This window comes from Spirillospora sp. NPDC052269, from assembly GCF_040679435.1.
In the GTDB taxonomy this organism is placed as follows: domain Bacteria; phylum Actinomycetota; class Actinomycetes; order Streptosporangiales; family Streptosporangiaceae; genus Spirillospora.
Map to the genome: position 1 here is coordinate 56,745 of NZ_JBFAUU010000005.1, position 113,194 is coordinate 169,938.

The following is a 113,194-nucleotide window of genomic DNA, read 5'->3' on the forward strand; positions in this document are numbered from 1 at the left end:
TCAGCCCGTCGAACTCGCACGGGCGGAACGGCCCGAACACCGCCTCGGGCACGACCGGGCAGACCTGCGCGGAGATCTTCACCTTGATCGCGCTGTTCTTGTGGTTGGCCTCGGGGTCGGCGTCGTAGACGTCCACCACCCAGACCGGGAGACCGTTCTCCTTGTCGGTCTCCTGCCGCTTGGTCTCGAAGTTCTCCAGGGGCTCGGCCGCCGCCGTGGCGAACACGCCGTGCGGGAACACGTCACCGAAGCTCACCGGGATCCGTCCCAGAACCGCCATGGTCACACCTCCGTGGATCGCTGCCTTCTGTACTTAGCAACTCGGGTTGTCGAGTTGCTAAGCAAGAACATACCCCTGGGCGAGGCGATCGCAACGAAGGTGACTTAAGTTATTGAGTGACGTGCGTCACATTAGAGCGGGAACGAGTCCGTCAACTCGTGCAGAGTGCCCGGAAGTGCCAGGTCAACGGCCAGCACACCGCGGCCCGTCGTGTCCCGAAGGACGCCCAGGACGGCCAGGATCGGTTCGTGCGCGCCCAGGTCCAAGGCGTCGGTCTCCTGCTCGGTGGCGGGCCGCGCCGACAGACGCTCATCGATGCGAACCAAGCGCTCATCATGCGCTGACGCCAGCAGCCTGCGCACCGGCACCGTCAGGGGCCCGTCCACTTCCAAGCCCGCGGCCTTGGCGATGTCCAGGGGGAGCCAGAGTGAGACAAGCTCGCTCGGGATCTGGTCGTAGACGCCGACGTATCGGCGCAGGAACGCCGGAGCCCCGGCAGCCAGGCCCAGAAGCTCGGCTACCGGGGCAGGGATCGGACGGCGTCCCACCTCGATCATCTTGACCGTCTCGGCGGTCTCGTGCCGGTCCAGGACGGCGAGGCCCGGCAGGCTGCGGTCCGGGTTGGCCAGCGTGCGCGGTTCCTTGACGAAGCTTCCACGCCCATGGACGCGCTCGACTTCTCCGCCGAGCTGCATATTGTTCAGGGCCCGGACGACCGTCGGACGGGACGTCCCGAACTCCTTGAGCAGTTCGGTCTCGGACGGCAGCTTGTCTCCGACCTGGTACACGCCCTCAGCGATCCGACGCCGCAGCGTCTCGATGATCTGCTGGTACTTCGGGAGGTACTGCCAGTCGTCCGACATCTGGACCCGCCTACTTCTCGACAACACGAGTAGCCCAAGCGTACCCAGGGTGTTTTCGCCCTGTCACACCTCTACCCGTGCCCCGAGCGTGGCGCGATCCGGCCACCCCACCGGGCGAGCACAGCCTAGGAGTAGGAGTCCCCGAAGTCGCCCATGGCCTCACGAAACTCCGGGGAGCGGATCCGGTCGGCCACGTCCAGCAAGCTCTGTACGCCAGACGCTTCGATCCAGATCCGCCGTCCGCCGACACCGCCCCCGGGGCCGAGCAGGGCCACCCACAGCGCCACGCCCACGTACCCCTCCAGGCGTTGAGGCTGGGCGTTGACGACCCAGCCTGCCGTGACCGGGGATGCGGTCAACGTCTCATGCACGCGGCGCGCGCGCTCTTCGTCGGTCGTCCGGCTGTCCGCGTCGAACATCCAGCCCAGATCCCCGCCCGCGCTGTTCCGCCGGAACCATGCCCTCGTAGCGTGCAGCCACCTCATACCGGGACCCTGATCAGGGCCGTAACCCCCTCGTGGTCGGACAGGCGCCGGCCCCCGTCGTCAGCGGACAGAACCGCGTGCTCGATCACCTCCACACCAGGGATGTTGGTGTGGATTCGGTCGGCACGGTGCGCCACGGGGCCGATGCCGTGCCCGACGGTGGGGGTGAGGTCGCCCGCCTGTTCGCCCAGGTCGACGAACCCCGCAGCGGCGATGATCTGGGCGGGGGTGATGTCGAGCTTGCGCTGGATCTTGGCGCTGGACAGGTCCAGGTCCTCGGGCAGGTGGCGCTCACTGAGAGCACGGGCGTTGAAATCACCCGCCGCGATCACGTCGACCTTGCCGATCAGGTTGAACATCTCGGCTTCCTCGGCACGGATGCGGGGGGAGCTGGGCGCGAAGTGAATCCCGCACAGGTCGACGCGGCGTGGCGTTCCCGTGGCCGCTCCGATCGCGACCTCTACCCGCAGCAGGGCGTGGAACCAGGGCGTAAGGCCGGTCTCGTGGCGCTCCTGGACGACGCGGAGCGTCGAGGTCTCACGGACCAAAGCCACCAGGTCACACCCATACCGCGGAGCGGACACCAGGTACCGGCCACCGGGCATGTTCAGGCGTTCGGCGACCTGATGCAGCCGCCGGGACGCCGCACGGCCCCACTTGCACTCCTGCAACAACACCACGTCATGCGGACCCGTCGCCGCGATCCGGTCGAGGATCCCCTGTAGACGGGAATCGTCCACACCGTCGATCCCGCCGTTGTTCAGGTTCCACGTCGTGACCCGCAGCGTGCCCATCATCGGCATGTCACTCATCGGCCCTTGCCTCCTTGTCGGTTCCGGCGGATTCCCCCGCCGGGTTCTCTCCCGTGCCGTGTGTTGTGGGGTTGTCGGCGTCCAGTTGGGACAGGGCGAAGGTCGCGTGGCTGAGGAGCATGTGTGCGCCGCCGAGGGTGTTGTGGCACGAGACCAGGTTCACCAAGGCGTCATCCAGCGTCCGCAACCTGGCTCGCACCCGCACCGCGTCCTTGTCGTCAAAGATCGTGCCTGCCGCCAGGCCCGCCGTTGCGGTCGCGTCATGGGCGGCCTGCATCTCGTCCTGGATCTCCGACAGGACGCCGAGGAAGTGATCCCAGGTCCAAAACAGTTGGTCCAGCACAAGCCCCATGGAGTCCAACGGCACCCGCTCCGCAACCGCGTCACGAAGTTCTGACGACGCCTGGTACACCGCCTCAACCAGCGGCAGCACCCGCGGTGACGGGTCCTCTGATCTGCCTAGCTGGTCGGCCGGGCCAGGCGGAGACTCCCGATCGGCCTCCGGCTCACAGCGGGCCGGAGCGGGAATGGCGAACGACTCGCCGTGCTCCTGTGGCTTGGGGGCCTGTGGCTCTCGGTCCTGTACTCGGCCAGGGCCATCGGTCCGCCTGAACCACCGCATCACGCAACTCCCGAGGACTCGAAGCTTCCACGAGGCGAGATCCGCCACCAAGGCGGACCACCGCCCACCACGAACGTGTGAACTGGCCGAACCAGGCCGCCGCCACGCGATTCCCGTACTCCTCCCGAATCGCCCTGGAGACCTGTCCGGCGTCCAATCCATCCGGAAGCCCCGCACGGCCGACACTCCTGGAGTTGGTCAGGCGTCCCGCGGATTCACCACCGGGTCCGGTCGCCCGACCGGCAGCACGTCCACCAGGACCAGCACCGGCACCACCCGGAACCGGTGCGGGGAACTGACCAGGAGGCCAGCCAGGAACGCGGCCGGACCCATCTCGGGGGAACTCGCCACCCATCACGACACCGGCACGTCAGCGAACGGCACCGCCAACACACGCGCGATGGACTCCGCCGCCAACGCCGTCTCGGACGCCCGGCACAGGGGCTCCAACTCCGGCGGATCGCCACGGTTCGGCCCCGACCAGGCCCAGTACCACCACAGTTCGCGGCCCGGCCAGTTCGGACGGCACCACACCTCCTGGTTCAGCCCCGGCGACAACGCCGCACCCACCAGGTCATCCGGGGCAGGCTCCCCAGCCGGGTTCCGCGTCCACACCGCACCATGCCCACGCACCCTCGCGACCAGGCCACGCGCGGCCAACTCCACAGCCAGCGCCCGCGCTGCCGGAGCCCACGCCGCCGCCTCAGCCAAACTCAACGGCTGCTCACTCACCGCCTGCCCCTTCCACTTGGAAGCGGGACCGGTGATCTGGGGATGTGGCCCGAGAGGCGGTGTGCCATCGCAGTGGCACGTAGGAATTCGTCCCACTCACCAGATCACCGGCCCCGCAGCTCATCACGCCGCCCGTGCCCGTCGTCCCGAGGAGCACGAAGCGCATGTCTCCCGCTCCCGGGTCGGCGGTGTCCCCTGGGCCGAACCCCAGACGAGGACGAAGCGCCGAACCGAGACCCACTTCCAGCCCCGCCCTCGGCAGTTCACGCAAGAACTTGCTTCCCGCTCATCTCGCATGCCGACAAGAGTCCTCTGGCGGAACGTCCTCTTGAAGGTCCTCTATGGGTCCTCTAGAGGACTCTTGTAGGACGTTCAGCCGGTGAGATGGGGCCCAGTGTCCGCTCAAGGACCGTTTGTAGGTACCGTCAGAGGCGTAGAGGACACCACGTAGGAGGTGGGATCAGGTGACGCGACCAGCCGGGAACACCCGTCTCAAGGCCGCTCGGCAGCACGCCGGGTATGCCTCACAGCAAGCCTTGGCGGATGCGATGACGAGAGCCGCGCCGCTTCTTGATCTGGGCCATATCCAGGTGAGCGCCCGTCAGATCCGCCGTTGGGAATCGGCTAACCCGCCGTGGCCCCGAGCCGATCACCAGCGGCTTCTGACCCAGGTCCTGCAACTGCCGATCGATCAGCTCGGCTTCACTCCGCCGTGGGAGACGAGCGGACCGGCAGCGAACGCCGCGGGAACAGTCGCGCACGGCACCACAACGCCTCAGGCCCTGGGGACGGCGTTGCCCTTGCCGAACAGCTCGGCAGCGCTCCAGCCGCCAACGGTCGGTGCCGACTTCGCCGCGATCAATGCTGCGCTTCGCCGCCTCTACTTCAGCGTGCAGCCCACCCAGCTCCATCCGGCGGTGCTGGAACACACCAAGCTGGGAACCCAGCTTCTCGCCGAGACCACCGGCGTCCCCCGCCGCATCCTCGCAACCGCGTTGGCCGAGGCGCTGCTACTGGTCGGCCGGATCGAGTTCTTCGACCTGCGCCAGCCGGACGAGGCGGACGCGACCTACGTCCGAGCGCTCCAAGCCGCAGGCGAGGCCGACGACTCCCTGTTGGGCGCCGCGATCCTGGCGCACGCCGCGTTCATCCCCGGTTGGGACGGCCGCCGGGAAGAGTCAGCCGAGCGGATGCGCGCAGCCCGCACCTACGCCCGCCGCAGCCCGGCCCCGGCCGAGTTCTGGGCATGGCTGGACGCAGTCGAAGCCGAGTGCGAGACAAGGTGCGGCTATCCGCGCGAGGCGCTCCGGCTGATCAACAACGCCGAACACGTTCTCGCCGAGGGCGGCGAAACGCCGGCCCCCGAGTGGTTCAACTGGTTCTCGCCGGTCAGCTTGCAGTCCTTTAAGGGAGACACCCAGCTCAAGGCCGGACAGCCCGCCCAGGCCAAGGCCACGCTCGAAGCCGTGTTGGAGTCGATGGCCGACACCAACGCCAAGCAGCGCTCGGTCATCCTCGGCGACCTTGCCGCAGTCGAGATCGCGCTGAAGAACCCCGAGGGTGCAGCCGCGTTCGCCGAGCAGGCCCTCGATCAGCTCTCGGCCACCTGGTACGCCACCGGCATGGACCGCGTGAACCAGGTCCGCCGCGCCCTCCAACCGTGGGCCGACAGCGACGCCGTCCGCCACCTGGACGACCGCCTGTACGACTGGCAGACGACCGTCAGTTCGTTGCAGCGTTGAACTCAGCGACCCGGCCCGGAAGCTCAGCCAGCGAATCAATCCGCATCGTCGGAACGCTGTCGGCTTCCGGGTCGTCCTGCTGAATGATCCCCCAGGGCCCCCGCCGGATCAGCGCCGTCAACACCCCGACCTCAACTGCCGGACGAATGTCATTGTCCAGCCGGTCACCCACATACAAGATCTCGTCCGCCTCACACGGCGCAGCGTCCACCACACACCGGAAGAACTCGGTGTCCGGCTTGGACACACCCCAGTCATCCGACGTGGCAATCAGATCCGACGGCAGATCCAACGACCGCAGGATCCCCCCGGCCCGAACCGTCTGGTTCCCCGCGATCCCGACCCACAGCCCGTCATCCCGCAGCTTCGCCAACGACGGCCGCACATCCGGGTAGAGATCAGCCTCCCCGAACGTCTCCGGCATCCCCGCCGCGGCCCGCTTCTCCCGCTCCTCGGCCAGGTCGAACCCCGGCGCGAACACCTGGAACGTCTCCCGGTAGTCGAGCCCCCGAGCAATGACCGCCCCGAACGCCGCCGAGAACGTATGACGCGGAACGCCCAGCCAGTCAGCCCACGTCCCGTACTCGGTCGTCTCGTTGACCAGGCACTCGCCGACATCGAACACCACAGCTCGGATCATGCACCCAGCTTATGGCCGATCCAGACGGACGCTCCGCTGTAGAGCCTGGCTCATGCCGGTGGCGTCGCAAATCTCCAGCGTGTTGTTCGCGTCACGGGTACCTCATATCCACGACTTGATATATATCAAGTCGTGGATAATTCGCCTGGAGGCTCTCCCCAGTCAATGCATATAAAAATACAACCGACTGACTTGCGGCGCTGTGTGGCTGATTTGCGGCTGTGCGCGCAGGTCAGCCTAGGTGATGCATATCACATATGGGTCGAGAAAAGGGTGTGACCTGGCGTTTGTCGGGGATGGCGTTCTCGGTGCCCTGGCTGCTCGTTGCGCGGCACGCCAAGAAGACCTGTCGGGCGCGTGTTGTGTGGTTATTCTGCGACGCGGAACAAAGGAGCGGCCGCAGCTGGGCTTGCTATCCGCTAAGAGGGCTTCCCAGCTGCGGCCGCACGACCCGCGAAGGAGTCACGCATGAGACTACAGCGCGTAGACGGCGTCTTTCCGACTATCTTGGTGCTGTCCCTGCTTGCCGCAGCCCTGACTGGTCAGGGAGTTCAAGCCTCCAGCGTGCAGGGGATCATCGGACAGCTTGCAGCCGTTCTGTTGGCTATGCGCTCCAGTGGTGTTGAGAGCCGCCTCCGGCTGGAGCGCTAGAGCGACACGGTTCGATAGCGGCCCGGTTGCGAGGCCCTGAGCACATAGTGCAGGTCGAGTTGTCCCGCTTGTCGAGACGTGTCGGCTCGCCACGAGCCTTGCCGAATTTGGCCGTTTGAGATCAAGGGCGGCGGCGCTCGCGCCGTTGGCGCGGCCCGCCGCCAGCGCGGCCGGAGCATGCGGCGTGGGCGCCGGTCACCGGCCCCGCGCGCCCGGCCGCGCATCGGCGACGCACCGGCCGGCCTCTCGGGCGAACGTCGTCGTGGGGTCGCGCCGCCGCCTCAGCGCGGGCTACGGTCCGCCCATGGGCAGTTGGAGCGAAGGGCATCAAGTCGTCGACCTCGAGGATCTGGACCGGCTGAGAGCACTGTTGGCAGCCGGGTACGACGTTGAGGATGACGACGGCCGCGGCTGGACCCTGCTTCGCCACGCGCTCGATGTCGAGATCGACGGTCACGTTCAGACGGGCGAACCGCTGACCGCAGACATTACGGCCCTGCTGCTCGAATACGGTGCCGATCCGCTCCGTCCCTTCCCCGGACCGATCACCTGGCCCCCGTTGGTGGTGGCCGACAGGATGGGGCACTGGCTGGCCGTCCAGGTCATGCGCGAGCACCTCGCGCGCGGGCCGCGAACCTGATCAGTAAGCGAGCTCGAACCAGGGGGCTGCGCCGCCCCCTGGACCCCCGCGCCCCGGAGGGCACTCCCGCGCGAATCGGTCTGGCACGGGGTGCGCGCCGTTCGCGCGGGAGCACCCTCCGGACAAGTTCGTTCGACTGTTGCGGCCCCTGCCGGAGCGGCCAGATCAGCGGAACGTCTCGCCGGTCTGCGGATCGTGGGTCACCAAGCTGTACTGCCGAGCCAGCGTCACGAAGTCCTGTAGGGCGCTTGCCTCAGTGTTGAGGGCGAGTGACAGCGATACGAAGTAGGCGGCGAGATCTTCGTGCCCCCACGGCTGCCGCCAATCCAGGTCGGGAGCCCACGGAGAGATCCGATCCGCGAGGTCCGGCCAGCGAACTAGCAACTCCGAGCGGAAGTGCTCGACCTCCGGGCTTGGGGTCACACCCTCAACATCCTCGTCATCAAGTCGATCACAGATCTCGTCGGGGTCGCCGACCGCAGACTTCCAGAAGTACAGCTCGTAGGACACGGGCGTATCGTCGCAGGCGACTCGGACAGAGACAGAGCTGCACGGCGACGGGCAGTGGAGCACGATCCGGAACGTGCGAGGGATCGTCGGCGTGGGGAGAGCTCGGCCACCGCTTCGCCGCAGGTCAGTGCCTGAACGTCGTGCCATTAGCGTGCCATTAGGCAGGGTGATCAAGGGGGAGGAACGGTCACCTGCGGTATGGCGGATCTCCAGGTCAGCGGGGGTGACAGGGGTGATCGGGACTATTCCCAAGCTGACAGCGCGGGTTCGATTCCCGTCACCCGCTCCACCACAAAGGCCCAGGCCAGGGACAAGATCCCCAGTCTGGGCCTTCGTCGTTCCCGGGCCCGCCAAGCGCCACGGGCGATTAGCGGGCAATCGGGCTACAAAGACGAGGGCCCTGCTGTCATCGGCGGCCTTGGCCCTGAGGAGCGCGTCCACACCGTCCGCGGTGCTCCTCGCTACAACTCTCTGCTCGGCCGACTCAACTTCACCTCGCCAGAGGAGACCACCGGGCCGACCGCGAACGCCGCAGAGCCAGCTGCACACGCCGCCACAACGCCTCAGGCCCTGGGGACGGCGTTGCCCTTGCCGAACAGCTCGGCAGCGCTCCAGCCGCCAACGGTCGGTGCCGACTTCGCGGCGATCAATGCTGCGCTTCGCCGCCTCTACTTCAGCGTGCAGCCCACCCAGCTCCATCCGGCGGTGCTGGAGCACACCAAGCTGGGAACCCAGCTTCTCGCCGAGACCACCGGCGTCCCCCGCCGGATCCTCGCAACCGCGTTGGCCGAGGCGCTCCTACTGGTCGGCCGGATCGAGTTCTTCGACCTGCGCCAGCCCGACGAGGCGGACGCGACCTACGTCCGAGCGCTCCAAGCCGCAGGCGAGGCCAACGACTCCCTGTTGGGTGCCGCGATCCTGGCGCACGCCGCGTTCATCCCCGGTTGGGACGGCCGCCGTGACGAGTCAGCCGAGCGGATGCGCGCAGCCCGCACCTACGCCCGCCGCAGCCCGGCCCCGGCCGAATTTGGCCGTTTGAGATCAAGGGCGGCCGCGCGAAAGCCACCGCCCAGGCCCGGCCGCCTGGCTGACGGCAGTCACGGGGTACGCGCCGCCGAACTGACGCACACCACGGGCCGCAGCTTCCTACATGCCTCGGGCAGGGGCCTCCGACTCCGGGAAGCCCGGCCCAGACCGTGACGGGCAGTCGAGGGGCTGAGGTGGGGAAGCTTCCCGTCTGCCGCCGTCCCGATCAGAGATCTACCAGGGCAGGGGGCGGACGACGACAGACGGGAAGCTCAGGCGAGTGGGCGTACGGTCGTTTCGAACCCGTCGCACCGCATGAAGGAGCATGGTGACCTCAGCATCTGTGGCCTATCAGGTCGGCCATTCTGTTGACTGCAGGGAAGTACTTCGCGCTGGTAGACGGCTGCTTGAGCTGTCCAGGGTCAGGCCGACTTTCGTCTCTGTCGAAGTCCTCACTGACACCCATGCAGGCCCGGCTCGGTACGCATGGTTGTCCGAGGGAGCAACTTTGCAGGCGACCTACCCAGCCGAGCTGGCAGCGCGGGTCAGCAGCTTGGTCGAGAGCCAGCCGGGCGTGGAGTTCGTACCGATCCCCTTCGACAACACCGAGCACATGCTGCGCCTGTCGCTGGAGTGTCCGGTTGTCCCGCTGCTACGGAACATCCCACTGGTCAAGGCTTGGATCTCAGGACGCTATCCCGTGGGAACCGTAGAGCAGCGCTTGGTCGAACTGGCCATCCACGACCAAGCGGAACTGCAGTGGTTCCCCTGTCATTGGCCGGGAACTCCGGGTTACGCCTTCAACCTAGTAGTGCTGAACGTAAACGGTGGTCTCTCCTCATGCAAGGGAGGCAATGGGCATCACCTTGTGCTGCATGTCGGGGCGGAGTTCGACGGGAGCGATCGTGCCCAGGCCGAGGAAGACGCTCGCTGTGACGCAGTCGCAGCGCAACTCGCCAGCCAAGCAGGACTGTCGGTGACGGCCCGCGAGTACGGATGGGGGTAGGTCAACCTCCGTGGATGTTCGCCGGACGGCCCGGCTGCACTCAGGACGCCCAGCGGTTGTCTGTACAGGCCACCGAGTCCCAAGATCCACAGCGCACTGCAAATCCGTCCGCCGTCCCCGTTGGTGCGGTGATCAACGGGGACTCATGGTCGCTGGCGGCGAGAACCGTCGAGTGGTCAGCCACAGGTCAAGCCAGGGATCAGGCGTTCCGCGGCAGGTGGGCTTGATCCGAGAGGGCTACAAGTTCGAGCCATAAGCCTGACTCTCGGAATCTAGGTTGTTGGCACCCGCCCCGCGCCCTTCGCAGTCCCATTCCTCCGCCGGGGCTCGGAGTGGAGTCGCCCGACCAGGGCCAGGCGGTGAGCGGCGAGGGCTACCGGTGCAGGTCAGAAGGTAGCCGGGCGGGCGATTAACGGGCGATTAACGGGCGATTAGGCAGGGCGATCAAGGGGCAGCAGAGGGCAGTGATGGGTAGATCGATGCGCCGGTCAGCCGGGGTGACGGGGGTGATCGGGACTATTCCCAAGCTGACAGAGCGGGTTCGATTCCCGTCACCCGCTCCAGAGCAAAGGCCCAGGCCAGGGGCATGATCCCCAGCCTGGGCCTTCGGCGTTCCAGGGTTCGGATGGCCCGCATGCCATCAGTGTGCAATTAGGCCAAGGGGACGAGCACCCCAGCTGCCCCGTCGTCGTCCTTGGCCCGCGGGGCCTTGAGGAGCGCATCCAGTCCTTCGGCGGCGATTCGGCCTGCCTGCTGGTGGTACCGCCGCGCGACCCGGCATCGGCGTCGCCCGGCGCGTGCGGCGTGGGCGCCGGTCCCCGGCCGGCGGGCGCCTGGCCGCGCCTCGCGCAACTTCCGCCATGCCGCCGGCGATCGGCTGCCACGGGGTCGCGCCGCCGCCTTCAGTCCCCCAAGAACCAGAGCTGGCGATGCGCGCCAGCTTCCACGAACTCGCACAGCCGCTTGAGCTCGTCTCGGATCTCCGGGACCATCGGGTTCCTTTCAGGTAGAGCATTCAGCTCTAGGAGCAGCGCTGCCGCCTGCGCATGGTTGAACATCGTGTCGGCGTAGGGCAGCAGATACCGGAGCATCGGGATACGGCTCACATCCACACGGTTAAGCCAGAAGATGTCTATCCCGTGGCTGCCGCGCGCTACGACCTTCTCGTTTTCCCGCACCTGGTAGTGGATCACAGCTCATCTTGGCGTAGGTAATGACAGCTAGGCGAGCTCGAACCAGGGGGCTGCGCCGCCCCCTGGACCCCCGCGAACCGGAGCACTCGTTCGCGCGCTTCTGCCTGGCACGGGGAACGACCGTTCGCGCGAACGAGCGCCCCGGAACGGTCCCTGCGTCTGTGACGGCAGGATGAGGTTGCGGCGAGGACCAGGCCGTCACGTGCGTTAGCGGAGCCGCGGAGACCATCCAGTGAGCTGTCTTTCCAACTCCGCTGCCGCTTTCGTTGCGTCCATAGTCACCAACACCAGCCGTAAATTCTCGGCGTTGCTGCCGATGCGTTCTGAATAGACCAGGTAACCCTCATCGTGAGTACGCGCCACGAAGCCTGGGGACCACTCAGAGTCCCAAGCCATCTGCGCAGTCAGGAAGAAGCGGGCATGCGAGGTCATGGGAGCCCACCGGCGCAGGGGCGTTCGCCGAACCGCCCTGATCAGGGCTCCCAGGTTAGGCGGCACCCATGTGTTCATCCTCGTCAGGCGAGTGTCTTCCTTGTCCGCCAGTCTCTCCCCGGCGTCCCAGAAATCTTCCAGCGTCATCCCCACAACGCCATCATGATGGACGTCGACCCATGAGGTAAGCCAGGACAACCAGCGGCGCACCCCAGCCCCCGAACCAAGATCCGGAGCATATGCGGAACGGCTAGTGCGACAGAAGCAGGGTGACGCATCGCCGCGCAGGTGAGCGGTCATGCGTCTGGTGATCAGGGCGACGCCCTCCGGAGCCGTGAACGAAGAGGGCCAGGCGCTCGAAGGAGTCCAGCGTCTTGCCTGGTCAGCTCCAGGTTCGTCGTGCCATTAGCGTGCCATTAGGCAGGGTGATCAAGGAGTAAGAGCGGTCACCTGCGGTATGGCGGATTCCCAGGTCAGCGGGGGTGACAAGGGTGATCGGGACTATTCCCGAGCGACAGCGTGGGTTCGATTCCCGTCACCCGCTCCAGAGTAAAGGCCCAGGCCAGGGGCATGATCCCCAGCCTGGGCCTTCGGCGTTCCAGGGTTCGGATGGCCCGCATGCCATCAGCGTGCAATTAGGCCAAGGGGACGAGCGCCCCAGCTGCCCCGTCGTCGTCCTTGGCCCGCGGGGCCTTGAGGAGCGCATCCAGTCCTTCGGCGGCGATTCGGCCTGCCTGCTGGTGGTACCGCTGCGCGACCCGGCATCGGCGTCGCCCGGCGCGTGCGGCGTGGGCGCCGGTCATCGGGCGGCAGGCGCCTGGCCGTGCCTCGCGCACCTCTGCCCTGTCACCAGTGGCTGGCGGTCACGGGGCGGGCCGCCGTTGTCAGTCGCCCAAGAATCAGAGCTGGCGATGCCCGCCTGCCTCCACGAGCTTGCATAGACGCTTGAGGTCGTCCCTGATCTCCGGGACCAAGGGGTTCCCTTCAGGTAGATCGTCCAGTTCCTGGAGCAGCGCTCGCGCCTGCAGATGGTTGAACATCGTGTCGGTGTAGGGCAGCAGGTGCCGAAGCATCGGGATCCGGCCCGCATCCAGGTTGTCGAGCCAGAAGATGGCTATCCCGTGACTGCCAAGGGCTAGGACCTTCCCGGACTCCCGCGCTTGGTAGCGGATCGCAGCTCAGCATGGCGCGGAAGATGCCGGTCGAGCGAGCCGGACCGTCTGATCTGTTGCGGGGCCGGTTGCTGCGAGCACGGCCGGTCATCGTGTTTGGCGGCCGGACGACCCGGCCGGGGCTGTTCGCCGAAGGGCACCGCGGCATGCGCATGCGTCAGAGTGCGGCAGCGCGTCCGTGGTTTGGCAGGCGTCGGCGGCAGCGGCCGCATGTGCCGTGAACGGCAACATCAGGCGCCGTGCTGCTGCGGTGAGTTACAGAACCGCCCCGCTCGGCTACTATCGGCTTGTTGATCATCACTGACTGTCACTGACGCTCGTCGGCCGGCCTCGCTCAAGCTCCGGCACGTCGATCGCGACTTGATGCAAGAAGGGGATGTCGCATGAGGAAGGGCAATTCGCCGAAGGCGGCTTCCAGTAACTTCGATGCTATCGAAGCGCTCGTCCATCAAGGCAAGTCCGTCGTTTCCGTGGAAGATTCCGCGATAATCGAATGGGCGATCAAGGCGATTGAGGGAGGTCGTACCGCGACGCTCTACCTCAAGCCCACCGTGTTTCAGGCGATCAGAAGATGGTACTGGACGCCGGAACGCGTCGAGCATGTTGGGCTGCAGCCTATTTCGGCGGAACAGATCGCGAGGATCAAAGCGGATTTCGGCATAGAGGTCGACGGGAACGCCAACAGCTTGAACTGTCCTCGATGCGGGCACTGCTACAGCACGTACGAGTTCATTCAGCAGGGCATTGAGGAGCATGGCCTGGAGGTCGTGAGGGACACGTTTTCGCTCACGCGAGTGGCTCTCCTGCAAATCCATCCCGTGCAAAATATCACCTGCCGGAACTGTCGCCTGTCCATGCTGATAAGGGTCGAGGCCGAGGATGGTGAAGGGTTTGGGAACTATGGTGGCTACTACTACGACTACGCGTGCAGTCAGGGCAACGCCTACGCCTGCTGCCAATGATGTCGTGGTCACCGCCCCAGGCCTCCGGGGCTTCGGCGTGATCAGGGTGGCCTAGACCTCGCTTGCCAGGTGCCTGGGGTGCATGTGCTAGCCCGCGCGCAAGGCGATTTTGTGTGTGGTCAGTCAATCGAGACAGGAGACTCCACCTCGCCACAGGTCGGGTGCTCCTGAGTCGTGTTCATCGGGGCACGGGGGCCAGGGCGCCAGCCGTTCGTCATCGCGGGGGCGGCGAGTCGGGAACTTCGGTACCGGATTACACTGACCGCCAGCAGCCCGTGAAGCTGCGGATTCATCAGAAGCAACTGCATTGGCCGTGCGCCCCTGGGATCTGTGGTGGACCTGGGCGCTCTGTCGCGCGGATCTTTGTGTCACGCCGCGGCTGGACGCTCCGGAACGGTGGGTGTTTGTTCCAGCCAGCGTCCGGCCGAGGATCCTTCGTGGCCCGGCATGTGTGTGAAATTGAGTTGGCGAATCTTGTGGTGGGCCGGATGTAGCTCACGTTGCCGCATGTCGAAGATTCAGTGACGTGAAATCGGCGGGTGATCAGCGCGCGGGATGGGTATTCCGGCCGCCCCGCCGCCGTCCCGGCCTGATTCAACGCGTCAAGAGCAGTGGCGCTCGCGCCATTGACGTGACCGGAACGTGCGGCGGGGGCGTCGGTCGCACAGCTGGAGTGAAGGACGTCGAGTTGTCGACGTCCAGGACCTGGACCGGGTCAGTCGATCGCCCAGGCGATCGGCGCGACCGGGCTGTCGGGGTTGGTCGGCTTGTAGACGATGCCGGTGGCCCGAACCTTGCCCGGCACCTCGTAGACGGCCCACCCCCGCACGCAGTCTCCTGCCTGGATGTGGCGCGGGTTGACCGGATACAAGGTGACCTCGAAGTTCTTGGCCAATGGCTCCTCCGGCTGGACGGCGGAGCCGTCGGGCAGCCGCAGCGACCACGCCGGGACGGACACGGTCGTGGCCGTTGTCGTGGACCGTTTCATGCAGGTCTCGATCTCCACCCCCGCCCATTCGAAGCCGGTGCGCGGAAGGTACCTGCCCGGCAGCGGCTGCCGGTAGGTGAACGCGGTGATGGACGCCGCGATGTACGGCGTCGCGGCCGTCCCCGGGGTGCCGAGCTGGAGTGCGGCGGGGGTGCTCGGCGGCGCGGGTGTCGTCGGGGTTTCCTGGGGTTTGGACGGGCTGGTCTCGGCCTTCGGCGCCAGTGGGTTGGTGCAGGCGGTGAGGGCGAGGCCGAGGACGGTGAGGGTGGCAGCGATCCGCGCGGTCATGGCGGCTCCTGGGCTGTGGGTGTGGTGCCGATGGGACGCGCCACATCCGAATCCGGTTCACTCCGTCCTCCCCCGACGCCGGGCCTTGCAGGGGCACAGAGTCGCGTCGTGGCTTCAGTCGCCTTCGGCTTCTACGAGCCCCATGGAGAAGGCGAACGACGTGATGAACTCGCGGTACCGCTGGTCGGGTTCGGCCGCGGCCAGTGTCGCCAAGGTGTCGACGAGTCGCTGTTTGTCCGTGTCGGCGAGTTGGTTGAGCAGGTAGCCCGCGTACTCGGTCTGCTTGATGGCCGTGTCGTCGTCCAGGACGTCGTCATCGCAGGTCTCGAAGAACCATGTGTAGGCGACCACGGCCTTGAGGAGCTGCGTCAGCAGCTCGGGAGATTCGTCCATCGAGGCATTCTGGCCGAGGAGCGCTGCCGTGGGTTCCGCGGATCCCGCTGCTTGAGGTGGCCGGATAGAGCCGGCGGTCCTCTTGTCGTTCCTTGCGCGATCTTCAGTGCTCTTCGCATGGGCCGTGGGCCCATGGACGAGTTCGTGGGCGGTCCTACAGTCGTTGGGTGAGCACTGATCCGACAGAGAGCTTCGCGAGCGCACGCGCGGCGGCGGGTGTTCTGTTCTTGGACGTCGCCGACCGCGTGATGCTTCTGGTCCCGTCCTACAAGGACTATCGCGAGATTCCCGGTGGCTACATCGAGACCGGTGAGACTCCGAGTCAGGCGGCGGCACGCGAGGTTCGCGAGGAGCTGGGCATCACGCCGCCGATCGGTCGCCTCCTCGTCGCGGACTGGGCGCCGGACGACGCCGAAGGCGACAAGGTCCTGTTCGTCTTCGACGGGGGCGTTCTCGCGGCCGAGGAGCTCGCCGGGATCCGGCTGGATCCGGGCGAGGTCGTGTCCTATGCCTTCCACGACGTCGCGGACGTCCACGACCTGACCATTCCGCGCCTCGCCCGCCGCATCGTCCACGCCCACCGGGCCGGTCAGGACGGCTCGACGCGCTACCTCGAACATGGCGAGCTTCCGCTATGAGGCGCGGGGCTTCAGTTCGAGGCCGAGGTCGTTCCGGAGCGAGCGGGCCTGGTCGGGGCCGGCCAGGATGTAGATGTCGTCGATGCTGCGGTCGTCGTCGGTGACCTTGTGGAAGACGCGCGGGTCGTCCCCGCCCGGCTCCAGCTCGTCGATGAACTGCCACACTCCGAACAGGTCGAGGTAGTCGTCCGCCTGGTGGTCGATGGGCCAGTAGGTGGGCTCGCCGTTGAGCTGGAACTTCAGGACCTCGTCGCCGTCTTCGTCCTCGCCGAGCTCGACGTCCGTGACGGTGAACTCGCCCGAACAGGCCGCCGCGCGTTCCAGGATCCCTCGGTAGCCCTCTTCGAGGTCGCCGACGTCGTCACCGGAGACGACCACCGTCACGCCGAACTCGTAGAGGACGTCGAGGACGCCGTCGGGGTCGAGTTCCTTGTCGTGATCCGGCGCGTACTCCGCGATCGCCGCCAACGCGTCGTCCGCGCGCTCTCGGGTGACCATGTCGAGTTCCACCAGCCGGTCCGCGATCGTCCGGCATGTCACCTCCACCATGGGCCCCGATTGTGGCGGGTCGCTCGGACATTCCGGAAGATCCAAGTGTGGGAACCGTCGGCCGGGGCCGGACGTCCCAGCGGCATGAGCGTGTCGACGACGGTTCTGCCGCTGGCGGGAGTGGTACTCGGGTCGGCCGGAACCCTGGTCGGCCAGTATCTCTCGACCCGCGTTGAAGCGCGACGGACGCGCTTCGAACAGGACAAAGCGGAACGCTCCGAGCGCAAGGAGGCGCTCATGGAGTTCCTCTCCGCGGCCCAGCAGGTGGAGATGTGCCTGGACCGGCTCTCCATGGGAGAGCAGCTGGACGAGTCCGAGGTGTGGAAGCAGCTGCACCTGCTCTGGCTCGCCAAGAAGGTGCCCGAGTTGGTGTGTTCTCCTTCAACGGCGCAGGCGGCGCATGACTACACGTTCGCGCTGGACGGGTTGGTCCGGGGGCGGAGCGCTGCCGAGGGGGCTCCGGCCAAGCGTGAACTCCGCTTCGCGTTCATCGAGGCTGCTCGTCAAGAACTCGGGGTCGCCGGTGAGCCGTTGAGGAGGATGCCGCCTGGCGGCGAGATCGGCGTATGACTCCGGTCGGCTCGCTCGGCGTAGGCGTCACCGAGTGGTGTCAGTCGTCGAAGTCGACGTTGGCGGCCTTGGCGGCGGTGATGAGGGATTCCATTCGGGACGGGGTTGTGGCGGCCTTGCTGAGGAGGGCTGCCAGGGCTTCGAGGGCGGGACGGTCGGAGCCGTAGGCGCAGAACATGCTGCCTTCGGGGTCGTAGGAGAAGCGGTTCTCCAGGGACGGGGCTTCGGTGGTGACGAGGAACCGGGCGAGGCCCTCCCAGAAGTAGCCGTTCGGTTCGTGGCCGTGTTCCTGGACCAGGGCGTCCACCTGCGTGGTTCCCGCGTCCAGGAGGAGGGAGAACGAGCCGGGCCTGGTTTCGAGCAGCTTCAGCGGGGTCATGGGCGCGGAGCCTGGCAGAAGGGTGCGACACCCCGCTTCGTAAGATCGGCGGTATGAGTGAAAAGAGTGAACTGCCGCGCTATCGGGTGTTGACGGGGCCGGACGATGCGTCGTTCTGCTGGCGGGTGAGTGAGGCGCTGGATCTCGGATACGAGTTGCACGGGTCGCCGTCGCTGACGTTCAACGGGGATCGGGTCATCGTGGCTCAGGCCTTGGTGCGGCGGCGCGCGGAGGAGTGAGGATGCGCGGGTTCGAGGAGCTGGTGGACGAGGCGTCCGAGGCCTCGGTCGAGGGGTGGGACTTCTCCTGGCTGGACGGGCGGGCCACCGAGGCGCGGCCGTCCTGGGGGTACGCGCGGTCGATGGCCTCGCGGCTGGCGGGCGTCCGGTCGGCGCTGGACGTTCAGACCGGCGGCGGGGAGGTGCTCGCGCGGGCCGGGAAGCTGCCGGTGACCATGGCGGCGACCGAGTCGTGGCCTCCGAACGCGGCCAAGGCGACGGCGTCGCTGGGGCCGCGGGGCGTCGTGGTCGTCGCGACGCCGGACGAGCCGCCGCTGCCGTTCGCGGACGGGGCGTTCGAGCTGATCACGTGCAGGCATCCGGCGACGGTGTGGTGGGACGAGATCGCGCGGGTCCTCGAGCCCGGCGGGACGTACTTCGCGCAGCACGTCGGGCCGGCGAGCGTGTTCGAGGTGGTGGAGTACTTCCTCGGGCCGCAGCCGGAGGCGCGGGGCGCGCGGGACCCTGAGGTGGAGAGCGCGGGCGCGCGGGCGGCCGGGCTGGAGGTCGTCGACCTGCGGACCGAGCGGCTGCGGATGGAGTTCTTCGACATCGGCGCCGTCGTCTACTTCCTGCGCAAGGTGATCTGGATCGTGCCCGGGTTCACCGTCGAGAGGTTTCGCGAGCGGCTCGCGGAGATGGACGAGCTGATCCGGCGGGACGGCTCGTTCGTCGCGCATTCGTCGCGGACGCTCATCGAGGCGCGGAAGGCGTAGGTCACACCGGGTGGCGGAGTTCGGCGGCGGTCTGGGCGAACTCCGCCTTGAGGGCCCGGCTGACATGGGCGGCGTCGAGATGCTGGAGCGGTGGCTCGCCGGGGCGTCCGTGCGGAGCTGCGGGCACGGCGCGGCCGACGGCCTGCCCGCCGACGTGTGGCAATGCTGCGACCGGGACGATCCGCTGGTCCGCGCGCGGCGCCGCGACGGCGGGCGTCGGCGCGCGGCCCGTCGTCGTCCACAGGTTGGACGGCAGGATTCCCGGAGGCCACACTCTTCGCGTCACCGAGGAACCCATCTTCGTCACGCAGGGCTGATTGCGGGTCACGGAGGCCGATTGCCGCGAAGGCGGCCGTTCGGGATGACGCAAGTCAGCTCTCACATTGCGTACGGTCACGGTCACATTGCCGGTACCAGGCGTTTCCCGTGGTGCATGCCGGGAATTCTGCTCCCATCGAGGGAACGGAGGCGGTTCCATGGAGGTCGTCATCGAAATGACCTTGCCGAGGGACGCGGAGAGCGCGCCCCTCGCACGGCACACGCTGGACGCCTCGCTCCGCGGGCTCGGGGTCTCCTCGGACGTCCGGGCCGACATCGCGCTCGCCTTGGGCGAGGCCTGCGCGAACGTCATCCAGCACGCCGTGTCCAGCGTCGCCTACGAGATCCGTGCCCAGCTCGATCCGGGGCGCTGCGTCGTGGACGTGATCGACGGCGGGGGTGGCGACGTCCCGCAGAGCTGGACGGGCACGCATGATCCCGTCCACGACGAGAACGGCCGCGGCCTCACGCTGATACACGCGTTCACCGACGACCTGGAGATCAGTGGACGCGCCGACAAGGAGGGGTCGGTCGTCCATTTCGAGAAGTCCTTCGGCTGACCGTCCGGAAAGGCGGACCGGCCGCATCCGAAGAGGCGGCGCATTCGCCGAATAACGAAACGGCCCCGTCTCCCGAAACCGGGAGGCGGGGCCTTTCCTCATGGCGTCAGCCGGTGACGGCGAGCTCGTGCCGGATGGGCTTCGGACGCGGGGCCTCGCCCACCCCGCTGGTGGACGGCGGCCTCATCGCGGGCGCGCCCTTGCCCCCGGGCGCCCCGCCGGGGCGTCCCTGGTGGCCGCCCGGCAGACCCTGCCCGCCGGGGCCGTCCTGGCCGGCGCCCTTGCAGGTCACCGACGACACGCGCACGTTCTCGGGGCCGAGGTGCGCCAGCGGCGCGGTCAGCTCCATCGCGGTGACGCGCGTGCCGTTCGGCGTGCGCTCCTGCTTGTTGAGGGTCAGGGCGACCCGGCCCAGCTTCGGCAGGTCCACGGGGATGGTGGTGTTGGGCGCGGGCGCGACCGGCAGGCGCTTCCCGTCGATCGTGGCTCCGACCAGGTCGGACGCGCCCGTCCCGCCGGTGCAGCGGGCGCGGACGGTGTCGGCGGCGAGCCGGAGGTCCGGGACGCGCAGCTGGGCGACCCGGGCCTGCGACCTCTCGGGGGACGCCGCGACGTCCAGCGCGCCGGCCCTCACGATCTTGGCGCGCTGCTCGTTCAGCATGGACGCGCGCTGGACGCCCTTCGCCGAGGCGACGGCGGGCTTGGGGGCGAGCGGGACCGGGCCGCTCAGGGCCAGCCCGAAGGCGCTGCCCTCGCCGCCGGACGCGGCGCCCGGCCCGCGGCCCGCGCCGCCCGCCGCGTCGCCGGGGACGGCGGCGAACGCCGGGCTCGCGGCGAGCAGACCGCCTGCGGCCGCGAGGACGACGGCCCTGGTCAGACGTGCGGTGGCCGTTCCGAAGCGCATGATGTGTTCTCCGTTCGAGAAGGAAAGAGGATCGGGACGGGCTCGCGGGGGTGCGGCCGGGGAGGCCCGTCCGTCGAGGTCAGAACAAGGTCACGTCAGGTGGACGAGGGTTCCGATCGGGACGCCCGACAGCTGCTGCAGGGCGTCCGGGGGGACCCGGACGCACCCGTGCGTGACCGGCTTGCCGAACACCGAGGCGTCCGGCCAGCCGTGCAGCGCCACCGTGCCCGGCCCGCCGCCGAAGTTGTCGAGGGTCGCCGAGTGCGTGCCCAGCGGCAGCACCAAGGGGCTCGGCGTCCGCTTCGCCGGGGCCAGCGACGCCATGACGAAGGTCCGGCCGGGCGGCGTCGGGGTGCTCGGCCCTCCGACCGCGACCGTCCAGCGGCCGACCTGGTGACCGTCCTTGAGCAGGGTCAGCGCGCGGTGCGTGACGTCCACCCTGATCACGTACGGCGTGCGCGCCGTCCGAAGCCCTCCGCCCCGGGTGGTGATCCAGCCGGTCGCGCCGTTCGGACGGCTCGGCAGCAGGACGCGCAACCAGTCGCCGTCCGCCTGCACCGCGGGGACCCAGGTGGGTCCGCCGAGCTCCGTGGGCGGCAGGACCGCGACGGGCCTGCCGTCCGGACGGTCCAGCACGGGCCGGGCGGCGTCGGGGTGGACGACCAGGCCGGAGGTGTCCGCCTCCGGAGCGGGGTCGGCCGGGACGCCGGGGAGCGTCGCGAAGGTCGTCGCCTCCGGCGCGTTCACCTTCCCCCGGCCCGCCGCCGCGTCCGCGTGGCCCCCGCTCCGCCCGCCGCATCCGCCGAGCAGCAGGGCAGCCGCCAGCGGCAGCGCCCCGGACCGGACGGCGCGTCTGTTCATTGATGCCCTCCAGGAAGAGCCTTTCCGCTTTCTTGATGAAGAGGGGAAAGGCATTGTCGTCCGCCAACTCGCGGGATGCTAGCGGTGGGGAAGGTGGTGCCGTATGGGGAAACGGGGAAACGCTTCCGTGGTCGCTCGATTAACGTCGAACAATTTCCCTTTAAAGGCAGGAATTCGGTCGAAAGGCCGGGAAGTCCGCCCGTACCGCCCGGATCGGGCGTCCGGGCGCTCGAACATCCCGCGATCCCGCCGGTAACACTGGCCTCCGCGGCACCACTACCTGGTGACGGAACACACCGGGACGGACGGAGAAGCAGGTGACGGCCGATGAAGAGCGGTTCACCGCGATCTACGACGCCTGCCGGCAGCGCGTGTGGGCGTACGCCACCGCGCGCGCCGGGAGGCAGATCGCCGACGAGGTGGTGAGCGAGACCTTCGCGATCGCGTGGCGGCGCATCCAGGACGTGCCGGAGCCGGCGCTGCCGTGGCTGCTCGGCGTCGCGCGGAACGTGCTGCGCGACGGGCACCGCGCGGAGGTCCGGCGCGCGGCGCTGGCCGAGGAGCAGTGGCAGTACGCGCCCGGCCCGGCCGGGGACGTCGCGGAGCAGGTCGCCGAGCGGCTCACGGTGGTGCGCGCGCTCGCGGCGCTGTCGGAGGACGACCGGGAGATCTTGATCCTGACCGCGTGGCAGGGCCTCACGCCCCGCGACGCGTCCCGCGTCCTCGGCTGCTCGACGACGGCCTTCCGGGTCCGGCTCCACCGGGCCCGCCGCCGCCTCCAGCAGGCGGTCGAGCAGGACGACCCGAGCCGCGCCGCCACCGCGATCGCCGACCGCCACCCGCCCAAGAGCGCAGGCACGCCGAAGAACGTCGGCACGCCGAGCGTCGGCACGCCGAAGAGCGCCGGTGGGACGAACGGCGTCGGCACGGCGAGAAGCGCGGGCACGCGGAAGGCCACCACCGCCACCGCGGCGGGCGGCGCCGGTGTGCCGGGGACAGAGCGTGACCAGGGAGCGAAGCGGGTCGGCCATGCGGTCTGACGCGCGGGAAGGCGAGAACGTGAAGCGTGACGCGATGGAGATGCTGATGAACGCCCGACCGGACGACCTGAACCCGAACGCGCCGATCGACGCCGAGACCCGTGAGCGGGAGCTCGCCCGGGCCCGGCACGGCGCGCACGGGACGACGACTGTGACGGAGCCCGCGCGGCGACGCGTCCGCCCGGTGTGGGGGCTCGGGCTGGCCGGTCTCGCGGCGGCGGCGGTCGCGGCGGCGGTGCTCGTGCCGACCGGCGGCGGAAGCGGGGGCGCCCCGGCCGCGAAGAACAACAACGGGGGCCAGACGCTCGACGGAAAGACGGTCCTGCTGACCGCCGCCGAGTCCTCCGACCGGGAGCCCGACATGCCGGGCGCGGCCGGCGCGTACTGGCACGTGACGGAGGTGAACCGCCAGTACCTGCGAACGGGGGCCGGCGCGACCGCCTACACCGTGCTCGCCGAGCAGCGTTCGGAGAACTGGACGCCGAACTCGCCGACCGGTTCCCTGGTGGCCCGGTCGCAGAACCTCGGGGGGCGCCCGGCCACGGGTGGCGACGAGGCGCTGTGGCGGAAGGCCGGTTCCCCGGCGTCCTGGGCGCTGAAGATCCCGGCTGGGAAGGGGAAGAGCAAGCCGCTTCCGCTGTCGCGGAACGCCGGTAAGGTCCAGACGAACCGGCAGCCCCTGCCGAACGGCGCGGTCTACTGGCTCGGCCGGAACGTGACGATGAAGCAGGTCAAGGCGCTCCCGGCCGACCCGAAGGCGCTCAAGAAGGAGCTGCTGCGCTGGTACCAGGGCCACGGTACGGAGGCGGCGAGCCAGAAGAGCACCGCCGACGAGTGGCTGTTCGACGTCGCGCGCGGCATGGTCACCGACATGCCCGTGAGCCCGAAGGTGCGGGCGGCGGCGTTCCGGATGCTCGCCGGGCTCCCGTCGGTCACCTCGCTCGGAAAGGTCACCGACGGCCAGGGGCGGCACGGGGTGGCGATCGGGATGACCCGTCCGGGGCAGGCCGGGGTCAACTTCCAGACCCGCCTGATCGTGGACCCGGTGAAGGGCCGCGGGCTCGGCACCCAGGAGGTCCTGGTCAAGCCGAGCAGCCTCTACCCGGGCTTCTCGGCGGGCTCGCTGTGGAGCGAGATCATGGTCACCGCCGCCAGTTGGACGGCCTCGGCTCCGCGCTGACCGCGCTTCACTGAACGGAGATGGGACAAGCACCGCGCGTCGCCCCGCGCGGTGCTTCACCTCACGCAGTGCTTCACCACGCACAGTGCTGCACGCGTGCGGTGCTTCACCACGCGCACTGCTTACCGTGTGCGGCGAAGCGCAGTTCGCGCGCACTCGGTGGGCGCTCAACGCACACTCGGCGCGTGCTTCGGTGCCTTCCGGCCTTTACCGGGACGGCATTTCTAGGCGGAGCGGGGGGTGCGGCGGGCGGTTCGTTGGGCGAGGCGGCGTTGGGCGGCGGCGGAGCGGCCGCGTTCGAGGCTTTCCCGGACGCGTGCCATTCCGCGGGCGTTGATGAGCGGGTCTTTGGGACGTCCGGCGTATTCGGCGAGGACTTCGGAGACCGGGGGCGGTGATTCGTCGCGCACCCGAAGGGGCGGGCCGATGCCGATCGTGGTCGGAGGGGCCGTCTCTGTGGGGGTGGGAGTGGGGGTCGGGAATGCGCCCGGCGTCGCGGGCGAGTGGTCATGATCGGGCGCGGCGACGAGAGTGAGGGGCGTTTCGCAGTGCGGGCACCGCAACCCGTTGTGGGTTTCCCTGCTCATGTTCCGCATCATTACCCAGGGGTCTGACATTTGACGCGTTCGGTCCAGTGAACGCCGTGTGTCAGGTGGCGGTCCGACGGTAAAGGCGTCGGATCCGAGGGGTAAGCCGGTCGGTCCGGTGAGGTTAGGCGAAGGCCCCGGAAGGCCCCTCGGATGGCCGCCGGATGGCCCCGGACGGCAAGAGTGATCGCGCCGATTCAGAGCATCTTCGGAGATGGTTCAGAGCCGCTTCGGAGCGGCTTCAGAGTCCCTCTGGAGCCGGTTCGGAGGCGGATGCTTCGGGGGCAGGGGCGCTCAGAGGCGGGGTCGCCTCAGAGGCGGTGGGCGGTCGTTCCGCGTGGATGGACGGCGGCGTGGTGGTGGATGTGGTCGGCGAGGCCGACGCCGCCGAGGACGAGCGCGGCCAGGACGGCGATCCACGCGATCGTCCGGCCGACGCGGAGCCCGTAGCCGCAGGTGATCCACAGCAGGTGGAGGGCCCAGCGGCGCCACTGGTCGGGGTCGCTGCGCCGGCGCAGCTCCAGTGCGCGGTAGCGGAAGTCGCGGGCCGGGCCGGCGTCGGCGTCGGCGGTCGCGCGGGCGAGCTGCCGGTACAGGACGGCCAGCCGGGACGGGGGTTCGGCGGCGGAGTCCTCGCTGAGGACGGCGCGGTCGCGGGCGCGTCCGGCCAGCGTGCGGGGGCCCGGTCGGGTCGCGAACGCGCAGCGCCCGCGGATGTGCAGGTCGTCGGGGTGCTGGAGGCCGAGGAACCGGCAGTGGCTGAGGTCGACGTCGGTGAGGTCGACGCGCGGGGCGCTGACGCCGCTGACCGACAGCACCCGGACTCCGGTGGGGGGGTCGGCGCTCTCGGGGATGCCGCAGAACGGCCGCTGCTGGGCCCGGACGCGCAGCCGCCCGAAGCAGACCGCGCCGGTGAGGTCGAGGTCGGCGCCGCGGACGCGCAGGTCGGCGTCGCCGCGGACGGTCAGCCCGTCCGCCTCGATCCGGCCCGCGCTCGCCTGGACCTGGACGCCGCCGTGCGCGGACACGCCCGTGAGGACGAGCCGCTCCCCGGCGGCGAGCGGGCCGAGCCACAGCCCGTGCCGGAACCGGGCGCGGTCGAACCGGGCGTGCCGCCCGATCCGGACGCGGCGGCAGGACAGCGCACCGCCGAAGCAGGCCGCCTGCATCCCGGCGTCGCGGCCGAAGCGGGCGCGGTCGAACGCGGCGGCGCCGATGAACACCGCGCGGGTGAAGTCGGCGTCGGCGAGCCAGGACGCCTCGCCGAACAGGGCGTCCCCGGCGAACACGGTCTCGGTGAACGCGGCGTGCCGGTGGAAGCGGGCCTGGTGGAAGGAGGCGTTGCCGCCGAACCGCGCGCCCCGGAACGACACGTTCCCGAAGAACCGGGCGTCGTAGAAGGACGCACCGCCGACGAACGACGCGCCGTCGAAGGAGCTGTCGCCCTCGAAGCACGCGCCGCGCAGCGCGGCCGCGGACGGCAGGACCGCGCCGTCCAGCCGGGTGCGGCCGAGGTGGGGGCGGCGGTCCGGGCCGGTGAGCGCGTCCAGGATCTCCGACAGCAGGTCGGCCGGGACGGTCACGCCGCGCAGGTCCAGGTCGCCGCCGGGGCGCAGCCGGGCGACGAACAGCGCCCGTTCGCCGGGGCGCAGGTGCGCGGGGCAGCCGCGGAACGGTTCGGCGGCGCGTCCCGAGCAGCCGAAGACGGCGCGGCAGCGCGGCCAGGGGACGCTCGCGGCGGTGGGGACGGCGGCGACGGCGGGCGCTGCCACGGAGGGCGCTGCCGCGACGGACGCCTCGGCGGCGGGCGCGGCGGCGACGGCGGGCGCTGCGGTGCTGAGTTCCTGAGGGGCCACGTCTCCTGTTGTACCCACGGCCGGTTCCCGTCCCAATCTCTCTCTGTGGACAGGTCGTTACTCCCCGCCGCCGAGGTTTGGCGGCGTCCTGCCCCCTCTGGTGGACGTGCGGCCGCACGTGCGGGTTCACGGTTCGCGGCGCCTTCGTTCCGAGTGATCACGTCGTCCGGCGGGCATGATCGGGAGTAACCACCACAACCGCCGCAAACGGGGGACGAGACACAGCCGTTTCATCACCGTTCACCTTCACCGGGGAGCATGTGCCGCATGACCGTCAATCCAGGACATTTCCCCCATCCGTCCGGGCCGGGAGCGCTTCCCGACGAGCGCTACCTCGACCGGGAGGAGAGCTGGCTGCGGTTCAACCAGCGTGTCCTGGAGCTGGCGGAGGACCCCGGGCTGCCGCTGCTCGAACGGGTCCGCTTCCTGGCGATCTTCGCGTCCAACCTGGACGAGTTCTTCATGGTCCGGGTCGCCGGGCTGACCCGGCGGATGGCGACGGGCCTGGCGGTCAAGTCCGCTTCCGGCCGCCGCCCCCGCGAGGTTCTGGAACGGACCTCCTCGGTCGCGCACGAGCTGATGCTGCGGCACGCCGCGTGCTTCCGCGGCGACCTGCTGCCCGGCCTCGCCAAGGAGGGCATCGAGATCCTGCGCTGGGACGAGCTCGCCGACACCGAGCAGGAGCGCATGCGGCGGCTGTTCCGGGACCGCATCTACCCCGTCCTCACCCCGCTCGTCGTCGACTCGGCGCACCCCTTCCCCTACATCTCCGGCCTGTCGCTGAACCTCGCGGTGATCGTCCGGGATCCGGAGACCGGCAAGTCGATGTTCGCGCGGGTCAAGGTCCCGCCGGTGCTGCCGCGGTTCATCGAGGCGTCCCCGGACCGGTTCACCCCGCTCGAGGACGTGATCGCCGCGCACCTCGGGCAGCTGTTCGCCGGCATGGAGGTGCTGGAGCACCACGCGTTCCGGGTCACCCGCAACCAGGACCTGGAGATCGACGACGACATCAGCGAGGGGCTGCTCCAGGCGCTCGAGCGGGAGCTGCTGCGCCGCCGCTTCGGCCCGGTCGTCCGGCTGGAGGTGGAGGAGTCGATCTCCGCGGCGGTGCTGGAGCTGCTCACCACCGAGCTGACCATCGACGACGGCCAGATCTACCGGGTGCCCGGCCCGCTCGACCTCGCCGGGATGTCCGCGATCGCCGACCTCGACCGCCCCGAGCTGCGCTACCCGCCGTTCGTGCCGTCGAAGGAGGCCGTCGCGCAGGACGGCAGCATCTTCGGCGCGATCCGCGAGCGCGACATCCTCCTCCACCACCCGTACGACTCGTTCACCACGACCGTCCAGCGGCTGATCGAGGACGCCGCGACCGACCCGCGCGTCCTGGCGATCAAGCAGACCCTGTACCGGACGTCCGGCGACTCCCCGATCGTGGACGCGCTGATCGACGCCGCCGAGGCGGGCAAGCAGGTCGTGGTCGTGGTCGAGCTGAAGGCCCGGTTCGACGAGCGCGCGAACATCGCCTGGGCGCGCAAGCTGGAGCAGGCGGGCTGCCACGTCGTGTACGGGTTCGTCGGGCTGAAGACGCACTGCAAGATCGCCTTGGTCGTCCGGCAGGACGCCGACGGGGTGCTGCGCCGCTACTGCCACATCGGCACCGGCAACTACCACTCCAAGACCGCCCGGCTGTACGAGGACTTCGGCCTGCTGACCAGCGACCCGGCCGTCGGCGAGGACGTGTCGGCGCTGTTCAACCACCTCACCGGCTACTCCCGCAACGACGGCTACCGGCGGCTGCTGGTCGCGCCGACGTCCCTGCGCCCCGGCCTGGTCGAGCGGATCGAGCGGGAGACCGAGGCGCGGCGGGCGGGCCGTCCCGCGCGGATCCGGATCAAGTGCAACTCGCTGGTGGACGAGGTCGTCATCGACGCGCTGTACGAGGCGTCCCGGGCGGGTGTCCCGGTGGACGTGTGGGTGCGCGGGATCTGCGCGCTGCGCCCCGGCGTGCCCGGCCTGTCGGAGAACATCCGGGTGCGCAGCGTCCTCGGCCGGTTCCTCGAGCACTCCCGCGTGTACGTGTTCGAGAACGGCGGCGACCCCGAGGTGTGGATCGGCAGCGCCGACCTCATGCACCGCAACCTGGACCGGAGGGTCGAGGCGCTCGTCCGGGTCGTCGACCGCATGCAGGGCGACCAGCTCGTCGACCTGATGGACCTCGCGATGGACGACGACACCGGCTCCTGGTGGCTGGACGGCGACGGCGACTGGGCCCGCCGCACCGCCGCGACCGGCGAGAAGCTCCTCGACATCCAGACCCACCTGGTCCGGTCGCGCCGCTGGAGGACGGTCGATGCCTGAACCCGGGTCCGGACCGGACGCCGGGGGATCCGCCTCGGAGGATGGCGGCGGGCTCCTCTCGCACATCCCGCCGGAACCGGACGCCGTCCGCGCCGCCGGCGGCCTGCTGTGGCGGGACTCCGCGGAAGGCGGGATCGAGGTCGCGGTGATCCACCGGCCGCGGCACGACGACTGGACGTTCGCCAAGGGGCATGTGGAGCCGGGCGAGCACGTGCTGCGCGCGGCCGTCCGGGAGGTCGCCGAGGAGACCGGGATCGTCGCGGAGCTCGGCCGGCGCCTGCCGTCCGCCGACTACGTCGTCCGGGGCCGTCCGAAGCGGGTGGACTGGTGGGCGGCACGGCCCGTCGCGTCCCGCGGTCCCGCGTTCGTCCCGAACCACGAGGTGGACGCACTGGAGTGGCTGTCCCCGGACGAGGCGGAGCGCCGGCTCAGCTACTCCCTCGACCTGGACCTGCTGCACGCCTTCACGGCCGGGCCGCGCCGCACCCGCCCGGTGATCGTCGTCCGGCACGGCGCGGCGGGAGAGAAACGCCGATGGCACGAACCGGACGAGTTGCGGCCCCTTGACCAGTGCGGACGCGCCGAGTCCGTCGCCTTGGCGGACGTCCTCCCGGTGTTCGGATCCGCGCGCGTCGTCAGCTCGGCGACCGCGCGCTGCGTCGCGACCGTCCTGCCCTACGCGCGGCGGACACGCGTCGACGTCACCACCGACCCCGCGTTCACGGTGGGGGAGACCGCGCCCGACCGCGCTCTGGACCGGCTGCTGGAGCTCTCCCCGGACGGCCCGCTCATCGTCTCCACGCACGGCGAGATCGTCAGCGGGCTGATCAACGACCTGTGCCGCCGCTTCGGCGAGACACCGCCGGAGGATCCGTCCCTGCGCAAGGCCGCGTTCTGGGTCGCGCACCTCACCGACGACGCCCTGGTCGCGCTCGAACGCCACGACGCCCAGTAGCCGCGTCCCTGATCAGGCGTTCCAGGCGGCGGTGAAACGCGCGAGGGACTCGTCCGCGGCGCGCTGCTCGACGCCGTGGATCCGGCCGAGCGCGAACGCCTCGGCGGGGTCGCGGACGGTCGCGGCGATCTCCTCGATCCGGCGCATCGTGATCAGCGCGTCCATGTGCTCGCCGAGCGCGGTCTGCACGGCCTTCGCGTTCCGCCTCGTCCGATCGGCGTCCGCGCCGAGGACCGGCACGGCCGTCTCCGCCGCGTACCGGACGCGCTTGGCCGCCTTCCGCACGTCGTGGCGCGCGGTCTCGACGTCCTCCGGGCCGTCCGCGTCCGCCAGGACGTCGTGCAGCCGGACGAGCCGTCCCCGCGCGCGGTCGAGCAGTCCGGGCATCTCCTCGGCCGCCGAACGGCGCGCGCGAGCGGTCAGCGGCGGCTCGGCGACCAGTGCCTCCAGCGCGTCGAGCAGCGCGAAGTAGCGCGGCTCGCCCAGCGTGGCGTTCATCCGCCGGTACGCGGTCCGCTCCTGCCGGGCCAGATCGTCCAGCCAGGACGGGACGGGCGCCACCGGCTCGTCCACCGACTCGGACGACACGGGGTCCTCCACGCGAATGAACGCGCCGGGACCGTGCGGCGGCTTATGCAAGGCGGGCCGTTCCGGTTCGGCGAGCTCTTCGACGCGCCGGGTCAGCCGGGCGCGCAGGACCTCCAAGTCGCGGACCTCGCCGAGGACACCGCCCAGCCATCTGAGCTCGTCCCCGATCGGCCGAACGCGTTCGCGGTCGAAAAGCGGCGCGTACGCGCGCAGGACGGCCCGGGCGCGGCGAGCCGCGACGCGCATCTGATGGACGGCGTCCTCCTCGCCGCGCCGCGCCGCCGGGTCGTGCCGGAGCAGGGCGTCCACCTGCGTGGACAGGCGTGCGACGACGACGTCCCCCACGCGCTGCGGCGTCCCGCCGGAGCCGGGAGCGCCGCTTCGACGCCTGACCTTGTCGCCCAGCACGCGGGCGAGCTTGGACGACGCCAACGATTCGCGCGCTCCGGCCTTCCGGAGCCGCCTGCCCGCGGCCATCAGCAGTTTCGGCGGGCCGTTCACCAGCTCGACCTCGACCTCGCGCCACCGCGTCGTGGCGGTGCGGGTGTCGGCGTCCTCGTCCAGGACGGTCCCGACGACGGCGTCGTCGGCGACCTCGGCGAGCGGGGAGCCGTCCCCGTCCAGGAGGAGGGTGACGCGGCGGTCGGTGTCGAGGGTCGCGACTTGCCGCAGGGGTTCGCCGCGCGTGTAGGCGGCGACGAGGGCGGCGAGCCGTCCAGGGACGGAGCGGGCGCGGCCGAGCGGGGCGCGCACCTCCAGCCGTCCGGCCGGGACGGGCAGCTTGAGATGCCACCCCGCGTCCGCGCCGCCGCGCCGCCGCCGCAGGGTGATCCCGCGCGCCGCGAGCCGCAGGTCGGCGGTGTCGAAGTAGGCGGCGTGCAGCCGGACGGGCGCGGCGTCCCGGACGTCCGCGACGCCGGGCAGCCCGGACAGGTCCGGCAGCGCGAAGTCGGCGGCGGCGTCGTACTTGTGCTCGATCTCCAGATGGCTCTCGGTCACGGCAGGGCCTCCGGGTGTCGTACCACTGTCCGTTTAGTCAGCTTTTCATGGCGAACATCACGAAAACAGCCCTCGTGGACCCGGGGTCCCGCCGAACTCAGCCGCGTTCGGAGGTTTCGGACGCGTCCAGGTGGTACTTCATCCCCATATGGGACGGACGAAAGCCGATTTTCTGGTAGAAGCGAATGGACTCGGGCCGCTGCCGGTCGGTCGTCAGCTGGACCAGCCGGCATCCGCGCGTCCGGGCCTGCTCGATCGCCCAGCCGACCATCAGCTGGCCGATGCCCCGCCCGCGCTGCTCGGCGTCCACCCGCACGCCCTCGATCTGGGCGCGCTCGCCGCCGGTGTAGGTGAGGCCGGGGATGTAGGTGAGCTGGAGGCACCCGGCGATCTCGCCGTCGAGCTCGGCGACGATCAGCGAGTTGTTCGGGTCCCGCTCGATGGCGGCGAAGGCGGTGAAGTAGGCCTCGGGCACACCGGCGCCGCCGGTCTGCTCGCGGTTCGCGGCGATCGGGTCACTGGCCAGCAGCCGGACGACTTCGGGCAGGTCATCGCGGGTGGCAACGCGGAAGGTCACATCTCGGGCCGGGCGCACGCCGACAGATTATCCGGACGCCCGTCCGGCCGGTTCACGCGACCCGGCGTCGCGACTTGTAGTACTACGGTTCGTAGTACTACGTTGGGTGGACACCACCCCATCCCGAACCGCCCGGCGCGACCCCGCCGGGCCGTCGCAGGGAGCTAAGCCTCATGTCGAACCCCAACGCCGCAGAAGAGCACTGGAGCGACCACGCCATCTGCCGTGGCGCCGATCCCGACCTGTTCTTCCCCATCGGATATGCGGCCCCCATCCTGCGTGAGCAGGAACGCCAGGCCAAGGCCATCTGCGCCAACTGCCCGGTCGTCGCCGACTGCCTCCAGTGGGCCCTGCGCGTCGGCGAACCCGACGGCGTCTGGGGCGGGACGACCCCGGAGGAGCGCCGTCTCCTCCGCCGCCGCGCCGACGCCCCCATCCGGCACCACCTGCCCGTGATCGCCGTCCGCGGCGACATCACCGAAGCCGCCGCCTGACACCCGCCCCGCGTGCGACGCGCGTCGCACGCGGACGCCGCGGGCGCCCGGACGCGACGTCCGACACATCGCCCACCGCCCTGGACGGGAACGTCCGGGCGGGGGACGATCGTTGACAGGACGGCGGTCATCGAGCGACGGGGTGGGAACATGAGCTACTCCCCGGTCCAACGGGAGAGTCAGAGCGAGGGCCTCGCCACGCAGGGCACCAGGGCCCTGGCGGCGGCGACGCTCATCCTGTTCGTCACGGCGGGCATGTGGGTGCTGGAGGGCATCGACTACGTCGCGAACGGACGCCTCGACCAGTACGGCATCCACCCGCACGACGTCGGCGACCTGCCCGACATCTTCACCGCGCCGTTCCTGCACGTCGGCTTCGGGCACCTGATGGCCAACACGGTGCCGTTCCTGATCCTCGGCTTCCTCGCGGCCTTCCGCGGCATCGCCAAGTTCCTCGCCGCGTCCCTGGTCATCATCGTGGTCGGCGGCCTCGGCGTCTGGTTCACCAGCTCCGCCCTGACCCTCGGCTCCAGCATCCTGATCTTCGGGTTCTTCGGCTACCTCATCGGCCGCGGCCTCTTTGAACGCCGCCTGCTCGACATCGCCCTGGCCGTCGCCGTCGTCGCCGTGTACGGAACGATGCTCGTCGGCGTCCTGCCGAGCGACCCGTCCATCTCCTGGCAGGGCCACCTCTTCGGCCTCATCGGCGGCGTCCTCGCAGCCTGGATGCTGCGCAGGTCGCGCACCGAGTAGGAGCCCGCGGGTGGCCCGTGCCGGGGGAGCGGTCAGCGCTTGGGGCGGGCGACGAGTTCGGTGATCTCGGCGTCGCGGGGCGTCTCCAGAGCGGCGACGAGCGTGCGGGCCATGGTCTCCGGCGACGCGAAGTCGGACGGGTCGTACGCCACGCCCTCCTGAGCGCGGACGCGGCGCTGCATCTCCGTGGCCGTCCGGCCCGGGAAGAACGAGGTCACGCGGATCTCCGGCTCCTCCGCGCGCACCGAGTCGGCGAGCGCGCGCAGGCCGAACTTGCTCGCCGCGTACGCGCCCCAGTGCGGGTTCGCGCGCAGCCCCGCCGTGGAGTTCACGTAGACGACCTGCCCGCGGGCGGCGCGCAGCGCGGGCAGCAGCAGCCGCGTCATCTCCGCCGCCGACACCAGGTTCACCGACAGGTGCTCGATCCACTCGTCGGACTCGGTCTCGGCGACCGTGTCCAGGTGCGCGACCCCGGCCGCGTAGACCAGGCCGTCCAGGCGCGCGGGCAGCCCGGCGACGGCGAGCGCGGCCTCCAGCCGGCGCGGCGCGGCGAGGTCGAGCGGCAGCGTCGTCACGCGCGCGTCCGTCGCCGTGCCCGCGCCACCGCCCGCCGGCGCTCCCGCCGCCCGGTCCGCGTTGACCTGGCGGATCTCCTGCGTGCGCGCGTGCGCGCCTCCCGACAGCCGCGCCTGGACGGCGGCCAGCCGCTCGGGCGACCGCCCGGTCAGGATCAGTTCGTGCCCGCGGTCGCGCAGCAGCTCGGCGACAGCGCCGCCGATGCCCCCGGTCGCGCCGGTGATCAGATAGGTGCCCATGACTCTCCCCTCGCGGTCCCACTCAACATGATCGACGCTGCTCGCGCGACTTTTCCCGGACGGGCCGCCGGGCGCCTCACTCGGGGCGCAGGACGCGTGTCACCCCGGCGATGAGCGCGGTCGCCAGCACCCAGCCGGCCGTGATCAGCGCGTACGCCACCCACCGCGTCCAGCCGGTCGGGTCGTAGGAGCTCTGCAGCCCGAACGAGTCCAGCGGGATGAGCAGGTCGAGGCTGTACACCAGGGCGTGGAAGTGCGGCAGCTCCACGTTGTCCTTGATCGGATGCGGGTGGTCGGCGGAGAAGACCGCCGTGCCGACCCCGACGAGCGCCGCGAACCACGCGAACGCCAGCCACGGCCGGTACCCGAACCCGACCGTCCAGTCGAGGACGACGCTCCAGGCGCGTGCGATCGAGCCGAGCCGCCGGCGCCGGGCCCGCAGCTTCGCCAGCTGCACCTTCCGCGCCACGTCGTCGTGGCCGATGCCGTGGTACCAGGACGCGAGCTGCTCGTACGGCTGCAGATGGAACTGCGGATCCCGGGACACCCAGCGCAGCCGGTCCTTCGGCGTGGCCGGGCCGCGCAGCGTCTGGTAGACGAGCCCGTCGAGGTAGATCTCCTCGGGCCAGATCCGCGGCCGGTCCATCAGGACGTCGATCCGCGAGTACGACAGCGACAGGCGGCCCTTGATCGGCTCCGCGAGGTTCATGAGCAGCTCGTCCACGACCATGTGGCTGCCGTGCAGGGCCATCCGGCCGGGATCGGTCGAGTCAAGGACGGCCGAGTCGAACGAGAGCGTCCCGTTGATCCGCGCGTTGCGGAGCCGGACCGTCCCCTCCGAACGGAACCCCCTGGAGAGCTCGGCGGCGTCCTGGACGACCATGTTCTCGCCGTCCAGCGCGATGCGGCCGGGATTGCTGAGGGTCGAGCCCTCCATGAACAGCCCGCCGTTCATCCGCGCCCCCACCAGCCGGACGCCTCCGGTGAGCGTGGCGTTCCGGGCGAAGAACCCGTTCTCGACGACCATCCCGCCGCTGAACACCGCCCACCGCTCCGGCACGGTCTCGGTGACCACCGCGTCGTTCATCCCGAACCCGCCGAGCAGCTGGGCGCGGGGCATCTTGATCCCGCCCTCGACCACCGAGCGGGACAGGCTGAGCGTGCCGTCGGCGCGCAGGCCGCCCGCGTCCAGGCCGGGGAGCAGGCAGTCGGTCATCCGGACCGCGCTCGTGCGGCAGTTGATCAGGTGCGGCGTCTCGACGAGGCGGCAGAACCTGAGGCGCAGCTCGTGCCGGACGTGCCCGCCGGACAGGTCGATCCGCCCGATCACGTACGCCCCGCGGAGCCGGACGGCGGCGACGAACCCGTCGCGCGTCTCCCCGCCGCCGAGCAGCAGCTGGTTGATCACCAGGGCGCGGACGGTCCGGTCCGGATCGGGGCCGGTCGGCCGCCCGTCCCCGAACACGATCTCCGCGCCCGTCGGGAAGGCATGCCAAACCCGCCGCTCCGCGGGCGTGAGGCCGGGGGGTTCACTCATCGCGACGAATATGACGCCCGAAACGGCCCCGGGGTTCCCGGTTCATCCGATTCCAGCGGACGGTGCCTGGTCAGTGGGCGTTGGAGCCGGCGAGGTTCAGGCCGATGATGCCGATGACGATGAGGACGAGCGCCCCGATGCGCATCGGGGACGCGCTGTCGCCCATCGCGACGATGCCGAGGGTGGCGGTTCCGACCGCGCCGATGCCCGTCCAGACGGCGTAGGCGGTGCCGATGTCGAGCGACTTGAGGGCGAGGCTGAGCAGGCCGAAGCTCGCGACGGCGAAGAAGAGGAACCCGGCGGACGGCCAGAACTGGCTGAAGCCCTTGCTGAGCTTCAGGCAGGAGGCCATGGCGACCTCGAGCAGACCGGCGACGACGATGAGGACCCAAGCCATGACAGAACTCCCGGACGATGACGACGACGTTTCTCGACGCGTCGTCTTTGCCTTCCGGGTACGGCGCGCTCCTCGTCCGGGAGGGCATGGAGGCCCTCACCTGCTCTAACGAGCCACCTGGGGCCGTTGTTCCTTCCCGGACGGGAGTGAACGTGTTGGCCTGTTCCGGACGCGCGGTGCCCCTGATCTGTGAGGTGGGCCACTTTGTCTGACCCTGTTGGCAAAACCCTTGCAGAGTGCGGGTTGCGCCTGGTTACCAGCGGGTAGCATTATGGTGTTACTGACCAGTACGCATTGCGGGGCCCACTCAGCCGCCGCCGAAACCCACGGAGTGGTCGATGGGGCACTACAAGAGCAACCTCCGGGACCTGGAGTTCAACCTCTTCGAGGTGTTCGACCGCCAGGACCTTCTCGGCAGCGGCCCGTACGCCGAGCTGGACGAGGACACCGTCCGCAGTGTGCTCGACGAGGTGAACCGCCTCGCCGAGGGGCCCCTGGCCGAGTCGTTCACCGACGCCGACCGCAACCCGCCGAAGTTCGACCCGGTCACCAGCACGGTGACGATGCCCGAGTCGTTCAAGAAGTCCTACAAGACCTGGATGGACGCCGAGTGGTGGCGCCTGGAGCTGCCCGAGGCGCTCGGCGGCACCAACGCCCCGCGTTCGGTCTGCTGGTCGGTGGCCGAGATGGTGCTGGGCTCCAACCCCGCCGTCCACATGTTCGGCTGCGGCCCGTCCTTCGCCAAGCTCCTCTGGACGATCGGCACGCCCGAGCAGAAGAAGTTCGCCGAGATGGCCATCGAGCGCGGCTGGGGCGCCACCATGGTCCTCACCGAGCCGGACGCCGGATCCGACGTCGGCGCGGGCCGCACCAAGGCGATCCAGCAGCCCGACGGCACCTGGCACATCGAGGGCGTCAAGCGCTTCATCACCTCGGCCGAGCACGACATGGCCGAGAACATCTTCCACCTGGTGCTCGCCCGCCCCGAGGGCGCCGGCCCCGGCACCAAGGGCCTGTCGATGTTCCTGGTGTCCAAGTACGACGTGGACCTCGAGACCGGTGAGCTCGGCGAGCGCAACGGCGCCTACGTCACCAACGTCGAGAAGAAGATGGGCCTCAAGGTCTCCACGACCTGCGAGCTCACCTTCGGCGAGAAGCACCCCGCCGTCGGCACCCTGGTCGGCGACGTCCACGAGGGCATCAAGCAGATGTTCCTGGTCATCGAGAACGCCCGCATGATGGTCGGCACCAAGGCCATCGCGACGCTCTCCACCGGGTACCTGAACGCGCTCGAGTACGCCAAGGAGCGCGTGCAGGGCGCCGACCTCACCCAGATGACCGACAAGACCGCGCCGCGCGTCACCATCACCCACCACCCGGACGTCCGCCGCTCCCTGCTCACGCAGAAGGCGTACGCCGAGGGCATGCGCGCGCTGGTCCTGCTCACCGCGACCTACCAGGACGCCGTCCAGGTCGCCGAGCACACCGGCGAGCGGAACGAGGTCGCCGAGAAGGTCAACGACCTGCTGCTGCCGATCGTCAAGGGCTTCGGCTCCGAGCGCGCCTACGCCCTGCTCGGCGCCGAGTCGCTGCAGACCCTCGGCGGATCGGGCTTCCTGCAGGAGTACCCGATCGAGCAGTACATCCGGGACTCCAAGATCGACACCCTCTACGAGGGCACCACCGCGATCCAGGGCCAGGACTTCTTCTTCCGCAAGATCCTGCGCGACCAGGGCGCCACGCTGAAGGTCCTCGCGGACGAGATCAAGACGTTCGCCGAGTCCGAGGCGGGCAACGGCCGGCTCAAGAACGAGCGCGCCGCGCTGCTCAAGGCGCTGGACGACCTGCAGGGCATCCTGACCCCGATGATCGGGTGGGCCATCTCCTCCATGGAGGACCCGAAGGAGCTCTACAAGATCGGCCTCAGCTCGTCCCGGCTCCTGCTGGCCGCCGGTGACGTCGTCATCTCCTGGCTGCTGCTCCGCCAGGCCGAGGTCGCCCTCACCAAGCTCGGCGGGGACGTCTCGGACGCCGACAAGGCCTTCTACACCGGCAAGGTCGCGGCCGCGCAGTTCTTCGCGCAGACCGTCCTGCCGCGCATCGCCTCCGACCGCGCCACCACCGAGGCCACCAACCTCGACGTGATGGAACTCGCCGAAGAGGCGTTCTGATCCTTCGGGATAGAGACCCACTCCGCCCTCCCGCGGAATAGGTAGCGACGGCCCCCGCCGAACTGGCGGGGGCCGTTCGCATGTCCGTGTGTTCGCGGCGCGGCGGGACGGCGGTCTTGGTGTCCGCAGGTAGGTGTTCGCTTACCGTTCCGAGTAGGTGGGATGACCCCCGGGAACGGATACCAGAGGAGCACGCCCGCGGATCGCACGGCGGAGGTCATCCATGGGTCTCGGCGTCAGCGTCTTCACCATCACCCTCGGCCTGATCCTCAAGTTCGCGATCCAGCCGAACGCGATGCGGGACCCGGTCGACATCCACATCGTCGGCGTCATCCTCATCATCGTCGGCGGCATCACGCTCGCCCTGCAGCTGCTGATGATGTCCGGCCTGCAGACACGCCGCCGCGACCCGCCCGACCGCGACCGCATGTACCGCGACGACCACCGGCCCCCGTCGTAGTCAGCCGCGGGCTACCGCCGCTGTTCGCGCGGCCAGGCGGGCCCTGGTCCGCTCGTCCGGTTGCAGGACGACCAGCTGGAGGCCCGGGGCCTCGCGAGGGTCGAGGACGGTCTGGACGAACCGCAGCTCGCCGAGGTCCGGATGGTCGACGACCTTCAGGATGTTGCCCGCACGATGCTGGACATCCCGCTCGTCCAGCCAGCGCCCGGCCTCCGGCGACGCCTCCCGCAGCCGCGCGAACAGCGCCGAGAGCGCGGGCGCGCCGGAAGGATGCCGCGCGAACGCCTCACGCAACTCCCCGACGACCCGGTGCGCATGCTCCTCCCAGTCACGGGTGATCTTCCGCTGCTCGGGTGAGGTGAGCAGCAGGTAGGCGACGTTGCGATCCTCCGCGGGGACGTCGCCGTACCCGTACACGGCGTCCGCGGCCTCGTTGAACGCGAGGACGTCCCACGCCGCGTCCATGAGGACGGCGGGCGAATCCCCCTGCGCGCGCACGAGGCGCTCCAGATGCTCCGGCACGTCCCGCACAGGCTTCGGCGCATCGTCCGGGTGAACGCCCGCGAGCCTGAAGAGGTAGTCGCGGGACGGGACGTCGAGCCGCAGTGTCCGCGAGATCGCGCCCAAGACCTCCGGCGACGGATTGATGTCCCGGCCCTGCTCGAGCCACGTGTACCAGGTGATCCCGACCCCGGACAGCGTCGCGACCTCCTCACGCCGCAGGCCGGGCGTCCGGCGTCGCACCCCCGGCTCGATCCCCGCCTCGGCGGGCGTCACCCGGGCACGCCGCGTCCGCAGGAACCGGGCCAGCGCCTCCCTGTGCGCCCGTGCGCCGTTCTCCAAGGACCCTCCCAACCTGGTAGTCGGAGTGACAGTATCCGCACGATCTGCCGCTATCCGCAGGCCGGGGGCAGGGTTGGACACGTTCGAAGATCCATCCCACGAGGAGATCCCATGTCTGTTCTGATCAAGCGCGCGGTGCGTCCGGCAGGGTTCAGGAAGAACGTCACCTCAGGCATCGCCGCCGCGGTGGTGGGCGCTTCGGCGTTCGCCGGCCTTTCCGCCGCTCCGTCCACCGCGTTCGCCGCATCCTCGTCGCCGTCGGCGGCTGTTGGAGTAGTGCAGGGACATGCTGCGAGCCTGCATCCCGAAGGCCTGGCCTGGGACCCCACACGCGGGAGGTTCCTGGTCGGATCGCTGCGGCACGGGACGGTCTCGGTCGTCCGCCGGGACGGCTCCGTCCGGACGTTGGTCGACGACCCGGCGCTGGTGTCCGCGACCGGGATCAAGGTGGACGCGGCGCGCGGACGCCTGCTCGTCGCCAACGCGGATCCGGGTGTCGGGGTGAAGACGTCCGCGGCTACGGCGAAGCACATCGCGGGCGTCGGCGTCTACGACCTGCGCTCGGGGCGGCGCATCCGGTACATCGACCTCGCGAAGGTCGCCGGTGACGGCGGCGAGCACTTCGGCAACGACATGGCCGTCGCCCCCGACGGGACCTTCTACGTGACCGACTCGTTCGCCCCGGTCGTGTACCGCGTGCCCGTGGGCCGGCCTGCGACGGTGTTCGTCCGGGACGCGCGCCTGGCGGGCGGCGGCGGGTTCGGCGCCAACGGCATCGTGTGGCAGAAGAACCACCTGATCATCGGCAACTACACGACAGGCCGCCTCTACCGGGTCTCGACCGCGTCGACGACGCCGTCCGCGGGCTCCGCGCCGTCCGAGCGGACCGCGCCGTCGGGGGCGCGGGGGATGCGGGAGGTGCGGCTGGCGGGTGGTCCGCTGCCCGGCGCTGACGGGTTCGCGCTGCGGCGGGACGGCTCGCTGATCGTCGTCTCCAACAAGGTGGCCTCGACGGGAGCGGACGCCGTCTTCGCGGTCCGTCCGTCCCGCGACTGGGCGAGTGCCGAGGTCACCCGGGCGGTGTCGCCGTGGGCCGATCCGGCGCCGACCGCGGCGACGGTCACGCCGGGCGGACGTGCCTACGTGCTGAGCGGGCGCCTGGACGTCCTCTTCGGGGGGTCCACCACGGACGCCTTCACCATTCGCGCGTTCTGACGCTGCTCCGGACACGAGAGACGGCCGGGTCGGGCAGGTGCCCGGCCCCGGCCGTCACGTCGTTCCTGTGGCGCCGGCTACGTCCAGGCGAGGAAGTGGAGCGGGTCCTCCAGCATCGCGCCGACGTCCCGGAGCACCTTGGAACCGAGCTCGCCGTCGATGACGCGGTGGTCGAAGGACAGCGCCAGCGTCGTCACCTTGCGGATGGCCAGCTCGCCCTCGTGCACCCACGGCATGTCGCGGATCTGCCCGATGCAGAGGATCGCGGACTCGCCGGGGGTGAGGATCGGCGTTCCGGTGTCCACGCCGAACACGCCCACGTTGGTGATGCTGATCGTCCCGCCGGTCAGGTCGGCCGGAGTGGCCTTCCCCGCCCGGGCCGTGGCCGTCAGCTCCGCCAGCGCCCGGGCCAGGCCCGGCAGCGAGAGCGTGTGCGCGTCCTTCACGTTCGGGACGATCAGCCCGCGCTCGGTGGCCGCCGCGATCCCCAGGTTCACGTAGTGCTTGACGACGATCTCCGCGCCGCCGCCCCCGGCCGTGCCGTTCGCCGGGGCGTCCACCCAGGTCGAGTTGACCATCGGGTAGCGCGCCACGGCCGTGAGCAGCGCCTTCGCGACGAGCAGCAGGGGCGAGATCTTCACGTCCGCGAACTCGGGCAGATCGCGCAGGCGGCGGACGGCCTCGACCGTGCGCGTCACGTCCACCTGGACGAACTCGGTGACGTGCGGCGCGCTGAACGCCGACCCGACCATCGCGTTCGCGGTGGCCTTGCGCACGCCCCGGACCGGGACCCGCTCCTCGCGGACGCCGGTCGCCGCGGCGGGAGCGCCCGCCTGGACGCCGGGAGCCGCCGCGGGTGCGGCCAGCGACTGCTGGACGTCCTCGCGGGTGATCGAGCCGCGGGGGCCCGTCCCGGTGATCGTGGCGAGGTCGACGCCGAGGTCCTTGGCCATCTTCCGGACGGGCGGCTTGGCCAGCGGCAATCCGTTGTCCACAACCTGTGGGTAACTTCTGGCCGCCGGGGCCGTGGCGCCTACCGTGGATGTCGGACGGGCCGCCTGAGCAGCGGCCGGAGCCGCAGGCGCCGCCTGAACGGACGGGGAGGAGGGAGGCGGCGGCGAGGCCTGCTTACGCGGACGGCGCTTGGTCGCGCCCGGCTTGACCCCGTAGCCGACGAGGACAGGCTGCCGCTTCGGCTGCTCCGGCTGCACGACGCCCGGCTCGTCCGCCTGCGGCACCAGGTCCTCGGACGCGGACGCCGCAGCACCGGGGGAGGGGGTGGGGGTGGGGGACCCGGTGGCAGGCTCGGAACCGTCGGGGGCGACGTCGACCGAGATGATCGGGACGCCGACGTCGACCGTGGCGCCCTCCTCGACCATCAGCTCCCCGACCGTCCCCTCGAACGGACACGGGAGCTCGACGACCGCCTTGGCGGTCTCGATCTCGACGATGGTCTGGTTGACCTCGACGTGGTCGCCCGGCTGGACGTGCCACTTGACGATCTCGGCCTCGGTGAGGCCCTCGCCCACGTCGGGAAGCTTGAACTGCTTGCGCTCGCTCATCGGGGTCACCAGCTGAAGGTCCGGTCGACGGCGTCCAGGACGCGGTCGAGGTCGGGCAGGTAGTGGTCCTCCAGCCGGGACGGCGGGTACGGCGTGGACATGCCGCCGACGCGCAGCACCGGCGATTCCAGCCGGTAGAAGCAGCGTTCGGTGATCCGCGCCGCGAGCTCCGCGCCGAAACCGCTGAAGACCGGGGCCTCGTGGACGACCACGCACCGCCCGGTCCGGTTCACCGACGCGGTGATCGTGTCGATGTCCAGGGGGTTCAGGGAGCGCAGGTCGATGACCTCCAGGGAGCGCCCGTCCTCGGCCGCCGCCGCGGCGGCCTCCACGCAGGTCTTCACCGACGGCCCCCAAGCGAGGACGGTCACGTGCTCGCCCGGCGTGACGACCTGCGCGTCGTGCAGGGGAGTCCAGCTCGAAGCGGCGGACTCGACGTCCACCGACGCCTTCTCCCAGTAGCGCCGCTTCGGCTCGAAGAAGATCACAGGGTCCGGGGAGGAGATCGCCTGCTGGATCATCGTGAACGCGTCACCGGGGTTCGAGCAGGACACGACCCGTAGTCCGGCGGTGTGCGTGAAGTACACCTCGGGGGATTCGGAGTGGTGCTCGACCGCGCCGATGCCGCCGCCACACGGAATCCGGATCACGACCGGCACCTGCGTCGTGCCGAGCGACCGCAGGTGCATCTTCGACAGCTGCGTGATGATCTGGTCGGCAGCGGGGAACACGAACCCGTCGAACTGGATCTCCACGACGGGACGGTAGCCGCGCAGCGCCAGGCCGATCGCGGTGCCGACGATGCCGGACTCGGCGAGCGGCGTGTCGATCACCCGCTCCTCGCCGAAGTCCTTCTGGAGGCCGTCGGTCACCCGGAACACGCCGCCGAGCTTGCCGACGTCCTCGCCCATGACGACGACCTTGGGGTCGTTCTCCATGGCCTTGCGCAGGCCCTCGTTGATGCCCTTGGCCAGGCTGATGGTCTCCGCGCTCATCGGGCCGTCCCCTCGTCCTCGAACGACGCCAGGTAGGCGGCGAACTGCTCCTGCTCCTCGGTCATCATCGGGTGCGGCTCGGCGTACACGTGCTCGAAGATCGCCGAGGGCTCCGGGTCGGGCAGCGCGAGGCAGGCCTTGCGCAGCTCGGTCGCCATCCGCTTGGCCTCGGCCTCGACGTCGTCGAAGAACGCCTGGTCGGCCTCGCCCTCCTTGAGCAGGTACTTCTTGACGCGCTCGATCGGGTCCTTGGCCTTCCAGGCCTCTTCCTCGGCCTTGAGGCGGTAGCGGGTCGGGTCGTCCGTCGTGGTGTGGGCGCCCATCCGGTACGTGTACGCCTCGATCAGCGTCGGGCCCTGTCCTTCGCGCGCGTGCGCGAGGGACTTCTGTGTGACGGCGAGACAGGCGAACACGTCGTTGCCGTCCACCCGGACGCCCGGGAAGCCGAAGCCCTGCGCGCGCTGGTACAGCGGGATCCGGGACTGCTTCTCCAGCGGCTCGGAGATCGCCCACTGGTTGTTCTGGCAGAAGAACACGATCGGCGCGTTGAACACGCTGGCGAACACGAACGACTCGTTCACGTCGCCCTGGGACGTCGCGCCGTCGCCGAAGTAGGCGATGGTCGCGCCGGCCTTGTCGCTGCCCAGCACGCCGTCACGCTGGATGCCCATGGCGTAGCCGGTCGCGTGCAGCGTCTGCGAGCCGATCACGATGGTGTACAGGTGGAAGCCGTGCTCCTTGGGGTCCCAACCGCCGTGGTTGACGCCCCGGAACAGGCCGAGCAGGTTGAGCGGTGGCACGTTCCGGCAGTAGGCGACGGCGTGCTCCCGGTAGGTGGGGAACACCATGTCGGTGTCGGTCAGCGCCCGCCCGGACCCGATCTGCGCGGCCTCCTGGCCGAGCAGGGATGCCCAGATGCCGAGTTCGCCCTGCCGGGTGAGGGCCACGGCCTCAAGGTCGATCCGCCGGACGGTGACCAGGTCGCGGTACAGCCCGCGGACCTGCTCCGCCGTGATGTCCAGCGGGTAGTCGGGATGGTCGACGCGCTCACCCTCCGGGGTGAGCAGCTGCACGAGTTCGGAGTCGGCCAGCCCGCCGGTGCCCGGCGCGCCGCGCACGGAGTCGATCGTCATTGATGACACTCCTCGTTCGGGGCCGGTCCCCGGGATCGCCGCGAACCGACCGACCTCAGTGGCCTTCTTCCCCCGGGTAAAAGGGGACGAATTGCCGCTCATGCCATCGTGGCAGACATCACACCCATGAACGCAAGACCCTGCTTACAAGGTTCCCTACCCCACCCAGCCCCCCGTCACCCGACAACCACCCCAGGTGACGACACCGCCCCGCACACGCCACCCAGGGGAACGGCGAGGTGACGATCTGCAAGGAAGGCGGACGCGCCGAAAACGCGGGCGCGGCCGTGTCTCTCCGCGGCTGGGATTTGCAGCGCCAAGGATGCTCGCGCGCACTGGCAGCTACTCAGGGCGACCACTGGTTGACGCAGTGAAAGTGGCGACTGTGGGAAGGGGACTCCGGCCCCTGCCGTCAGGCGAGGATGAGCGTGACGGGCCGTCCCGCGGGCGAGACGGTCTGGCCGATCGTGGTGCGGTCGGCGATGGGCGGGGCGTTTCTGCGCCGGTCGAAGACGATGAGCGTGCCCGTGTCGAGGCCGAGGTTGTCCAGGTAGCCGTCCAGTTGGACGAGGCCCTTGGCGACCTGGTCGCCGGACTTGTCCGTCCGGACCTTGAGTTCAAAAGCCGAGAGTTGGACGGCCCGGCGTCCGTGTTCGTCCAGGTGGGGCTTGCGGACGGCGATGTCCACGCGGTCGCGCCCGACGGCGCACTCACGGTCGATGAAGCCGCCGCCGTTCACCACCCGCTGGAGGAAGGCCATGAAGACCAGCTGGCAGGCGAACTCGTGGTAGGTCTCGCGCTTGTCCAGGATCTCCCCGTTGGCCTTCCAGAAAGCGACGAACTCCGTGAGGAGGCGGGGAATGTCGAGCCGTCCATCCGGGAGAAGGAAGGCGCGCGGGTCGGCGTCGATCGACGCCTCCACGCCCTGCGAAAGCACCCGGACGACGACCTCCTGGTAGATCGGGTTGGCGATCTGGACCGGCCTGGCGCGCGAGACCAGCCCGAGATCGCGGACGAACGAGAGGTCGTCGTTGTACCGCTCGTCCAGTGGAAGGATCGTCCCGGCCAGGATCGGCTCGATGACCCGATGCACTCGAGGTTCGCCGAGCCGGTCGACCAGCGAGTCCAGATGGGTGGCGCGCTCAAGGATGAGCCGCTCGACCGCCTCGTCCATATGAGCGTCGGTGATCGGCTCGGACATCGGCACCCGCATGTAACGCGTGATGTGCCGGGCCAGCGCGTTCACCAGCCAAGGCTGTCCCTGACTGGCCTCGAAAGCGCGCTGGACAGCCCGCGCCTCGAACTCCTGCCCGGTCTCCTTGGTGTGCTGGCCGTAAAGATCGGCGACCTCACCGAAGGTGAAATCGCTGAGCCGTAGCGACGCGGCCTTGATGTTCCAGTCGCGGACGTCCCGCAGCCCACACAGCGCCACCGAATGCGGAAACGCTCCCTGATTCGTCGTGTATCCACTGCGGAGCTGGCTCAGAACACTGACCAGGCTCGTTCCGGTCAGCCCGTCGATCTCGTCGAAGAACAGAACCAATGGCCGAGGCGAACGCCGGGCCCAGGCAGTCAACGCGGCCTGAACCCGCGAGCCGCGTACCGCGTCGGGCCGAACCGCAGGCGGGAGACAGTCAGGTGGGACGTCCAATGCAACGCACGCCTCGCGAATCGCCGTCAACACCAGTCTTTCGGCGGACGCGTAGTCGTCCCCGGCGACCTTGGCCTCCTCGCAGGAGAAGTGGACGGCCAGGTATCGGCCTTCGGCGGTGAGTTCGCGGGCGAGGGCGGCGAGAGTCGTGGTCTTCCCCGTCTGCCGGGGCGCGTGCAGGACGAAGTACAAGCCGTCCTCGATCAACTCGCGGGCCTCGGGGAGGCGCGGCTCCGGCGGCAGCATGTGGTGCTGACCGGGACGACATGGCCCCGCGACGTTGAAGAATTTCACGCTCTGCACGCTATCCGTCACGCTATGCGCGGCTGGTGGGCTTGCATGGATTCCATGGATGTCATCGTGCGTTGAGGTCCTCGTTGCACTGGACGATGACCTCGACCAGTTCGGCGACGTCCTCCAGGGGATAGCGGACGGTGCCGGTGCGGGGAGTCGTCAGGAGCAGGCCACCGGCTCTCGCCCACAGGGTGATCTCCGGACGGATGGACAGGACGGCCATGTTCCATCCCTCGCAGCGATGGATGGTGTCGACGCCTCGCGCGAGCAACTCGGCCTCCAAGGCTCGCGCGGCTTCGCGGCAGTCGATCGGTTCCTGCGGCACGAAAGGCCCGGGGACGCCGGACGCGAACGGCAGGGTGAAATAGACGGCCTTGCCGGGGACTGCGACGCCGCCGAGACGGGCCGTCGTGCGGTGAACGCCCCAGGCGCCCCGGTGCTCTTGCGCAAGTGCGTCCACGATCCCGAGGCCCCGCCCGCTCTCGGCTTCGAGGTCGGAGAAGCAGGGGTCCTTGAGCAGCGGACCGCGCCAGGGGGACGTGTCGAAGATCTTGGTGACCAGCTCGCTGCGTCCGTTGCGGAGGTAGAGGTAGATCTCCGGCAGGCCGACAGGACCGGTGGTGATGGGAGCCTGCCGGCCATAGGCGTGCACGTACACGTTCGTCGCGATCTCCGAAACGGCTGTGCACGCGTCGTCGACCGTCCCGGCCGGGAGCCCGAGCTCGAACATGACCTCCCGGACATGCCGACGCGCTCGTCCGGCACAGGACTCGTCGGGAGGCAGGGTCCACGTCACGCACCTGCCCCCGGCCACCGCGTCGGCCGCCATCCGCCGCGCGACGGCCCGCTCGTCAGAAGCCCACATGCCATCCCCGTCTCGTGATCGTCGTTTCACGGAGTGTCACTGACTCCTGCATGGTGACCGACGGTGATGGAGTGTTCAAGTTGGATTGAAAAATTTCACTCGAACTTCTGAAGTTCTGTGATCGCCTGCCGCCGATCATCTGGTGGAGGCACACTGTGCGCATGGTTGATCGCCCTACGATTCGCACCAGGCGGCTTGCAGCGGAACTGCGCAGGCTGCGGGAGCGCTCGACGATGAATCTCGACCAAGTGGTCGCCACTCTGCTGGGGTCCGGGGAAGGGCGATGGTCAACCGCCAAGCTCTCGCGTATCGAGACTGCGCGACAGCTCGTCCGCGTTGATGAACTTGAGCGATTGCTTGACGTCTACGGGGTCGAGGCGGAGCGGCGAGAGAGCCTGCGTTCCCTGGTGCGCGCGGCACGTCGCAGAGGTTGGTGGGATGCCTATGCTGACACCATCAGTGAGGACGTCGCGGACGGGGTCAGTCTCGAGGCTGAGGCGAGGTCGATCCGGACATTCGATGGCAGCGTGGTGCACGGGCTGCTGCAGACCGATGACTACTCCCGAGAGGTCATCCGGGTCGGCCTGATGCAGTTCGCTTCAAGTGCCGAGGTCGAGCGTCGGGTCGAGGTTCACCGCGAGCGGCGCAGGGGACTGCACGCGCGAGCGCCAGAGCCGATACGACTCTGGTCGATCATCGAAGAGGGGGTCCTGCGCAGGTCGGTTGGTACTGGTGCCCTGATGCATGAGCAGTGCAAGAGACTGGCCGAGCTTGCCGGGCTGCCGAACGTGATGCTTCAGGTTCTGCCGTTCGGATCGGGTGCGCATCCTGGCATGACCGGCGGTTTCTCGATCTTGGAGTTTTCCGATCCGCATCTCCCGGACGTGGTCAGCGTGGACGTCAGGCCGGGAGTTATGTACGTGGAGAATGACGCGCAGGTCTACCACTATTCTCTTGCTTTCAATCAACTGGCCATGAGCGCTCTTGGGGTGGATGAGTCACAAGAATTCATCTCTGATCTGGCGGAATCGCAGACGAGATGACAATATGCACATATGGGATATGTGATCATCTCTGAGTGGAAGCGCAGTTCCCACTCGGGGGACTCTATGAACTGCATCGAGGTAGCTCAAAGCGCCTGGCGGCGGAGCTCATGGTCGGCCGATGGGCCGAACTGCGTGGAGGTCGCCGCGGACCGTGCCTGGCGGCGCAGTTCCCACTCTGCTGAGGGGGCCAACTGCGTGGAGGTTGCAGTTCCGCTCGCGAGGCGCGGGCTCGCTGTTCGGGACTCGAAGGATCCGCTCGGACCCGTGCTCCTGGTGGATGCGTCGTCGTTCCGGGGCCTGCTCGACCAGGCGAGGGCGCGCTCGATGAGTTGATGCTCTTGAAGGCTGGGCTGGCGGACGGTCGATTAGCGGGATATCCACGGAGTATGGATAGCGAGGAAGGTGCCGTCTGGCGGCGGAGTTCGTGGTCAGGCGAAGGAATGAACTGCGTGGAGGTTGCTGCGCCCTCTGCCTGGCAGCGGAGTTCTCACTCGGCCGATGGGCCGAACTGCGTGGAGGTGGCTGTGCCGTGCGCTTCACGGGCGTTGGCCGTTCGGGATTCGAAGGATCCGGACGGGGTGGTGCTCCCGGTGGACGTCACGTCGTTCCGGGGGGTGCTTGAGCAGGTGAGGACGCGCTGACTGGGACGCTCGGCAGGGCTCGGCCGGTGGTGGCCGTGGTCATTCGCCGGGTGTCAGGATGCGGGCGGCTCTCGAGAGCCTGCGGTTGATCTCGGTGGCGTCGAAGGCTGAGGGGGCCAGTTCGTCCGGTGAATCCAGGCCCAGTCACCCGAGCGCGTCCTGGTGGGTGACGCCGGGCGGGCGTCACCCACGGGGGCGCGGCGGCGGGGTCGGTTATTCGCGGGAGAGGGCTCGGGTGATGCCGGCGGCGGCGGTGAAGCCGAGGACGAGGCCGAGGATGGAGATCGTGTAGGCGACCCACTGGTCGATGCCCTTGGGGGCGTACTCGACGGTCAGGCCGATGTTCCCGATCGGGAGGATCAGGTCGACCGTGTACCAGAGCGAGTTGAAGTGCGGGTTCTGGCCGGTGTCCAGCGCCGGCGGGTGCCGGAAGTGGAAGTAGAGCGAGCCGAAGACGATCAGTCCGATCAGCCAGGACGCGGCGCGGAACGGCAGGTAGCCGTAGCCGACCAGGGCCTCCTGGAGCCAGCCGATCGCCTTGCGCGCCGGGCCCTGGGAGGCGCGGCGGTCGCGGGACTTGGCGAGCAGGACGGCCCGTCCGTCGGCGTCGAGGCCGAGCGTGCGGTAGGCGGCGGCGAGGCGCTCGTAGGGCTGCGGGGCGTATCCGTCGGTGTCGCGGTGCAGCCAGTTCAGGCGCTGCCGCGCGTTGAGGGCCGGGTCGAGGTTGTCGTACTGGAAGCCGTCCAGCTGGAGGCGTTCGGGCCAGGTCCGCGGGTCGTCGCGGAACAGGCTGATCTTGGCGTAGGAGAAGTCGACCGTGCCGCGGACGGGCTCGGTCGGGCGCAGCAGCACCTCCTCCGCCTGGAGGCGCTGGAGGCTGAGCGCCGTCCCCTCCTTCACGCCCAGGCGCGCGTCGCGCAGGCTCAGCTGGCCGGTGACGCGCGCCCCGGCGAACGACACCGTCCCGTCCGCGGCGAAGCCGTCCGAGCAGTACACGTCGGTCTCGACGCCGAGGTCGTCGGCGTTCAGGGCCGTCCCGGACGGGTGGGACAGCTCGGCGCCCACGAACGACAGGTAGCCGCCGACGCGCGCGCCGCGCATCCGCAGCTCGCCCTGCGCCGAGAAGCCGCCGTCGCAGAACACGTTCGCCGCGACGTCCAGCCGGGACGCGTAGAGCGCGACGCCGCCCGGGTTGTGCAGCCGCGCCTCCCGGAAGATCAGCTGGCCGCCGACCCGCGCGCCCGGCAGCCGCACCTCGCCCTGGGCGGTGAACCCCCGGTCGCAGTAGACGTTGGCGTCCACCACCATCCGGTCGGCGAGCAGCGCGTCGCCCTGCGGGTTGGTCAGGTACACCCCGGACATGTTGAGGATGCCGCTGATGTGCGCCCCGTCCAGCCACAGCCCGCCGTGGACGCGGCTGCCCTCCAGCCACAGGTGCCCGTCGATCCGCGTCCCGGACGCGACCAACCCCGGCAGGCGGCAGCGCATCAGGTGGACGCTGTTCATCTGCGCCCAGTACAGGTGCGGGGCCTCGTCGAACACGCAGCCGGTCAGCGCCAGCGGCACCGACACCTGCGCGTGCCCGAGGTTCAGCGACCCGGTGATCCGCGCGCCCGACAGCCGCACCCCCGGAACCTGCCCCGGGGACGGGTCGACCGCGCCGAGCAGCAGCGCCACGAGGACCTCCGCCCGGACGGTCCGGTTCGGGCCCCAGTGCGCGACCTGGTCGCTGACGGTCGGGTCGCCGCCGGTCAGGTCCACCGCCTCGCCGCGGGGGAACGCCTCCCACAGCTTGCGCTCCGCGGGCGACAACTCCTCGATGTTCATGGGCGCTCCTGGGGGATGGGGGCGGTCGGGGGGCGGGGCTTGCGGCATGTGCCCTGCCATGGTGCCGTACGCTTCACTTTCGTAGGTAGGCGCAGATCAATGAGGGGGCGGTCGTGGCGCGCGTCGTCGTAGACGTCATGCTGAAGCCGGAAATCCTGGACCCGCAGGGCCAGGCGATCGCCCGCAAGCTCCCGCAGCTGGGCTTCGAGGGCGTGGCGGCCGTCCGCCAGGGCAAGCGGTTCGAGCTGGAGCTCGACGGCCCGGCCGACGAGGCCGCGCTCGAGGAGGTCCGCAAGATCGCGGAGACCATGCTGGCGAACCCGGTCATCGAGACCTTCGAGGTCCACGCGCTCTGACGCGTGCCCGTCCGGCCCGCGGCCGGACGACCCGAGGTCGCCGAACCGAGGCCGGGCGGGCCCGCATCGTCCGTCCGGCCTGGCAGGACGGCCTCCGAGTACCCGGCCGGAGCCGTGGGGCCGCGAGTGGTCGGTCACCTTCGCGGCGGCCCGGACGAGAATGTGGCGCGTTCCACAAACCCGCGTCACCGATCAGTCGATCAGACTTTTCCTTCGTCTCACGCTCACGTCACGTAAAGACCCGACGGCCTGGCGATTACGGTGCTTTTCGCCAGGGAAGCCTTACATGAGTTGAGACGTTGTCAGCGAGCGCGCTCCGGACCGAGTCCGCGCACTGCGGGACGCGGCCCGGGGGACGGACCGAGGTGCCCGGTGGACATGAAGTTCTCCCTCGCGTTGCCCCGCGAAGCCCTGAGCATCCCCGTCGTCAGACGAGTGGTCGGCGACGCGCTCCGCGGGCTCGGCGTCTCCGAGGACTGCGTCTCCGACATCCTCGTCGCGACGTCCGAAGCGTGCACCAACGTCGTCCAGCACGCCCGCAACAGCACCGACTACGAGGTGGTCGGGCACGTCGCGGGCGGGGTCTGCCTCCTGCGGATCCTCGACTGGGGGCGCGGCTCCCGGCAGGCGTCCGACCCGTCCTCGGGCGCCGGATCGCCATCCGACACGTCCTCTTCCTTCGACGCCTCCGGATCTTTCGACGGCCCCGGACGCCGCGACGAATCCGGCCCGTTCGAGGGCCCCGGGCCGTTCGACGAACCCGGCCCGTTCGACGCTTCCGGGCCTTTTGACGCGCCCGCGCCGTTCGACGCGTCGGGCGGTCCGTTCGACCCGGGAACTTTGCGCGAGTCAGGACGCGGACTTAGGATCATGCGGGCCCTGGTCGACGAATTGAGCATCGAATCCGCTCCCGACCGGGGCACCGTCGTCCAGATGCACAAGCGGCTGACCTGGCGAGACGAGGCGCTGATCCGACGACTGGAGCACCGCCTGGCACGCAGCGCCGGGTAGATTGGGACACGCGCGGGGGGATTGTGACGCGCGCGCGGGAGTGAACGGCGGCGAAGAGCTGCAGCCCAGGGCTGGAACCGCCCGTCCCGGCCGCCCTCATTTCGGAGGAATGACAACAGATGGACGCTGCCCGGGTTGGGGTCATCACCTTCCCTGGTTCTCTCGACGACCGTGACGCCGCTCGGGCCGTGCGGCTCGCGGGGGCCGAACCGGTCGCACTGTGGCACGCCGACCACGACCTCCAAGGGGTCGACGCGGTCGTGCTGCCGGGAGGATTCTCCTATGGGGACTACCTGCGCGCGGGCGCCATCGCCCGGTTCGCGCCGATCATGACCGAACTGGTCGGGGCCGCGCGTGCGGGCCTGCCCGTGCTCGGCATCTGCAACGGCTTCCAGGTGCTGTGCGAGTCGCGCCTGCTGCCGGGCGCGCTGCTGCCCAACGCCGGGCTGCACTTCGTCTGCCGCGACCAGCGGCTCCGCGTCGACAACGCCGACACCGCCTGGACCTCGGAGTACCGGTCCGGCCAGGAGGTCGTGATCCCGATCAAGAACGCGGACGGGCGGTACGTCGCCGACGACGACACGATCGCCGAGCTGGAGGCGACCGGACGGATCGTCGCGCGCTACCTCGACGTCAACCCGAACGGCTCGCAGAACGACATCGCGGGCATCACCAACGAGGCGGGGAACGTGGTCGGCCTCATGCCGCACCCCGAACACGCCGTGGAGTCCCTCACGGGGCCGTCCGCCGACGGTCTCGGTTTCTTCACCTCGATCGTCAAGAGACTGGTCAACGCATGAGCGAGCAGCGCCCCGACAAGTCCGGCGCGAGCCACGAGGAGGCGACCCTCGAGTGGTTCGCCGACCTCAAGGACGACTCCGACGACCCCGAGCTGCAGCCCGTCGACCCGTCGGTGACCCAGGCGTTCAAGGCGGTCGTGGACGAGGCCGACGCCGCGCCCTCGACCGGCCCGATCCCCGGTGTGCCGAGTGACGAGCAGGCCCCCGGCCTGCCCGTCGGAGTGCCCGCCGAGCAGGCCGTCCAGCAGGTTCCCCTCCCGGACGAGGCGTCCGACGACACCCCGCTGCCCCCGCCCCCGGCCACCCCCGACCCCGACCTCGTCCGCGCGATGCTGGACGAGGCCGGCGACGTCCCCGTCCCCGGCCTCGACGAGCCGGCCGCCGCGCACGGCGCGTCCGGCCAGCGGGCCGCCGCGTCCGGTCCGGGTGCGGTGCCGCACACCGGCTCCGGCTCGCAGGGCGCGTCCGGCGCGTCCCCGCTGGGCTCGCCGGTCCCGGGCGCGAACCCGCCGGCCGTGATCTTCCCGGACCCGCAGGCCGCCGCGCTGTTCGCCGCGGCCGCCGCCGCCGGCAACGCGGGCGGCCCGGCCGTCCCGCAGCAGCCGACCTTCGGTTCCGGCCTCGACTCCGGCCCGCTCGGCCAGGGCTTCGGCGAGAACCGCGTCCCGCAGGACGCGCAGGCGCCCGCCGCCGGCGCGCTGGCCGCCTCCGCGCTGGACGCGTCGCCGCTGGCGAGCGGCGGCCCGGGCTCCGGCGCGCAGCCGGCCTTCGTCCCCGGCGCGCCGTTCGCCGCGTCCAACACGGGCCCGCAGCCCGCGTTCGGCTCGCACACCGGACCGCAGCCTGCGTTCGGCTCGAACACGGGCCCGCAGCCTGCCGTTGGTTCGAACACGGGTCCGCAGCCCGCGGTTGGGGCCAACACCGGCCCGCAGCCCGCGTTCGGGTCGAACACAGGCCCGCAGCCTGCCGTCGGGTCGAACACCGGCCCGCAGCATGCGGTTGGGGCCAACACCGGCCCGCAGCCCGCGGTCGGCTCGAACACCGGTCCGCAGCACGCCGTCGGCTCCAACACGGGCCCGCAGCCGGCCGTCTCGGACGACCCGTCCGCCAGCCCGACCGCCGCGCTCGTCGCGATGGCGCAGGGCCAGGCGCAGCAGGCCCCGGCCCAGCCGGAGCCGCCGCGGCCCGCGCCCGCCCGCCGGTTCGAGCCCGAGCAGGGCACCGACACCGTCGAGATCGCGCTCCGGACGCCCGACAAGCCGCAGCCGTGGGCCGAGCTCGGCATGGCCGAGGACGAGTACCGGCGCGTCCGGGACATCCTCGGCCGCCGCCCGACCTCCTCCGAGCTGGCGATCTACTCGGTGATGTGGTCGGAGCACTGCTCCTACAAGTCGTCCAAGGTGCACCTGCGCCAGTTCGGCGAGAAGGCCCCGCAGACCGACGCGCTGCTCGTCGGCATGGGCGAGAACGCCGGCGTCGTCGACGTCGGCCAGGGCTGGGCGGTGACCTTCAAGGTCGAGTCGCACAACCACCCGTCCTACGTCGAGCCCTACCAGGGCGCCGCGACCGGCGTCGGCGGCATCGTCCGCGACATCATGTCGATGGGCGCGCGGCCCGTCGCCGTCATGGACGCGCTGCGGTTCGGCCCGGCCGACGCCCCCGACACCCACCGCGTCCTGCCGGGCGTGGTCGCGGGCGTCGGCGGCTACGGCAACTCGCTGGGCCTCCCGAACATCGGCGGCGAGACCGTCTTCGACGCCTGCTACGCCGCGAACCCGCTGGTCAACGCGCTCTGCGTGGGCGTGATGAAGCACGAGGACATCAAGCTCGCCGCGGCCCCCGGCCCCGGCAACCAGGTGATCCTCTTCGGCGCGATGACCGGCCCGGACGGCATCGGCGGCGCGTCCGTGCTCGCCTCGGCGAGCTTCGACGACGCCTCTCAGGCCAAGCGGCCGAGCGTGCAGGTCGGCGACCCGTTCATGGAGAAGCTGCTGATCGAGTGCTGCCTGGAGCTGTTCCGGGCGGACCTGGTCGTCGGCATCCAGGACCTCGGCGCCGCGGGCGTGTCCTGCGCGACGACCGAACTCGCCGCGGCCGGCACCGGCGGCATGGCCGTCGACCTCGACGCCGTCCCGCTGCGCGACCGGAGCCTGCGCGCCGAAGAGATCCTCATGTCGGAGTCGCAGGAGCGGATGATGGCGGTCGTCGAGCCCGCCAAGGTCGAGGCGTTCCTGGCGATCTGCGCCAAGTACGAGATCCCCGCCACGGTCATCGGCGAGGTCACCGACACCGGACGCCTCACCATGACCTGGCGCGGCGAGACGATCGTGGACATCCCGCCGGTCACCGCCGCCGACGAGGGCCCGGTCTACGAGCGGCCGATCGCGCCGCCCGCCGACCTCGCCGCGATCCAGTCGGACACGCCCGGACGGCTCACCCGGCCGTCCAACGGCGACGAGATCCGCCGGACGGTCCTGTGGCTCGCCGGGTCCCCGAACCTGGCCAGCAAGACCTGGGTGACCTCGCAGTACGACCGGTACGTGCTCGGCAACACGGTCCTGGCGATGCCGGAGGACGCGGGCGTCGTCCGCATCGACGACGCGTCCGGGCTCGGCATCGCGCTGTCGCTGGACGGCAACGGCCGCTACACCCGGCTCGACCCGTACGCGGGCGCGCAGCTCGCGCTGTCCGAGGCGTACCGGAACGTGGCCGCCACGGGCGCCCGCCCGCTCGCGGTGACCAACTGCCTGAACTTCGGCTCGCCGGAGGACCCGGGCGTCATGTGGCAGTTCGCGCAGGCCGTCGAGGGCCTCGCGGACGGCTGCCGCTACCTCGGTACCCCGGTCACCGGCGGCAACGTCTCGTTCTACAACCAGACCGGCGACCAGGCGATCAACCCGACCCCGGTGATCGGCGTCCTCGGCGTGCACGACGACGTCCGCCGCCGGGTGAACATGGCGTTCGTGACCGAGGGCGCGACGATCGCCCTGCTCGGCGAGACCCGCGAGGAGTTCGGCGGGTCCGAATGGGCGCACGTCGTCTACGGCCACCTGGGCGGCCTGCCGCCGAAGGTGGACCTGGCCGCCGAGGCCGCCCTGGCGTCCGTGCTGGTCGCCGCCGCCCGCGACGGCCTGCTCGTCGCGGCGCACGACCTGTCGGACGGCGGCCTGTCCCAGGCGCTCGTCGAGTCCTGCCTGCGCGGCGGCCTCGGCGCGCAGATCACGCTGCACGGCGACCCGTTCGTCCAGCTGTTCAGCGAGTCGGTCGCGCGGGCCGTCGTGGCGATCCGTCCGGGCGCGGAGGCCCGTGTCGCGGCCCTGTGCGAGCAGGCGGGCGTCCCGGTGAGCCAGCTCGGCATCGTCGGCGGCGACGCGCTCACCGTCAACGGCGGCGACCAGCAGGAGGTCTTCTCGATCTCCCTGGCCGACCTCCGCGAGGCGCACGAGCGCACCCTGCCCAGCTACGCGAGCTGACAAGGCGCATAGGGAAGCCCCGGGCCCGGCGGGTCCGGGGCTTTCCCTTTCGTCTACTCACCGAGGGCGAGGCGGAGGCCGAAGGCGGCGATGACCCCGCCGGTGACGCGGTCCAGGAGCCTGCGCGCGGACGGTTTGGCCAGCCAGGAGCGCATCGCGTGCGCGAACGTGACGAGCACCGCCGACCAGACGAGCCCGAACGCGACGTGCATGCCGGCCAGGGCCATCCCGAACGGGAAGTGCGGCACGTCCGCCGGGATGAACTGCGGCAGCAGCGCCATGTAGAACGCGCCGACCTTCGGGTTGAGCAGGTTCGTCAGCGCGCCGCGCCGCCAGCCGTCCCGCAGCCGGTCGGGCTCGGGCTCGGCGCCCGCGGTCAGGGCCTCGGGGAGGCGTCGCCAGCTCGTCCACAGCATGTGCAGGCCCATCCACATGAGGTACGCGGCGCCGACCCAGCGCAGCGCCGTGTACGCGAGATGTGAGGCCGTGAGCAGCGCGGTGACGCCGAGGGACGCGAACGCGCCCCAGACGAGCGTCCCGGTCTGGATCCCGAGGACGACACCCCAGGCGCGGCGCCGCTGCCCGAGCGCGGCGGTCCGCAGGATCAGCGCGGTGTCGAGACCAGGCGTGAGCGTCAGCAACCCGACGACAACGGCGAAAGACCACAAAGCAGTTGAAATTGCCACGGACGGCCAGCCTACCCGCCGTCCAGGGCAGTGAAGAGGCCATACCGGGCAAATCGCCTGACGGTCCTAGGGCAGGTCGGCGATCGCCTTCCGCACCAGGAGCTGGAGGTCCCGCACCTGAGCGTTGAACTCGTCGTCCTTCGCTCCCGCGAAGAAGCCGGGCAGCCGCCGCTTCCGACCGTTCCTGAGCCGCACCTTCGCGATCCGGGTACCGCGGTTTCCGGGGTGGGGATCGACGGTCGCGACGTCCTTCCACCGGACGAACCGGCGCACGAACATTCCGCGCAGGCGCAGCCCGTCCGGCGTGACCTCGGTCCTCCCGAACCGCAGCGCGCCGATGTACAGCATGACCGGCACGAACACGATCGAGAACAGCCCCGCCGCGCCGATCCACGCCTCCACGCCGCGGCCGCCCAGCCCGAACAGCACCGCGAGGGTGCCCCAGACCGGCGTGAAGTAGAACGGCGCTCTCCGTGCGTCCCGCGCCGACCGCGGTGTCAGCTTGAAAATCTGCTCTGTCATGCCATCCCGCCGTACGACAGGTTCCCGATCGCCTCCCGCACCACGTACTGGAAGTCCGCCACCTGTGCGTCGTACTCGGCGTCCTCGGAGGACTCGGTGTAGAAGCCGGGCACCCGCCGCTTCCGCCCGTTCATGAGCAACACCTTCACGACGAAGTACCCCTTGGGACCCCGGTAGGAGTCGACGGTCCTGATCTGCTCCCACCGGACGAACCGACGTACGAACAGGCCGCGCAGCCGCAGTCCGTCCGGCGTGACCTCGGTCTTCCCCGCCAACTGCGCGATGATGTACACCGAGATCGGCACGAAGGGGATCGCGAATATCAGCAGCGCGCCGAGCCGGCCACTGGCGTCGTCGGAGGCCAGTCCGAGCAGTGACCAGGGCAGGCCCCACACCAGGGCGAAGAGGAAGGGCGCTCTCTTCGCCTGCCGCCGAACCCGGGGCGTCAGCCTGTACACCTGCTCCGTCATGCAGCGAATCGTACGACTTCAGTCGATCTCGGACACTCGGCTCACCCGGCGCGGGGCGCTTCGAGGGCGCGGACGACGGCCAGGGTGTCCAGGTAGAACGGCCGGAATTCCGAGATCCGGTCGCCGCGGACGCCGATCAGCTGCATGACCGAGGTCTCCAGCCGCCGTCCGCTGACCCGCGCCACGAGGACGCCGCGGTTGTGCACGACCGCGCTGTCGGCGTCGATGACGAAGCGCTGCTCCAGGAACTCCAGGGAGCTCCAGTGACGGCTCATCTCGGTCATGAAGCGCTCGACCCCGGCGGGCCCCTCGTAGACGCCCCCGTAAGGCAGGCTCTCCGCCTGGTGCATGACCACGTCCGGGGTCAGGCAGTCCGCCATCTCGTCGAACCGCGCCCGGCCCGGGCCTCCGGCCTTCAGGTAGGCGGCCTCGGCCGCGAAGAAGCGCTCCAGGGTCGCCAGCACGCTCTGACGGCCGCTCGTCATGTTCACGCCGTCATCGTCCCGCCCCGAACACGGCCAGACCGGCGAGAATCCGACGACACGTTCGGCCGCGTAGCCCGCCCTCGCATGGCACGCCAATGACCGGGGCCTATGTGCCCCCGGACACCTCCGGAGCACATATGCCCTGGTCAGAGCGGGCGTGCCTAGAAGACCGAGATGTGGACGTGGTCGAAGTGGTTCGCGGTGATGCCGCCGCGGTCGCTCATGCCACGCCAGCCGGGACGGCGCATGTCGTAGATCCGCTGCTGCCAGATGATGTATTTGATGCCCAGCGAGGAGGCGTGGGCGATCGCGTACTTGGCGACCTCGTCACCGTTGGCGTTGCGGTCGGCCGTCGGCGAGACACCGCCGGACGACTCCATGAAGTCGCACGCGGTGCCGGTCGCGTGGTCCTGCGCGTCCGCGCCGCCGCGGTAGCAGCCGATCGTCGGGAACGGGCCGAACTCGGTGTCGATGACCTGCTTCACGTGCATCATGCGCGGGGTCACGCTGCCCATGCCGACGCTCGGCGACTCCGGCTTGTACTTCTTGACCAGCTTCTTGATCTGGGCCTTGCGGGACTTCAGGTCGGCCAGGTTCTTCTGCAGGTCGGTGATCTTCGCCTGCGCCTGCTGCTTCGCCTTCTCCTGGTCGGTGACGAGCTTGGTGATCTGCTGGACGCGCGCCGACTGGTTCTGCGCGACATGGCTGGCCATGCTCATCGTGTTCAGGAACTCGGACGGGTCGCCCGCCGCGACGACGGTGATGCCCGGGTCCTGCCCGCCGCTCATGTACTGGTTCGCGGCGAGCCGCGCGACGAGCGTGCGCGACGCCTCGAGCTGACCGCGCAGGTCGTCGGCCTTCTTCATGGCCTTCTTGGCGGCCCACTGGGCGTCCTTCAGCTCCGCCAGGTCGCCGCCGTACTCCTTGTCGAGCTGGTTGATCTGCTTGTTCAGCTTGTCCATCCGGTCGCTGTCGCCGGGGGAGGCGTCGGCCGGGACGGTGCCGGACAGCAGCGACAGGAGGATCGCGACCGCGACGGCCGGCGCGGCACGCCGTCCGCGCCTGTCCCGGGGGACGGTCGGGGCGAAGCGTCGCTCGCGGCGGGTGGAGGTGGGGCGCTCCACGTCCTCTCCTCTCCTCTGGGCGGCCTACCGGGTTAGCTGACGGGTTCGGGCGCGGGAGTCCGCCCTATCGCAGGCGCCGTGCGGCGCCGGCGAATTCACCCCGGCCGGACGGGGCGTCCGGCGGATGGGTCCCCGGCTCCCGGACGGGGGCGTCCGGGACTCGGCACGTCCGGCAAGCCTGTCGCGTCGAACACGGACAGTCACCGACCGGACACCAACAAACTGCAAGGAACTGGGTGTTGCCTCGCCAAAGATTAGACCCCTGAGGCTGTTGGGACGACCCCGGGAGGGCAATGTGGCGCGCGGATCCGTGAGATGCGCGATGGCCCGGCCCCGCGAACGGAACCGGGCCATGATGACCGTGAGTGAACGAGTCGCGCCTTACGGCGAGTGACGCCTCAGCGAGTCACGTCCACTGGAGTCGCGCCTTACAGCGAGCCCTTGTAGAGCAGCCGGTTGCCCGTGCCCTTCAGGCCCTTCAGGACGTTCTTGGTGGAGTTGGTGTACAGCCACTTCTGAACGGTCGGGAAGGTCGCCGTCCGGTGGCCCTGCAGGTAGAGCGCCGCGACACCGGCGACGTACGGCGACGCCATGGACGTGCCGCTCTCGACCTGCGTGCCCCCGCCCGGCCAGGTGGACGTGATGCCATAGCCGGGGGCCATGATGTCCACGCACTTGCCGTAGTTGGAGAAGCCCGCGCGGTTGTCGTGCGAGGTGGTCGCACCGACGGCCTCGACCCAGGACGCGCCCGACGGCGAGAACTTGCAGGCGTCCTTGTTGTCGTTGCCCGCGGCGACGGTCACGAAGACCCCCGACTTGGACAGGTTCGCGACGGCGGTGTTGAGCGCCGTGGACTTGCCCCCGCCGATCGACAGGTTCGCGACCGCCGGCTTGGCGGCGTGGGTGCGCAGCCAGTTCACGCCGGCGACCACGTCGGACACCGGGGCGAAGCCGTCCTGGTCGAGCACGCGCAGCGCGCGCAGCTGGACGCCCTTGGCCGCGCCGTACTTGGCGGAGCCGAGGATGCCCGCGACGTGCGTGCCGTGGCCGTTGTAGTCCCAGCCGTTGCCCTTGAAGCGCGACGCGGTCCAGGCGACCTTGGCGCGCCCGCCGAACTGCGGGTGGGACCAGGCGATACCGCTGTCGATGATGTACGCGGTGACGCCCTTGCCGGTCGCCTTGTAGGAGTAGGACTTCGACAGCGGCATCTTCCGCTGGTCGATCCGGTCCAGGCCCCACGGGAGCGGCGACTTCTGGGTGGTGGTCGCGTGCACGAGCTGGTCCTGCTCGATCGCCGCGACGCGCTTGTCATGCCGCAGCTTGTCGAGCTGCTGGTTGTTGAGGCGGGCGACGAACCCGTTGAGGGCGTCGCCGAAGCCCTGCGCAGAGGACGCGCCGACCTGCCCCGCCGCGGCGGTGGGCGAGGTGCCGTCCTTGAGAGTGACGATGTACTGGCCTGCGATGGGCGAGCCCTCGGCGGCGGTCACCTGGACCGCCTTGGGCTTGGAATCGGCGGAGGCCAGCGCGGGGATCGCCGCCGCCGCGCCCACAGAGGACGCGATCGCGCCGGCCAGCAGCAGCCTTCGGGAGACGGGCCGCAAGAGAGCTCCTTCTGCCGCGGAGTCGGATGAGCCGCGGCCAAGATCGAGGTCACCGACCCGGGAACCCTAGTGCACCTTCCGCATCACAACCCCCATAAGGGGCATATCGATCGGGTGAACTTCGACTCCACTGAGTGATCTTGAACGGGATTCACCCCTTGGTGAGGTTGCCCCCGTAGGCCAGCGCCGTGCCCGGCTTGGACCAGTCGTACTTCAGCGACCCGTCCGGCTGCCGGCTGATCTTCACGTCCCCGCTCGTGCACGGCTGGCTGACCGACAGCGCCAGCTGGAGCTCCGCCCCGGTGCCCTTCGTCAGGTTCAGCGTCCCGGTGCAGCCCTCCTTCGGATACACCGCCGTCCCCGTCTTCGCCCCGGCCTGCAACGTCACCTGCAGCGGGAACGACTCACCGCGCTGCGAGTTCACGGCCGTCCCCTTCCAGGTGCCCGCGAACGACGTCGGAATCGTGCTGACGGGCTTCCCGTCCGCCGCGTCATGCCCGGAATGGCCACCGCCGCCCCCGCCCAACCGCGGCCAGAGCACCAGCGCGATGATCACGACTCCTACCAGCACCCCGACGGCCAGCGAGATCCCCACCCCGACGACATGGTTCCCCGGCCGCCGCCACCGCGGCTTCGCCGCCCGAAGCCCCGGCAGCGACAGGACGGCCGTCTCCGACCCCACGTCCCCACTCCCGACAGGCCGCATCCCAGGAATCAGAGAGTCACCCGCCCCAGGGCCACCGCCGGCCAAGCCCATCCCAGGCGCGGCTCCACCCGGCGCGGACGCTCTGGGCAAGCCTCCACCTGGCACCTCCGAGGCACCCGTCACGGGAAGGTCCCGAGCAGTGGCACGGCTGTTCTGCCACCCTCCGGCAGGACGAGGCGCACTGGGCACCGGCGGCCCGCCCACACCCGGCTGACCCGCCCCACCGAGCCGCACATCGAGCGCTGTGCTGGGCCCACCGTCATCCCCCGCCGAGGCGCCACGAGCCCCAGAAGCAGAGTTCACATCAAGGACGGTGCTGGGCCCGTCATCCGCCAAGGCCCCGCTCGGCCGCACCGCGCCAAAGCCGGCAGGAGGCTTGGGCAGATCGAGCATCGTGCTCGGCCCATCGTCCCCCGCGCCCGAGGCCGAGCCGGCCTGAGCGAGCGCATCGGACGCCGAGCCCAAACCTCCACCCAACGAGGTCGACGCCCCAGGCGAAGCCGTGAGATCACCAGAGGCAGGCGTCCAAGCCCCCGAAGCCGACGCGGAAACCCCCCTCGCCCCACCCAACGAGCCCCCGCCCAGCACACCAGCCGCACCGTCCAACGCCGACGAAGGGGCACCCGGCACACCGACCGCAGACTGCCCGCCCGGCAAGCCCCCGCCCAGCGCTCCCGCCGCGCCGTCCAACGTTGAGGAAGAGGAACCCGGCACACCGACCGCAGATCCGCCGCCCGGCAAGCCCCCGCCCAGCGGTCCTGCCGCGCCGTCCAGCGTCGACGAAGGGGCACCCGGCACACCAGTCGCAGATCCGACCGGTCCCCCCGATGAGCTGCCGCTGAGTGTGCTCGTCGCGCCGTCCAGCGCCGCAGAGCCTCCTGGTGCACCGATCGCCGGGCTACCGCCGGGCACGCCCGGCGAACTTCCTCCGCTGGACGGAGGGCTGGGCACGCCCGATGCCGAGGTGCTCGGCACGGACGAGGAGTGGCCGCCGGACGTGCCCAGCAGGTCACCTGCCCCAGGCGAGAGCCCAGTCGCACTCGAAGAGGAGGCGCCTGGCGAAGGTGCCGAAAGTCCTGGCGAGGGCGGCGATAGGACGCCGCCCATCGCAGACGGCACGCCGCCTGCGGCGCCGCCCGACGGGATTCCACTGACCGAGCCCGTCGACGGAGGAGTGGTGGCGCCCGTCCCCGGTGAGGTCGCCCCCAGAGGATGTGGGGCACCGGCTTGCGGCGTGCCGGACACCCCAGTCGCAGAACCCTCGACGCGCGCGCCCAAGGCTGCGGCGGCAGCGGCCGCCGAACCCGGAGCGCCGGTGGTCGAGGCGGAAGTATTGGCCACCGAGTCGGGGGCGGGGGTGGCGAGGGCCTCGGCCTCGGCGCGGAGCGGTGCGGGCATGCGGGCGGCGATCGGGCCGTCCAGCATGCTACGCAGCAGGTCAGCGGCTGTGGGCCGCTCGGATGGGGATTTGTCCAGCGCGTCCGCGACCGCGTCGCGCACGGGCTCGGGCAGGGCATCGGTCGCCGGGTCGTCGTAGACGATGCGCTGCATGATCTCGGTGGGGGAGCCGTCCCCGAACGGGAGCTTTCCGGTCGCCGCGAACAGCAGGGTCGTCGCCCAGGCGAACACGTCGGTGGCCGGGCCGATGCCGTGCCCGCTGAGCTGCTCGGGGGCCAGGAAGGAGGGGTCGTCCTCGGCGCGGGCGGCCGGGCCCGCGTTCACGGCCTCCAGGGCAGTGGCCACGCCGAGGTCGGTCACGCGCGGACCCACCTGCGCGAGCAGCACGTTCGCCGGCTTCAGATCGTGGTGGACGGCCCCGGCACGGTGCGCGGCGGCCAGCGACACGGCCAGCCCGACCGCGAGCCGCTCGACCACGACCTGCCCGCGCGGCCCCTCGGCCGCGACCAGCTCGGCCAGCGACGGTCCGTCCACAAGGTCGGACACCACATAGGGACGGTCGCCCTCGACGTCCGCTGAGAGGACCTCGGCGGTGCAGAACCCGCTGACGCGACGGACGTCCGCGAACGCGTCGATGAACCGGGCGCGCACCTCGGGCTCCCCGCTCAGTCGCACATGCAGCAGCTTCACCGCGACGGACCGTCCGGAAGCGTCGCGGCCCACGAAGACCGCGCCCTGCTCGCCGACGCCGATCCGGCCGGTGATCGGGAAGTCGCCCAGTCGTTCCGGGTCGCCGGGCTGCAGGGGCAGAGCCTCTGCCATCTACGCACCCTCCGTGTTCTGCCAAGGGGGGAGAAATCCCCCGTACTTCCGCGAAAACCGATTCATCCCCCGCGTCAGCACCGGTCCCTTTCTACCGGTTGGTGACCGATGACGCGGCTGAGTCGCCCGCACCCGATCCGTCACTTCCCCACCCGAACCAAGCCCCCGGACCACCCACCCAAGAGCCGCGCCCACGCCCATCCGGCCAGCCTCCACTCGACGTTCCGGACGACCAGAACGTCCACCTTCCTGCCGCCCGATACCCATTCCCCCACTACCTCCAGCGGCGTCCACCCCCCTTTCCGTCACTCCCACCAGCCCTCACACCCACCTCAGCCCACCCCTCACACGCATCCCAGGCCCACCCCAGATCCCAGGTCTCACCCAGACCCCCAATGCCTCAAGGTCCAATGCCTCCGAGGCCCAACCGCCTCCCGGCTCCAACGCCCCCCAGCCCCAACGCGCGCACGGGGGGGTAACGCGAGGGCTCCACACGGGCCGTCCCAACGCACCCCCGCCAGCCCCCCGCGTGTGAGTCCAGCCTCCGCGTGTGAGTCCAGCCTCCGCGTGTGAGTCCAGCCTCCGCGTGTGAGTCCAGGCCCCGGGGGCGCGTGCTCCATGGGAGCCAATGCGCTCGCCACCTCGCCCCAGAGCCCCACCGCCCACACATCGCGCGCCCACACATCGCGCGCCCACACACCGCGCGCCCACACACCGCGCGACTGCCCACACCGCGCGACTGCCCACACCGGACTGCCCACACCGGACGACCACCTACGCCGGGCGACCACACCGCGCGTCCACACCGCGCGACTCCTCATGTGTGGCGCGACCCTCGTGCGGCGACCGCCTGTGCGGGGCGATCGGCTTCGTGCCGTAGTGGGCAACTTCAGGTATGTCGGCCTCCTTCTTCTTGGCTGCCGGGGCGTGCTCGCCGGTTCGTTCGGGTGGGCGTGATCGGCTTGGGCGGGGTTTCGGATAGCGTCGGCGGTGATGGCGCGCAAACCTCTTACCCGTGAGCTGCTGGACGAGCAGCGTGCCGTGCTCGGGCTGCCCGGCTACACCGGCCCGGACGAGGCGCCCGCGTTGCGCCGCGCCGCGCTCGACACGTTGCTCGCCGCCCGGACGGCGGGCGTCGAGCCAGCGCGCCCGATCGTGACCGGGGCCGTGCGGCTGCTGCTCGACCGGCTCGCCGAGCTCGCCCCCGGAAAGTCGGTCGAGATCCGCGTTCCTCCGCACGCCGCCGTCCAGGCGATCGAGGGCACGCGGCACACCCGCGGCACCCCGCCCAATGTGGTCGAGATGGACGCCGATACCTGGATCGCCCTCGCCCTGGGCGACCTGACCTGGGACGACGCCCTCCGCGACCACCGCGTCAAGGCCAGCGGGTCACGCGCCGACCTCTCCGCTCATCTCCCCCTCTCACCCACCTAGCTCCCCCTCACCTACCTAAACGAGCGGCGTCCCCGAAACGTTGGGGCCCGATCGTTGGGTCTTGTCCGCGACGCCGGTCGCTGCGACGGTGGAGGGCACCGATCACGCCCGGACGCCGGCACCGGCGCCGCGTCCGGACGCCCCGCCCGGACGCCGTGGAGGTGGGCACCGTGCTCGTCGCGCACTGGAGCTTCGACGTCGAGGACATCGACGGACGCCGGGTCGCCGACGCCACGGGCGACGGCCCCGCGATGACCCTGGACGAGGGGGTCCGGATCGTTCCCGGACGCGACGGCGAGGCACTCGCCTTCGACGGGACGGGGAGCCGCGCGACCGCCCCCGCCGTCCCGCGGCTGGCCCTCAGCCAGGTCTTCGGCTTCACCCTCGCGTTCCACGCCTGTGTCGCGGAGGGCCCGACGGGGGAGTGGCGCGCCCTGCTCTTCAAACGGGTCGCGGACGCCGACGCCCGTGCCCTCGGCATGTGGCTGCACCCGGACGCCGACCGCCTGCGCGTCCAGCTCTTCACGATCAAGGGCCCCGAGTACATGGACAGCCACGCCGGCCTCACCCCGGGCGTCTGGGCTCACCTGGCCTTCGTCGTCCACGCCCAGGGCATGTTCCTCTATCTCGACGGCAAGCTGGACGTGGCCATCCCGCTGGAACATCCCGTGGTGACGCCGAGCGGCTCGCTGTCCCTGGGCGCCGAACCCGGCAAGCCCGGCATCTCAGGTCTGATGACCGACGTCCGCGTCTACGCGGCCGCCCTGGACGAGCACACCATCCGAACCCTGGCCGGCGAGTGACCATCAGCGACGGGAATCACACTCGCCAGCAGCCGGGCCCACGCTGTAGCCGATCTCACAAACAGCCTCAGCCAGGGACGTGTGACCTCTCAGCGAAGGGGAACGTGCGGTCGATGCACTGTCGCCGGGTGTAGTCGTCCGGATAGTGATGGGTGTCGGCGCATTCCGCCGCCTTACTCAGCAGCCAGATGATCGACACTGCCCCGACCGCGAGTGTCACCGCCGAGCAGACGATCCCCGCGATCGCCCGCCTCCGGGCCGTCCCCCGCGTCAACGCGACGACGCCCAGGGCGAGGCCGACCAGCGCGGCCGGGAGGCCGAACCCGCACAGCAGCAGGCCGGGCAGCCCGGCCGACCCGAGCACCAGGGACGCCGTCGCGAGGCCACGCCGCTCCGGCACCCCCGGCGGCGGTGTCCGCGTCTGATATCCCGGCATGGTCATCGGTTCGGCCCCCAATCCGGCTCGCCGACTCGGCCTGACCCCCGATTCGGCTCGGACCCTGACTTGGCTCGGCCCTCCGCAGTCGGCTGAGGGCTCGCCTCGGCGATGGGTCCCCTGAAGTCCTGTCCCAGACTCGCGCGCCCGACCCTCCGGCCTGGGGGCGGACGGGTAAAGGTCGATTAAGGACTCCACCGATCGGAGCAGAACGGACAGGCCTTTAGACTGGCCGACGTGCCTCTCGGTGATGGACGACTGAGCCATGACATCGACCCCTCCGACCGCCCGCCGCAGGACGCCTGCGGTGTGTTCGGCGTCTGGGTCCCACAGGACCAGGCGGCCAGGGCGGAGGTCAGCAAACTCACCTACTACGGCCTGTACGCGCTCCAGCACCGCGGACAGGAGTCGGCGGGCATCGCGGTCAGCGACGGCTCGCGGATCGTGGTGTTCAAGGACATGGGCCTGGTCGCCCAGGTCTTCGACGAGTCCGTCCTGAACACCCTGCGCGGCCACATCGCGGTCGGGCACTGCCGGTACTCCACCACCGGCTCGCCGACCTGGGAGAACGCCCAGCCCACCTTCCGCTCCACCGGGCACGGCGGGCTGGCCCTCACGCACAACGGCAACCTGATCAACACCCCCGAGCTGGCCGCCCGGCTGGACGGCGACGTGCTCACCGCCACGTCCGACACCGAGGTCCTCACCGCGCTGCTGGCGACCCGCGAGGGCGGCCCGCTGGCGGCCGCGCGCGAGATCCTGCCGGCCACGCGGGGCGCGTACTCGCTGGTCTTCATGGACGAGAACACCCTGTACGCCGCGCGCGACCCGGAGGGCATCCGCCCGCTGGTCCTGGGCTCCCTGGAGGAGAACGGCGGCTGGGTCGTGGCGTCCGAGACGGCCGCGCTCGACATCGTCGGCGCCCGATTCGTCCGCGAGGTCGAGCCGGGCGAGATGCTCGCGATCGACGGGGACGGCGTCCGGTCCGAGCGGTTCGCCGAGTCCAACCCCAAGGGCTGCCTGTTCGAGTACGTCTACCTGGCCCGTCCCGACACCACGATCGCCGGACGGTCCGTCCAGGCGACGCGGGTCGAGGTCGGCCGCCGCCTCGCCGCCGAGCACCCGGTCGAGGCCGACATGGTCATCCCGACGCCCGAGTCCGGCACCCCCGCCGCGATCGGCTACGCCGAGGCGTCCGGGATCCCCTACGGCCAGGGCCTGGTCAAGAACTCCTACGTCGGCCGGACGTTCATCCAGCCGTCCCAGACCATCCGGCAGCTCGGCATCCGGCTGAAGCTGAACCCGCTGCGCGAGGCGATCGAGGGCAAGCGCCTGGTCGTCGTGGACGACTCGATCGTGCGCGGCAACACCCAGCGGCAGGTCGTGGCCCTGCTGCGCGCCGCCGGCGCCGCGGAGGTCCACGTCCGGATCTCCAGCCCGCCGGTCTCCTGGCCCTGCTTCTACGGCATCGACTTCGCCACCCGCGCCGAGCTGATCGCCGGAAACCTCGACGTCGAGGGCATCCGCGACTCCATCGGCGCCGACTCCCTCGGCTTCATCTCGCTGGACGAGCTGATCGCCGCCTCCCGCATCCAGAAGGACCGGCTCTGCCGGGCCTGCTTCGACGGCGTCTACCCGATCCCGGTCGAGGAGACCGCCCGAGGCAAGCACCTGCTGGAACCGACCCGCACCTGACGCGACCGCGCCGGCCTGGGCCCGCGCCAAGGCGCGGAGCCCAAGTCCGCGCCGAGGCGCTGGCGCGAGCCGTCGCGGACGTGCGGGTGAGTGATTTCCGGCCGGGCACGGTCGGCGAAACGCCGCGCAGTAGCGTGCGGACACAGCAGAGCCCGCAGATCCGTGCGGGTGGAGGAGGCTCGCGAGAGGGCGGGCCGACGAGACGACCCGCCGTGCGGCGGGCCGGGGGGATCATGAGCACCTCGTACGAGGCGGCCGGAGTCGACATCGCGGCGGGCGAGCGCGCCGTGGAGCTGTTGAAGGCGCGGATGGCCCGGTCGCGCCGTCCGGAGGTCGTGGACGACGCGAGCGGCTTCGCCGGCCTGTTCGACGCCTCGGCGTTCCTGAAGTACCGCCGCCCGCTGCTGGCGACCTCGACCGACGGCGTGGGCACCAAGGTCGACCTCGCGCGCCGCCTGGGGATCTACGACACGATCGGGCACGACCTGGTCGGGATGGTCCTGGACGACCTGGCGGTCTGCGGCGCCGAGCCGCTGTTCATGACCGACTACATCGCGTGCGGCAAGGTCGTCCCGGAGCGGATCGCCGGCATCGTGGGCGGCATCGCCGAGGGCTGCGCGCTCGCCGGAGCGTCCCTGGTCGGCGGCGAGACCGCCGAGCACCCCGGCCTCCTGGACGAGGACGAGTTCGACGTCGCGGGCGCCGGCACCGGTGTCGTCGAGGCGGACGACCTGCTCGGCCCGGACCGCGTCCGCCCCGGCGACGCCGTGATCGCGATGGCCTCGTCGGGCATCCACTCCAACGGATACTCCCTGGTCAGGCACATCCTCGCGCACAGCGACCTGACGCTCGACTCCCACCCGGACGAGCTCGCCCGCACCCTCGGCGAGGAGTTGCTGACCCCGACCCGCATCTACGCCAAGGACATGCTCGCCCTGATCGCCGAGACGGACGGCGGCGTCCACGCCTTCTCCCACATCACCGGCGGCGGCCTGGTGAACAACCTGGCCCGCTCCCTCCCCAGCACGGTGGACGCCGTCCTGCGCCGGGACTCCTGGACGGTTCCGCCCCTCTTCGAGATCCTCGGCGCCCACGGCGACGTCCCGCAGTCCGAGATGGACAAGACCTTCAACCTCGGCGTCGGCATGGTCGCGATCGTCGCCCCCGACAGCGCCGACGCCGCGATCCGCCTCCTCAACGACCGCGGCGTCCCGTCCTGGCTCCTCGGCGAGACCACGCCCGGCACCGGAAAGTGCGACTACGCCTGATCGGCGGTATCCGCAGCGCCATGGACGCATGCGCCCGGGGATAGCCAAATCCATCCCCGGGCCGTCGTCTCCTTGCAGCTGACCTCGACCCGCCGGTACAGCTCGGGGAAGAGGACGCCGCGGCTGGACAGCACCTCCTCGTACAGCAGGTCCGACACGATCATGCTGAGATCCGCCCCGGACCCGGCGGCCGCCTCGCGGAACCGGGGCGCGTCCACCAGCCGGAACAGATGGTTCACGGCGCGTCCGACCACGCCGTGGTCGTCCTTCTCCACGTGCCCCGAGTGGACCGCCATCCGCATCCTCATGCGGGCCGGGTCGCTGGCGAACCGGTTGCCCCGCCGGAGCATCGCCTGCAGGTGATGCGCGAGCGGGTCCAGCAAAAGGTGCGGCGGCACGTCCGGCGGCGCGACGATGAGCGCTCCGTCGCCCCGGTCCTCCAGGTAGAAGGCGTCCCAGGGCAGAAGCGTCATGGTGAACGCCTCTCGCAGGTGTTCGTACAGGCGGTGCCGCAGATGCCGCCGGATCTCCTCGTTCCGGCGCGGGTCGGTGAACGCGACGATGTCGACGGCGACCATCGTGGTGTAGACGCGGGGAACCGCCGCGTCGAACAGCCCGCCACCGGGACCCGCAGGGAACACCCCACCCGAAACCGGAGGGGGAGCCACGGGAACGGGGACGAGGTGCGGCGCGGGCGCGGGAGGCGGGAACAGAGCGCTCTGGGCCGAGTCCGGCGCCGCCGGCGGCGCCGATACCTGGGCGGAGCCGGGTGCTGCCAGCGGAGCCGGCACCTGGGCGGAGACCTGCGGCGGACCGGCATTCCGGTCGACGGGCTGCATGCTCATGTTCGTGTCGACACCTTTCTCGCTCGGGAACATGATCTCCCCCCAATGCAATTGTGCGCCCGTTCTGTAATGGCATCTGATTTCGGCTGATTGCCGTGAATAAAACTGCCGCAAGGAGAAAGGCGGGGTCGCCGATTGGATGGTCCCATGCGGAGACGTGGCAGTCGGGCCCCCTGCGTCCTGCTTCCTGCCCACCGGACACATGGCAGAGTGGCGTCGACCATGTGAGTCCCGGGATCGCCGTGAGCACAGTGCCTTCAGAGGCTGGAGAGGCATCCCGTAGGCACAATGTGACAACGTCGAATGCCGTCACTCATTCCGCGAACACCCATTCTGGTGTGCCCGGGAAATGGACGTCGCAGGTTGCCACTTGGCAGACCGCCGGGTCGCTGTTTTACTCGAGGCAGGAGAGGGACGCGGGGCGGGGCCGCGACATGCTCCGGTCCGGCCACCGGCCACCGAACGAGGGGTGGGAATGCCGAACGCTTCGGGACCGGGACCGGTGGTGCAACGCGCCATCCTGATCAGCGAATTGCAGCGACTTCGCATCGAGTGCGGCCAGGCCCAGGATCGGGTGGCCGCGGCGCTCGACTGGTCGGTGTCCAAGCTCGTCCGCATCGAGGGCGGCCTCGTCGGAGTGTCCGCGACCGACCTGCGGGCGCTCCTGCGGCACTACGGCCTGCCTCCCGGCGACGAGCGGGTCGACGTCCTGATCGCGATCGCGCGGGACGCGCGGCAGCGCGGGTGGTGGTCCCTGTACCAGCAGGAACTGTCTCCGAGCCGCCTGCGCTACATCGGCTACGAGTTCGGGGCCGCGAGCATCCGCGCCTTCCGGTCGACGATGATTCCCGGCCTGCTCCAGACCGAGGAGTACGCGAACGCCCTCACCGGGCAGTTCGTGGAGTCGCCCGAGGAGCGTGAGGTGATCGTCGAGGTCGGGGTGCGGCGGCGGGACGAGATCCTCGGCCGGGACGACCCGCCGCGCCTCACGATGGTCGTGGACGAGGCGGTGCTGCGCCGCCGCGTCGGGGCGCCGTCCGATCCCGGTGTCATGCCCCGCCAGCTCCGCCACATCCTGGACCTTCTGGACCGGTCGCTCGTGTCGGTGCGGGTCATCCCGTTCTCGGCCGGGGCCCACTCCGGGATGGCGGGCGACTTCACGATCCTGCGGTTCGACGACGCCCGGCTCGACGACGTCCTGTTCCAGGAGACCGTCGGCGGTTCCACGCTCACCGCCGTGGACCGCGACGCCCGCGTCTCCGACCACCGCGACGCCCGCGTCTGCGACCACCGGGCCGTCTTCGAGAGGCTCCAGAACGGGATCGCGCTTCCGGCCGAGCGGACATCCGCCTTCATCAAGGAGATCATCGCGACGATGGAGGCGGACGCCGGTCCCTGTCCGCCCCCGGCGAGGGACCTCCTCTCGGGACGCCGAAAGGATCGCGGGCTTCCCCGGCCATCACCGGGCGGGGGCAAGCCCAAAGCGCCATCGCCGTCACCCGCCGCGTCGAGGGAGAAGGTTCCGCCGAGGCGATAGGCGAACTTTGTCGATCTCTCGGGCGTCCAACCCGGTGTGACCGGCATGGAGAGAAGTGCGCGGGCGGGTCGGCGAGCGTTGGCGGGGTTGAGAGCCCGGCTGCGGCATCGGGCCGGTCCGGTTCTGGTCCTGGGAGGGTTGGGGCTGTTCGCGGTCCTGCTGCCCACCGGGTGGGCGTATGCCGACACGGCGCGCTACCGGCACACGCCGGCGGACGTGCCGGAGACGCCCGTGGCCCTGGTGCTGGGCGCGGGGATCGCCAACGGTCAGCCCTCGCCGCTGCTGGCCCGGCGTCTCGACCTCGCGGTCGACCTGTACCGGCGGGGCAAGGTGAAGGTGCTGCTCGTCTCCGGCGACAACCGGGTCAAGGAGTATGACGAGCCCACCACCATGCGGGACTACCTCGTGCGCGCGGGGATCCCCAAGAGCCGGATCGTGCGGGACTTCGCCGGGCTGGACACGTGGGACTCGTGCGTCCGGGCCAAGAAGATCTTCGGCGTGCGGCGGGCGACCGTCGTGACGCAGCTGTTCCACCTGCCGCGCGCGGTCGAGCTGTGCCGGGCGGCCGGGATCGACGCGTATGGCGTCGGCGACCAGAGCATGGGCGGCGGACGCACCGACGCGACGATCAACGGGTACCTGCGGGAGCCGATCGCGATGGTCAAGGCCGTCGGCAGCGTGGCGCTGAAGCCCGGGCCCAAGATCGGCGGAGAGCCCGAACCCGGAGTCCACGCCGCGCTCGCCGTGCCGCCGTCGCGCCACTGAAATGTGACGCTCGTCGCTCTCGGGACGAACCGCGCCCGGACGTCCTGACCGGACGCCCTGGCCTCAGCGGACGGGCCGGAGAAGCGCGAACGCCACCGCGCGGGACCGAAGTCCCTGCGGTGGCGTTTCGCCAGGAGGCCGATCAGTGACCCGAGGTGCCGTTCTTGCGCTGGTCCTCGTAGTCGTCGGCATAGTCGGCGTACTTCTCCGCGAGCTCGTCATAAGCCTCGTCAGCCGGAGAGTCGTCCGGAACGCCCAACTCTTTCTGCAGGCGATCGAGGTCTGTGCCGCCGCTGCTGTACTTGAGCTGCCTGGCAACCTTTACCTGCTTGGCCTTGGCTCGGCCGCGACCCATTGGCTCGACCCCCTCGATGGTCAGGGCTTTCGTGGGCCCATCAACGCGCGCGTGTACCACACGAACCGATGCCTGATGAGCCATGCGTCAGTCACGGATACAACCGTACCCGTTTTGCGCCCGGCTCGGTACATCGTCAGTCCGTGGCGGAGACGCTCGTTGCGGAGGACATCAGTGTATCCGGTGGTCGCGAGGCCGCGTCCGGCCCCCGACACGCCCGGCCGCGCCGCCCCGGGAAGGCCCGTCGCGCCGTCCGGAAAGGCCCGCCGCGCCGGGCCGGACACCGTGTTCCGGCCGCCGGGGAGGACGCCCGCGCGGGCGGCCGCGCTCCCCGGCGGACGGGCGTCAGAGCAGGATTCCGCGCAGGCGGCCGATCTCGGACATCCGGCGCTCGGCGAGCCGGTCGGCGGCCACCGCGGGCGGCACGCCCTCCTCACCTGCCAGCACGAAGATCTTCTCGGTGGTGTCGAAGATCTTCGTGGCGCGGGACTTGGCGCGCTCGAAGTCGAAGCCGCCGATCTCGTCCGCGACCTGGATCACACCGCCGGAGTTCACCACATAGTCGGGGGCGTAGAGGATCCCGCGGTCGGCCAGCTGCTTCTCGATGCCGGGGTGGGCGAGCTGGTTGTTGGCGGCGCCGCAGACGATCTTGGCGCTGAGGACCTCGACGGTCTCGTCCGACAGGGACCCGCCGAGGGCGCAGGGGGCGTAGACGTCCAGCTGCTCGCGGACGAGCGCCGCACCGTCGGCGGCGGCGGCGACCTGGGGGTGCCGCTCGCGCACGCGCGCGATGGCCGCCTCGTCGACGTCGCTGATCACGACCTCCGCGCCGTCCTCGAGGAGGTGCTCGACGAGCCGGTGGCCGACCTTGCCGACGCCCTCGACGCCCACCCGCCTCCCGCGCAGGGTCGGTCCCTCCCACACGTGCTGCGCGGCGGCGCGCATGCCCTGGAACACGCCGAACGCGGTCAGGATCGAGGAGTCGCCCGCACCGCCGTGCTCGATGGTCCGGCCGGTGACGTACTCGGACTCGCGGGCGACGATGTCCATGTCGGGACTGTAGGTGCCGACGTCGCAGGCGGTGATGTAGCGGCCGTGCAGCGACTGGACGAACCGTCCGTACGCGCGCAGCATCGCCTCGTTCTTGTCGGTGTCGGGGTCACCGATGATGACGGCCTTGCCACCACCGAGGTCCAGGCCCGCCAGCGCGTTCTTGTAGGACATGCCGCGTGACAGGTTGAGCACGTCGGTGAGGGCCTCCTCCTCCGACGCGTAGGGGTAGAAACGGGTCCCGCCTAGGGACGGGCCGAGGGCGGTGGAGTGGATCGCGATGATCGCGCGCAGGCCGCTGGACTCGTCCTGGCAGAAGACGACCTGCTCGTGTCGGGGTTCGGTGCCCTTGTGGGGCGACCCGAAGACATTAGGCACGGTAGTGCCCTCCTCTCTGTCTTGAGATCAGCCTAAAGGTGGTGGATGTCACCCCGCTGGTAGAACCCCGCACGATCCGTCCCGGCGCCCTGTCCGGACGGGGTGCGCGGAGTGTGACCGGCCTTCGGGACGCCTCCCGGGGCGCCCCGAGCCCCCGGCCAAGACCTTGATCAGCCAGGGGCGAGGTAACACGCGCGTCTCGCGACGCCCAAGCCGCCCGCTTTTCGGTCGGACTCATGTAACGATGCGGTGGTGTTTCCGTACGCCGCGTACCTACGGGTATATGAGCCGGTTACAGCCTTTCCGGAACCGGCCCGGACCCTGTGGACGGCCTACGCCGAGTCGCGGCGGCGGCCCCGCCGGGTCCACGCCCTCGAGGTCGAGCACCGGCGCGCGGCGCGGCGGCTGGCCGGCTACCCGCCGGAGGTCGCGCCCCGCCTGGAGTGCCAGGACGCCTACGTACGGCGGACGGACGACATGATCTACATCTGCCCGTGGCAGACGCGGCTGCGGTCCTGGCAGGCGTTCGAACGGTTCCGCGCCGAGACCTCGTCCGCGGTCGTCTCCGCGTTCGTCCCGCCGGACGAGGCGGAACGGGCCGAGCGGGCGTTCGCGCACTGGCGGGACAACGGCCGGACGCTGCGTCCGCACATCCAGACCGCGACCTGGCACGTTCCGCTGGCCTGGTTCGTCCTGTTCGATCGCGCGGAGCGCTTCCTCCTGCTCGGCCGGACCGCGGGGCGCGGCCACCTGGAGGAACCCGGGCTCGCCTCGCGCGGCACCGGCGGGGGCGCCGCGGCGAGCGCCGGACCGTCCGCCGGGACGGAACCGGACGCGGCCGCCGGAGGGGATTCCCCGGACGAACGGGGTGAACACGCTCGACGTGGCCCGACGACGGCGTCCGCCACGCGTACCCTCATCTATGTCACGTCGATGGCGGAAGCACGCCGCCGGATCGCCGCCGCGCTCCCCGTCCTCCGGGACGACCTCGGAGGGGACGCGCGCGAGCCGGCCGCGCCGGCGGCCGGACGGCTCGCCGCGCTGGGCTCCCACCTGGACGTCTTCCATCCGCGCTCGCTGGTGGAACTCGACTACGGGGGGCTCGTCCACCTGCTGGACGACGCCGCGCTCCGCGCCGACGACTCGGTCGGCGAGACGGGCGTCGCGCTCGCCGCGATGGCCCGTGGTGAGGTCGAGCTGACCGTCGCGATGTACCAGCGTCTGCTCGCCCGCTGGCGGCCCGTACGGGCGCGCCGGACGGCGAACTGAACAAATTTCCTGAATCCCTGCGCGATACGACTATACGTGTCGCTAGAATCACTGAGCGTGACCCAGTGACCACGCTGATGCGACATGAATCCCTACGAGGGGTGGCAAAGGTACTTGCTTGTTGCGATGAGTGGTGGCAAGGTTACACGTTGTGATGTCATAGTGGCTCTTTCGGGCCATAGGGGACATCAGTGACCGCGCGAGATCAAAATCGCAGGATCGCTGTCATTCGGTCCACGGAGGAGAGGCCGCACACATGTCAGCACGTACACCCGAGGCCGAGCCGCTGCTCACGCCGGCGGAGGTGGCGACGATGTTCCGTGTCGACCCCAAGACGGTGACGCGGTGGGCGAAGGCCGGCAAGCTGACGTCCATCCGCACCCTGGGGGGGCACCGCCGCTACCGCGAGGCGGAGGTGCGAGCACTGCTCGCGGGCATCCCGCAGCAGCGTTCGGAGTGAGACGCGCCGTCCCGTCGAACCCTCGGCGCGGACGGTCGTGTACAGCGCAACAAGGGGGGCGGCCAGGAGGCCGCTGAACGGTACCGTCCGCAGCGGGCGGGAGTTCAGCCGCTTCCTGGCCGACGGTCCCGCACCACGGTCATCCGAGAACCGCGGTCTTGGGCCACTCACCGTAACCGTCGGATGTCCCGTTCGCCCCGCGACCGGGACATCCGCCATGCCCGGCCATTGACTCCGCAGCGTCACCATTCGCGCACTCCCCGCCCGCTCGTCGCGCCTCGCGCGCCGCGAGGTCAGGTGGCGGGGCCGAGTTCGGCTTCGGCGAGGCGGTCGTACAGGTCGGAGATGTCGGGGGCGTGCTGCCCCGCGACGTGCAGCAGGACGATCAGCTGGTCGACCAGGAGGCGTTCGAGCTCGGGCCGCGCGACGTCGCGGTTCTCCAGCCAGTCCAGGCCGGCGGTCTCGACCGAGGCCATCCAGGAACGCAGCGTGATGCGCAGGATCGGCGTCGGGGTCTCGACGTCCATCGCGGCGAGGATGCGGCCGAGCAGCAGCTGCCGGATGCCGTCCACGATCTCGCCGACCTCGCCGGAGCGGTCGGCCGGGCCGCCGCGCAGCAGGGCGGTGAAGCCCGCGGCGTGGCTCTCCACGAAGTCGAAGTAGCGCTCCAGCGAGACCCGGAGCCGGTCGATCGGGGTGCCCTCGGTGGGCGGCTCGAGCAGCACCGACAGCTTGTGGGCGGCGTTGCCGAGGGCGGCGAGGTACAGCTCGTACTTGCCGCCGAAGTAGTGGTAGACCAGCGCCCGGGACGCGCCCGCCGCGGCGGCGACGTCGTCGATGGAGACGTCCTCGGGCGGGCGGGTGCTGAACAGCTGGAGCGCGGCCTCGATCAGTTCGTCGCGGCGCTCGTCCACGCTGAGCCGGCGCCTGCCGGGCCGGGCTCCGCCGGCACGCCGGTCGCGGGTGTTCCCTCGCCGACCGCCGCCGGTCACTGCACGATCTGCCACTCGGGAAGGGTATCCGAGGCGGCGTCCGGACACGGCCGCTCCACCGCCCGGCCGTGTCCTTTTCCCCGGGGCCTCCGGGCGGTCGACCCCTCGGTGACGGGCGGAAACGGCGGGAACGTTCCGAGTCAGCGTGCCCTGAACTCCGATTGGCGGCTGCCCGTTACCCGCTGTTGCGCCGATTTCGGGCGAAGCCGAGGCATCATGGCATCTCCTCCCGAGAGAGGACGGTGTTCCGACGGCCCCTGCGTCCGAAACACCGCGAGTGGCATGACCCGCAAGGCCCCCCCGGACGGAGTGCCATGTCTGACGGTGAAACGACCCCGCCGCGCGGCAGCGACCTGCGCGAGGAGATCCCGCGCGCGCAGATCCCGAGCCCCCGCGCGGCCACGCTGCCCCTGACCGCGCCCAAGCCGACGATCCGCAACGTGGCCGAGCGTGCCGGGGTGTCCAAGTCGCTGGTGTCGCTGGTGATGCGCGGCTCCCCGCACGTGAGCGAACGCAGGCGGACGGCCGTCCTGCAGGCGGCGCGCGAGCTCGGCTACCGGCCGAACGCGGTCGCGCGGAGCCTGGTCGAGGGCCGCACCCGGCTGATCGGCGCGATCGTCGCGGACCTGCACAACCCCTTCTTCGCCGAGTTCCTGGACGGCCTCCAGGAGTCGCTGCACGGCGCGGGCCTGCGGATGCTGGTCGGCTCCGGCCGCTGGGACCCGCTGTTCGAGGCCGAGGCCGTCGAGGCGTTCCTGGAGATGCGGGTGGACGGTCTGGTGCTGCTCAGCGTCGTCCCGGAGTCGCTGAAGGAGGCGGCGTCGTCCGTCCCGGTCGTGGTCGTGGGCGAACGCGACGTCCACGGCGTGGACATCGTGGTGGACGACGACGAGCTCGGCGCGTCCCTCGCCGTGGACCACCTGGTGGAACTCGGCCACCGGCGGATCGCGCACATCGAGGGGGCGCCCTCCACCACGGCCCGGTACCGGCGCGCCGGCTACGAGAAGGCGATGCGGCGGCACGGGCTGGAGGACGAGATCGTCGTCGAGCCCGGCGACTTCACCGAGGAGGGCGGCTACCGGGCGGCGCGCACGCTCCTGGCCCGGCCCCACCGGCCCACCGCGATCTTCGCGCCGAACGACCTGGTCGCGACGGGCGCGCTGTCGGCGGCGGACGAACTGGACCTGCCCGTCCCGGAGAAGGTGTCGATCGTCGGCTACGACAACACGCATCTCGCCGCGATCCGGCACATCTCGCTGACCAGCGTGAACCAGCCGCGCCGCGACATGGGCCGGGTGGCCGCCGAGATGCTCACCGCCCGGATCGGGGATCCGGCGCGGATCGCCCGGCAGAACCTCGTCATGCCGCACCTGGTCGTCCGCTCGTCCACGGGACCCGTCCCGGCCCTGTGACCCGGCGCGCCGGCTCCGCCTTGCCCGGTGCTTCGGGCGGTGCGTGACACGCCTGCGCATGGGGCATGTCGGGGCCGGTCGCCGCCCTGCGGCCTAGCAGCCGGGGAAGGTCGTTCAGCGGTGGGTAGCAGATCGGTCGATCATCGTCCCGAAGTGGTGGCCCCCGGGTAAGAGGCTCGCCAAGCATGCCGTGATCGGTCGCCCGCACCGATCCGGCCGGTGGTTAATGGGTGCACCGTTCGGCGGATTCGGGGCCATCGCCGGGACGGGCCGGATTCATGGGGAGGACGGTCCGGGCGGGCTCCGTGGAACGGACACGGGGAAGATCGGGTTCACCAGGGGGGCGAGTTCCGTGCGGGATCCGGAATTGGTGTCGTGTGCGCAGCGGGCGGCGGACGAGCTCGAGCGCGCCTGGTCGGAGTGGCGCAACCAGCGGGGGCTCGCCGAGCAGGTCTCGGAGTCGGTCGCCAGCTACGTGGCCCACTCGATCGATCATCCATGGGGCCGTCCACGTGTCGTCCTCGGCCTGGACGCCGACGAGGCCCGGGCGCTCGCGGCGCTCCTGACCGCTCCACGTGGCTTCTGACTGCGCGGTCTTCGGCCTGCGGGCCTCTGACCCGCGCGGCTTTCGGCCGTTTCGTCCGGTGCTTGGGGGCGGGGTTTCGGGCCTGCGGCGGCGCGTGAATCGTGTGCGGCGCGGGGCGGGTGGCGTCGAGGTTTCGGTCATGTGGCCGTGTGGACGAATGTGCCTTCTGGCCTTGGGATGAGCCGGTTCGGGAGGCGTGCGCGAGGACACCGTTTTCGTGGAGTTCGTTTGACGGACGCTCTGTCATGTGCAAACTGGCAGGGGCGTTTGTCACGGAAGCATCACGAGAGGACGACTCGGTGCGCATTCATTCAGCGCGCGGCCCGGTGGCGGTCGGACTGGCCCTGTGTCTCGGGGCTCTGACCGCGTGCGGAGGCGGGTCGTCGGGGGATGAGGCGGCCGGGGCGGAGCGGGCCGCGCCTCCGTCGGCGGCCGGCGAGGCCGGTTCTCCGGGCGCGAAATCGCCAGGTCAGTCGCCGGGGCATGAGCCCGCCGCGCCCGCCGGGTCGCTGCGCGGCAAGACCATCGCGATCGACCCGGGGCACAACGGCGGGAACGACAACGCGCCGTCCACGATCAACAAGCAGGTGAACGTCGGCAACGGCCGCAAGGAGTGCGACACCACCGGGACGCAGACCGCGTCCGGGTACACCGAGCACGCCTTCACCTGGGACGTGTCGAAGCGGCTGCGCAAGCTGCTCCAGGCCCAGGGCGCCAGGGTCGTGATGACCAGGACGAACGACACGAGCGTCGGGCCGTGCGTGACCCAGCGCGCGGCGACCGGGAACAAGGCGCACGCGGACGCGGCGATCTCCATCCACGGGGACGGCGCGCCCAGGTCCGGGCACGGTTTCCACATCATCGAGCCGCTGCCGGTCCCGGCGGGCGGCAACACCAAGATCGTCGAGCCGTCCGCGCGGCTGGGCGAGGCGGTCCGTGACGCCTACCACTCCGGGACGGGCATCGCCTACTCCACCTACCTCGGCAAGAAGGCGATCGACAAGCGGGACGACCTGGGCGGACTCAACCTGTCCACGGTCCCGAAGATCTTCATCGAGTGCGGCAACATGCAGAATCCGGGCGACGCGGGGAAGATGTCCGACGCGTCCTTCCGGCAGCGCGCCGCGGTGGCGCTGGACCAGGGGATCACCGCCTTCCTCAGCGGCCGCTGACCCGTCCTCGCCGCCGGGTCTCCCGCCGGGGCGCCGCGGTGATCGGCGGGGCGGTCCGGCGCGCCGGGGGCGCGGGCGGCAGGATGGACGGGTGCGTGAACTGCTCGGGCGTCTCGGAGCCCGTTTCGAAGAGGCCGGATACACCGTCGAGGGCGTCCGGGAGATGCTGGGCCCGGTCGCGGGCGGGGCGCTGGCGCGGGACGAGATTGTCCCGGCGCTGCGGGCCACGGCCGGAGGGTCGCCGCTGGCCGAACTGATCCGGCTGTTCTGGCTGCAGGCGCCGGTCGCCGCGTCCCGGCTGGCTGGATTCGCCGAGGATCTGGTGGAGGCGGGGCTCGCCACCCTGGAGTCGGATTCCGACTCGGGTTCCGGCTCGGATTCGGGTTCCGGCTCGGATGATTCGGATGAGCTGTATCCCGTGTTCCATGTGGAGCCGGTCGAGTCGGTTCTGGGGTCGGGGCATCTCGGATACGTGGTTTCGGACCTGAAGGTGCGTCCCGGCGAGGGGCGGCTTCCGCGCCCGGACCACGTCGTCGGCACGGGTGGCGCGGCGACCAGCCTGGCTCGGCTCGTTGTCCACAGGCCTGTGGATAACGTTCTTGATCTGGGGACCGGATGCGGGGTCCAGGTGCTGCACCTGGCCGATCCGGCGATCCGTCCGAAACCCGCGCGGATCACGGCGACCGACATCAATCCGCGCGCCCTGAAACTGGCCGAGAAGAGCTTCGCGCTGTCCCGGCTGGACGGTGTCGAACTGCTCGAGGGGTCGCTGCTGGAGCCGGTCGCGGGCCGCCGGTTCGACCTGATCGTGTCCAACCCGCCGTTCGTCGTCGGACCGCCCGAAAGCGGCTTCACCTACCGCGAGTCGGGCATGCACGGCGACGAGTTCTGCCGCCGCCTGATCGCCGAGGCGCCCGCGCTGCTGAACGAGGGCGGGACGGTCCAGTTGCTCGCGAACTGGCTGCATATCCAGGGTGAGCCGTGGCAGGAGCGGGTCGGCGCGTGGGTCGAGGAGGCCTACTGCGACGCATGGGTCGTGCAGCGGGACGTCCAGGATCCGGCCGAGTACGCCGAGCTGTGGCTGCGCGACTCGGCGGAGGCGGGCACGCCCGAGCACGGCCGCCGCTACAAGGAGTGGCTGGACTACTTCGACGCCCGGAGGGTCGAGGCGGTCGGCTTCGGCTGGGTCACTTTGCGGGCGGTCGGAAACGAGCGTCCCGCGGTCCGGGTCGAGGAGCTGCGGCACACCGTCGACCAGCCGGTCGGCGCCTACGCGAACGCCGTCCTGGACGGGCTCGTCGCGGCCCAGGAGTTTTCCACAGCCTGTGGACGAGTGGACGGCCTGGAGCAGATCCGGGTGCGTTCCGTGGCCGGTCTCGTCCAGGAGCAGATCGGGCCGCCCGGCGACGAGCACCCCGAGCGGATCCTGCTCCGGCAGGGCGACCGGCTGCGGCGCGCCGCCGGGGTCGGCACGGCCGAGGCGGGCCTCGCCGGGGTCTGCGACGGGTCGCTGCCGCTGGCCCCGCTGCTCGACGCGATCGCGCAGCTCATGGACATGGACGGGGAGCAGATCCGGGCGCACGCCGCGGCCGTCCTGCCCGAGCTGATCGCGGACGGCTTCTTCGAGGTCGCCTCACTCGGCTGATCCTCGCTCGTCCGCCGGGCGGGCGACCGCGCGCAGGGCCGCGACCAGGTCGTCCTTCTTCAGGAACAGGACGGTGAAGCCGGCCGCGAGGTAGACCCCGGACAGGAACAGGCGCACGCCGTGCCACGGCAGCACGAACTGGGCCACGAACAGGGCGAACAGCAGCACGGCCTCGCGCCGGCGGAACACCAGGTCCACCAGCAGCGCGAGGCCGAGCACGGTCTGCGCGGCGGTCAGCAGCACCTCCTCGGTCTGCCGCGCGTCCAGCGGCAGCGACCAGTCACCGCCGCCCAGCTTGAACGCGAACGGCAGCGATCCGATCAGCAGCGTCCACTGGTTGACCTTGCTGGACAGCAGCGTCCCGAGCGCGTCGGCGTCCCGCAGCCGCCACGCGAACACCACCGCGACGATCAGCTCCGGCGCCTCCGACGCCAGCGGCGCGAGCCACTGCACCAGCAGGAACCGGTCGATGCCGAGCGACGACCCCGCGTTCACCAGGGACTCGGCGAACGGCTCCGCGCACGCGAAGATCACCACCGCGCCGAGCAGGAACAGCACCGCGGTCGTCACGCGCCGCGCCTCGGTGGGCAGCGCGACGAGGACGGCCGGGACGCCGACCGGTTCCTCCTCGTCCTCGTCGCCGCTCCGAGCGATCCGGACGACGTACAGGATGTAGAGGTAGATCAGGACGATCGCGACGTACCATCCGATCTCCCCGGCCAGGGCGGGCACGAACGCGACCACCGAGGCGATCGCCAGGAAGCCCAGCTCGATGCGGTGATGCCCGCGCAGCCGGACGGGCCGGATCTCCTCGCGCTCCCTGGGCGAGGCGCGGGTCTTCCGGATGACGTGGCGGCTGCCCAGCGTGAAGGCGAGGACGACCAGGGCCCAGCCGACGCCGACCAGCAGCCGGTTCGCGCCGGTCATGTTGGCCGCCGCGTACGCCGAGTACTCGGGCTTCGAGCCCGCGGCGTAGGCGTAGTAGAGGTCGACGGCGTACTCGGGGAGCACCGCGACCAGGGCGAGCAGCGCCAGCGCGAGCGCACCGGACATGTCCCGGCGCGCCGTCTCGGACGCCCACATCAACAGGATGGCCGCGCCCAGCACCCCGGCGCCGAAGATGATCATGCTGGGCACCGGCGACGGATGCGTCCCGGTCAGCCGCAGCACGACCGCCGGCGCCGCGAGCACGACGGCACCCGCCATCCGTGCCGCGATCGTCCTGTCCGACAACGGCGTCAGAGCCGACATACCCCGAACCCTCCCGCCGTCCAGGTCGAGCTACGTCCACCCAGGAGCAAAGATCACTCCGCCCACCCGAACCCGATTACGCAGCTCAACTGCCTAACCAGACCCTGCCGCGCACTCCACACACCGCACCTGCCCCCCGCAGACGGACGCTTCCCGCCATCGAGTGCCGCCGTTGTCGGAGCCCCCGCCTGCCCCTGCAGGCGGGCTGCCTCCCGCCATCGGGTGTTGAGGAGATTGCGACCGCGGCCCGAAGACGCAGATGGACGGCGTCAGCAGACCGGTGCCGCCTGCTGGCGCAGAGACGAGGACCCTGGCGTCTGAAAGGGCCTCCCGGCGCGCTGCCCGCGACGGCAGGGAAGGGACACAGGTCGAAAGGCGAGGATCCGCAGGCGACGCGCTCCTGGAGGGCGCCGTTCGGTGGCGCGGAGACGAGGTCCCCGGCGTTTGGAAGGGCAAATCGGCGCGCTGCCCGCGGCGGCGTCGAGGAGGCGCGGGGCGAAAGGCGAGGATCCGCGAGCGATGCGTCCTTGGAGAGTGCCGTTCGGTGGCGCCGAGACGAGGTCTCCCAGTGCTAGGACGCCAACCTGGCGCTGTCCGCGCCGACGTGGAGGAGACGCAGGTCGAAAGACGAGCATCCGCAGGCGACGCGCCCTGGACGGCGGCGGCCGACGGCGCAGAGACGAGGATCGGGAAGGGGCGGCCCGGCGCGCTGCCTGCGGCGGCGTGGAGGAGATGCGGGTCGAGAGACGAGGATCCCCAGGCGTGGTGCCCTGGACAGTGGGTGCCGTTCGGAGGCGCAGAGACGAGGTTCCCCCGCCGTTAGGAAGGGCGGCCAGCGGCGTTGCCTGCTGCGGCGGGGAGGATGCGGGGATCGAGAGACGAGCATCGCCCAGGTGAGGCGGTCCGGACGGGTGCCGTTCGGAGGCGCAGACGAGAACCCTGGCGTGAGAAGGGCTGCCTGGCGTGCTGCCTGCGGCGGCATGGGGAGATGCGGGTCGAAGGACGAGCGTTCTCGGGCGACGCGTCCCGGACGGCACCGGCGGGCGGCGCCGAAGGGTGACGTGGGCGGGCGGGGCGGCGTCGCTCGGTGATGGTCCCGATGGCGCGGCTGGTAAGTGGGACGTGGTTGAACGGCGGCGCCTCGGGTGGCGCGGCGGTGCTTGATGGCGGGGACGCGTTCCTCAGGGGTTGGTGGCTGGGGCGGGGTGGGTCAGGTGGTGGGGGGAGGGGTGCGGGCTTCGGCGAGGGTTGGGAAGGCGCTGCCGCGGAGGCGGCGGGACAGGTCTCGGTGGACGCGCCAGGCCCAGAGGGGGCCGCCGTAGATCATTCCGGTGAAGCCCTGGACGAGGGTGGCGCCGGCGCGGACGCGTTCCCACACGTCGTCGGCGGTCTCGATGCCGCCGACGGAGATCAGGACGAGGCGGTCGCCGGTGCGGGCGCGCAGCCGCCGCAGTACTTCGAGCGAGCGGGCCTTGAGCGGGGCGCCGGACAGTCCGCCGGTCTCCTTGGTGAGCACGGGCGGGCCTGCGAGGCCGTCGCGGGAGATCGTGGTGTTGGTGGCGATGATGCCGTCCAGGCCGAGGTCGAGCGCGAGGTCGGCGACGGCGTCCACGTCCTCGTCCGCGAGGTCGGGTGCGATCTTGACCAGCAGCGGGACGTGGCGGTCCGGGGCGGCGCGGTCGGCGGCCTCGCGGACGGCCGTCAGCAGCGGGCGCAGCACCTCGACGGCCTGGAGGTTCCGCAGGCCGGGCGTGTTCGGCGAGCTGACGTTGACCACGAGGTAGTCAGCGAGCGGGGCGAGGCGCTCGGCGCTCGCGACGTAGTCGGCGGCGGCCTCGGCCTCCGGCACCGTCTTGGTCTTGCCGATGTTGACCCCGACGATCGTGCTCTCCGGCGTCCGGCGGCGGTCGCGCAAGCGGCGCGCGGCGTCCGCGGAACCCCGGTTGTTGAAGCCCATCCGGTTGACGATCGCCCGGTCCGGAAGCAGGCGGAACAGGCGCGGGCGCGGGTTGCCCGGCTGCTCTTGCCCGGTTAGCGTGCCGATCTCCACGTGCCCGAAGCCGAACGCGCCGAGCGCCTCGTAGGCGACCGCGTCCTTGTCGAAGCCCGCCGCGAGGCCGAGCGGCCCGGGGAACTCCAGGCCCAGCGCCGCGACCCGCAGCGCCGGGTCGCGCGGTGCGAGCGCGCGGCGCAGCAGCGGGGCCGCGCCGGGTGTCGCATGGATGACGCGGAGCGCGCGCATCGTCAGGTGGTGGACGTCCTCGGCGTCCATGAACCGGGCGATGACGTGGCGGAACAGCAGTGAATACAGCATCAGCACGAGTATCCCAGGCGGCCGGAGCGAAATCCGATTGAGGTCGTCCCGGGGAGCCGCCTACGCTGGCGAACATGATCGAGAACCTGCTGGCCACCGCTTGCGTGGCCGCGCCCCAGCGCATCGTCCGCCACCGCGCCGCCGTCTGACGGACGGCCCCCTGCGGAACTCCCGCCCGGGCCGGACGACGACCACAGTCATCGCCTGCCAACAGGGAGCGGCTTCACCATGGCCAAGAACAGGAACAACATGCTCGGCGTCGGCGGTCAGCGGCGCAAGGTCTCGCGCGCCGACCTGCGCGGCGCGCGGGGCGGACGCGACGCGGCTCAGGGCGGCGCGAACGCCAAGCGCACGCTGGCCGAGTCGATGCGCGAACGCCTCGACGCCAAGCGACTCGCCACCAAGGACGAGACCAGCGACGACAGCACCAACGAGTGACGCTCGACAGCATGACCGAGTAGCCATCGACGGCGCCAACGGCGTCAACGGCGCTCACGGTCGCGGGCGTGCGCGGCCCGCCGCGCCGCGTCCACCAGCACGTCGTGGACGATGTCGGCGCCGGTGACCGTCACCGGCGCCGACAGGTGACCGCCGATGGCGCGACCCATTGATCGCCGACGGCGCGACCGAGCGACCGTCGACGGCGCTGATGAGCGGCTGGCGACGTCGTGAACGGTCATTCGTCTACGGCGCCGAGGGGGATCGTGGACGGCGGCCTTGCCAGGTCGGCGGGACGGTGTTCTGGGTGCTTCAGGGCGGTGTGAGTCGTTCTGGTGGCTGATCGGCGTGTGATTCGGACCGGCGTCCGTGCCGTGCTGGGCACGGGCGCCGGTTTCTTTATGTAGTCGAGTCGATGCGTTGGGTCAGATTTCAGGTTTAATCGCCACCTGTTGCGAGAAAACCATCACGATCAGTAAAGGGCATGCGTCACGGTGGAGTCGTTGGTGGAGCTGACAACCACTGGGGGGCGTTGTGAAAGTGACCTTTTCCAGCGGCACCGGAACCGGCGACACGACGGGCCGGCACGCCCGGGTCCGGCGGCGGGACCGCAATGAACCGTGGCCCGCCGAGCCGCTCTGGCCCGCGCCCGACCCGGCCCGCGACCGCGAGATCCTGCTCGCCCTCGCGTCCCATGAGGCGGGGGCGGAGGGCAGGCTCTACGACGCGTACGCCGCCCGCCTGCACGACTACGCCGCGTCCGTGTTGCGCGAGGGGCCGGCCGCCGACATCGTCCACGACGTGCTGGTGGACGCGGCGCGGCGGGCCGCGCGCGCCCGCGACCGGGAGCGGCTCGGCGCGTGGCTGTACGCCGCGACCCGCGCCCGGATCCGCCGCCGCACCTTCCCGCGACCGCACTGGGACTGGTCGGCCGCACACGGCGACCCGCGCCCGGCCGTCTCCGCTCAGGTGCGCGACACCCTCGACCACCTGATGGCGGTCACGGGTCCGACCGAGCGGGAACTGCTCCTGCTCACCGGACGGCACGGCCTCACCACGGACGACCTGGAGGGCGTCCTCGGCCGTCCGGCCCGAGGGCTTCGCCGCCGCTGCGCCCTCGCCTGGCGTCACGCGGCCGAGATCGTCGCCGCTCACACCGCCGCTTCGGCGGCGACGGATGGTGACCTGCGCATCTCCTCGTCCCCCTCTCCGTTCAAGGTGAGTGGCGCGACACCGCCGAACGGCCTCCCGTACACCGCGCCCGATCCCGCACGTCAAGCTGCGTATTCGCCCTACGGGACGCCCCCGGATGAGCGGCCCTTCGTGCCGCCCGGGCCATCTCCTCACAACTTCGCGCATGAGCCGGACGGGGTGCTTTTCGCGTCGCGTCCGCCCGCTGGAACCCTGTCCGGGCCGTACGAAACATCGCCTGGTGGGGGATCTGGGCGCGGGGTGTCGAGCGGCGGCATGGGCGATTCGGCGCTGCGGGTGGAGGTGCTGCTTGTCACGCCTGTCGTCCCGCCTCCGCCGCAGCGGTTGCGGATGCGTGTGCTGCACACGCTCGCCGATCCCGAACTCGCGCCCTACCGGGCCGAGATTCGCGCGCGGGGTGGACGGCTCACTCCGCAGGGGCTGCCCCGGCAGCCCGACGCGACCTCGCCGGCCACCCGGCGGACACGTCGCGCCGGCCTGCGCACGACGCTGACCGGGGCGGCGGCCGTCACCGGGGTGCGTACGTCCGCCGCCGCCACCGCGACCGTCGGGACCGCGCTCGTTCCTCTGTTCCTGGTGCCCGCGTCCACACCGAGCATTGGGCTGGGCCTCGTGCCCGGCCACGGCGGCCACAGCATCACCAGCCCGTTGAACGGTGAGCTCCCGGAACCGCTCCCCGACAGGCCGGCGCACGACTCGGGTGTCGGACTCCCGGCCGCCGAACTTCCGGCCGTGTCGCTGACTCCGCCGGAGGGGGCAGGGACGCCGGTGATCATTGATCCGCCGAAGTATCCGGATGTCCCGGCGATCTCCGGGGGTGTGCCGGGCGGGCCCGTGCTGCCCGTCCGGCCTCCGGAGCTGCTTGGGACCGATCCTCTCCCCGTGCCGTTCGCTCCGCCGCACCTCCTTCGTGCCGTCCCGCAGATCGTCGACACGGTTCCGCAGATTGTCGACGCGGTGCCGCAGGTCGTGCGGGACGTTCCCGACGTCGTTCGGAGCATTCCGCAGGTGGTGCGGGCCGTGCCGCGTGTGCTTCAGGACGTTCCGGACATCGTTCAGAGTGTCCCTAGGACGCTCCAGGACGTGCCGAAGGTTGTCGAGGGCGTTCCCAAGACGCTTCAGGACGTTCCGCGGGTGGTCCAGAACGTGCCCAAGGTCGTGCGAGATGTGCCGAACGTGGTCCAGAACGTGCCGAAGGTGGTTCAGGACCTGCCGGATGCGGTCTCTGAGCTGACCGGGGCGGCGGTGCCGTCCGGGCAGGGCGGTGGGCCTGACGTGGCGGGAGCGGTCGGAGGCGGGCCGCGCTGAGCCGGACGCGCCGGACGCGGACGGCGGCGAACCGCTTGGAGACGTGCGATGACTTCGGCGCGGCGCGGAGGTCTCTCGGCCTGACGGCGAAAGGGTGGAGCGATGGGCATCGTCTACACCGAAATGTCGGTCTCTCTGGACGGGTACATCGCGGGGCCTGACGAGACGGGCTTCGACCGGCTGTTCCGGTGGTACGAGAACGGCGACGTCGTCTGGGAGACGGCCCTGCCGGGGCTCACCTTCCGGATGACCGAGGTGAGCACGCGCGTGGTGCGCGAGGCGATCGCCGGTACCGGCGCGCTCCTCGTCGGGCGCAGGCTGTTCGACCTCACCAACGGGTGGGAGGGACGGCATCCGTTCGACGTCCCGGTGGTCGTGCTGACCCACGAGGCGCCGAAGGAGTGGCCGCACCTCGGCACCGCGCCGTTCACCTTCGTCACCGAGGGCGGCGTGGAGGCGGCGGTCGCGACGGCGAAGGAGGTCGCGAACGGCAGGGACGTCGGGGTGAACGGCGGGACGATCGCCACGCAGTGCCTTGACGCGGGACTGCTGGACGAGGTGGGCATGGCGCTCGTCCCGATCATGCTGGGCGGCGGCGTGCCCTACTTCGGCCCGCTCGAGAACGGCCCGGTCGACCTGGAGGGGCCGATCAGGACCGTCCAGGGCAAGGACGTCACGCACCTTCGCTATCGCGTCCGCCGCGGCTGACCCGCGAAGCGGGACCCGCCGTCCCCGAACGCCGAAACCCGGGAGCGCCGTTCCTGGACGTCGAGGTTTGAGGACCGAGCCTGGCGGGGGCGGCGGTCGGCGGGTGCGGGCGGGGGTCATGCGGCGGTGGGCCAGGCCCAGCCGAGCTGGGCGAAGAGGCCGAGGCGGTCGGAGACGGCGCGGATCTCGCTGATCATGCCGTTCCGCAGCGTGAAGACGAAGATCAGCTCGGTCTCGAAGCCGCGGCCAGTGGGGACGGGCATGCGCGGGTGCGCGCCCGTGTGGGTGCCGGTGTGCGTGCAGCGGGCGACGACGGTGTCGCCGGAGGCGACGAGCTGGTCGACCCGGCAGTGGTGGTCGCCGAACGCCTCCAGCTGCATGGCGATGGCGTCGAACGCCGCTCCGGGCTCGTCCGGCTCGCCGTGGATGATCTTGTTGTGGTCGACCACGTCGGCGGCCATGCAGTGGCGCAGGTCGGCGAGCCGGCGCTCGTTGACGGCGGCGAAGAACGCGGTGACGACATCGGTGGCGGACATGTCCACCCTCTCTCTTACGCTGTAAGACGTTCGGACGCGTCTATGATGCGTCTTACGCCGTAAGAGAGTCAAGTCGGAAGGGGAACCTGTGGGAAAACCCGTCGGCCTCACCCGGGAACGGGTCCTGGACGCCGCGCTGGCCTTGGTCGACCGCGACGGCCCGGCCAAGCTGTCCATGCGCCGCCTGGGCTCCGAGCTGGGCGTCGAGGCGATGACGCTCTACCACTACGTTCCGAACAAGGACGCCTTGCTGGACGGTCTCGTCGAGCGCGTGATCTCCGGGGCCCGCCCGCGTCCCGTGCCCGGCAGCCTCGACTGGATCGCCGACTTCGCCCGGTCGCTGCGTCGCGAACTGCTCGCGCACCCGCGCGTCGTGCCGTTGCTGGCGTCGCGTCCGATGAACACTCCGGGCGGCCTCGACATGCTCGAGGAGGCGCTCGCGGCGCTGGCCGATATCGGCCTGACGCCGCTCGAATCCCTCGGGCTGCTCAACACGGTCGCCACGTTCACGGTCGGCCACGTCCTCGCCGAGGTGCCTGCCGACAGCGAGCCCGAGGCGCCCGACCTGGAGAAACACCCGCGCCTCGCGCAGGCGGTGGCGGACGGTCTGGGCACCCCGTCCGACCACGAGGCCCGATTCGAACGCGCCCTCACCGCCATTTTGACCGGTCTTGCCCCGGTCGGTGAACGATGATGGTCCGCGTGCACGCGATCACCGCAGTGGTCGTGGACGTGGAGGCGGGGCCGGTTCCTCGGCTCTGAAGGCCGAAGTGGCGGACGGTCACGGGAATCCCGCCCGCGCGGAGGGTGTCGCGGCGCATGCTTGGGGGGTCCGGCTTCGGGGGGCTGACAGGAGGGCGCATGAGGGTGGTCACTCTGTGGCGCACTCGTGACGGCACCTATGCGATCCGGGACGACCAGATGCGGCTGCTCGCCGAGTTCTGGGCCGAGAAGGAGGGATGGTGGCGGGGGGAGCTGTCCGACGGGACCGTCCGGCGACTGTGGGTCCCGGTCAAGGACGGTGATGAGGAGACCGCTGCCCGCGAGGTCACCAAACGTCTGTTGAGCAGGTAACAGAAGTGTGGCGCGGATGCCCCCGTGGTATCCGCGCCGTGACGATGCTCCCCGATCGTCCGGGGTCCGCGTATCCGCTCTCCTACTCAGATTCGGCTGGTATGCGGCGCCCTCGGAGCAGACGCCAGAAGAGCCACGCCTGGATGGGCCCGGCGAACGTCAGGTAGCCGTACAGCTCGATGTCGAAGGCGAAGAGCGGGATGAGCGCGGGGCCGAGCAGCGGGAACAGCCAGATCCCGGCCATGCTGCCGCTGTTCGTGAGGGCGGTGATGTGCACCCACACCGCGACGGCCGACACGAGCACGCCGTAGGACGCGGCGACCCTGAAGATCGCGGGCCCGTGCGCGAAGCGTCGGACGTACGTCCTGATCGGGTCGTGCCAGTGGCGCGTCCGCCGGCGAAGCAGGCCCCAGAAGGCCAGAGCCTGCAGCAAGCCGAGGACGAGCAGAGTGATCTTGAGCAGATGGCCCGATCCCCCGTCCTCGTCGATGCGAAGCCCCAGGGGGCTGAGCAGGTAGGAGACCGGGCCGACGAACTCTGCCAGCATCTTTGGCCGTTCGGTTTCCGCGTCGGCGAAGGACAGGAAGAAGAGCAGCACCAGGACGGCGACGTAGATGAGGGTGACGGCCGTGATGAGGCGGCCGAGGGTGATGCGCGGCACGGTGGGTCTTCCTGGTCGGAGCGGAATCTATCCGCGAGGACGACCATCGTGCCGACGGGTGCGGACCGTCCGGAATCCGTTGGTGTACTCAGGTCGCCTGAGTAGTCAGCGTCCCGGGGTGGAGAAGGCCTCGTTCAGCCAGCGGAAGACCGGGCCGAGCGTCGCGTTCCAGGTTGCGCGGATTCCGCGGCCGATCGGACGGGCCACGTTCACCCAGACCCAGCGGACGGGCAGCGCGACCAGGTACTTCAGCGGGACGACCAGCGTGTAGTACAGCACGCGTCCGGCGGCCCACCAGGCCCAGCTCAGCACCGGGTACAGGGCGTTCTCCCAGATCCAGGCCAGGCCGCGGCCGATCGGGGCCAGGACGTACCGCCAGAAGAGCGTCAGCGGCAGGACGATCAGGATGTTCAGCACCCAGGCGATTCCGGTCGCGATCGGAAGCAGCACGTACCGGCCGAACCAGGCCAGGCCGGCCCAGAGGCCGCGTCCGATCCAGGCGAGGAATGCGCCGAGCAGCCGCAGCGGCGGGAGCAGCAGCGTCTCCCACACCCAGATCGCGGGCTTGACCAGCAGGTAGTAGAGGACGAGGCCGATCGGGCGCAGGATGTAGCGGCCGAACTGGACGAGCACCCATCCGATGCCGCGTCCGAGCAGCTTGAGCAGCTCCCAGGCCAGCCGGAACGGCAGCACGACGACCATGACGGGCCAGAGGAGACAGCCCGGCCCGGAGTTGGTGTTCGGACTGGTCAAAATGTCTCCCATATCGTGCTCGGTCCCGGAGTCCCGACTATGACGGTTCGGGGCGAGAGGCGGTTCAAAAACGTACTCCTGAGGTTTGAACCTTTTCATACCGAACCGCACACACCGCGTCATTCGATCGACGCGACGCCGCACGACAGGAAGTGGCCCCCGGCCCTCAGCCGAGGAGGCGGTGACGGAGGACGGGGAGGTGGCTCTCCTCGATCTCCTTGGTCGCGGTGAGCAGCGTGACCGGCCGGCTCTCGGCGAGTTCGCGCAGGTGGTGGACGCTCTCGACGCGTTCCGGGTCGTCCAGTTCGGCGCGGTAGCGGTCGGCGAACTCGGCCTTCTTCGCCGGGTCGTGGCCGTACCACTTGCGCAGTTCGTCCGACGGGGCGACCTGTTTGTCCCACTCGGTCAGCTCGGCGTGCTCCTTGGACAGGCCGCGCGGCCACAGCCGGTCCACCAGCACGCGCGCGCCGTCCGCCGCCTCGGGCGCGTCATAGGCGCGCCGCATCCGGAATTCCCCCATGCGTGTCTCCTACCCGCGGCGTGACGGTTAGCCCCGTCCGAGCCCGGGGATCCTGCCCAGGAAGATCGTTAGTTTCGGGAGGCGTGGATATGGCGACGGTCGCCGAGCAGCTCATCGAGATCCTGCGCCAAGCGGGTGTCCGGCGCGTCTACGGCGTGGTCGGGGACAGCCTGAACCCGGTCGTGGACGCCGTCCGGCGGGCCGACGGGATCGAGTGGGTGCACGTCCGCAACGAGGAGTCCGGGGCGTTCGCGGCCGCCGCCGAGGCGCAGCTCACCGGGCGGCTCGCGGTCTGCGCGGGCAGCTGCGGACCGGGCAACACGCACCTGATCAACGGCCTGTACGACGCGCAGCGCACCGGCGCGCCGGTGCTCGCGATCGCCTCCCAGATCCCGAGCGCGCAGATCGGGATGGGGTTCTTCCAGGAGACCCATCCGGAGCGCGTGTTCGCCGAGTGCAGCGTCTACCGGGAGTTGGTGAGCGGGCCCGAGCAGATGCCCCGGATCGTCCGGACGGCCGTCCAGCACGCGGTCGGGCTCGGCGGCGTCTCGGTGCTCGCGCTGCCCGGCGACGTCGCCGACCGGGACGTCGCGGCCTCCGTCGGGCACTCCGCCCTGCTCGTCCGGCAGGGTGTCCTGCATCCGCCCGCCGACCAGGTCGACCAGCTCGCGAGCCTGCTCAACCGCGCGGACAGGGTGATGCTGTTCTGCGGCGACGGCGTGCGGGACGCGCACGGCGAGGTGATCGGCCTGGCCCGGAAGGTGCTGTCGCCGATCGGGCACACGCTGCGCGGCAAGGAGTGGATCCAGTACGACAACCCGTTCGACGTCGGGATGAGCGGGCTGCTCGGCTACGGCGCCTGTTACGACGCGATGCGCGAGGCCGACCTGGTGCTGCTGCTGGGCACGGACTTTCCGTACGACCAGTTCCTGCCGGGGAAGCGGACCGTCCAGATCGACACCGACGCGTCCCGGCTCGGCCGCCGCACACCGCTGGAGCTGGCCGTCCACGGGGACGTCGGGGAGACGTTGCGTCAGCTCACCGGCAAGGTCCGGCAGAAGACGGACGTGTCGTACCTGGACGGGATGCTCCGCAAACACACCCGTTCGCTGGAGAAGGTCGTCGACGCCTACACCCGCGACATCGAGCACCACACCCCGATCCACCCCGAGTACGCCGCGTCCGTCCTCGACGACGTCGCCGCCGAGAACGCGATCTTCACCGTCGACACCGGCATGTGCAACGTGTGGGCCGCGCGCTACCTCACGCCGAACGGGAGGCGCCGCATCATCGGGTCCTTCCTGCACGGTTCGATGGCGAACGCGATGCCGCACGCGATCGGCGCGCAGTTCGCGTATCCGGGCCGCCAGGTGATCTCGGTGTCGGGGGACGGCGGGTTGAGCATGCTGCTCGGCGACCTCATCACGATCCGGCAGCACCGGCTGCCGGTGAAGATCGTCCTGTTCGACAACGGGTCGCTCAGCATGGTCGAGCTCGAGATGCTCGTGGACGGCCTGCCCGCCCACGGCACCGACAACGGCGAGGTCGACTACGCGGGCATCGCGCGCGCGGTCGGCATCGAGGCCGAGCGCGTCGAGGACCCGGGGCGCGTCCGGGCGGCCCTGACCGACGCGTTCGCCGCGGACGGCCCCTACCTGGTGCACCTGCTCACCGACCCGAACGCGCTCTCCATCCCGCCACGGATCACCGGCGCCCAGGTCAAGGGCTTCGCGCTCGCCGCGGGACGGACCGTCCTCAACGGCGGCGTCGGCAAGATGCTCGACCTCGCGCGCAGCAACATCCGCAACATTCCCCGGCCCTGAGCATCGCCCGTCGTGGGCGGCAGGTGTCAGCGGGTCAGTGCGGGCCCGGCAGGTCGACGTCGAACCATAGATGCGTGCCGGTCGAGGACTGCTCCAAGCCCCATTCGGAGGCGAGCACGTCGATGACCGTGAGGCCGCGGCCGTGGTCGATGCGGTCGGTGCCGTGCGGGTCGTCCTGCCGGGCGGGGCCGCCGTCGCGGACCGCGACCCGCAGCCGCCGGCCGTCGGCCGTGATCCGGACCCGGATCGGCCCGGTGCCGTGCAGCACGGCGTTCGCGATGGCCTCGGCGCCCATCAGCTCGACGTCGTCGAGCAGCGCCTCGTCGTCGATCAGCTTCGCCGCGCGCTCGCGCACCGTGCGCCGCACGGCCTGCCCCTCCGTCCGGCCGCCGGTGAGGACGAGCTCGTCCCCGAGCAGCTGCATCACGCCGGTCACGACCCGCAGCCGGGACGGACGCGGGCGGACGGGCGGGGAGCGGATGCCGTTGTGCCGAGAGTCACTGGATCACCACACTGTGAGAGCGGAGACGCATCGCGATCGTTCACCTCCGGTGCGTGACCGGGCAACGCGCCACGAGACCTTGGTCCTGACCTGTTGAGGGCGTGGTCCCGCCTGTCCCCGGAGACGGCCTCGGGCGCTGGGTAAGCGCCGGGCCGGTGCCGGACCCTCGGTGCGAGGCACCGGCGGAGACCGCTCAAAGATAGGCCGGATTCGGAACGCCGCGCAGCACAACGCCCCGGAACCTCCCCGCCCGGGATCCGCCTTGACGCCTGTGACGTGCGTGAACACCGCGTTCGCCGGGTGCCCGCGGGGTGCTGAAGAACGCGAAATACCGCCGTCCGCACCGACGATTCGTCGGAGGCCCGGGCGTGTCACGTCCGCGGTTCCGCGGATCCCGCCGCCGATGGGGGGCACGGCCGGACGGTGCGCGATCGGTCAGCGGACGGTCAGCGCGCCCGGCGACCGTGAGGTCACGCAAGCGAAACGAGCGGATGGAGCGGGACCATGGAGAACACCACCGTACTGATCTCGGGTGCGAGCGTCGGCGGCCCGGCCCTGGCCTACTGGCTGACCCGGCACGGCTTCGACGTCACCGTCGTGGAGATCTCGGACGGGCCGCGTCCCGGCGGGCAGGCGATCGACGTGCGCGGCCCGGCTCTGGAGGTGGCGGACCGGATGGGCGTCCTGGACGAGATCCGCGCGGCACGCGTCCGGATGCGCGGGATGTCGATGGTGGACGCCGACGGCGAGGAGCTGTTCCGCAGCGAGGAGCGCACCATCACCGGCGGCGACCTGGACAGCCCGGACGTCGAGATCCTGCGCGACGACCTGTCCCTGATCCTGAGCCGGGCCGCCGGGGACTCCGTCGAGTACCTGTACGGCGACTCGATCGCGGGCCTGGAGCAGGGCGCGGACGGGGTGCGCGTGTACTTCGGATCCGGCGTCCAGCGCGACTTCGACCTGGTCGTCGGCGCGGACGGCCTGCACTCCAACACCCGGCGGCTCGCCTTCGGGCCGGAGGAGCGGTTCATCACCCACCTCGGCACCTACCTCGGCGTCTGGACGGCGCCGAACTTCCTCGGCCTGGACGAGTGGCAGGTCTTCCACCAGGTCCCGGGCAGCTCGTGGGGCGGTGGCGTGATGAGCGTCCGGGACAACCGGGAAGTCCGCGTCTACCTGGGCTTCGAGGCTCCGGAGCCGATCGCCTACGACTTCCGCGACACCGCCGCGCAGCAGCGGCTGCTCGCCGAGCGGCTCGCGGGCGGCGGCTGGGAGCTGCCGCGCCTCGTCGCGACGATGAAGGACGCCCCGGACTTCCACTTCGACGCGATGGCGCAGATCCACATGGACTCCTGGTCGTCCGGACGGGTCGTCCTGCTCGGGGACGCGGGGTACTGCGGCTCGCCGCTGTCGGGGCAGGGCACGTCCATGGCGATGGTCGGCGCGTACGTCCTGGCCGGTGAGCTGAAGGCGGCCCGCGGCGACCACGAGGCGGCCTTCGCGGCGTACGAACGCGAACTCCGCGGCTACGTCACCGCCAACCAGGAGCTCGCGCTGACGAACAAGGCCCGCGTCGAGGCCCAGCAGGCCGCCGAGGCCGGGCACCCCGACGAGGCCATCGACTTCCAGGACTTCGGCGAGATCGTCAACTCGGTGGCTCTGAAGGCCTACTGACCCTCACGACGACGCCCTGCACCCCAATTCGCGTGTTGGGGGTGCGGGGCCGTGCTTCGTCGGCTATTGCGGAGACATGGCAGACACGCACGATGCTCGGGAACGGTCGGCTTCGGGGTGGATGCGGTGGACGGTCGCCGGGAGTGTGGCGGCGGCCTTGTTCGCCGTGCTCGCGGTGGTGGTCGCGATGCGGGACGGACGGCCGCTGCCAGGTGACCTGGGACTGCACGACTGGTCGGTGGGGCATCGGCCGGACGTGATGCGGACGATCGCGGTGGCGATCACCGACACGGGGACCGGAACCGTTCCGTACCTGCTGGCGTTGGCGGCCGGCGCGTTGGCGGGCGCGGCGTTGCCCGGGATCGCGTCGGTGGCGCCGCGAGGCGCGACCGGATGGGTCTGGCGGATCGGGGGCGCTGCCGCGGCGTTGGTGCTGCTCGTGGCGGTGCAGCTCGTCCGGTCGGGGGTGATGCACTGGGTCGGACGGCCCCGGCCGCCGATGCGGGACTGGGTCGGCCATCCGACGGGTATGTCGTTTCCGTCCGGACATGCGACGACCTCGGCGATGGCCGCGTTGCTGCTTGTCGTCGCGGCGCTGTCGGTGCTGCGCGGAGCGGTGCGCGCGGTCGTCGTGACGATCGCCGTCGTGTGGGCCGTTCTGGTGGGACTCAGCCGGATCTACCTGGGCGTTCACTGGCCGACGGACGTGTTGGGCGGGTGGCTTTTCGTGGTCGCGGTGGGGTGTCTCCTAGGGGCCCTGCCTCGAAGGCGAACAAATCAGGACGCCCAGGCGTGACTTTCGTATAACGCACCCATAACCGTCGTGTGCTTACCATCGGCCTCATGACGAGAGCCGAGGTTCCCGCCGGCGTCGGCGTCGGAGTCGCCGCCGGTACGGACATCGACATCGACGAGTGGCGGCGTTCGGGCGTCCGGACCGCCGCCCTCTGGATGTGGCCCTGGTGCCTGCTGTTCGCGACGGCCGCCGCGTGCGCGGTCGCCGCGGTCGCCGCCGACGCGCCCTACGCCGACGACGACGTCCTCGACCTGCTCGGCGGCTGGGGACGCGACGCGCTCGGCGGCCTGGACGGGGTGCCGTGGGCCGTCGTCCCGCTGCTGGTGTTCCTCACCGTCACGCACTACGCGTGCACGGGGAAGGCACTCCGGTCGGCGTCCGGGCGTCCGCTGCCCAAGGGCGAGACGTTCGCCGTGCAGATCGCGGCGGCCGCGGCGAGCCGGCTCGTCCCGGCCGGGATCGGCAGCCTCGCCGTCCTCAGCCGCTACCTCAACCGGCGCGGACACTCCGGCGCCGAGGCGGTCGCGGTCGTCGGCCTCACCCGGCTCGCGGGCGGCGTCTCCAGCCTCAGCCTGTTCTTCGCGCTCGGTGCGGGGCACATGCCGAACCCGTCCGCGCTCGGCTCGCAGCTGCGGCACGTCCGGGTGCCCGAGGGGACGGCCGCGGGGCTCGCCGTCGCGATGCTCGGCGCGACGACCGCGACGTACGTCGTCCGGCGGCGTTCCACCCCGGACGGACGGCTCGCGCGCCTACGCGGGCGTGTCCGGCGGGCCGTCGCGGACGCCGTCCACCAGGCGACCGAGCTCCGGCACCGGCCGCGGGCCTGCGCGGCGCTCCTCCTCGCGACGCTCGGCACGCCGCTCGCGCTGGGCACGGCCTTCACGGTCAGCGTGATCGCGTCGCCGGGCGGTCCCGGATTCCGGCACGCCGGGACGCTGCTGCTCGTCTACCTCGTCGGCTCGGCCGCCGGAACCGCGGTGCCGCTGCCCGCCGGGACGGGCGCGAACGAGGCCGCCCTGATCGGCACCCTGGTGGCGGCCGGAGTCGCCGGGACCGCCGCTGTGCAGGGCGTTCTGCTGTTCCGGGCCGTCACGTTCTGGGCGCCCGTCCCGTTCGGGCTGCTCGCGGCGCGGCGCCTCCGCCGCATCGGCGCGCTCTGAGGTTCTTCCCACTATCGATGGTGGGGTTTGGGGCGGAAGACGCCGACGAGGACGCGCAGGGCGAGCACTGAGCAGACCACGAGCATCCCGTAGCCGAGGAACTGGTACAGGTCGACCGAATCGGTCATCGCCGGTCCGTTCTTGAGGCCGAGCAGCAGGACGGCCATGACCCCGGCCGTGGACGCCAGCAGCGTCAGCAGGAACTGGTGCAGGAGGCCGGTGACGGTCGCGCGGTCCCGCTCGTCCGCGAACAGCCGGACGTTCACCGTGAGCCGTCCGCCCTCGATCGCCGAGGTGATCCGGTCGAGGCGGCGGGGGATGCGTCGCAGCGTCGGCAGCATCGCCGCCAGTTCGCTGGTCGCCGCGTCGCGCAGGGACTCGGGGCGCAGCCGTTCGCCCAGCTGGGAGGCGCCGAACGTGCGCGCCTCGCCGACCATGTCGAAGCCGGGCGCGAGCTCGGTCAGGCCGCCCTCCAGCGTCCCGAGCGCCCGGAACACCGCCGCGAACTCCGCCGGGACGGCCAGCGCGAACCGCGTCATCACCCGGAACAGCTCGGTGAACATCGCCGCGTCCGGGGTCTGCCCGGCGGCGAGGTGCCGCGCCATGAACGCGCCGAGCGCCCGCTCGAGGGCCTGCTCGTCCAGCTCGTCCGGACGGGCCGTCACCTCGAGCAGCGCGTCGGTCAGCGCGATCGGGTCCGCCCGGTTCACGGCGAGGAGGATCCGGCCGAGCGAGGCGCGCAGGCCGGAGTCGAGCCGTCCCACCGAGCCGAAGTCGATCATTCCGAGCCGGCCGTCGTCGAGCAGGAGGAGGTTCCCGGGATGCGGATCGGCGTGGAACACCCCGTCGAGCATGATCTGGCGGAGCATCTCATCCAGCAGGTCGCGGGCGAGTTCCGCCTGGTCGAGGCCGCGGCGTGCGATGGCCGGGCCCGCCTGGCTCAGGGGAACTCCGTGGAGGTGTTCCATGACGAGGACGCGTGCGCTGCACAGGTCCTCGTGCGGGCGCGGGATGTGGACCCTGTCGTCGACGTCGCTGTTCCGGTGCGCGGACGAGACGGCGGCCATGTTCCGTGTCTCGATACGGAAGTCGAGCTCTTCGCGGAGGGCGGTCGCGAATCCTTCTGCCAGCTCGACGATGCCCAGGGCACGCCCCCATCCGGCGCGTGCATCGAGCGTCCGGGCCAGTCGCCTAACGATGTCGAGGTCGCGCTCCACGACCGTCCGGACGCCTGGGCGCTGCACCTTGACCACGACCTCCTCACCCGTCCGCAGGCGGGCGGTGTGGACCTGCGCGACGGACGCGGCGGCCAGCGGTTCGCGCTCGAACTCGGCGAACACCTCGTCGACCGGTGCGCCCAGCTCGTCCCGCAGCACCTGCTCGATGCGCTCCCACGGGACCGGCGCGGCGCGGTCGCGCAGGCGTCCGAGTTCGGCGACGAACTCCTCCGGCAGGACGTCCCGCCGCGTCGACAGCACCTGTCCCAGCTTCACGAACGTGACCCCGCCGCGGTCGAGAGCCGCGGCGAGCGAATGCGCCAGCCGCGACCGCGACTCACCCTCCGGGCGTGCCCTTCCACGCAGATACGGCCCGAGGCCGGCCCGCACGAAGATCCAGGTGATCTGCCAGTAGCGGCGCGTGCGAGCGGCTCGTGCGCGCAGGGACCGCACCCAAAGGAACGGTGACGGGACCGTCCCGGTCGGGACGAACGCCTCCCACACCACCAGCACGATCATCGCGACGAGCAGCGCGCACGCCCAGCCGAGAACGGCGAACCAGACCGCGGCCGTGACGTGCGGACTGTCCGGACCCAGCCCGTGCATCAGCCCTCTGAGGATGGGACTTGCCACGCCCTGCCCGGCAGCCGCGGCCAGGACCGTCCTGAACAGCGAGAACCGTGTGTTCAGCAGCCTCCTGGCGCCGAAGGCCAGGAAGCCGATGATCAATGTGGAACCCGCGACGAGACCGATCCAGAACACCATGTCCGAAAAAGTAGGGGCGGCGTCGCGTGAGTGGATCACCCGTCCGACCGAGGCGCTTCCCCCGTCCGGGCGAATTGCCCTCGCGCCCGGCCGCGGGGCCTCTGACCAGGCGAAGGTCTACCAACGTTCAGAAGTTCTTACGAGGTTCATACGGCTGGGACGGATTCGGGTCGACGATCGGGTTCGCGACCTATGTTCGGGCCATGCGAGTGCTGCTCACAGGATCGGCGGGCTTCATCGGTTCGCACATCGCCGATGCGCTGGAGGCGTCCGGCCACGAAGTCCTGCGCCTGGACATAGCCGGCCCGGAAACCCCGGCCGTCGAAGCCGCGGCGCGCGTAGGCGCGAACGCGGGCGTGAGGACGGACGCGGGCGTGAGGACGAGCGCGGGCGTGAGGATGGACGCAGGCGTGGAGATGGGCGCGGGCGTGGGGGCGAGCTCGGGCGTTGGGGCGGGCTCGGGCGTGAAGACGAGCGTTGCCGCGCGGACGGATGCCGGTAGGGGCGCACCGGGCGATGTGCGGGACGCGGAGACGGTCGCCCGCGCCCTCCAGGGTGTGGACGCCGTGTGCCACCAGGCCGCGATGGTCGGGCTTGGCGTGGACGTGTACGACTTGCCCGGCTACGTGTCCGTCAACGCGCTGGGGACGTCCGTCCTGTTGGCGGAGATGGCTCGCGCGGGCGTGCGGAAGCTGGTGTTGGCGTCGTCCATGGTCGTCTACGGCGAGGGCTCGTATGAGTGCGCCGTGCACGGTTCGGTGAGGCCGCGCCCACGTGCCGAATCGGCTTTGGCGTCGGGAGTCTTCGAACCGGCCTGCCCGCGCTGCGCGCGGCCCCTGAGCCCTGGGACGATCGACGAGAAGGCGCCAGCCGACCCGCGCAACGTGTACGCCGACACCAAACTCGCCCAGGAGAACCTGGCCGCCTCGTGGGCACGCATGACGGGCGGCTCGGTCATCGCCCTCCGCTACCACAACGTCTACGGCCCACGTATGCCCCGCGACACTCCCTACGCGGGCGTGGCCGCGCTCTTCCGCTCGGCCCTGCTGCGCGGCGAGGCCCCGAAGGTCTTCGAGGACGGCCTCCAGCGGCGCGACTTCGTCCACGTCCGGGACGTTGCCCGGGCGAACGTCCTGGCCCTGGAACATCCGTCCTACGCGCCCTTCGCCGCCTACAACATCGCGAGCGGACGGCCCCGCACGATCGGTGACCTGGCCGAGGCCCTGTCGGCCGCGTGCGGCGGCCCGCGGCCCGTGGTCACGGGGGCGTACCGGCTCGGCGACGTCCGCCACATCGTGGCGAGCCCCCACCGGGCCGCCGCCGACCTCGGCTTCACCGCGGAGATCGGCTTCGAGGACGGCATGGCGGAGTTCGCGGCGGTGACCGCGTGACGACCGTCGACGTGATCCTGCCGTGCCTGAACGAGGCCGACGCCCTGCCCTGGGTCCTGGACCGGATGCCGCCCGGATATGCCCCGATCGTCGTGGACAACGCCTCCACCGACGCGTCCGCCGAGGTCGCCGCCCGCCATGGCGCCCGGGTCGTCCACGCCGCCCGCCGGGGTTTCGGCGAGGCCTGCCACGCCGGGCTGCTCACCGCCACCGCCGAGACCGTCTGCCTCATGGACGCCGACGCCTCGCTGGACCCCCAAGACCTCCCCCTCCTGGTCTCCAGGCTCAATCGAGGTTCCCGGAGTTTCCCCGATTCCCCTCGGGCGGCCGGTTCCGTCCCGTCCCCGTCGCGGCCTTCGTCTGACGCGGACGCCGCTTCGGACGGCCCTTCCACCGGCGGGTCCGTGGACCGGCCGATGCTCGTCCTGGGACGCCGCCGCCCGACCGAATGGCGCTCCTGGCCGCCGCACGCACGCATCGCCAACCGGGTGTTGGCACGCGAACTGAACCGGCGCGCCCGCACGTCCCTTCACGACCTGGGGCCGATGCGCGCCGTCCGCCGCACCGATCTGCTCGCTCTCGCCCTGACCGACCGCCGCTTCGGCTACCCGCTGGAGATGGTCCTCAAGGCAGCCCGCGCGAACTGGCACATCACCGAACTGGACGTCCCGTACCACCCGAGGACCGGCCGCTCCAAGGTCACCGGCACCCTCCGCGGGACGATCCGGGCCGTCCAGGACATGCGCGATGTCCTGACCAAGGTGGGCGCCGCGTGACCGCCCCCGTCCCGTTCGCCGCCGACCTGATCGTCATCGCGAAGGAACCGGTCCCGGGCCGCGTCAAGACACGTCTGACCCCGCCGTTCACACCCCACCAGGCCGCCGCCCTGGCCGAGGCGTCCCTGAAGGACACGCTCGAGTCCGTGGCCGCGGCCCCGGCCGTCCGCCGCGTCCTGGCCCTCGCGGGATCGCCCGGCCCTTGGCTCCCGGATGGCTTCGACGTCATCCCGCAGCGCGGGGAGGGCCTGGACGAACGCCTGGCCAACGCCTTCGACGACGCCTACCAGGGCCGTCCGCTGGTCCTGGTCGGCATGGACACCCCGCAGCTGACCTGGTCCCTCCTGGCCGACGCCGCCGCCGCCCTGGCGACACACGACGCCACCTTCGGCCGCGCGTCCGACGGCGGCTTCTGGCTCCTCGGCCTCCGCACCCCTGACGCGTCCCTCCTCCGAGGCGTCCCCATGTCCCGCCCGGACACCGGCCACTTCCAGCTGTGCCGTCTCGCCGAGGCGGCCCTGACCGTCGCCCACCTCCCCGAACTCACCGACGTGGACACCCACGCGGACGCCGCCCAAGTGGCCGCCCACGCACCCACCACCCGCTTCGCCGCCATCTACCGCACCCTCACCACCCCCTTCCGAACCGACCAACTCACGCCAGCCACCCCTCCCCACAACACAGCGATCCCCCCTCACCTCCAACCGACCACCACGCCCCCCAAACAAGACCCACCCCACCCCCAACAACACCCGGCGCACCCGCAGCAACCCCCAGCGCCCCCCGACCAAGTCCCAGCGCGTTCCGACCGTGGCACGGCCCGCCCCGAGCAAGGTGCGGCCCGCCCCGAGCAAGGTGCGGCCCGTCCAGGGCAAGGTGCTGCGCGTTCGGAGCAAGGCGCGCCCCGCCTCGAGAATGGCGCCGCGCGTTCCGGGCGTGGCACGGCCCGTCCCGAGCAACGCGCAGCGCGTTCGGAACAAGACGCGCCAGGCCTCGAACACGGCGCGACCCGTTCCGAGCAACGCCCGGCGCGTCCGGAGCAAGGCGCAGCGCGTTCGGGTCGAGGCGCGCCCCGCCTTGAACACGGCGCGGCCCGTTCCGACCGTGGCGCAGCGCGTTCGGAGCAAGACGTGTCCTGTCTCGAGCATGGCGTGGCGCGGTCCGAGCAGGGCCCGGCGCGTTCGAAGCAGGGGGCGACGCGTCCGGAGCGGAACAGCGGAGGTTCCCGAGAGCTCGATGGTGCGGACGCCGAGGTGCTGCTCGATCTGGAGGGGGTGGCCTTCCGTGATCGGTGAGCTTTACGAGAGGGCATTGGACGAGCAGGCCGTCGGCTCACGAGGGCACGCGTCGGTGCAGATCGAGGACGCGACGGGCGCGCGGCGGCCGCTGCCGGTGACGGACTGGCTGCGGTTGCGGCCGGGCGACGAGGGCCTGCTGTCACGTTCCGAAGGCCCTGTCCTGGACGTCGGTTCGGGGCCGGGCAGGTTGACCGTCGCGCTCACCGAACGCGGCGTCCTGGCCGTCGGCATCGACAACGCGCCGACCGCGGTCGCGATGACCGTGGCCGCGGGCGGCCCCGCCCTGGTCGGGGACGTGTTCGAGCAGATCCCCGGCGCCGGCCTCTGGCAGACGGTCCTGCTCGCGGACGGCAACATCGGCATCGGCGGCGAACCGTCCACACTGCTTCGCCGCCTGGCCTCCCTCCTGGCCCCCGGCGGCCGGATCCTCGCCGAAGTGAACGCCCCGGGGACCATTTCCCGGCGCGAACACGTCCGCCTGCGCAGCGGCACGACAACCGGCCCCTGGTTCCCCTGGGCCCAGGTGGCCATCGACGACCTCCCCCAAAGCGGCCTGATCGTTTCCGAACGCTGGGAAGAGGCAACACGATGTTTCGTCGCACTCACCCCGTGACCCAGGCCCGACCGGCCGACGGACCTCCACGACATCTGGCTTCCACGATCCGGCGTCGTTCCGAGGGCTCGGGGCCGTTCGCGGCCCGAGCCGGACGCCGTCAGCCACGGGTCAGCTCGATCCTTCAGGCGCAAGACCAGGTCGGCCACCTGGTGACGTCCGTCGGATCGCGCTTCAGCAGCCGCTTCCACGATGAGCGGATCGCGGCGTGGCTGGGCATCGCGCTCGGCGTCTCGTTCGGCTCGGCGTTCATCACCGGCTTGATCAGCCACTTCATGCAGCATCCGCCGGACTGGCTGCACTGGCCGTCCAGGCCGATCAACCTGTACCGCGTCACCCAGGGCGTCCACGTCATCGGCGGGCTGGCGACGGTGCCGCTCCTCCTCGCCAAACTCTGGACGGTCTATCCGAAGCTCCTCCAGTGGCCGCCGTTCCGCTCGGTCGGCCACGCACTCGAACGCGCCCTCGTCCTGCTGCTGGTCGGCGGCGCCCTGTTCCAGTTGGTCACGGGCATCCTGAACATCGCCTACTGGTACCCCTTCCCGTTCTTCTTCACGGTCGCCCACTACTGGACGGCCTACGTCGTCATCGGCGCGCTGATCATCCACATCGCGAACGAGTGGACCAAGGCCCGCCGGACCGTGATGCGCAGACCCGACGACGGTCTCGACCGTCGCTCCTTTCTCCTCACGGTCTTCGCGGCGTCGGGCGCGGTCACCCTGTTCACCGTCGGCGAGGCCGTTTCGCCGCTGGCCCGCCTCGCCCTGCTGGCCCCGCGTCGCATAGGCGTCGGCCCGCAGCGGCTCCCGGTGAACCGCAGCGCGCTCGCTGCCGGAGTCACGCAGACCGCCCGTGATCCGGGCTGGCGGCTCCGCGTGACTGGACGCGTTCGCAACGAGCTCTCGCTCTCACTAGCCGAACTCAGCGCGATGCCGCAGCACACCGTCCGCCTTCCGATCACGTGCGTCGAAGGCTGGTCCGCCTCCGGAAACTGGACGGGCGTCCGTCTGCGTGACGTCCTGAGCCGGGCCGGAGCCCCTGCCGATACGCGCGTCCGAGCCGAATCCCTGCAGAGCGGCGGCGCCTACCGAAGCTCCGAGGTCGATCCCCGGCACTGGCGTGACCCCGACACGCTCCTGGCCCTGTCGCTGAACGGCGAGCCCCTGGCTCTGGACCACGGCTACCCCTGCCGTCTGATCGCTCCAGACCGTCCTGGTGTCCTCCAAACCAAATGGCTCACGACCTTGGTCGCCGAATGACGCGCGGTGGCGGTGCTGGGCGTTCGCGGGGCGGGGCTGATCAGGGCGGCACTGTTGGCGGAGGTGGGGGCGGTGGCCGAGCCGGTCGGGGTGTGAAGAGCGGTGGCGGTGCGTTCGAGCATCCGCGGGGTGGGGCCGGTCGCTGGGCTGCGTACGTGGTGGGTGCGGTCTTCATCGGAATCGGCCTTTCGGGTGTGGTGATGCATTCGCGGCCGGGCGGGTGGATGTTGTGGGTCGGTGGTGCGGTGGCCGGGCATGACGGCGTGCTGGTACCGACCCTGCTCCTGATCAGCGTTCTGCTACCGCGGTGGCAGCGGTTCCGGCGAGGGACGTTCATAGCCGGCACCTTGTGCTTGGTCGCGCTGCCGATGCTGCTCGGATTCGGGCGCCGCCCCGACAATCCGTCGATTCTTCCTCTGCACTACCTCCCCAACTTGGTGATCGCCGTGGGCGTGGTCGCTGTCGCGACGGCCGTTCCATGGCGGCGGATCGGACACGTCCCCGCCGTAGGCCTCGCGAGGAGCGCTCTTCGTCGTGGACGTCCTTCTCACGGCAGCGAGCAGAGGACGCAGCCGCAGCAGCCTGACGCCGAGCGTGAGCCCGAGCGCCTTCCGCCGCGTGATGCGGCGGAAGGCACGACAGACGGTGGACGCGGTGAATCCCGTGAGCAGGACATCGGTAGGTCCGACGGGCAGGACGTCGAGCCCTCGGGCGAAGACGTCCCTGGTCGGCGGGATCAAGGGGGTGCTGGTCGCGCTGATGGGCGGTCGGTAGAGGGCGGGACGGATGACTGAGCGGGCATCTGAACAGGTTCCTGAACTCGGTGGCATGCGGACGACGGAGTCGGACGTCGGTGAAGTGGCGGAAGGTTGTGACGGATCGGCTGTCGGCACCGTGACGGCGGTTGGTTCGGAGGCTACGGCTGGTAGGGCGGCGGTTGACGGCGAAGGGGCGGTGGGGCGAGGAACGGTCGGCGGAACAGCCGTTGACCCGAAGGAGCCGGGTTCGGCGGCGACCAGTACGGGCGCGTCCAGTACCGGTGCGTCTAGTACCGGTGCGTCTAGTACCGGTGCGTCTAGTACCGGTGCGTCTAGTACCGGTGCGTCCAGGGGCGATGCGTCCGGGTTCGGGGACGTCAGGGGCGGGGCGTCGGGGGTCGAAGCGTCCGAGGGCGGGGCGTTCGGCGCCAGGGCGTTCGGTACCAGGGCGTTCGGTACCAGGGCGTTCGGTCGGGGGGTGTCATGGCTTCGGCGTGGTGGGGTTTGGGGAGTCGGGGTCTGGGCGGGGCTGATCGTGGTGGCGTTCGTTGTCGGGGAGGTGATGCGGCGGGCGGGGCTCGCCACTGAGGACGCATTGCCGCCGCTGCACGCGAAGGCGAGGTTGCTGACATGGCAGATGGCTCCGGCGGTCGGGTACGCGGGGGTCTCGGTCGGTGTTCTTCCGTTGATCGTGCGGGTGATGCGATGGCGGATCCTCCTTGCGTTGTCGTGGGCGATGGCGGTCGGGTGGGCCGTCGCGCTGGCGGTCAGTGACGGGCCCGGGGCGCTGGCGAGGCCGCTGGACGCGTCGACCGAGTATCCGGCGGGGCTGGCGGCGGTCGGTGACCACCCCTTGCGCTGGCTGCGCACCTTCACCAAGGAGCTGTACGCCTACCCGACGCATGTGCGGGGGCATCCGCCGCTGCCGACGCTGGTGTTCTGGGCGCTGGACGCGATCGGGCTGCACGGGACGCTCTGGCCCGCGCTGATGATCATCGGTGTCGGGGCATCGTCCGCGGTGGCCATCGCGCTGACGGTGCGGGTGCTGGCCGGGGAACAGGCGGCGCGCCGGGCGCTGCCCTTCCTGGTGCTGTCTCCTCTCTCGCTCTGGATCGCGACGTCCATGGACGCGTTCTTCCTCGGGGTCGGGGCCTGGGGCATCGCGTTCCTGGCGATGCGCCGGCCGTTGGCGGGTGGTCTGCTGCTCGGCGCCTTGCCCTACCTAAGCTATGGACTGCTCCCCCTCCTGGCCCTACCGAGCGTCGTTCTGTGGATTACGCGTCCAACACTGAGGTTCTGGATAGTGATGGCGCTCGGATTCGCCGTCATCCCCGCGGCTTTCACGCTGGGGGGCTTCTGGTGGCCGGACGGTGTCCACGCCACGCTCGACACCTATCGCGCCAGCGGCGGCTCGGCACGCAGGTCCTACCCCTACTTCCTGGGCGCGGACATAGCCGTCCTCGGCATCCTCACGGGACCGGCCATCGCGTACGTACTGCCCTCGCTCCTTAAGCAGGGCATCGTGGCGCGGCGAAGGCTCCGGGCGGAGCCGGTCGTCCTTCTGGCGGCCGCAGCGGTCGTCGCCGTCCTCAGCCTGGACGTAGCGGGCGTGACGAAAGGCGAAGTCGAACGCATCTGGCTTCCGTTCGCGGCGTGGCTGCTGCCGGCCGCGAGCGTCCTACGCGCGCCCGCACGAGGATGGCTGACCGCCCAGGTGGTGGTGGCCCTGCTCGTCCAGGCACTCGTACTTTCCGAATGGTGAGCCGATCCGGTCGCCAGAAGCTCCGGAACTGCTGGTCAGGGCGTTGAAGGCTCGGTCGCCGGAGCGTCTGTCGGCGGGGACGCGGCTCGCACGTCGCGCGCGAGGGCGGCGAGACGGCCACGCCGGAGCAGCAGGAACAGCGGGACGGCCAGCACCATCACGGTGACGTGCCCGACCGCCGCGACCTCCAGTTGGCCGAGCCCCTCGAACAGGTACGGCCACAGCGCCCACAATCCGGCCGCCGCCACCGGACGCCACCACCACGTCCCGAACAGGATCACCAGGACGAGGCCGGGGACGAGCACGAACGAGGGCCCGGTGTCGAGCTGGTGCCGGGCGGCTTCCGGGAGCGCCCCGTGCGCGACGCGCCACGCGACGACACCCTCGCTGACCAGCGTCCCCACCACGTGCAGGAGGACGAACAACAGGACCGTCCGGCGGTTGCCCAGCAGCGCGTTGACGGGGAACAGCGCCACCACCGCCATCCCGACCCACACCAGCGGATACGAGTCGGGGACGAGCGCGGACGCGGCCAGGGAGCCCAGCGGGTGGTGGGACAGGTTGGCGACGTTCGTGCTCACCCAGTCGACCACGCGCGCCTTGGACTCGGGGGACAGCAGCCAGACCGCGGCCTCGGCCAAGGCGAGTGCCACGACGTACCCCCAAGTGGCCACTCTGGTCCTCAGCACGAGTCCATAGTGCACCTTCGCGGACGCGCAACAGGGCCGGAGCGCGCCTTCAGAGGGACTTCAGAGCCCGTCCATACAGACCATTCAGGACAAACAGGCGGCCCGGCGGTCTCGGGGAGGAGAAGCGCCGGGCCGTGTCGGGAGAATCGGGGCCGCAGGAGGGAGGTTCTACCGGCCGGGAGGTGAGGGTCTACTTGCCGAGGGAGGCAGTGGTGACGGGCTGGCCGAGCTTGCTGCCGCTCGCCCAGCGCGTGAACGGCATCTGCCAGTAGCCCCAGCCGTTGGACCACTGCAGGTCGCGCCCGGTGCCGTTGATGGTCACCATGTCGCCCCGGTAGGACCAGCTCATGAACCACTCCGCGTCGGAGCCCGGGGAGCGGACGCAGCCGTGTGAGCAGTTGCGGTTGCCCAGGCAGGACGGGTCGTCCATGTTCTGGTGGACGTACTCACCGCTGTTGGAGATGCGCGTGGCGAACGGCACCTGCTCGTCGTAGTAGCCGGGGTCGCCCTTCTTCTTGCCGGGGGCGACCATGCGCTCCAGGCGGACGTGGTCCATGGTCAGGTGCACGCCGCTGGTGGTCTTCAGGTGGTCGACGCCGTCGCTCTGCGTCTCGCCGCCGGTGCCGAGGCTGACGCCCCACTTGCGGACGACCGTGCCGTTCTTCTTCACGGTCAGCTTGTGCGTCCGGTTGTTCACCGTGATGGTGTGGGCGTCACCGATCTTGAACTTGCGGGTGACGTCCTTGTCGCCGTAGACCGAGTCGCCGATCTTCAGGCCCGCGTAGTGGACGCTCAGCTGGACGCTCTGGTTCGCCTGCCAGGGGTCCTTCGGACGGAACACCAGCGAGGGCAGCCCGTTGAACGACTCGCCCGCGCTCAGCCACCGCCAGGCGCCCACCGTCGGGTAGGTCGACTGGATCTCGATGGCCTTCTCGATGGTCGGCTTGGCCTTGTCCGGGACCTCCTTGTTGAACTGGATGAAGATCGGCATGCCGGTGCCGACCTTCTCGCCCGGGCTCGGGATGACGTTGTTGATCGTCGTCCGCGCGGTGTTGTTCACCGTCCTGAACGAGCTGTTCGCGGTCGCCGTCTTGCCCTTGCTGGACGCCGCGACCGCCTGGACGGTGTACTTCCCGCCCGGGATCAGCGTCCAGGACGACTTCCAGGTCTTCTTGTCCGCCGACATGACGCCGGGCACGTCGGCGTCCTTCAGCTTGACCAGCACCTGGCTCAACGTTCCGCCGGACGCCGTCACCGTCACGCCCGCGTCCGGTTTCGCCTTGGCCGAACCGTTCGCCGGGGTGATCGAGATCTGGGGGACGCCTTCGTCGTGTCCGGCGGTCTTGGCCTTGCCGTCCGTACCGCCACCGCCGCACGCCGACAGTCCGAGGACCGCCGTCGCCACCACCACCAGGGCCTTACCTCGCACGGTTCTCCCTCATCAGCACGCAATCCGCAGAAAGCACATTAGCGACATGAATGCCGGTGCTTCTTCCCGCATTCCCCACCTGGCCCCGACCTAGGAGGACCTGCGCCCCGGCACCGTCCCCCCGTCCGGGCGAACGTCGATCAGTAAGACGTCGGAATCCTCCCACGAGTTCGCATCTTTCCCATAAGAAACCGCAGCCCACCCGCCTGTGCACGGACGGTGAACCATGCCGGTTCCGCCTGCACCGGTTACGCCCGTTCCGTGGCCTCGGCCGCTTCCCTCGCTCGCCGGGGACCCGTTCCGGTCGTCTCCCAATGCGCTTTTGGGTCACGCACACCGCCCAGGTGCCGCGTCGGCCGGGTGCTCTCCGAGCTGCAGGAGGGGCCGCCAGGGACACCGGCCGCTCCTGGAGGAGCCGGCCAAGGACGTCCAAGGGGGCGCTTCGGGCAGGCGAACGCCTCGGTGCGCACATCCTCCGTCTTCATAGGACGGCACGGAGGAACGCACACGCGCGATAGTGCGTTCCTCACGATCAAGTATTGCGGATTCAACTTGGCGCGGGACTCCCTGCCGGTGATGCTGAATTGCAGCCGAGCACAGAGCGAACACAGAGGAGGACCGCGGTGGACCAGTACGAGCCCTACTGCCTCGCCGATCTGTTCTTCTACGACAAATTCGGCCAAAGGCAGAACGAGACATCGGACTTCTCGCTCGTCGCCCGTCCGGTTCCCGAAGGCTGGGTGCGGCACGAGTCCGATGTCTGGATGTACTACGCGCCGGGCGGTGAAGAGACGCTCCCGCCCCAGGGATGGAAGATCCACGTGTCCGCCCGCCTGGACGACGCCGAGCGCGCCCTGGCCCTGATCTGGGACTACTGCGTCCCACGCGGGATCGTGTTCAAGTACCTGCGCGGCCGGTCCGTCCTGCTCATGCGCAACTCCAAGGCCGCCTCTCGGGGTGCCAGCGGCAAACTCGTCACCCTTTACCCGACGGACGAGAACGAATGCGAGATCGTCCTCAAAGAGCTGGACGAGCTGCTGGACGGCATCGAGGGACCCTACATTCTGAGCGACCTCAGGTACGCGGACGGGCCGCTCTTCGTACGCTACGGAGGTTTCGCCGAGCGCCGCTGCGTCGGCAAGGACGGCGAACTCGTGCCCGCCATCGAGAACGGCGCGGGGGAACTCGTCCCGGACGTCCGGGGATCGACGTTCTCGGTGCCCGAATGGGTGACGCTGCCGCCTTTCCTCGCGCCGCATCTGGAGGCCCGGAACTCCGTCCGCGTCGACGAGATGCCCTATGACTTCGAAAGCGTCCTGCACTTCTCGAACGGCGGCGGGGTCTACCTCGCCCGCGACCGCGCCTCCGGCGAGCGCGTCGTCCTGAAGGAGGCGCGTCCGCACGCGGGACTCGACGTCCTCGGGCGCGACGCGGTGACCCGCCTCGAGCACGAGCGCGACATCCTCGAACGCCTTTCCGGGCTGGACGTGGTGCCGGCGCTGCGCGACTACTTCGTCCTCGGGGAGCACCACTTCCTCGTCGAGGAGTTCGTGGACGGGAACCCGCTCCAGCGGCAGATCGTCCAGCGGTACCCGCTGACGAAGGCCGACCACGGCGCGACGACGCTCGCCGCGTACACCGAGTGGGCCCTGGACACGCTCGCCAAGATCGAGGACGCCGTCCAGCGGCTGCACGAGCGCGGCGTGGTCTTCGGCGACCTGCATCCGAACAACATCCTGGTGACGGCGTCCGGACGGCTCTGCCTCATCGATTTCGAGGTGGCGGTCCCCGTCGAGGAGCAGGCGCGCACGACCCTCGCGAACCCGGCGTTTCTGGCGCCGCGCGACCGGCGCGGGGTCGACGTCGACAGGTACGCGCTCGCCTGCATGCGCTACTACCTGTTCGCCCCGCAGACCACGATCACCCTGCTGATGCACCCGCGGAAGGCCCGCCAGCTCGCCGGCCTGATCGCCGAGACGTTTCCGGTGCCGCGCGCGGACTTCGACGACGCCGTCGCCGTCCTCCTCGGTCCGGACCCCGATCCGACGCCGTCCCCACTCGACACGCTTCCCCTCCCGGGGCGCGCGCCTTGGCCGGACGTCCGCGACGCGATGCACCGCGCGATCCTGGCCTCGGCGACCCCCGACCGCGAAGACCGCCTCTATCCCGGCGATCCCGCGCAGTTCCGGGACGGCGGCGCGGTCAACATCGCCCACGGAGCCGCGGGAGTCCTTTACTCCCTGACCGAAACCGGTGCGGACGTCCCGCCGGAACACGTCGACTGGCTGGTCGAACGTGCGCTGAACCCCGACGTGGGCACCCCGATCGGCTTCTACGACGGCCTCCACGGCGTCGCGCACGTCCTCGACCGCCTCGGTCGCCGCCAGGAAGCACTGGACCTCGCCGACATCTGTCTTCGCGAGAAGTGGGATCGACTCAGCCTGAACCTGTGTTCTGGACTGGCCGGAACCGGCCTCAACCTCCTCCACCTGGGCGAGGCCACCGGCGAGACCGAACTGACCGACGCCGCGTCCCGCATGGTCGACCTGTGCGCCGAGCGGATCGGAGGCCCGGAGGACGTCCCGGAGATCAGCGGCGGAGACCATCCGCGCGCGGGGCTGATGCACGGCTCGTCCGGCCCGGCGCTGCTGTTCCTCCACGCCTACGAACGCGGGGGCGACGCGACGCTTCTCGACCGCGCCGCCGACGCGCTCCGCCAGGACCTGCGCCGCTGCATGCTCGCCGAGGACGGATCACTCCAGGTCAACCAGGGTTGGCGCAGCCTGCCCTACCTGGACGAGGGGTCCGTCGGCATCGGCCTCGTGGTCGCCCGCTACCTCCGCCACCGGCGCGACGAGGAGTTCGAAGGCGCGCTGACCCGGCTCGCCCGGGTCACCGAATC

At 70.6% G+C, this 113,194-nt stretch carries 109 protein-coding genes, 1 pseudogene and 2 riboswitches (2 of these 112 only partly in view); of the genes and pseudogenes, 54 read left to right on the forward strand and 56 right to left on the reverse strand.

The genetic code is table 11. From position 1 onward, the window contains the following. The 7 genes from AB0L06_RS11690 to AB0L06_RS11720 form a co-directional block, all read right to left on the reverse strand. A protein-coding gene (locus tag AB0L06_RS11690; RefSeq protein WP_500230915.1) for a plasmid replication, integration and excision activator crosses the window boundary here: on the reverse strand, positions 1-280 show its 5' portion. It extends 143 nt beyond the left edge of the window; only the first 280 of its 423 coding nucleotides appear in the window; it begins with the start codon at positions 278-280; the stop codon falls past the left edge of the window. A 131-nt stretch (positions 281-411) separates the two neighbouring features. Continuing rightward, positions 412-1,143, reverse strand: a complete 732-nt coding sequence (locus AB0L06_RS11695) for a GntR family transcriptional regulator (protein ID WP_500230916.1) — start codon at positions 1,141-1,143, stop codon at positions 412-414. Positions 1,144-1,268: 125 nt separating this feature from the next. Further along, positions 1,269-1,628, reverse strand: coding sequence for a hypothetical protein (locus AB0L06_RS11700; protein WP_500230917.1), 360 nt, complete (start codon positions 1,626-1,628; stop codon positions 1,269-1,271). Beyond that, on the reverse strand, positions 1,625-2,440 hold the full coding sequence (locus AB0L06_RS11705) for an endonuclease/exonuclease/phosphatase family protein (RefSeq protein WP_500230918.1): 816 nt from the start codon (positions 2,438-2,440) through the stop codon (positions 1,625-1,627). The genes AB0L06_RS11700 and AB0L06_RS11705 overlap by 4 nt, the downstream gene beginning before the upstream one ends. Beyond that, positions 2,433-2,873, reverse strand: coding sequence for a hypothetical protein (locus AB0L06_RS11710; protein WP_500230919.1), 441 nt, complete (start codon positions 2,871-2,873; stop codon positions 2,433-2,435). The genes AB0L06_RS11705 and AB0L06_RS11710 overlap by 8 nt, the downstream gene beginning before the upstream one ends. Positions 2,874-3,260: 387 nt before the next feature. Further along, positions 3,261-3,413 carry a hypothetical protein gene (locus tag AB0L06_RS11715; RefSeq protein WP_500230920.1) on the reverse strand — a complete coding sequence of 51 codons (153 nt, stop codon included), beginning with the start codon at positions 3,411-3,413 and terminating at the stop codon, positions 3,261-3,263. A gap of 3 nt (positions 3,414-3,416) precedes the next feature. Next, positions 3,417-3,794 carry a hypothetical protein gene (locus tag AB0L06_RS11720; RefSeq protein WP_500230921.1) on the reverse strand — a complete coding sequence of 126 codons (378 nt, stop codon included), beginning with the start codon at positions 3,792-3,794 and terminating at the stop codon, positions 3,417-3,419. 464 nt (positions 3,795-4,258) lie between these two features. Here AB0L06_RS11720 and AB0L06_RS11725 point away from each other — a divergent pair, with 464 nt between their 5' ends. Beyond that, entirely contained in the window at positions 4,259-5,536 is a 1,278-nt protein-coding gene (locus tag AB0L06_RS11725; protein ID WP_500230922.1) for an NsdA family TPR-like regulatory protein, read from the forward strand. On the opposite strand, the gene AB0L06_RS11730 is transcribed toward AB0L06_RS11725, so the two are convergent. After that, positions 5,517-6,176, reverse strand: coding sequence for an HAD family hydrolase (locus AB0L06_RS11730; RefSeq protein ID WP_500230923.1), 660 nt, complete (start codon positions 6,174-6,176; stop codon positions 5,517-5,519). The genes AB0L06_RS11725 and AB0L06_RS11730 overlap by 20 nt on opposite strands. A 955-nt stretch (positions 6,177-7,131) precedes the next feature. Here AB0L06_RS11730 and AB0L06_RS11735 point away from each other — a divergent pair. Beyond that, positions 7,132-7,467 carry an ankyrin repeat domain-containing protein gene (locus AB0L06_RS11735; RefSeq protein WP_500230924.1) on the forward strand — a complete coding sequence of 112 codons (336 nt, stop codon included), beginning with the start codon at positions 7,132-7,134 and terminating at the stop codon, positions 7,465-7,467. Positions 7,468-7,632: 165 nt separating this feature from the next. On the opposite strand, the gene AB0L06_RS11740 is transcribed toward AB0L06_RS11735, so the two are convergent. Continuing rightward, positions 7,633-7,977 carry a hypothetical protein gene (locus tag AB0L06_RS11740; protein WP_500230925.1) on the reverse strand — a complete coding sequence of 115 codons (345 nt, stop codon included), beginning with the start codon at positions 7,975-7,977 and terminating at the stop codon, positions 7,633-7,635. A gap of 198 nt (positions 7,978-8,175) precedes the next feature. On the opposite strand from AB0L06_RS11740, the gene AB0L06_RS11745 reads away from it, so the two are divergent. Both AB0L06_RS11745 and AB0L06_RS11750 read left to right on the forward strand, forming a co-directional pair. After that, positions 8,176-9,177, forward strand: a complete 1,002-nt coding sequence (locus AB0L06_RS11745) for a hypothetical protein (RefSeq protein WP_500230926.1) — start codon at positions 8,176-8,178, stop codon at positions 9,175-9,177. Between the two features lie 334 nt (positions 9,178-9,511). Beyond that, the gene (locus AB0L06_RS11750) at positions 9,512-10,009 is read left to right on the forward strand and encodes a hypothetical protein (RefSeq protein ID WP_500230927.1); all 498 of its coding nucleotides are present in this window, start codon (positions 9,512-9,514) and stop codon (positions 10,007-10,009) included. A gap of 902 nt (positions 10,010-10,911) precedes the next feature. On the opposite strand, the gene AB0L06_RS11755 is transcribed toward AB0L06_RS11750, so the two are convergent. Next, positions 10,912-11,202, reverse strand: coding sequence for a hypothetical protein (locus AB0L06_RS11755; RefSeq protein WP_500230928.1), 291 nt, complete (start codon positions 11,200-11,202; stop codon positions 10,912-10,914). A gap of 1,331 nt (positions 11,203-12,533) precedes the next feature. Next, positions 12,534-12,707: a hypothetical protein gene (locus AB0L06_RS11760; protein WP_500230929.1), complete on the reverse strand. Its 174-nt coding sequence runs from the start codon at positions 12,705-12,707 to the stop codon at positions 12,534-12,536. 482 nt (positions 12,708-13,189) lie between these two features. On the opposite strand from AB0L06_RS11760, the gene AB0L06_RS11765 reads away from it, so the two are divergent. After that, complete coding sequence (locus AB0L06_RS11765; RefSeq protein WP_500230930.1) at positions 13,190-13,768, forward strand: hypothetical protein; 579 nt, start codon at positions 13,190-13,192, stop codon at positions 13,766-13,768. A 715-nt stretch (positions 13,769-14,483) separates the two neighbouring features. On the opposite strand, the gene AB0L06_RS11770 is transcribed toward AB0L06_RS11765, so the two are convergent. Together AB0L06_RS11770 and AB0L06_RS11775 are read right to left on the reverse strand one after the other, a co-directional pair. After that, the gene (locus AB0L06_RS11770) at positions 14,484-15,044 is read right to left on the reverse strand and encodes a hypothetical protein (RefSeq protein WP_500230931.1); all 561 of its coding nucleotides are present in this window, start codon (positions 15,042-15,044) and stop codon (positions 14,484-14,486) included. Between the two features lie 114 nt (positions 15,045-15,158). Next, positions 15,159-15,437 (reverse strand): hypothetical protein, encoded by a 279-nt coding sequence (locus AB0L06_RS11775; RefSeq protein WP_500230932.1) that lies wholly within the window; start codon positions 15,435-15,437, stop codon positions 15,159-15,161. 167 nt (positions 15,438-15,604) lie between these two features. Here AB0L06_RS11775 and AB0L06_RS11780 point away from each other — a divergent pair, with 167 nt between their 5' ends. After that, positions 15,605-16,075 (forward strand): NUDIX domain-containing protein, encoded by a 471-nt coding sequence (locus AB0L06_RS11780; RefSeq protein ID WP_500230933.1) that lies wholly within the window; start codon positions 15,605-15,607, stop codon positions 16,073-16,075. On the opposite strand, the gene AB0L06_RS11785 is transcribed toward AB0L06_RS11780, so the two are convergent. Further along, positions 16,070-16,624 (reverse strand): hypothetical protein, encoded by a 555-nt coding sequence (locus AB0L06_RS11785; protein WP_500230934.1) that lies wholly within the window; start codon positions 16,622-16,624, stop codon positions 16,070-16,072. The two genes, AB0L06_RS11780 and AB0L06_RS11785, sit on opposite strands and share 6 nt — an antisense overlap. An 84-nt stretch (positions 16,625-16,708) precedes the next feature. Here AB0L06_RS11785 and AB0L06_RS11790 point away from each other — a divergent pair, with 84 nt between their 5' ends. Further along, positions 16,709-17,194, forward strand: a complete 486-nt coding sequence (locus tag AB0L06_RS11790) for a hypothetical protein (RefSeq protein ID WP_500230935.1) — start codon at positions 16,709-16,711, stop codon at positions 17,192-17,194. Between the two features lie 40 nt (positions 17,195-17,234). Here AB0L06_RS11790 and AB0L06_RS11795 read toward each other — a convergent pair whose 3' ends face one another. Continuing rightward, the gene (locus AB0L06_RS11795; RefSeq protein WP_500230936.1) at positions 17,235-17,573 is read right to left on the reverse strand and encodes an Imm51 family immunity protein; all 339 of its coding nucleotides are present in this window, start codon (positions 17,571-17,573) and stop codon (positions 17,235-17,237) included. 53 nt (positions 17,574-17,626) lie between these two features. Here AB0L06_RS11795 and AB0L06_RS11800 point away from each other — a divergent pair, with 53 nt between their 5' ends. Both AB0L06_RS11800 and AB0L06_RS11805 read left to right on the forward strand, forming a co-directional pair. Next, a complete protein-coding gene (locus AB0L06_RS11800) occupies positions 17,627-17,812 on the forward strand; it encodes a DUF1737 domain-containing protein (protein WP_500230937.1) in 186 nt (61 codons plus the stop codon). A gap of 2 nt (positions 17,813-17,814) precedes the next feature. Then, positions 17,815-18,567 (forward strand): methyltransferase domain-containing protein, encoded by a 753-nt coding sequence (locus tag AB0L06_RS11805; RefSeq protein ID WP_500230938.1) that lies wholly within the window; start codon positions 17,815-17,817, stop codon positions 18,565-18,567. Position 18,568: 1 nt separating this feature from the next. Here the strand turns inward: AB0L06_RS11805 and AB0L06_RS11810 are convergent, their stop codons facing one another. Then, positions 18,569-18,853, reverse strand: a complete 285-nt coding sequence (locus AB0L06_RS11810; RefSeq protein WP_500230939.1) for a hypothetical protein — start codon at positions 18,851-18,853, stop codon at positions 18,569-18,571. A 208-nt stretch (positions 18,854-19,061) separates the two neighbouring features. Between AB0L06_RS11810 and AB0L06_RS11815 the strand changes: the two genes are divergently transcribed. After that, complete coding sequence (locus AB0L06_RS11815; RefSeq protein WP_500230940.1) at positions 19,062-19,445, forward strand: ATP-binding protein; 384 nt, start codon at positions 19,062-19,064, stop codon at positions 19,443-19,445. Between the two features lie 106 nt (positions 19,446-19,551). Here the strand turns inward: AB0L06_RS11815 and AB0L06_RS11820 are convergent, their stop codons facing one another. Both AB0L06_RS11820 and AB0L06_RS11825 read right to left on the reverse strand, forming a co-directional pair. Then, positions 19,552-20,349, reverse strand: coding sequence for a choice-of-anchor P family protein (locus tag AB0L06_RS11820; protein WP_500230941.1), 798 nt, complete (start codon positions 20,347-20,349; stop codon positions 19,552-19,554). A 90-nt stretch (positions 20,350-20,439) separates the two neighbouring features. After that, positions 20,440-21,210, reverse strand: a complete 771-nt coding sequence (locus AB0L06_RS11825; protein WP_500230942.1) for a L,D-transpeptidase — start codon at positions 21,208-21,210, stop codon at positions 20,440-20,442. A 317-nt stretch (positions 21,211-21,527) separates the two neighbouring features. Here AB0L06_RS11825 and AB0L06_RS11830 point away from each other — a divergent pair, with 317 nt between their 5' ends. Both AB0L06_RS11830 and AB0L06_RS11835 read left to right on the forward strand, forming a co-directional pair. Next, positions 21,528-22,250, forward strand: a complete 723-nt coding sequence (locus AB0L06_RS11830; RefSeq protein WP_500230943.1) for an RNA polymerase sigma factor — start codon at positions 21,528-21,530, stop codon at positions 22,248-22,250. 19 nt (positions 22,251-22,269) lie between these two features. After that, on the forward strand, positions 22,270-23,430 hold the full coding sequence (locus AB0L06_RS11835) for a CU044_5270 family protein (RefSeq protein ID WP_500230944.1): 1,161 nt from the start codon (positions 22,270-22,272) through the stop codon (positions 23,428-23,430). A 224-nt stretch (positions 23,431-23,654) separates the two neighbouring features. On the opposite strand, the gene AB0L06_RS11840 is transcribed toward AB0L06_RS11835, so the two are convergent. Continuing rightward, entirely contained in the window at positions 23,655-24,017 is a 363-nt protein-coding gene (locus AB0L06_RS11840) for a hypothetical protein (RefSeq protein WP_500230945.1), read from the reverse strand. A 311-nt stretch (positions 24,018-24,328) separates the two neighbouring features. Next, positions 24,329-25,873, reverse strand: coding sequence for a pentapeptide repeat-containing protein (locus AB0L06_RS11845; protein ID WP_500230946.1), 1,545 nt, complete (start codon positions 25,871-25,873; stop codon positions 24,329-24,331). Between the two features lie 267 nt (positions 25,874-26,140). Here AB0L06_RS11845 and AB0L06_RS11850 point away from each other — a divergent pair, with 267 nt between their 5' ends. Beyond that, entirely contained in the window at positions 26,141-28,231 is a 2,091-nt protein-coding gene (locus AB0L06_RS11850; protein ID WP_500230947.1) for an RNA degradosome polyphosphate kinase, read from the forward strand. Next, complete coding sequence (locus AB0L06_RS11855; RefSeq protein WP_500230948.1) at positions 28,224-29,186, forward strand: NUDIX hydrolase; 963 nt, start codon at positions 28,224-28,226, stop codon at positions 29,184-29,186. Before AB0L06_RS11850 ends, AB0L06_RS11855 begins: the two co-directional genes overlap by 8 nt. Positions 29,187-29,198: 12 nt before the next feature. Here AB0L06_RS11855 and AB0L06_RS11860 read toward each other — a convergent pair whose 3' ends face one another. Together AB0L06_RS11860 and AB0L06_RS11865 are read right to left on the reverse strand one after the other, a co-directional pair. Then, entirely contained in the window at positions 29,199-30,773 is a 1,575-nt protein-coding gene (locus AB0L06_RS11860) for a CYTH and CHAD domain-containing protein (RefSeq protein WP_500230949.1), read from the reverse strand. A gap of 97 nt (positions 30,774-30,870) precedes the next feature. Further along, the gene (locus tag AB0L06_RS11865) at positions 30,871-31,368 is read right to left on the reverse strand and encodes a GNAT family N-acetyltransferase (protein WP_500230950.1); all 498 of its coding nucleotides are present in this window, start codon (positions 31,366-31,368) and stop codon (positions 30,871-30,873) included. Positions 31,369-31,523: 155 nt separating this feature from the next. Between AB0L06_RS11865 and AB0L06_RS11870 the strand changes: the two genes are divergently transcribed. Next, positions 31,524-31,844: a WhiB family transcriptional regulator gene (locus AB0L06_RS11870; protein ID WP_500230951.1), complete on the forward strand. Its 321-nt coding sequence runs from the start codon at positions 31,524-31,526 to the stop codon at positions 31,842-31,844. Between the two features lie 150 nt (positions 31,845-31,994). After that, entirely contained in the window at positions 31,995-32,597 is a 603-nt protein-coding gene (locus tag AB0L06_RS11875; protein WP_500230952.1) for a rhomboid family intramembrane serine protease, read from the forward strand. 32 nt (positions 32,598-32,629) lie between these two features. Here the strand turns inward: AB0L06_RS11875 and AB0L06_RS11880 are convergent, their stop codons facing one another. From AB0L06_RS11880 to AB0L06_RS11890, 3 genes are all read right to left on the reverse strand, one after another. Continuing rightward, on the reverse strand, positions 32,630-33,412 hold the full coding sequence (locus tag AB0L06_RS11880) for an SDR family oxidoreductase (RefSeq protein WP_500230953.1): 783 nt from the start codon (positions 33,410-33,412) through the stop codon (positions 32,630-32,632). 76 nt (positions 33,413-33,488) lie between these two features. Next, positions 33,489-34,949 (reverse strand): hypothetical protein, encoded by a 1,461-nt coding sequence (locus AB0L06_RS11885; protein WP_500230954.1) that lies wholly within the window; start codon positions 34,947-34,949, stop codon positions 33,489-33,491. Positions 34,950-35,019: 70 nt separating this feature from the next. Further along, a complete protein-coding gene (locus AB0L06_RS11890) occupies positions 35,020-35,346 on the reverse strand; it encodes a DMT family transporter (RefSeq protein ID WP_500230955.1) in 327 nt (108 codons plus the stop codon). Positions 35,347-35,381: 35 nt separating this feature from the next. Further along, a riboswitch (guanidine-III (ykkC-III) riboswitch) is annotated at positions 35,382-35,447 on the reverse strand. A gap of 237 nt (positions 35,448-35,684) precedes the next feature. Between AB0L06_RS11890 and AB0L06_RS11895 the strand changes: the two genes are divergently transcribed. Together AB0L06_RS11895 and AB0L06_RS11900 are read left to right on the forward strand one after the other, a co-directional pair. Next, a complete protein-coding gene (locus tag AB0L06_RS11895) occupies positions 35,685-37,517 on the forward strand; it encodes an acyl-CoA dehydrogenase (RefSeq protein ID WP_500230956.1) in 1,833 nt (610 codons plus the stop codon). Between the two features lie 223 nt (positions 37,518-37,740). Further along, entirely contained in the window at positions 37,741-37,977 is a 237-nt protein-coding gene (locus AB0L06_RS11900; RefSeq protein WP_500230957.1) for a DUF6458 family protein, read from the forward strand. Here the strand turns inward: AB0L06_RS11900 and AB0L06_RS11905 are convergent, their stop codons facing one another. Continuing rightward, positions 37,978-38,820 (reverse strand): helix-turn-helix transcriptional regulator, encoded by an 843-nt coding sequence (locus AB0L06_RS11905; RefSeq protein ID WP_500230958.1) that lies wholly within the window; start codon positions 38,818-38,820, stop codon positions 37,978-37,980. It abuts the gene before it with no gap. Positions 38,821-38,931: 111 nt separating this feature from the next. Between AB0L06_RS11905 and AB0L06_RS11910 the strand changes: the two genes are divergently transcribed. Further along, positions 38,932-40,035 (forward strand): hypothetical protein, encoded by a 1,104-nt coding sequence (locus AB0L06_RS11910; protein WP_500230959.1) that lies wholly within the window; start codon positions 38,932-38,934, stop codon positions 40,033-40,035. Positions 40,036-40,112: 77 nt separating this feature from the next. On the opposite strand, the gene AB0L06_RS11915 is transcribed toward AB0L06_RS11910, so the two are convergent. The 5 genes from AB0L06_RS11915 to AB0L06_RS11935 form a co-directional block, all read right to left on the reverse strand. Then, positions 40,113-41,597: a dihydrolipoamide acetyltransferase family protein gene (locus AB0L06_RS11915; RefSeq protein ID WP_500230960.1), complete on the reverse strand. Its 1,485-nt coding sequence runs from the start codon at positions 41,595-41,597 to the stop codon at positions 40,113-40,115. 5 nt (positions 41,598-41,602) lie between these two features. Continuing rightward, positions 41,603-42,592, reverse strand: coding sequence for an alpha-ketoacid dehydrogenase subunit beta (locus tag AB0L06_RS11920; protein WP_500230961.1), 990 nt, complete (start codon positions 42,590-42,592; stop codon positions 41,603-41,605). Continuing rightward, complete coding sequence (gene pdhA, locus AB0L06_RS11925) at positions 42,589-43,725, reverse strand: pyruvate dehydrogenase (acetyl-transferring) E1 component subunit alpha (protein WP_500230962.1); 1,137 nt, start codon at positions 43,723-43,725, stop codon at positions 42,589-42,591. The genes AB0L06_RS11920 and pdhA overlap by 4 nt, the downstream gene beginning before the upstream one ends. Before the next feature lie 412 nt (positions 43,726-44,137). Then, complete coding sequence (locus AB0L06_RS11930; protein ID WP_500230963.1) at positions 44,138-45,670, reverse strand: AAA family ATPase; 1,533 nt, start codon at positions 45,668-45,670, stop codon at positions 44,138-44,140. A gap of 61 nt (positions 45,671-45,731) precedes the next feature. Then, a complete protein-coding gene (locus tag AB0L06_RS11935) occupies positions 45,732-46,535 on the reverse strand; it encodes an ATP-binding protein (protein ID WP_500230964.1) in 804 nt (267 codons plus the stop codon). Between the two features lie 161 nt (positions 46,536-46,696). Here AB0L06_RS11935 and AB0L06_RS11940 point away from each other — a divergent pair, with 161 nt between their 5' ends. The 3 genes from AB0L06_RS11940 to AB0L06_RS11950 all read left to right on the forward strand — a co-directional run bounded on the left by AB0L06_RS11940 (position 46,697) and on the right by AB0L06_RS11950 (position 48,222). Continuing rightward, complete coding sequence (locus AB0L06_RS11940) at positions 46,697-47,578, forward strand: helix-turn-helix domain-containing protein (protein WP_500230965.1); 882 nt, start codon at positions 46,697-46,699, stop codon at positions 47,576-47,578. Positions 47,579-47,644: 66 nt separating this feature from the next. Continuing rightward, positions 47,645-47,914 (forward strand): DUF397 domain-containing protein, encoded by a 270-nt coding sequence (locus AB0L06_RS11945; protein WP_500231310.1) that lies wholly within the window; start codon positions 47,645-47,647, stop codon positions 47,912-47,914. Between the two features lie 107 nt (positions 47,915-48,021). Next, on the forward strand, positions 48,022-48,222 hold the full coding sequence (locus AB0L06_RS11950; RefSeq protein ID WP_500230966.1) for a DUF397 domain-containing protein: 201 nt from the start codon (positions 48,022-48,024) through the stop codon (positions 48,220-48,222). Positions 48,223-48,435: 213 nt separating this feature from the next. Here the strand turns inward: AB0L06_RS11950 and AB0L06_RS11955 are convergent, their stop codons facing one another. Continuing rightward, the gene (locus AB0L06_RS11955; RefSeq protein ID WP_500230967.1) at positions 48,436-50,049 is read right to left on the reverse strand and encodes a hypothetical protein; all 1,614 of its coding nucleotides are present in this window, start codon (positions 50,047-50,049) and stop codon (positions 48,436-48,438) included. A 113-nt stretch (positions 50,050-50,162) separates the two neighbouring features. Between AB0L06_RS11955 and purS the strand changes: the two genes are divergently transcribed. The 4 genes from purS to purL all read left to right on the forward strand — a co-directional run bounded on the left by purS (position 50,163) and on the right by purL (position 55,689). Then, positions 50,163-50,405, forward strand: a complete 243-nt coding sequence (purS, locus tag AB0L06_RS11960; protein WP_500230968.1) for a phosphoribosylformylglycinamidine synthase subunit PurS — start codon at positions 50,163-50,165, stop codon at positions 50,403-50,405. A 378-nt stretch (positions 50,406-50,783) separates the two neighbouring features. Further along, positions 50,784-51,416, forward strand: a complete 633-nt coding sequence (locus AB0L06_RS11965; protein WP_500230969.1) for an ATP-binding protein — start codon at positions 50,784-50,786, stop codon at positions 51,414-51,416. Positions 51,417-51,535: 119 nt separating this feature from the next. Next, positions 51,536-52,216, forward strand: coding sequence for a phosphoribosylformylglycinamidine synthase subunit PurQ (gene purQ, locus AB0L06_RS11970; protein WP_500230970.1), 681 nt, complete (start codon positions 51,536-51,538; stop codon positions 52,214-52,216). A 1,235-nt stretch (positions 52,217-53,451) separates the two neighbouring features. Beyond that, positions 53,452-55,689 carry a phosphoribosylformylglycinamidine synthase subunit PurL gene (gene purL / locus AB0L06_RS11975; RefSeq protein ID WP_500231311.1) on the forward strand — a complete coding sequence of 746 codons (2,238 nt, stop codon included), beginning with the start codon at positions 53,452-53,454 and terminating at the stop codon, positions 55,687-55,689. A gap of 53 nt (positions 55,690-55,742) precedes the next feature. On the opposite strand, the gene AB0L06_RS11980 is transcribed toward purL, so the two are convergent. From AB0L06_RS11980 to AB0L06_RS12015, 8 genes and pseudogenes are all read right to left on the reverse strand, one after another. Continuing rightward, positions 55,743-56,375, reverse strand: a complete 633-nt coding sequence (locus AB0L06_RS11980) for a LysE family translocator (protein WP_500230971.1) — start codon at positions 56,373-56,375, stop codon at positions 55,743-55,745. Between the two features lie 66 nt (positions 56,376-56,441). Further along, positions 56,442-56,897, reverse strand: coding sequence for a PH domain-containing protein (locus AB0L06_RS11985; RefSeq protein WP_500230972.1), 456 nt, complete (start codon positions 56,895-56,897; stop codon positions 56,442-56,444). Further along, a complete protein-coding gene (locus AB0L06_RS11990) occupies positions 56,894-57,367 on the reverse strand; it encodes a PH domain-containing protein (protein WP_500230973.1) in 474 nt (157 codons plus the stop codon). Before AB0L06_RS11990 ends, AB0L06_RS11985 begins: the two co-directional genes overlap by 4 nt. A gap of 41 nt (positions 57,368-57,408) precedes the next feature. Continuing rightward, positions 57,409-57,852 carry a nuclear transport factor 2 family protein gene (locus AB0L06_RS11995; RefSeq protein WP_500231312.1) on the reverse strand — a complete coding sequence of 148 codons (444 nt, stop codon included), beginning with the start codon at positions 57,850-57,852 and terminating at the stop codon, positions 57,409-57,411. A gap of 161 nt (positions 57,853-58,013) precedes the next feature. After that, positions 58,014-58,976 carry a coiled-coil domain-containing protein gene (locus AB0L06_RS12000; protein ID WP_500230974.1) on the reverse strand — a complete coding sequence of 321 codons (963 nt, stop codon included), beginning with the start codon at positions 58,974-58,976 and terminating at the stop codon, positions 58,014-58,016. A 6-nt stretch (positions 58,977-58,982) separates the two neighbouring features. Further along, positions 58,983-59,152: riboswitch (cyclic di-AMP (ydaO/yuaA leader) on the reverse strand. Positions 59,153-59,404: 252 nt separating this feature from the next. Beyond that, complete coding sequence (locus AB0L06_RS12005; RefSeq protein WP_500230975.1) at positions 59,405-60,577, reverse strand: S8 family peptidase; 1,173 nt, start codon at positions 60,575-60,577, stop codon at positions 59,405-59,407. 151 nt (positions 60,578-60,728) lie between these two features. Next, positions 60,729-61,259 (reverse strand): hypothetical protein, encoded by a 531-nt coding sequence (locus AB0L06_RS12010; protein WP_500231326.1) that lies wholly within the window; start codon positions 61,257-61,259, stop codon positions 60,729-60,731. A 1,509-nt stretch (positions 61,260-62,768) separates the two neighbouring features. Then, a pseudogene (locus AB0L06_RS12015) lies at positions 62,769-63,503 on the reverse strand (serine/threonine-protein kinase); the annotation flags it as partial. 993 nt (positions 63,504-64,496) lie between these two features. Here AB0L06_RS12015 and AB0L06_RS12020 point away from each other — a divergent pair. Together AB0L06_RS12020 and AB0L06_RS12025 are read left to right on the forward strand one after the other, a co-directional pair. Next, entirely contained in the window at positions 64,497-64,937 is a 441-nt protein-coding gene (locus AB0L06_RS12020) for a sterol carrier family protein (protein ID WP_500230976.1), read from the forward strand. Positions 64,938-65,098: 161 nt separating this feature from the next. After that, positions 65,099-65,740, forward strand: a complete 642-nt coding sequence (locus tag AB0L06_RS12025) for a LamG-like jellyroll fold domain-containing protein (RefSeq protein WP_500230977.1) — start codon at positions 65,099-65,101, stop codon at positions 65,738-65,740. Positions 65,741-65,807: 67 nt separating this feature from the next. On the opposite strand, the gene AB0L06_RS12030 is transcribed toward AB0L06_RS12025, so the two are convergent. Beyond that, a complete protein-coding gene (locus AB0L06_RS12030; protein WP_500230978.1) occupies positions 65,808-66,182 on the reverse strand; it encodes a DUF4190 domain-containing protein in 375 nt (124 codons plus the stop codon). A 231-nt stretch (positions 66,183-66,413) separates the two neighbouring features. Between AB0L06_RS12030 and purF the strand changes: the two genes are divergently transcribed. Then, positions 66,414-67,871, forward strand: coding sequence for an amidophosphoribosyltransferase (gene purF, locus AB0L06_RS12035; protein ID WP_500230979.1), 1,458 nt, complete (start codon positions 66,414-66,416; stop codon positions 67,869-67,871). A gap of 233 nt (positions 67,872-68,104) precedes the next feature. Further along, the gene (purM, locus tag AB0L06_RS12040; RefSeq protein WP_500230980.1) at positions 68,105-69,139 is read left to right on the forward strand and encodes a phosphoribosylformylglycinamidine cyclo-ligase; all 1,035 of its coding nucleotides are present in this window, start codon (positions 68,105-68,107) and stop codon (positions 69,137-69,139) included. Here purM and AB0L06_RS12045 read toward each other — a convergent pair. Beyond that, complete coding sequence (locus AB0L06_RS12045) at positions 69,130-69,984, reverse strand: nucleotidyl cyclase domain-containing protein (RefSeq protein WP_500230981.1); 855 nt, start codon at positions 69,982-69,984, stop codon at positions 69,130-69,132. The genes purM and AB0L06_RS12045 overlap by 10 nt on opposite strands. A gap of 505 nt (positions 69,985-70,489) precedes the next feature. Between AB0L06_RS12045 and AB0L06_RS12050 the strand changes: the two genes are divergently transcribed. Next, positions 70,490-71,521 (forward strand): helix-turn-helix domain-containing protein, encoded by a 1,032-nt coding sequence (locus AB0L06_RS12050; RefSeq protein ID WP_500230982.1) that lies wholly within the window; start codon positions 70,490-70,492, stop codon positions 71,519-71,521. Between the two features lie 138 nt (positions 71,522-71,659). Beyond that, entirely contained in the window at positions 71,660-72,286 is a 627-nt protein-coding gene (locus AB0L06_RS12055; protein WP_500230983.1) for a SanA/YdcF family protein, read from the forward strand. Between the two features lie 142 nt (positions 72,287-72,428). Here AB0L06_RS12055 and AB0L06_RS12060 read toward each other — a convergent pair whose 3' ends face one another. Together AB0L06_RS12060 and AB0L06_RS12065 are read right to left on the reverse strand one after the other, a co-directional pair. Continuing rightward, positions 72,429-72,641 carry a DUF3073 domain-containing protein gene (locus tag AB0L06_RS12060; protein ID WP_500231313.1) on the reverse strand — a complete coding sequence of 71 codons (213 nt, stop codon included), beginning with the start codon at positions 72,639-72,641 and terminating at the stop codon, positions 72,429-72,431. Between the two features lie 345 nt (positions 72,642-72,986). Beyond that, positions 72,987-74,069, reverse strand: coding sequence for a Glu/Leu/Phe/Val family dehydrogenase (locus AB0L06_RS12065; protein WP_500230984.1), 1,083 nt, complete (start codon positions 74,067-74,069; stop codon positions 72,987-72,989). A 252-nt stretch (positions 74,070-74,321) separates the two neighbouring features. On the opposite strand from AB0L06_RS12065, the gene AB0L06_RS12070 reads away from it, so the two are divergent. Next, positions 74,322-75,338 (forward strand): DUF8083 family protein, encoded by a 1,017-nt coding sequence (locus tag AB0L06_RS12070; RefSeq protein ID WP_500230985.1) that lies wholly within the window; start codon positions 74,322-74,324, stop codon positions 75,336-75,338. A gap of 256 nt (positions 75,339-75,594) precedes the next feature. Further along, the gene (bldC, locus tag AB0L06_RS12075) at positions 75,595-75,798 is read left to right on the forward strand and encodes a developmental transcriptional regulator BldC (protein ID WP_012850682.1); all 204 of its coding nucleotides are present in this window, start codon (positions 75,595-75,597) and stop codon (positions 75,796-75,798) included. A gap of 293 nt (positions 75,799-76,091) precedes the next feature. Here the strand turns inward: bldC and AB0L06_RS12080 are convergent, their stop codons facing one another. After that, the gene (locus tag AB0L06_RS12080; protein WP_500230986.1) at positions 76,092-76,805 is read right to left on the reverse strand and encodes a TetR/AcrR family transcriptional regulator; all 714 of its coding nucleotides are present in this window, start codon (positions 76,803-76,805) and stop codon (positions 76,092-76,094) included. Between the two features lie 299 nt (positions 76,806-77,104). On the opposite strand from AB0L06_RS12080, the gene AB0L06_RS12085 reads away from it, so the two are divergent. The 4 genes from AB0L06_RS12085 (at position 77,105) to AB0L06_RS12100 (ending at position 81,605) form a co-directional block, all read left to right on the forward strand. Further along, complete coding sequence (locus tag AB0L06_RS12085) at positions 77,105-78,202, forward strand: LacI family DNA-binding transcriptional regulator (RefSeq protein ID WP_500230987.1); 1,098 nt, start codon at positions 77,105-77,107, stop codon at positions 78,200-78,202. Positions 78,203-78,554: 352 nt separating this feature from the next. Continuing rightward, on the forward strand, positions 78,555-78,788 hold the full coding sequence (locus AB0L06_RS12090) for a hypothetical protein (RefSeq protein ID WP_500230988.1): 234 nt from the start codon (positions 78,555-78,557) through the stop codon (positions 78,786-78,788). A gap of 299 nt (positions 78,789-79,087) precedes the next feature. Then, on the forward strand, positions 79,088-79,960 hold the full coding sequence (locus AB0L06_RS12095) for an N-acetylmuramoyl-L-alanine amidase (RefSeq protein ID WP_500230989.1): 873 nt from the start codon (positions 79,088-79,090) through the stop codon (positions 79,958-79,960). Between the two features lie 91 nt (positions 79,961-80,051). Further along, complete coding sequence (locus AB0L06_RS12100; RefSeq protein ID WP_500230990.1) at positions 80,052-81,605, forward strand: DUF7059 domain-containing protein; 1,554 nt, start codon at positions 80,052-80,054, stop codon at positions 81,603-81,605. Here the strand turns inward: AB0L06_RS12100 and AB0L06_RS12105 are convergent. Then, entirely contained in the window at positions 81,594-82,856 is a 1,263-nt protein-coding gene (locus AB0L06_RS12105; protein ID WP_500230991.1) for a calcium:cation antiporter family protein, read from the reverse strand. The genes AB0L06_RS12100 and AB0L06_RS12105 overlap by 12 nt on opposite strands. A gap of 1,210 nt (positions 82,857-84,066) precedes the next feature. After that, on the reverse strand, positions 84,067-85,170 hold the full coding sequence (locus AB0L06_RS12110; protein ID WP_500230992.1) for a quinone-dependent dihydroorotate dehydrogenase: 1,104 nt from the start codon (positions 85,168-85,170) through the stop codon (positions 84,067-84,069). 228 nt (positions 85,171-85,398) lie between these two features. Here AB0L06_RS12110 and AB0L06_RS12115 point away from each other — a divergent pair, with 228 nt between their 5' ends. Next, positions 85,399-85,608 carry a DUF6243 family protein gene (locus AB0L06_RS12115; RefSeq protein WP_500230993.1) on the forward strand — a complete coding sequence of 70 codons (210 nt, stop codon included), beginning with the start codon at positions 85,399-85,401 and terminating at the stop codon, positions 85,606-85,608. A 44-nt stretch (positions 85,609-85,652) separates the two neighbouring features. Here the strand turns inward: AB0L06_RS12115 and AB0L06_RS12120 are convergent, their stop codons facing one another. Next, complete coding sequence (locus AB0L06_RS12120; RefSeq protein WP_500230994.1) at positions 85,653-85,778, reverse strand: hypothetical protein; 126 nt, start codon at positions 85,776-85,778, stop codon at positions 85,653-85,655. A gap of 370 nt (positions 85,779-86,148) precedes the next feature. On the opposite strand from AB0L06_RS12120, the gene AB0L06_RS12125 reads away from it, so the two are divergent. Next, on the forward strand, positions 86,149-88,128 hold the full coding sequence (locus AB0L06_RS12125) for an RNA polymerase sigma factor (RefSeq protein ID WP_500230995.1): 1,980 nt from the start codon (positions 86,149-86,151) through the stop codon (positions 88,126-88,128). A 102-nt stretch (positions 88,129-88,230) separates the two neighbouring features. Next, positions 88,231-88,836: a dihydrofolate reductase family protein gene (locus tag AB0L06_RS12130; protein WP_500230996.1), complete on the forward strand. Its 606-nt coding sequence runs from the start codon at positions 88,231-88,233 to the stop codon at positions 88,834-88,836. A gap of 116 nt (positions 88,837-88,952) precedes the next feature. On the opposite strand, the gene AB0L06_RS12135 is transcribed toward AB0L06_RS12130, so the two are convergent. Continuing rightward, on the reverse strand, positions 88,953-89,372 hold the full coding sequence (locus AB0L06_RS12135; RefSeq protein WP_500230997.1) for an ester cyclase: 420 nt from the start codon (positions 89,370-89,372) through the stop codon (positions 88,953-88,955). Positions 89,373-89,460: 88 nt separating this feature from the next. Between AB0L06_RS12135 and AB0L06_RS12140 the strand changes: the two genes are divergently transcribed. After that, the gene (locus AB0L06_RS12140) at positions 89,461-90,066 is read left to right on the forward strand and encodes a TetR/AcrR family transcriptional regulator C-terminal domain-containing protein (RefSeq protein WP_500230998.1); all 606 of its coding nucleotides are present in this window, start codon (positions 89,461-89,463) and stop codon (positions 90,064-90,066) included. Between the two features lie 167 nt (positions 90,067-90,233). Then, positions 90,234-90,446 (forward strand): hypothetical protein, encoded by a 213-nt coding sequence (locus AB0L06_RS12145; protein WP_500230999.1) that lies wholly within the window; start codon positions 90,234-90,236, stop codon positions 90,444-90,446. An 82-nt stretch (positions 90,447-90,528) separates the two neighbouring features. Here AB0L06_RS12145 and AB0L06_RS12150 read toward each other — a convergent pair whose 3' ends face one another. The 3 genes from AB0L06_RS12150 to AB0L06_RS12160 form a co-directional block, all read right to left on the reverse strand. Beyond that, the gene (locus AB0L06_RS12150) at positions 90,529-91,107 is read right to left on the reverse strand and encodes a hypothetical protein (RefSeq protein WP_500231000.1); all 579 of its coding nucleotides are present in this window, start codon (positions 91,105-91,107) and stop codon (positions 90,529-90,531) included. 105 nt (positions 91,108-91,212) lie between these two features. Beyond that, positions 91,213-91,860: a hypothetical protein gene (locus tag AB0L06_RS12155; protein WP_500231001.1), complete on the reverse strand. Its 648-nt coding sequence runs from the start codon at positions 91,858-91,860 to the stop codon at positions 91,213-91,215. 166 nt (positions 91,861-92,026) lie between these two features. Beyond that, positions 92,027-92,380 carry a DUF488 domain-containing protein gene (locus tag AB0L06_RS12160; protein WP_500231002.1) on the reverse strand — a complete coding sequence of 118 codons (354 nt, stop codon included), beginning with the start codon at positions 92,378-92,380 and terminating at the stop codon, positions 92,027-92,029. A gap of 89 nt (positions 92,381-92,469) precedes the next feature. Between AB0L06_RS12160 and AB0L06_RS12165 the strand changes: the two genes are divergently transcribed. Continuing rightward, a complete protein-coding gene (locus AB0L06_RS12165; RefSeq protein WP_500231314.1) occupies positions 92,470-94,203 on the forward strand; it encodes a pyruvate dehydrogenase in 1,734 nt (577 codons plus the stop codon). Between the two features lie 34 nt (positions 94,204-94,237). On the opposite strand, the gene AB0L06_RS12170 is transcribed toward AB0L06_RS12165, so the two are convergent. After that, entirely contained in the window at positions 94,238-94,639 is a 402-nt protein-coding gene (locus tag AB0L06_RS12170) for an ATP-binding protein (protein WP_500231003.1), read from the reverse strand. 570 nt (positions 94,640-95,209) lie between these two features. Between AB0L06_RS12170 and AB0L06_RS12175 the strand changes: the two genes are divergently transcribed. The 3 genes from AB0L06_RS12175 to AB0L06_RS12185 all read left to right on the forward strand — a co-directional run bounded on the left by AB0L06_RS12175 (position 95,210) and on the right by AB0L06_RS12185 (position 98,335). Then, positions 95,210-96,379 carry an FAD-dependent monooxygenase gene (locus tag AB0L06_RS12175; protein ID WP_500231004.1) on the forward strand — a complete coding sequence of 390 codons (1,170 nt, stop codon included), beginning with the start codon at positions 95,210-95,212 and terminating at the stop codon, positions 96,377-96,379. A gap of 76 nt (positions 96,380-96,455) precedes the next feature. Then, on the forward strand, positions 96,456-97,175 hold the full coding sequence (locus tag AB0L06_RS12180) for a phosphatase PAP2 family protein (RefSeq protein WP_500231005.1): 720 nt from the start codon (positions 96,456-96,458) through the stop codon (positions 97,173-97,175). A 47-nt stretch (positions 97,176-97,222) separates the two neighbouring features. Then, positions 97,223-98,335 (forward strand): lysylphosphatidylglycerol synthase transmembrane domain-containing protein, encoded by a 1,113-nt coding sequence (locus AB0L06_RS12185; protein ID WP_500231006.1) that lies wholly within the window; start codon positions 97,223-97,225, stop codon positions 98,333-98,335. A gap of 11 nt (positions 98,336-98,346) precedes the next feature. On the opposite strand, the gene AB0L06_RS12190 is transcribed toward AB0L06_RS12185, so the two are convergent. Beyond that, positions 98,347-100,317, reverse strand: coding sequence for an ABC1 kinase family protein (locus tag AB0L06_RS12190; RefSeq protein WP_500231007.1), 1,971 nt, complete (start codon positions 100,315-100,317; stop codon positions 98,347-98,349). A gap of 203 nt (positions 100,318-100,520) precedes the next feature. On the opposite strand from AB0L06_RS12190, the gene AB0L06_RS12195 reads away from it, so the two are divergent. The 6 genes from AB0L06_RS12195 (at position 100,521) to AB0L06_RS12220 (ending at position 108,174) form a co-directional block, all read left to right on the forward strand. Then, a complete protein-coding gene (locus AB0L06_RS12195) occupies positions 100,521-101,708 on the forward strand; it encodes an NAD-dependent epimerase/dehydratase family protein (RefSeq protein WP_500231008.1) in 1,188 nt (395 codons plus the stop codon). Then, positions 101,705-102,484, forward strand: coding sequence for a glycosyltransferase family 2 protein (locus AB0L06_RS12200; protein ID WP_500231009.1), 780 nt, complete (start codon positions 101,705-101,707; stop codon positions 102,482-102,484). The genes AB0L06_RS12195 and AB0L06_RS12200 overlap by 4 nt, the downstream gene beginning before the upstream one ends. Further along, positions 102,481-103,779 (forward strand): TIGR04282 family arsenosugar biosynthesis glycosyltransferase, encoded by a 1,299-nt coding sequence (locus AB0L06_RS12205; RefSeq protein ID WP_500231010.1) that lies wholly within the window; start codon positions 102,481-102,483, stop codon positions 103,777-103,779. The genes AB0L06_RS12200 and AB0L06_RS12205 overlap by 4 nt, the downstream gene beginning before the upstream one ends. Further along, positions 103,769-104,395 (forward strand): class I SAM-dependent methyltransferase, encoded by a 627-nt coding sequence (locus AB0L06_RS12210; protein WP_500231011.1) that lies wholly within the window; start codon positions 103,769-103,771, stop codon positions 104,393-104,395. Before AB0L06_RS12205 ends, AB0L06_RS12210 begins: the two co-directional genes overlap by 11 nt. Positions 104,396-104,547: 152 nt before the next feature. After that, positions 104,548-105,654, forward strand: coding sequence for a molybdopterin-dependent oxidoreductase (locus AB0L06_RS12215; RefSeq protein ID WP_500231012.1), 1,107 nt, complete (start codon positions 104,548-104,550; stop codon positions 105,652-105,654). 1,293 nt (positions 105,655-106,947) lie between these two features. Then, positions 106,948-108,174: a hypothetical protein gene (locus AB0L06_RS12220; protein ID WP_500231013.1), complete on the forward strand. Its 1,227-nt coding sequence runs from the start codon at positions 106,948-106,950 to the stop codon at positions 108,172-108,174. 35 nt (positions 108,175-108,209) lie between these two features. On the opposite strand, the gene AB0L06_RS12225 is transcribed toward AB0L06_RS12220, so the two are convergent. Together AB0L06_RS12225 and AB0L06_RS12230 are read right to left on the reverse strand one after the other, a co-directional pair. Continuing rightward, positions 108,210-108,848, reverse strand: coding sequence for a rhomboid-like protein (locus AB0L06_RS12225; protein ID WP_500231014.1), 639 nt, complete (start codon positions 108,846-108,848; stop codon positions 108,210-108,212). A gap of 205 nt (positions 108,849-109,053) precedes the next feature. Beyond that, positions 109,054-110,292, reverse strand: a complete 1,239-nt coding sequence (locus AB0L06_RS12230; RefSeq protein WP_500231015.1) for a L,D-transpeptidase — start codon at positions 110,290-110,292, stop codon at positions 109,054-109,056. Positions 110,293-110,915: 623 nt separating this feature from the next. Between AB0L06_RS12230 and lanKC the strand changes: the two genes are divergently transcribed. Next, positions 110,916-113,194, forward strand: the 5' portion of a protein-coding gene (gene lanKC / locus AB0L06_RS12235) for a class III lanthionine synthetase LanKC (RefSeq protein WP_500231016.1). It continues 490 nt past the right edge of the window; the window shows 2,279 of its 2,769 coding nt (coding positions 1-2,279); the start codon lies at positions 110,916-110,918; the stop codon falls past the right edge of the window.

Coding starts and splice junctions, on each gene's coding strand:
- pdhA (WP_500230962.1), bottom strand. CDS start 43,725: ATGACGATCGACTCCGTGCGCGGCGCGCCGGGCACCGGCGGGCTGGCC.
- AB0L06_RS12135 (WP_500230997.1), bottom strand. CDS start 89,372: ATGTCCGCCACCGATGTCGTCACCGCGTTCTTCGCCGCCGTCAACGAG.
- AB0L06_RS11820 (WP_500230941.1), bottom strand. CDS start 20,349: ATGCGCTTCGGAACGGCCACCGCACGTCTGACCAGGGCCGTCGTCCTC.
- bldC (WP_012850682.1), top strand. CDS start 75,595: ATGTCAGCACGTACACCCGAGGCCGAGCCGCTGCTCACGCCGGCGGAG.
- AB0L06_RS11840 (WP_500230945.1), bottom strand. CDS start 24,017: ATGAGCAGGGAAACCCACAACGGGTTGCGGTGCCCGCACTGCGAAACG.
- AB0L06_RS12045 (WP_500230981.1), bottom strand. CDS start 69,984: ATGAGCATGCAGCCCGTCGACCGGAATGCCGGTCCGCCGCAGGTCTCC.
- AB0L06_RS12060 (WP_500231313.1), bottom strand. CDS start 72,641: ATGGGTCGCGGCCGAGCCAAGGCCAAGCAGGTAAAGGTTGCCAGGCAG.
- AB0L06_RS11940 (WP_500230965.1), top strand. CDS start 46,697: ATGGTTGATCGCCCTACGATTCGCACCAGGCGGCTTGCAGCGGAACTG.
- AB0L06_RS12190 (WP_500231007.1), bottom strand. CDS start 100,317: ATGGTGTTCTGGATCGGTCTCGTCGCGGGTTCCACATTGATCATCGGC.
- AB0L06_RS12185 (WP_500231006.1), top strand. CDS start 97,223: ATGACGAGAGCCGAGGTTCCCGCCGGCGTCGGCGTCGGAGTCGCCGCC.
- AB0L06_RS11700 (WP_500230917.1), bottom strand. CDS start 1,628: ATGAGGTGGCTGCACGCTACGAGGGCATGGTTCCGGCGGAACAGCGCG.
- AB0L06_RS11730 (WP_500230923.1), bottom strand. CDS start 6,176: ATGATCCGAGCTGTGGTGTTCGATGTCGGCGAGTGCCTGGTCAACGAG.
- AB0L06_RS11775 (WP_500230932.1), bottom strand. CDS start 15,437: ATGGACGAATCTCCCGAGCTGCTGACGCAGCTCCTCAAGGCCGTGGTC.
- AB0L06_RS11695 (WP_500230916.1), bottom strand. CDS start 1,143: ATGTCGGACGACTGGCAGTACCTCCCGAAGTACCAGCAGATCATCGAG.
- AB0L06_RS11815 (WP_500230940.1), top strand. CDS start 19,062: ATGACCTTGCCGAGGGACGCGGAGAGCGCGCCCCTCGCACGGCACACG.
- AB0L06_RS12105 (WP_500230991.1), bottom strand. CDS start 82,856: ATGTCGGCTCTGACGCCGTTGTCGGACAGGACGATCGCGGCACGGATG.
- AB0L06_RS11955 (WP_500230967.1), bottom strand. CDS start 50,049: ATGAACATCGAGGAGTTGTCGCCCGCGGAGCGCAAGCTGTGGGAGGCG.
- AB0L06_RS11910 (WP_500230959.1), top strand. CDS start 38,932: ATGTCTGTTCTGATCAAGCGCGCGGTGCGTCCGGCAGGGTTCAGGAAG.
- AB0L06_RS12085 (WP_500230987.1), top strand. CDS start 77,105: ATGTCTGACGGTGAAACGACCCCGCCGCGCGGCAGCGACCTGCGCGAG.
- AB0L06_RS11945 (WP_500231310.1), top strand. CDS start 47,645: ATGAACTGCATCGAGGTAGCTCAAAGCGCCTGGCGGCGGAGCTCATGG.
- AB0L06_RS12195 (WP_500231008.1), top strand. CDS start 100,521: ATGCGAGTGCTGCTCACAGGATCGGCGGGCTTCATCGGTTCGCACATC.
- AB0L06_RS11850 (WP_500230947.1), top strand. CDS start 26,141: ATGACCGTCAATCCAGGACATTTCCCCCATCCGTCCGGGCCGGGAGCG.
- AB0L06_RS11785 (WP_500230934.1), bottom strand. CDS start 16,624: ATGGTGGAGGTGACATGCCGGACGATCGCGGACCGGCTGGTGGAACTC.
- AB0L06_RS11995 (WP_500231312.1), bottom strand. CDS start 57,852: ATGACGAGCGGCCGTCAGAGCGTGCTGGCGACCCTGGAGCGCTTCTTC.
- AB0L06_RS11935 (WP_500230964.1), bottom strand. CDS start 46,535: ATGTGGGCTTCTGACGAGCGGGCCGTCGCGCGGCGGATGGCGGCCGAC.
- AB0L06_RS11965 (WP_500230969.1), top strand. CDS start 50,784: ATGAAGTTCTCCCTCGCGTTGCCCCGCGAAGCCCTGAGCATCCCCGTC.
- AB0L06_RS12180 (WP_500231005.1), top strand. CDS start 96,456: ATGGCAGACACGCACGATGCTCGGGAACGGTCGGCTTCGGGGTGGATG.
- AB0L06_RS12130 (WP_500230996.1), top strand. CDS start 88,231: ATGGGCATCGTCTACACCGAAATGTCGGTCTCTCTGGACGGGTACATC.
- AB0L06_RS12030 (WP_500230978.1), bottom strand. CDS start 66,182: ATGACCATGCCGGGATATCAGACGCGGACACCGCCGCCGGGGGTGCCG.
- AB0L06_RS11705 (WP_500230918.1), bottom strand. CDS start 2,440: ATGAGTGACATGCCGATGATGGGCACGCTGCGGGTCACGACGTGGAAC.
- purQ (WP_500230970.1), top strand. CDS start 51,536: ATGGACGCTGCCCGGGTTGGGGTCATCACCTTCCCTGGTTCTCTCGAC.
- AB0L06_RS12165 (WP_500231314.1), top strand. CDS start 92,470: ATGGCGACGGTCGCCGAGCAGCTCATCGAGATCCTGCGCCAAGCGGGT.
- AB0L06_RS11880 (WP_500230953.1), bottom strand. CDS start 33,412: ATGGGCACCTATCTGATCACCGGCGCGACCGGGGGCATCGGCGGCGCT.
- AB0L06_RS12020 (WP_500230976.1), top strand. CDS start 64,497: ATGGCGCGCAAACCTCTTACCCGTGAGCTGCTGGACGAGCAGCGTGCC.
- AB0L06_RS12145 (WP_500230999.1), top strand. CDS start 90,234: ATGAGGGTGGTCACTCTGTGGCGCACTCGTGACGGCACCTATGCGATC.
- AB0L06_RS11855 (WP_500230948.1), top strand. CDS start 28,224: ATGCCTGAACCCGGGTCCGGACCGGACGCCGGGGGATCCGCCTCGGAG.
- AB0L06_RS11760 (WP_500230929.1), bottom strand. CDS start 12,707: ATGCTTCGGCACCTGCTGCCCTACACCGACACGATGTTCAACCATCTG.
- AB0L06_RS11900 (WP_500230957.1), top strand. CDS start 37,741: ATGGGTCTCGGCGTCAGCGTCTTCACCATCACCCTCGGCCTGATCCTC.
- AB0L06_RS12120 (WP_500230994.1), bottom strand. CDS start 85,778: ATGGGTCGCGCCATCGGCGGTCACCTGTCGGCGCCGGTGACGGTCACC.
- AB0L06_RS11890 (WP_500230955.1), bottom strand. CDS start 35,346: ATGGCTTGGGTCCTCATCGTCGTCGCCGGTCTGCTCGAGGTCGCCATG.
- purM (WP_500230980.1), top strand. CDS start 68,105: ATGAGCACCTCGTACGAGGCGGCCGGAGTCGACATCGCGGCGGGCGAG.
- AB0L06_RS11770 (WP_500230931.1), bottom strand. CDS start 15,044: ATGACCGCGCGGATCGCTGCCACCCTCACCGTCCTCGGCCTCGCCCTC.
- AB0L06_RS11875 (WP_500230952.1), top strand. CDS start 31,995: ATGAGCTACTCCCCGGTCCAACGGGAGAGTCAGAGCGAGGGCCTCGCC.
- AB0L06_RS12160 (WP_500231002.1), bottom strand. CDS start 92,380: ATGGGGGAATTCCGGATGCGGCGCGCCTATGACGCGCCCGAGGCGGCG.
- AB0L06_RS11735 (WP_500230924.1), top strand. CDS start 7,132: ATGGGCAGTTGGAGCGAAGGGCATCAAGTCGTCGACCTCGAGGATCTG.
- AB0L06_RS11745 (WP_500230926.1), top strand. CDS start 8,176: ATGGCGGATCTCCAGGTCAGCGGGGGTGACAGGGGTGATCGGGACTAT.
- AB0L06_RS12175 (WP_500231004.1), top strand. CDS start 95,210: ATGGAGAACACCACCGTACTGATCTCGGGTGCGAGCGTCGGCGGCCCG.
- AB0L06_RS11805 (WP_500230938.1), top strand. CDS start 17,815: ATGCGCGGGTTCGAGGAGCTGGTGGACGAGGCGTCCGAGGCCTCGGTC.
- AB0L06_RS11800 (WP_500230937.1), top strand. CDS start 17,627: ATGAGTGAAAAGAGTGAACTGCCGCGCTATCGGGTGTTGACGGGGCCG.
- AB0L06_RS11885 (WP_500230954.1), bottom strand. CDS start 34,949: ATGAGTGAACCCCCCGGCCTCACGCCCGCGGAGCGGCGGGTTTGGCAT.
- AB0L06_RS11950 (WP_500230966.1), top strand. CDS start 48,022: ATGAACTGCGTGGAGGTTGCTGCGCCCTCTGCCTGGCAGCGGAGTTCT.
- AB0L06_RS11825 (WP_500230942.1), bottom strand. CDS start 21,210: ATGAACAGACGCGCCGTCCGGTCCGGGGCGCTGCCGCTGGCGGCTGCC.
- AB0L06_RS11915 (WP_500230960.1), bottom strand. CDS start 41,597: ATGAGCGAGCGCAAGCAGTTCAAGCTTCCCGACGTGGGCGAGGGCCTC.
- AB0L06_RS12110 (WP_500230992.1), bottom strand. CDS start 85,170: ATGCTGTATTCACTGCTGTTCCGCCACGTCATCGCCCGGTTCATGGAC.
- AB0L06_RS11920 (WP_500230961.1), bottom strand. CDS start 42,592: ATGAGCGCGGAGACCATCAGCCTGGCCAAGGGCATCAACGAGGGCCTG.
- AB0L06_RS11985 (WP_500230972.1), bottom strand. CDS start 56,897: ATGACAGAGCAGATTTTCAAGCTGACACCGCGGTCGGCGCGGGACGCA.
- AB0L06_RS11765 (WP_500230930.1), top strand. CDS start 13,190: ATGAGGAAGGGCAATTCGCCGAAGGCGGCTTCCAGTAACTTCGATGCT.
- AB0L06_RS11790 (WP_500230935.1), top strand. CDS start 16,709: ATGAGCGTGTCGACGACGGTTCTGCCGCTGGCGGGAGTGGTACTCGGG.
- AB0L06_RS12115 (WP_500230993.1), top strand. CDS start 85,399: ATGGCCAAGAACAGGAACAACATGCTCGGCGTCGGCGGTCAGCGGCGC.
- AB0L06_RS11895 (WP_500230956.1), top strand. CDS start 35,685: ATGGGGCACTACAAGAGCAACCTCCGGGACCTGGAGTTCAACCTCTTC.
- AB0L06_RS11795 (WP_500230936.1), bottom strand. CDS start 17,573: ATGACCCCGCTGAAGCTGCTCGAAACCAGGCCCGGCTCGTTCTCCCTC.
- AB0L06_RS11870 (WP_500230951.1), top strand. CDS start 31,524: ATGTCGAACCCCAACGCCGCAGAAGAGCACTGGAGCGACCACGCCATC.
- AB0L06_RS11990 (WP_500230973.1), bottom strand. CDS start 57,367: ATGACGGAGCAGGTGTACAGGCTGACGCCCCGGGTTCGGCGGCAGGCG.